This window comes from Mesorhizobium sp. M0145 (assembly GCF_040322355.1).
In the GTDB taxonomy this organism is placed as follows: domain Bacteria; phylum Pseudomonadota; class Alphaproteobacteria; order Rhizobiales; family Rhizobiaceae; genus Mesorhizobium.
In genome coordinates this window covers 52,640-165,933 of sequence record NZ_JAMYTK010000001.1, presented here as the reverse complement: position 1 = coordinate 165,933, position 113,294 = coordinate 52,640, and the positions used below count along the sequence as shown (strand labels likewise).

Below are 113,294 nucleotides of genomic sequence, written 5' to 3'. Positions count from 1 at the left end.
ACGTCGATCCTTCCAATTCGAAGCTGGAGGATCCGGAGGAGCGCAGCCGCATGGCGCGGGTGTTCGAACGCGGGCTGACCAAGCCGTCGGGCTATGTGCTGCCCGTCCAGCGCTGGAACAGCCAGGCTTCCGGACCGCGCTGGCGCTCGGAGAAATGGAAGACGCGGCGCGGCAGGCTGTTCCTGGTGCCCGGCGATTCGCCGGTCGGCTACCGCCTGCCGCTCGGCACGCTGCCCTATGTGCCGCCGGCGCAGTTTCCCTACATAGTCCCGGTCGATCCATCGCTGCCGCGCGGACCACTGCCGGCGCGTGAGGCGATCTTGCCCGGTTCTGCTTCGTCGCCCGCTGCGGCCGAACTGGAGGGCGCCGACGAGATGGCGCGACGCCAGCAGGCGGTATCCTTTACGGCCGTTACCGGCCAGCAGGACCGCGTTGAACAGGAGATTACCGAGATCGGCGGCGCCGTGCGCACGGCCCTTTCGGTCGAGCCGCGCGACGGACGGCTTTGTGTGTTCATGCCGCCGGTCGAGGCGCTGGAGGACTATCTCGAACTGGTGGCGGCGGCGGAGAACGCGGCAAGGGCGATCGGCCTGCCGGTGCACATCGAGGGCTACGGCCCGCCGCACGATCCGCGCCTCAACGTCATCCGTGTCGCACCCGATCCCGGCGTCATCGAGGTCAATATCCACCCCGCCGCGAATTGGCAGGATTGCGTGGCGACGACCACGGCGATCTACGAAGAGGCGCGGCAGACGCGGCTTGGCGCCGACAAGTTCATGATCGACGGCCGCCACACCGGCACCGGCGGCGGCAACCACGTCGTCGTCGGCGGCGCCACGCCCAATGACAGTCCGTTCCTGCGCCGCCCCGACCTGTTGAAGAGCCTGGTGCTGCAATGGCAGCGACATCCGTCGCTGTCCTATTTGTTCTCCGGCCTGTTCATCGGCCCGACCAGCCAGGCGCCGCGCTTCGACGAGGCGCGCCACGATTCGCTCTACGAACTCGAAATCGCGATGGCGCAGGTGCCACATCCGGACAAGGGCGCGGCACCCCTGCCGTGGCTGGTCGACCGGCTGTTCCGCAACCTTCTGACCGACGTGACGGGCAATACGCATCGCTCGGAAATCTGCATCGACAAATTGTTTTCGCCGGACGGGCCGACCGGCCGGCTCGGGCTGGTCGAATTCCGCGGCTTCGAGATGCCGCCCAACGCGCGCATGAGCCTGGCGCAGCAATTGCTGGTGCGCGCCATCATCGCCCGGGCCTGGAAGAACCCGCTCGACGGCCGCTTCGTGCGCTGGGGCACCTCGCTGCACGACCGTTTCATGCTGCCGCATTATGTCTGGGCGGATTTTCTCGACGTGCTGGACGACCTCAAGCTGAACGGCTTTGCGTTCCGTCCGGAATGGTTCGACGCCCAGCTCGAATTCCGCTTCCCGTTCTGCGGCGAGGTCCAGCATGCCGGCGTCAAGCTGGAGCTCAGGCAGGCGCTCGAGCCGTGGCACGTGATGGGCGAGCAAGGCGCGATCGGCGGCACCGTGCGCTTTGTCGATTCCTCCGTCGAAAGGCTGCAGGTGAAGACCGAGGGGCTCAACCCGGAGCGTCACGCCGTCGTCTGCAACGGCCGCGTCGTGCCGATGAAGGTGACCGACAACCGCGAGATCGCAGTGGCCGGCGTGCGCTTCAAGGCCTGGCAGCCGGCGTCGGGCCTGCATCCGGCGCTACCGGTCAACACCCCGCTAGTCTTCGACATCTATGACCGCTGGTCGGGCCGCGCGGTCGGCGGCTGCGTCTACCATGTGGCACATCCCGGCGGGCGCAGCTATGACACCTTCCCGGTCAATGGCAACGAAGCGGAGGCGCGGCGGCTCGCCCGCTTCGAGCCACGTGGCCATACGCCGTCCAGCTATGTGCTGCGCAACGAAGAAGCCTCTGAAGATTTCCCGATGACCCTTGACCTTCGGCGGCCGCAAAGACTCTGATCAGCCATGGCGAAGGGGAATCACAAAAGGCTGCGCAGCAAGCCGCAAACCCACAGTCTGCTGGAGCACTATCAGCCGATCGACGGCGTCGTCGACGAGATGGTCGATGCGTCGGGCAATCCGCGGCCGGCCTGGCGGCACTTCATCGAGGCGCTGGAGGACCTGGGGCCGGAAAAAATTGCCCAGCGCTTCGCCCGCGCCGACCAGTACCTGCGCGATGCCGGCGTCTATTACCGCGTCTACGACAAGGCCGGCGCCAACGAGCGGGAATGGCCGCTGGCGCATGTGCCGCTGCTGATCGAGGAGCAGGAATGGGCTGGTATCAGCGCCGGCCTGGTCCAGCGCGCCGATCTGTTCGAGGAGACCATCGCCGACATTTACGGGCCGAACCGGCTGGTCGAGAAAGGCATTCTGCCGGCCGGATTGATCGCGGCCAGCCCGGAATATTTGCGGCCGGTCGTCGGCACCAGGCCGGCCAGCGGCCATTTCCTGCATTTCTGCGCCTTCGAGCTCGGTCGTGGCCCGGACGGCCGCTGGTGGGTGCTTGGCGACCGCACACAGGCGCCGTCGGGCGCCGGCTTCGCGCTGGAGAACCGCGTCGCCACCACGAGGGCGCTGTCCGACATCTACGGCGAAATGCATGTGCACCGCCTGGCCGGCTTCTTCCGTCGCTTCCGCGACGCGCTGATCGGCATGGCCAAGCAAGCCGGCGGCCGTGTCGCCATCCTGACGCCGGGACCGCTGAACGAAACCTATTACGAACATGCCTATATCGCCCGCTATCTCGGCATCATGCTGCTCGAGGGCGAGGACCTGACCGTCTCCGGCGGCAGGCTGATGGTGCGCACGGTTTCGGGGCTGATGCCGGTGAGCGTCTTGTGGCGGCGGCTCGACGCCGCCTTCGCCGATCCGCTTGAATTGCGGCCGGACTCGCAGATCGGCACGCCGGGGCTGGTCGAAGCGGTCCGGCAAGGGGCGGTTTCGGCCGTCAATGCACTGGGTTCCGGTCTGATGGAGACGCGCGCGCTGCTCGCCTTCCTGCCGAAGATTTCGCGCGCCCTGCGCAATGAGGAACTGCTGCTGCCGACGGTCGCGACATGGTGGTGCGGGCAGGAGACGGAGCGCGAGCATGTGCTCGCCAACATCGATGGCATGGTGATCGGCCCGGCGCTGTCGACGCGGCTTGCCTTCGAGGACGACGGCTCGACCAAGCTCGGGTCAGCGCTGTCGGTCGAGGAACGGGCCGAACTCGTCGCCAGGATCGAACGGGACGGCGGCGACTTCGTCGGCCAGGAAGCGGTGACGCTGTCGACCACCCCTGTCTATGTCGGCGGCTGGCTGGAGCCGCGGCCGGCAAGCCTGCGCGTCTATCTGGCGCGGACGCCGGAAGGCTGGACCGTGATGCCGGGCGGTTTTGCCCGTGTCGGCTTTTCGCTCGACCCGACGGCCATCGCCATGCAGCGCGGCGGCCAGGCGGCGGATGTCTGGGTGGTCAGCGACAGGCCGGTCGAGCGCGAGACGCTGCTGCCGCAGGAGCACGACAGCTTCACCCGAACCTTGCCGGGCAGCCTGCCCAGCCGCGCGGCTGAGAACCTGACATGGCTCGGCCGCTATATCGAGCGGTCGGAAGACACGGTGCGCATCCTGCGCGCCTACCATGTGCGGCTGGCCGAGACATCCGATCCCGAGATGCCGCTGCTCGCCGATATCAGCGACTATCTCGCGCCGTTCGGCATCGACGTCGAGACGGCAATCCCATTGGGGCTCATCGGCACGCTGGACAGCGCCGTTTACAGCGCCGGGCAGATCCGCGACCGCTTCTCGCCCGATGGCTGGCTGGCATTGAAGGATCTGTCGAAGACCATCCATCAATTTGCCGCGACAGTGGCGCCGGGCGACGACGCGACAAGGGCAATGACGGTCATCCTGCGCAAGCTGGCCGGGTTTTCCGGCCTGCTGCACGAGAACATGTACCGCTTTGCCGGCTGGCGTTTCCTGGAAATCGGCCGCAGGCTCGAACGCGGCATCCAGATCGCCCGCACGCTCGCCCGGCTGACCAGAGCCCAGGCGCCGGAAGGCGCGCTCGACATGATGCTGGAGATCGGCGACAGCGTCATGACGCACCGTCGGCAATATCCGGTGCAGGCGGGGCGGCGCACCGTGGTCGACCTTCTGGCGCTCGATCCGCTCAACCCGCGCTCAATCCTTTTCCAGCTCGAACGGCTGAAAGCCGAAATCGCGCTGCTGCCCGCTGTCGGCGCTGAAGGCCATATGTCGCCGGCGGCCAAGGAAATCCTGCAGCTCAACACGTCGATCGCCATCAAGGAGCCCTCGGACATGACGGCCAAGGCCCTCGGCGATCTCGCCAATGAAATCGGCGGGCTCTACAACAGCCTCGCCAAAGCCTATTTCGGGTAGAGACAGCATGCTCTACGACATCAGGCTTCACCTGCGTTACGACTATGATGCGGCGGCCGGCGGCGGCCGCCATCAGGTGCGCGTGCTGCCGCCGACCATCCCTGGCGTGCAGCGCGTCATCGCCGCTTCACTGTCTTTTGTGCCGGCGCCCAGCGAACGTTCCGACTTTTCCGACTTTTTCGGCAACAGTGTCACCTCGATCGCCTTTCGTGACGCGCATGATGCGCTCGACATCAGGATGAGCGCGCGTGTTTCAGTGTCGCGGCCCGAACCCGGGCTCGACGTATCGCCGGACATACGCCGGCTGAGGGAAGAACTCGGCGCAGTGCACTCGCTGGCGCCGGCTTCGCCGCATCACTTTCTGGCCGCCAGCGATCATGCCGGCATCGACGCGGCAATCACTGCCTATGCGAAAGGCAGCGCCGGCAGTTCGACGGTCGGCACGGCCACGGCTCTGTGCAACCGCATTCACCGCGATTTCACCTATGACGGCGAGGCGACCACGGTGCAGACGCGGGCCAGCGACGCCTTCGGCTTGAAGCGCGGCGTCTGCCAGGATTTTTCCCACATCATGATCGCCGGCCTGCGCGGCCTCGGCATTCCTGCAGGCTATGTCAGCGGGTTTTTGCGCACCATCCCGCCACGTGGGAAGCCGCGGCTCGAAGGCGCCGACGCCATGCATGCCTGGGTCAAGGTTTGGTGCGGGCGCGATGCCGGCTGGCAGGAATTCGATCCGACCAACGGCATGCGGGCAAGCAACGACCATATCACGGTCGGCTATGGCCGCGACTACTCGGACGTGGCGCCGATCGTCGGCGTGCTGAAAACCACTGGCGGGCAGGTTGGCGAGCAGGCAGTCGACGTCATACCGGTCGTGCTCGAAAAGGCGTGACGGCACCTCCTCGTTGCACGGCGTCGTCGTCAATCTGTCCTGGCAATCAAAAGGCGGTGGAACCCGCAGCCGGCAAGCGGCTTATCTACGGAAATTCCGTGGAGAGGACATGCTGGACAAATCCGGGTCGTCGTCTGGCCGATCGGCTGTGAGGAAAGCTGCACCAAAAAACGGGGTGCCGCAGAACGGAGCGCTGGAGAACGGCGCGCAAGCCTCGGCCGTTCGGGCCTCGCTCAACTATGTCACCGACACTGAACCCGGTATTCGCCGGCTGCGTTCGGGCAAGGGGTTCTCGTACAAAGGACCCGACGGGCGGATTGTCGACGGGGAGGCGCTGGCACGCATCAAGGCGCTCGCCATTCCACCGGCCTGGACGGATGTGTGGATCTCGCCGGATGCCGACGGTCACATCCAGGCGACCGGTCGGGACCAGCGCGGCCGCAAACAATACCGCTATCACCCGCACTGGGCGGAGGAGCGTGACGGCGTCAAATATTCGAGCCTGATCGCCTTCGCCGAAAGCCTGCCCGAACTGCGGCGGCAGATCGACGTCGATTTGCGCCGTCACGGCCTGCCGCTGGAACGCGTCGTTGCGGCTATCGTCTGGCTGCTCGACAACACGATGATCCGTGTCGGCAATGCCGCCTATGCCCGCTACAACAAGAGTTTTGGGCTGACCACGCTGCGTGACCGCCATGTCGACATCAAGGGCTCGAGCCTGCGTTTTGCCTTCATCGGTAAATCCGGTAAGGAATGGAGATTGAAGCTTGTCGATCGCCGGATTGCCAAGGTCGTGCGTGGAGCGCAGGACCTGCCGGGCCAAAAACTGTTCCAGTATCTCGACGAGGACGGAAACAGGCATCCGGTGCGCTCAGACGACGTCAACCGCTATATCAGGGAGAACGCCGGAGCGGAGTTCAGCTCCAAGCACTTCAGAACCTGGGGTGGCACCATCCATGCGGCGTCGCTGTTTGCGCAAACCGAACGTCCGGAAAGCCAGGCGCAGCAAAAGAGGGTGATGAACAGTGTCATCGACAAGGTTGCCGATCGGCTTGGCAACACACGCGCGGTTTGTCGCCAATGCTACATCCATCCGGAAGTGTTCCGCGCCTGGTCCGAAGGACGGCTGCTGGACGAAATGGCGGATGCCAACAAAGGCAAGCGCTCGATCGCCGGGCTCGACGACGAGGAGGCCTTGGTCTTGAGATGGCTGAAGGCGAGGGAATGACACCGGACGGAGCGTATTTTTTTGTCGACGCGGTGTCGGGATCGGTCCTAGTGTTTCGTCCTTTGACAGAGAAAAGGACGACCCATGCTCTACGCGATCCTCTGCTATGCCTCTGAAGACGTCGTCTGCTCCTGGAGCAAGGAGCAGGATGATGCGGTCATGGAAAAACTCCTCGGCGTGCAGGAAAAATATGCCCAGGCGGGACGGCTTGGCCCGGTGGCGCGGCTCTTGCCGACGACGGCGGCGACGACGCTGAGGAAGATCAAGGGCGAAGCGGTGGTCATCGACGGCCCGTTTGCCGAAACCAAGGAACAGTTCCTCGGCTTCTACACGCTCGAATGCGCCGACCTCGATGAGGCCGTCGACTTCGCGCGCGAGCTTTCCGAGGTCAACCCGAGCGGCGGCTCCTATGAAATCCGGCCGGTCTCGCTCTTCAATCCCGCCAAGGTTTCCGCATGACCGAACTCGCCTGGATCAGCACAGCAATCAGCACCGCTCGCCCGCAGGTGATGGGGGCATTGCTGCGCTACTTCCGCGACCTCGACGCGGCGGAGGAAGCATTCCAGGACGCCTGCCTGAGGGCACTGAACAACTGGCCGAAAAACGGTCCTCCGCGCGATCCGGCAGCCTGGCTGATCTTCGTCGGCCGCAACAGCGGCATCGATGCGGTGCGCAAGCGCGCCAAGCAGGCGCCGCTGCCGGAGGAGGACCAGATCTCCGATCTGGAGGATGCCGAGAGCGACGTCGCCGAGCGGCTGGACGGCGCGCATTATCGCGACGATATTTTGCGGCTGCTGTTCATCTGCTGCCATCCCGACCTGCCGGCCACACAGCAGATCGCGGTGGCGTTACGCATCGTCTCCGGCCTGACGGTCAAGCAGATCGCCCGCGCCTTCCTCGTTGGTGAAAGCGCCATGGAGCAGCGTATCACGCGCGCCAAGGCGCGTATCGCCGACGCCGGGGTGCCGTTCGAGACGCCGGGAGCGGTCGAGCGCTCCGAACGGCTCGCCGCCGTCGCCGCCATGGTCTACTTGATCTTCAACGAAGGCTATTCCAGCAACAGCGGCGAGGCTTCGGCGCGTGCGCCGCTTTGCGAAGAGGCGATCCGGCTGGCCCGGTTGCTGCTCAGGCTGTTCCAGACCGAGCCGGAGATCATGGGGCTGACGGCGCTGGTGCTGCTGCAGCATGCACGCTCGCCGGCTCGCTTCGACGAGAACGGCGAGATCGTGCTGCTCGAAGACCAGGACCGCAGCCTGTGGAGCCGCAAGATGATCGATGAAGGCCTGGCGCTGGTCGATAAGGCGTTGCGCCATCGCAAGCCCGGTCCCTACCAGGTGCAAGCGGCGATCGCCGCACTGCATGCGCGGGCGGAAAAGCCCGAGGACACGGACTGGAACGAGATCGACCTGCTCTACGGCCTGCTCGAGCAGATGCAGCCGTCGCCGGTGGTGACGCTCAACCGCGCCGTCGCGGTCTCCAAGGTGCGTGGACCGGAAGCCGCACTCGCCATGATCGAGCCGCTGGAGGGAAGGCTTTCCGGCTATTTCCATTTCTTCGGCCTCAAGGGCGGACTGCTGATGCAGCTTGGCCGCGGCGAGGAGGCGCGCGTCGCTTTCGACCGCGCTATCGCGCTTGCCAATACGGCCGCCGAGGCAGCGCATATCCGCATGCATATCGACCGGCTGATGAAAGAAAGCGCCGTGCGGGAAACCGCCAAGACGGCACACTGATTCGCTCTATCTGGCTGGTTCAACAGTCGGACGCCGGCTTGGACCATGCCGGGGTGGCGATTTCTCCCTGAAACGCGTAATGCCACGCCATGACAGCGCCTGGTATGCCGACCGGCAGGGAACCGGTATGGCGAAAAGCTTGGACCGACGCCATATGAGCGACGGGATCTGAAAGGGACGAAACGAAATGACGATTGCGAAGGAAACGGCCGGGCTTCTGGCGAAACTGGGCGTTGCCGAGGGCGCGCTTACGGGCGGCGACCTCATCGTGCGCAGCCCGGTGACCGGCGAGCAGATCGCCGCGCTGAAGACCATCTCGCCGGCCGATGCGGCAACGACCATCGACAAGGCCCACAAGGCTTTCCTGGCGTGGCGGCAGGTGCCAGCTCCCAAGCGTGGCGAGCTGGTGCGGCTGCTCGGCGAGGAATTGCGCATTTACAAGACCGAGCTTGGCCGGTTGGTATCGATCGAGGTCGGCAAGATCCCGTCCGAGGGTCTTGGCGAAGTGCAGGAGATGATCGACATCTGCGATTTCGCCGTCGGTCTTTCCCGGCAATTGTACGGCCTGACCATCGCCACCGAGCGTCCCGGCCATCGCATGATGGAAACCTGGCATCCGCTCGGCGTCGTCGGCGTCATTTCGGCCTTCAACTTTCCGGTGGCGGTATGGTCGTGGAACGCGGCACTTGCGCTGGTCTGCGGCGACGCGGTGGTGTGGAAACCGTCCGAGAAGACGCCGCTGACGGCGCTCGCCTGCGAAGCGATTTTTGCACGCGCGGTAAAGCGTTTTGGCACGGACGCGCCGCAGGGCCTGGCGCCGGTGCTGATCGGCGACCGTGCCGTCGGCGAGATCCTGGTTGACCATCCGAAGGTGCCGCTGGTCTCGGCCACCGGCTCGACGCGCATGGGCAGGGATGTCGGCCCACGGCTGGCGAAGCGCTTTGCCCGTGCGGTGCTGGAGCTCGGCGGCAACAATGCCGGCATCGTCTGCCCGACGGCCGATCTGGACATGGCGCTCCGCGCCATCGCCTTCGGCGCCATGGGCACGGCCGGCCAGCGCTGCACGACGCTCAGGCGCCTGTTCGTGCATGAGAGCGTCTATGACCAGCTCGTTCCGCGCCTGAAGAAGGCTTATGAGAGCGTCTCGGTCGGCAATCCGCTGGAGACAAGCGCTCTGGTTGGCCCGCTGATCGACAAGGCTGCCTACGAGAATATGCAGAAGGCGCTGGAGGAGGCGGCTTCGCATGGCGGTAAGATAACCGGCGGAATGCGGGTCGAGAACGGTCACCCCGAGGCCTACTATGTGCGTCCGGCGCTGGTCGAAATGCCGCGGCAGGTTTCGCCGGTGACGGAGGAAACCTTCGCGCCCATCCTCTATATGATGAAATATTCGGACTTCGACACCGTGCTAGAAGAACACAATGCGGTGGGAGCGGGGCTGTCATCCTCGATCTTTACCCGCGACCTGCAGGAATCCGAGCGCTTTCTTAGCGTCGACGGATCGGACTGCGGTATCGCCAACGTCAATATAGGCACGTCAGGGGCCGAGATCGGCGGTGCCTTCGGTGGCGAGAAGGAGACCGGCGGCGGCCGCGAGTCGGGCTCCGATGCCTGGAAGGCCTATATGCGGCGCGCCACCAATACGGTGAATTATTCCAAGGCGCTGCCGCTTGCGCAGGGCGTGTCGTTCGATATCGATTGAAATGCCAGACCTCCGTCGCGGCGGCGCCAAGGCTGCCACGACGGCGGTCGGCTCGCGGTTCAGCTGGTTTCGGAAGTTACAACACAATTGTCGAAGGCTGCATCGATGATGGCGAGCTTGACCGCCTGGGCGGTCATGTATTCCTGATAGAACCCGCTCGACACCCACATGACCGAGTGACCGCGCTGGCCCAGCCAGCCGATGCTGCCGAGTTCCTCGGCATCGCGCAATTTGCGTGACAGGTGAGTGCGGGAAAGCTTGAGCCAGTTCGCGAAATCCCCGATTGAGACGACACCGGTCGGGATTCGGTCCAGGTCGGCATGATCGGGGTCGACGCCGGACATCAGCCAATCCATGACGATGCCGCCATTGTCGAGCCAGGTGAACAAGGAAAAAGTCTGTCTTGGCTCGCGCACGGCATGCGACGAAAGCAGGCCGTCGGCCACCAGTGGCTGCAATTTGGCGAGTACGTCCGGTTGTGCGACGAATGCAGCCAGTCGAGATCCACCATCCAGGCTGTCCAGCGTTTTCAGATGAGCCATGACCCAGCCGGCAACCGTCTCCAGAGTGCCCGCGGCCGGCTCAAAGGGGCGGATGCGCCCATATTTAATCGGCAGATGCCGGATGAAACCGTAATGCAGCATCTCCTTCAGGAAGGCATCGGCGGTGTTGCGGCTGGCCACCGAATGCCGGCAGATGTCGTCCATGAACCGTGCGGACGTAAGTCCCTTGCGATGATCGTCCGGCTCTCGATTGAAATACAAGCCAAGGCCGATATGGGCCATCAGCCAACGCTGTTGCGTGGCGAATACGGAAGCCAGCCGCGGGTTCGCTTCATAGGTCTGGAGAAGCGTCCGCGACTGAGCCTGGACATGGCGACGCAGTGCCGGATGGCTGGCAATGTCTTCAGAAACCAGCGCCATCCCCGCCGAGCCCAACCAAATTTGCAACTGGAAATGCCGATCACAATTTCAGCCTTCGCGGGTCGTGTCCAGAGCCGGCGCATTAGGATACGAGCTGAATCCCGCCGGCTAGTGGGCTGAATTCCGCGACTTGATCGCCGAGGCCCCTGATTTCGCTGCAGAGGGCTAGCCCGCGCGAACCCACCAACGATGACTTCGCCTGTCCAGCCCGTGCTCCCGCCGATGGCGACGCGGAACCAACACAAGCTTTGCTCGTTGAAGAACGCTGATTGGACTGAGACAGTGAGGGACTACAAAATGGAGAATGGCCTTTTCGCCACGCCGCCTGCAGCTTTCCGGCAAACAGAGTCGGTCTGGCCACGGGCGCTCAGGTGGCTGTTGCGCCGGGTGCGCAGCGCCTCCGATAGCTCGGGAACCATGTTGAAGCCAATCCTCTCCGGACCCGAGGATGATAGCGGGCCTACTCCGCCTCGACGCGCTTGAGGCTGACCGCGCTGCGATCTTGACGCCAAAATGACCGCTCACATATCCTTTTAGGGCCGCGCCGCAGCCGACAACCATGACCGCTTCGAAGGCCTGCCACGGCGGCGTATCCGCCTGATGCAGCAGGCGAGGGCGGTAGTGGCACGCAGCGGCGGGAACCATCGGGTGTGCTTGGCTATTAGATACAGGCGGCTGCTGGTCTGCCGGGCCAGGAGCCATTGCTATGATCATTAATCCCCCACCGGAAAGCGCCATCCCGGCATCCGTTCCGTCGGTCGATCCAAAAGCCGCCCCGACGCTTCGCAATGCCGAAGCGGAGGTCTTTTATATCGAAGCGATCCGCGAGCTTGTCGCGACCGGCATCCCCTTTCTCGTCGCCGGCACCTATGCCGTAAGCGCCTATACCGGGATCATCCGCCAGACCAAGGATCTCGACATTTTCTGCAAGGCCGGCGACTGCCCGCGCATCCTCGCCCATTTTAAGCAGATCGGCTACGCCGTCGTGGTCGAGGACGACCGGTGGCTCGGCAAAGTGTTCAAGGGCACGCATTTTTTCGACGTCATTTTCGCCTCGATGAACGGCACAATGCCTGTCGACGACCAGTGGCTGGAGCACGCCCGTCAGGGCGAATTGCTGGGCAGCCAGGTGCGGATCATCGGGCCCACCGAGCTTATCTGGTCCAAAAGTTTCATCCAGGACCGCGGTCGCCACGATGGGGCCGACATCGCGCACACCATCCTCAAGGCCCACGACCAGATCGACTGGCAAAGGCTGCTTTCCTACATGGAAGTTCATTGGGAAGTTCTGCTGATGCATCTCTTGAACTTCCGATGGGTCTATCCGACGGAGCGGGGCCGCGTGCCCGCCTGGCTGCTCGACGAGCTGCTTGACCGGCTGGCCAAGCAGCGCGAATTGCCACCTTCCCGGATGAAAATCTGCCGTGGGCGCATGCTTTCACGAACTGACTATGAGATCGACGTCAACGACTGGGGTTTTGCCGACGTCGGCGGTGAAGGAGAACATAGCAATGGCTAACGAGCTCGAAACTGCTTCGCCGAAGGCGGAAAACGGCAGCGCACTCAAGGTCGCCGCCATTGGCGATCTGCATGTCGGCAAGGAGGACCAGGCCTCGTACCGCGATCTTTTCGGCGAGATGTCGCGTGCAGCCCAGGTTCTCGTGCTGACGGGCGACCTTACCAACCTCGGCAAGCCTCGGGAGGCCGAAATCCTTGCCGAGGAACTGCGTGCCTGCACGATCCCGGTCGTCGCCGTACTTGGCAACCACGACTATGAGTCAGGCGCCGTCGAGCAGGTCACCGACATTCTGCGCCAGGCGGGCGTTCACCTGCTCGACGGCGAGGCGACGGAGATTCACGAGGTCGGGTTCGTCGGGGTCAAGGGTTTCGTTGGCGGTTTTGGATCGCGCATGCTCGGCTCCTTCGGCGAACCGGCGATCAAGTCAATGGTGGCGGAAAGCGTGAACGAAGCGATGCGGCTTGAAAACGCGATGAGGCAGGTCCGCGCCAAACGCACGCTTGTCGTTCTGCACTACGCGCCTGTCGTCGAGACGGTCGAAGGCGAGCCGCTGGAGATCTTCCCGTTTCTTGGTTCGTCACGCCTGGCCGAGACAATAGACCGGTTCCAGGTCAGCGCGGTGGTGCATGGTCATGCGCATCGCGGCGCCTATGAGGGCCGCACGCCGGGCGGAGCGTCGGTCTATAACGTTGCCATGCATGTCGCCAAGCCGACCGGCCGCCCCTACGCTGTGCTCGAAATCTAATAGGCTAGATGTTGAACGCCCGCTTCGGCGGAATATCGTTTTCATCCGGATTGGGAATGGGGTCCTCGTCGGGGAGCCTGTCGGGGTCCGGCTCGCGCACGGGCTTGGGATCGGGGATGGGAGGCGGCGGCACCGGGGTCGGGGTTGGCTCGGGTGTGGGAATAGTGGCCATCGTGATCATCTCCTCTTGGCGCAGAACAACGCAATGGGTCAGCTGGTTCCCGCCTTCTGGTCAGCCCATCTCCGGATTCGCCTGTCTGCTGCCCGACTTGCTTGATCGCAGCAGCAGAGCAAGCGGAACGAGCAGGGCGGTTGCCACCGCGCAGTAGCGGAAGACATCGACATAGGCGAGCAGCGTGGCCTGGCGGGCGATCAACTGGCCAAGCCAGCCGATCGCCTGCTGCTTCGCCTCGAGCATCGGCGAACCCTGGGCGACGAAATGCTCGGTCGCCTGCCGAAGCACCTGCTGATAGGCGGGCGACGACTGCACGGTGTGGCCGACCAGATTCGATTGATGGATCTGGGAGCTTTGCGCAATGACGGTGTTGGACAGCGAGACGCCGATGCTGCCGCCGATATTGCGCGCAACGTTGATCAGCGCCGATGCCTGGTTGGTCTTCTGCGGGGGCAGGCCGACATAGGCCGCGGTCGAGATGGGAATGAACAGGAACGGCAGTCCGACCATCAGGAAAACACGGGCAAAGGCAAAGAAGCGGAAGCTGGCGTCCGGGGTGAGCGAGGTCATATGCCAAAGGGCCACTGCGACCACCGACATGCCCATCATGATCAGGTATTTGGGCTGCACGATGGTGCCTACAAATCCGGATACCGGCATCAAGATCAGCATGGCGATGCCGCCCGGCATCATCGAAAGGCCCGAGAGCGTCGCGGTGTAGGCAAATGTCGTCTGCTGCAGCTGCGGCACGATCTGGGTGGTGCTGAACAGGATAGCACCGACCGCCATCATGACCAGGAAGGCCGGCCGAATTGGCGCGTGAACAATAGACGCATGTCGACGACCGGATCGCCGCGACTGAGTTCCCATGGGATAAGCAGCAGGAACGCGATCGCGGAAATCACTGCGAAAGTGGTGATGAAATCCGAGGCGAACCAATCGTAGCGCTGGCCCCGGTCGAGAAAAATCTCCAGGCACCCCAAGGCAATCGCCACCAGGACGAACCCGACCCCGTCGATCTTCAGGCCGCCCTTCAGCCGTTCCTTGCGTTCGCGTTCGAGTACGTCCGGCTCGACCAACAGCCATTGCACCAGGGCCAGCGACAGGATGCCGAACGGCACGTTGATGAAGAAGATCCAGTGCCAGGAGAAATGGTCGGTCAGCCAGCCGCCGATCGTCGGCCCGACCGTCGGTGCGACGATGACGGCAATGCCGTAAAGCGCGAAGGCCTGCGAGCGCTTTTCAGGCGGAAAGGTGTCGGCAAGGATCGATTGCTCGCTTGGCGCCATGCCGCCGCCGCCGAGGCCCTGAAGGACCCTGAACAGGATGAGCAGTTCCAGGTTGGGCGCCAGTCCGCACAGCAGCGACGCGACGGTGAAGGTCGCAACGCAGAGCATGTAGTAGCGCTTTCGGCCGATGACGCTTGCCAGCCAGCCGCTGACCGGAATGATCACCGAGTTGGCAACGAGATAGGTGGTAATCACCCAGGTGCTTTCATCCATTCCGGCCGCCAGGCTGCCGGCGATGTTGCGCAGGGCGACATTGGCGATCGAGGTGTCGAGCACCAGCATGAAAGTGGCGATGGAGACGACGACGGCGATGAGCCACGGATTGTGTGTCCCGGCGGCGGATCGGCTTTCGCCCTGATTTCTGGCGGTTTCGCCGTTCATCGCACCTTGACCGTCGGCACCACCGACAGGCCTGGCCCGAGAAGCACATCCGGCGGCTTGTCGAAGACGATCTTGACCGGCACGCGCTGCACCACCTTGACGTAATTGCCGGTGGCATTTTCGGCCGGCAGGAGGCTGAAGGCGGTGCCGCTGCCGGCCTGGATGCTGTCGACGCGGCCATGAAAGGACTTGTCCGGGTAGGCGTCAATGTCGATGTCGACCGGCTGTCCCTGCCGCATCAGATCGAGCTGCGTCTCCTTGAAATTGGCCTTCACCCAGACCTCGTCGGGAACGAACATCATCAATACCTGGCCGGGTTGGGCGTAGGTGCCCTTAGCGGCGGAAATGCTCGTTGCGCGCCCGGCTGCGGGTGCTGTGATAGTCGTGCGCGACAGCGTCGTGCGCGCTTGCTCCTGGCTGGCCTTTGCCTGCTCGAGCTGCGCCTCGGCGCTCCTGGCCTGTGCCTGCAAGACCGAAACCTGGCTTTTTGCGGAGGCGACATTGGCCTCGGCGCTGTCCAGCGCGGCCTGGTCCTGACGCAGCGTCGATGCCGCCTGCTGCGCCTGCTGCTGCGTTGCTGTGCCCCTGGCCAGGAGTTCGCGATTGCGTTGATCCTCGGCCTTGGCGAAATCCAGCGCTGCCTTGGCCTGTGCAACCTGCCTCTGGGCAGCGTTTACCTTTGCGTTTTGAGCCTCGATCTGGGCGGCGACATTGACGATTTCGGCCTCGGCCGCGGTGACGCCGGCGTCGGCCTGCTTCAGGTTTGCCTGATAGTCGCTGTCGTCGATACGCAGGAGGACATCGCCCGCCTGTACATGCTGATTGTCGGCAACCGCCAGCTCGGTAAGGCGGCCGGCTATTTGCGCACCGATCGTCACTGTGCGCGCATCTATGAAGGCGTCGTCGGTCGATTCGTACTGGCGAGCGTTCAGCCACCAGATCGCGATGCCTGCCGCGACGAGCAACAGCGCAAGCGCGATGGCTGCGGCCGCATAGGGATGGCGCCTGGGAAAGCCGAGCAGACCGGCCTTTCGTTGCGAGGCATTCCCGTCGGGTTTTTCCTGCCGGGGCTCTGCCGATCGCTCACGAGATTCTCGAACCGGGGCCGGTTGCTCCCGGGTTTCATTTACAGGCTCGACGTCTTGCTCGACGCGTTGAGGCTTCGTGTCCAACGGAATTGCTTTCAAGACTGATATTGCAGCCGCCGAAGCGGACGCAAAGCCAAACGGCAAGCTTCCGCAAAAGTTCCTGTCCGGAAACGGGTTCGGTTAACGGGTCGACATCGAACACAGGCGGGGGCGCGTCGGAATTCGAGCGCCGCTTCACCGGGCAGGTGATCTGTACGCCTCATGTTGCGGCGGTCCGGCCTTGTCAGCGCTCCATGGCGCGATAATTGCTCATGTAGGCGTGGGCGAATTCACCTGTCGACAGGAGCCGACCATGAAACATCAAACACTCGACCAACTGCAGGCCGTCGCGGAAGTTGAGTCCTTCGCGGCGTATCCGGCGATGACTCGAACCCAGCGGATTGAACGTTGGGCGGAACTTCTCGAACAAAACCCGACGCGATGCCTTGGGGCGCTTCCAGGCACCGAATATATGAACAGGGAAGCGCGTGACAGATCGCGTGGCGCTGGGACGCCGCTCACTGTCGCCTTCGAGGATCCGGTTCTGCGTGCCATGGGTCTCAGCGATGATACCTATGGTGAGGCAAAGCGCTTCTTCGAACTGAGCGACCGGCAGTTGCACCAAATCGTCTGCCATTGCCATGTCGGCGCTACGATGCAAGCGAGATGGGCCGCTGCCAGGGTGCGCGGGATAGTTCGCGGCAACAGATTTGTTGCCTGGATGAAGGGCTTGATCGTGCATTGAGGCGGTACGAGGAACGGCGGAACACGCGTTCTTTCCGCGCCGTGGAGAGCGCTTCCGAACTTGGAAGGGCTCGTGCCCCGTCGGGCCGCGCAGATTGTGAAACTCCTCGACGCTTGGCTGCGCCTTGTCGCGGCCATGCGTCCGTCTTTGATGTGAGAATTTGAGCCGGCCCGCCGCAGGTGAGGGCCTTCGTCTGACCGGCGGTCGAGCGCCGTCCAGGCCTGCCTGCGCGGCTACTAACGACGAATGATCCTGCGATCGGGGAAGATCCTGCGACCTGGCTAAACTAGCGATCGATTTCTCCGAACACGATGTCGAGCGAGCCGATGATCGCGGCAACATCGGCGATCATATGGCCTCGGGACAGGAAATCCATCGCTTGCAGGTGGGCGAAGGAAGGTGCGCGGATCTTGCATCGGTAGGGAACGTTGCCCCCGTCCGACACGAGGTAGACGCCGAATTCACCCTTCGGCGCCTCGACGGCGGCATAGACTTCACCGCTCGGCACGCGAATGCCTTCGGTATAAAGTTTGAAGTGGTGGATCGTCGCTTCCATCGAGCGCTTCATCGTGGCACGCGGCGGCGGCGTGATCTTGCGGTTCGGGATCGCGACCGGCCCCTGACCTTCTGGTGAGCGCAACATTTCCAGACATTGCCGCATGATCCGGACCGACTGGCGCATTTCCTCCATGCGGACGAGATAGCGGTCGTAGCAGTCGCCATGCTTGCCGACTGGGATATCGAAATCCATCTCCGAATAGCATTCGTATGGCTGCGCCTTGCGCAGGTCCCAGGACGCGCCCGATCCGCGCACCATCACGCCGGAAAAGCCCCAGGCCCAGGCATCGTCGAGGCCGATCACGCCGACATCGACATTGCGCTGCTTGAAAATGCGGTTCTCGGTCAACAGCTCTTCGAGATTGTCGCAGACCTTGAGGAACGGATCGCAGAACTTCCAGATGTCGTCGAGGAGTTCCGACGGCAGATCCTGATGCACGCCGCCGACCCTGAAATAATTCGCGTGCATGCGGGCGCCGGACGCGCGCTCATAAAAGACCATCAGCTTCTCGCGCTCGGCGAAACCCCAGAGCGGCGGCGTCAGCGCGCCGATGTCCATGGCTTGCGTGGTGACGTTGAGGAGGTGCGATAACAGCCGGCCTATTTCGCAGAAAAGCACGCGGATGAGCTGTCCGCGTTTCGGAACCGATATTTCGAGGAGCTTCTCGGCGGCGAGACAGAATGCATGCTCCTGGTTCATCGGCGCGACGTAGTCGAGCCGGTCGAAATAGGGCAAGGCCTGCAGGTAGTTCTTGTACTCGATGAGCTTTTCGGTGCCGCGATGCAGCAGGCCGATGTGGGGATCGGCGCGTTCCACGATCTCGCCGTCGAGTTCGAGCACCAGCCGCAGGACGCCGTGAGCGGAGGGATGTTGTGGCCCGAAATTGATGGTGAAGTTGCGAACTGCAGCCTCGGCCATGACAGTCCTCCGCGATCGGGCGGCCTTCGTTTCCGTGCCGGAGCCGGCTTGTCCGCTTTCAGCCGCTCACGTCGTCGTCTGGATGATCAGCGTCAGCGTGCCGTCGCCGTCGATATTGGCCGCCACGACCTGCGTGGAATTAAGCCCGTTCGCCGCCAGCGCCGATGCCGCCTGCGGCGATGCGTCGATCGAACTTTGCAGGATGCGCAAATCCTCGGCGCTGGTCTGAGTGACGACGGCCTCCGCCTGTGCCTTGATGTCAGGAGGCAGATCCTCCATCGCCACGATTGTCACTGCGGTGAAATTCTGGGCGGAGAAGGCTTGGTCAGGTGTAGCCTGGTCGGGAGTGGTCCCTTCGGGCGTGGCTTGCTCTGGCAGGGTTTGCGGGGCCGTCGGCGGGACAGGGGCAAGCTCTGGTCCCACGGATTGCGCATAGACCGGCGAGGCAAGGGCCAGTGCCGAAAGTGTGGCAATTGTCGTCGATAGGCGCATGGCCGTTCCTTCCGTTTGCTCAGCGGACGATCAATTCGGTGACGACAAAACCATCGTGTCGAAATATGGTTCCGTGACCGAGGTGATGTCTTGCCGAAAGCCGTGATTGTCGCGGAAAGCAGGGCGCGAAATCCGGCGTTGCCTGTCTCAGGCAGCGGTGTGGCTGCGATCGGGCTGCGGCCAGCGCTGCAACGCCTCACGGCCCTGAGCGGTCAGTTCGTAGATCCCGCGATCGGTGCGCGCGAACCAGCGATACACATTGTGCAGCAGGATCTTAGGCGCGTTCGGCAGGTTGGGCTTCAAGTCACGCGGCCGCTTTGGGCCGTCGGCGAGGGCTGCGGCGCATGCCAGCGCCTGCTGGCGATAGGCGGTCATGATCGGCGCACGCGAGCCGCCGCCGGCGACAGGATCGCCCTGCCGACGCCGGTGTTCGTCAATTAGCTTCGAGCGGCGCCGGGGATCGCGACGCGGAGCCAATGCCGTCGGGCTGAGCAGCACCTGAACCTCGCCGTTCGGTCGCACGCCAAGCAGGCCTAAGCCGAGCCGACGGCAGAGATTGCGGTATCTCACATCGCTCTCACGGCCCTTGCCGCGGGCCGACATGCATGCCGCTAGCCAGACCTCGTCGCTCGCCGCCATACGGTCGACGCCCTGGAGGACGAGTTCGAGGTTGAACTTCAGCTTCAGCTCGCAGATGACGACGATCGGTGGAGAGTCGGCACTCAGCGCCAGCAGATCGCAGCCGCCGATCTCGCCCTTGACCATAAATCCCAGGCCTTCCAGGAAGGCCTTGACCGGGCTGTAGAGTGACGTTTCGAGCATGGGCCTTTGTCGGCTGCGAATCATCCCGCCGATCGGCGGTTCAGCGCGATGATCGCTCATTGCCGTTGAACAGGAGGTAAACGACGGCCGAGCAAGTGGTCAGAGCCGTGCCATGGCCGCTTGCCAATTTGGTATGCTGGTATAATGTGTACCTGAGGTAGCATGCTCCGCGTAGCTGCGCTGTGCTGGACATCCGGGCGCCCGAGACATCGTCCATGGCATCGTCATTTGAGCGGCGGCTCCCCTGCGTTCTCTAATCCGCCAACCGGCGGCAATGTGCTCACAAGTCAATGGGATGACGATCGGCAGGGCCGTCGTTGGAATTCAGGAGTAACGGACACATGACAACGATTGCGCTGTTTGGTGCGGGCGGCAAAATGGGTTACCGTCTGTCGACCAATTTTCGCGGATCTCCCTATACGATACGCCATGTCGAGGTCAGCGACGCCGGCCGCGAGCGGCTTAAGTCGGGCCTCGGCATCGATGCCGTCAGCGCCGATGAGGCGCTTGATGGCGCCGATGTGGTGATCCTGGCGGTTCCGGACACGCACATCGGCAAGGTCGCGGCGAGTATCGAGAGCAAGCTTGCATCAGGCACGATGGTCGTCGTGCTCGACGCCGCGGCACCTTTCGCCGGGCATTTGCCGAAGCGGCCGGACCTGACCTATTTCGTCACCCACCCGTGCCATCCGCCGATCTTCAACGACGAGACCGACATGGCGGCGAAGAAGGACTATTTCGGCGGCGTCAAGGCCAAGCAGCACATGGTCAGCGCCTTGATGCAGGGACCGGAGGAGGATTTCGCCAGGGGTGAGGCGATCGCCAAGATCATCTGGGCCCCGGTCATGCGCTCGCATCGCGTCACGGTCGATCAGATGGCGCTGCTCGAGCCCGGCCTTTCGGAAACGGTATGCGCTTCGCTGCTCGTCGTCATGAAGGAGGCGGTCGACGAGGTGGTGGCGCGCGGGGTCGACAAGCAGGCGGCGCTCGACTTCCTGCTTGGTCATATGAACGTGCTTGGCGCCGTCATCTTCGGCGAAACCAAAGGCGTGTTCTCCGACGCCTGCAACAAGGCGATAGAGTTCGGCAAGCCGGTGCTGATGCGCGACGACTGGAAGCGGGTGTTCGAGCCGGAGGAGATTGCCGCGAGCATTCAGCGCATCACTTGAGGGCAGCGACGCGCTCTCCGGAACATGTCACCTGAAATTGTCATTGACTCATTATACCAGTTGGCTTAGCTGTTCGATGGATCGGACCGTCAAGCTTCGCAGCAGGATCAGGCGCTGGATGAGTGGAGGATAGGGGGAGCGATCCGTCGAGGTGATGCCGGCCAAGGGCTTGTGAATCTGACGCGACCCGCCGCCTACGGCCGGCTAACGAAATCGAATGCATATAGCCTTGGGATAAGGCACGGATTTTCAACGGGAGGAATACATGAAACTGACACGCAGAATGACGCTTGCGGCTTTTGCCGGCATGCTGGCGCTTGGCACCGCCGCACCCGCCTATGCGGCGGATTTGATCGCCATCATCACGCCCTCGCATGACAATCCGTTCTTCAAGGCGGAAGCTGTCGGCGCGGAGGCCAAGGCCAAGGAACTCGGTTACGAGGCGTTGGTGCTCGTCCATGACGACGACGCCAACAAGCAGTCCGAATTGATCGACACGGCGATTGGCCGCGGCGCCAAGGCGATCATCCTCGATAATGCCGGCGCCGACGCCACCGTCGCCGCGGTGCAGAAGGCCAAGGACGCGGGCGTTCCTTCCTTCCTGATCGATCGCGAGATCAATGCTACCGGCGTTGCCGTCGCGCAGATCGTCTCCAACAATTACCAGGGCGCCCAGCTCGGCGCACAGGAATTCGTCAAGCTGATGGGCGAGAAGGGTAATTTCGTCGAGCTCGTCGGCAAGGAATCCGACACCAATGCCGGCATCCGCTCCAAGGGTTACCACGACGTCATCGACGACTATCCGGACCTGAAGATGGTGGCGCAGCAGTCGGCCAATTGGAGCCAGACCGAGGCCTATACAAAGATGGAATCGATCCTCCAGGCCAATCCCGATATCAAGGGCGTGATCTCCGGCAACGACACGATGGCTATGGGCGCTTATGCGGCACTTGCCGCTGCCGGCCGCAAGGACGTCATCGTCGTCGGCTTCGACGGGTCGAACGACGTGCGCGACTCGATCACCTCCGGCGGCATCAAGGCGACAGTCCTGCAGCCGGCCTTCGCGCAGGCGCAGATGGCGGTCGAGCAGGCCAACGACTTCATCAAGAACAAGAAGTCTCCGGCCGAGGAAAAGCAGCTGATGGACTGCGTCCTGGTCAATGGCGACAATGCCGCCAAGCTGGAGACGTTCGCGCTCACCAACTGAGCCGGTGTAACATCAAGCAGCAAGGGACGAGCCTCCGGTTCGTCCCTTGCTTCCATTTCGCCCTTTCTTCCATTTCTCTGGGTGCTCCTGACTGCCATGCCGAACGAGCCGACATGTTCAACACGCTGACCCGGCCGATCTTTGTCGCGTTGTTCCTCGCAGCAATAGGCAGCCTGACCGCCTGCAAGATCCTGCCGACGCCGTCGGCGGAAAACGGCGGCACTGGCTCCGCATTCAATCCCGACAAGATGGTCGAGGACATCTGGGCGGCGAAAGTCATACCCTATCTGCAGCAGAAGGCCGGGCCGTTTGCCGAGGTTCACACCTTGGCCAAGACCGATCCCGCCGCTGCCGGCGCCAAATACGGCAACCCGAAGAAGCAGGCGAATTCGCCATGGACCTTCGCCGTTCGGCTCGAGGGCAAGGTCGTGGCAGCCAATACACAGTCACGCGCGGCGACGATGGACATCGATGCCGACGGCGACGGCAAGGCGGACGCGCGGGTGCAGATCGGACCCGCCATGCGCGGAACCGCGCTGCGCGACAGCCTCGACTTCATCCAGTTCAACGATTTCACCAACCAGATCGACTTCGCCCAGTTCGGCAAGGCCTTCAACGCCTACGCCGACAAGACCGTGCTTTCCAAGCTGCCGCGCGAGGCACTCGAGGGCCGCAGCGTCGAGGTACTTGGCGCCTATACGCCGGGCAGTGGCCAGGACCTGCCGCTGGTGACGCCGGCGGAGGCAAAGATCGGGCCGAAGCCATGACCGGCGATCAAGATGTCATCCTGAAGCTGGAGGACGTCTCGAAAGTCTATTCCGGCACCGTCGCGGTCAAGCGGGCGAATTTCGAGGTGCGCAAAGGCGCGGTCAACGTGCTGGTCGGCGAAAACGGAGCCGGCAAATCGACGCTGATGAAGATCATCGCCGGCGTCGAGCAGCCGACGCTCGGGCGCATTCTGCTGGACGGCGAGGAGGTCTCCTTCTCGTCATCCGGGGACGCGGTAAATCGCGGCATCGGCATGGTTTTCCAGGAGCTGAATCTGTTCGGCAATCTGACTGTCGCCGAAAATATTTTCGCCACCCGCGAGATCACCAACCGCTTCCGCAAGATCGATCGCAAGGAGCAGGAGCGCCGCGCGGCGGAGTTCCTTGAACGCCTGGAAGCCGGCATCCGGCCCGACATGCTGGTCGAGGATCTGCGCATCGGCCAGCAGCAGCTGGTCGAGATCGCCAAGGCGGTTTCGCTCGATGCGCGCATCCTGATCATGGATGAACCGACCTCGGCCCTCAGCGCGGCGGAAGTCGAGATCCTGTTCAAGGTGATTGCCGACCTCAAGGCACGCGGCGTGGCAATCGTCTACATCTCGCACCGGCTCGAGGAGCTGATCCGCATCGGCGACACCATCACGGTGCTGCGCGACGGGCGCATCACCGGCCAGGCGGAGATGAAAGACGTCGACACCCAGTGGATCGTGCGGCAGATGATCGGCTCGGACGCCAAGGACTTCGCCAAGGCCGACGGCCATGTGCTGGGCGAGGAAATATTCCGCGCCGAGGACATCTGCCTGCCGCGCGTCACCGGCGGGCTTGCGGTCGATCACGTCTCGCTGTCGCTGCGCGCCGGCGAAATTCTCGGCATCTATGGCCTGATGGGCGCCGGACGCAGCGAGCTGTTCGACTGCATCATGGGCCGCCACGGCCATTCGACGGGCACGATATTCATTGCCGGCAAAAAAGTGCACGAGCGCGACACGACGCGGCGCATCCGGCGCGGCCTGGCGCTGATCCCCGAAGACCGCCAGCGCGAAGGGCTGGTGTCGATCCTCTCCGTCGCCAGCAATCTGACGCTGGCCAGCCTGTCGCGGTTCGTGCGCCTGTTCCACATTCGTGGTGCCGCCGAACGACAGGCGGTGGCCCGGACGGTGCGCGAACTGGCGATCAAGGTCGCCGATCCGGCGCAGGAAGTCTCGTCGCTGTCGGGCGGCAACCAGCAGAAGGTGGTGATCGGCAAGGCGCTGCTCACCGGCCCGAAGGTGCTGTTGATGGACGAGCCCAGCCGCGGCATCGACGTCGGCGCCAAGGCCGACGTGTTCCGCACCATGCGCAAGCTGTCGCGCGACGGCCTGGGGATACTGTTTGCCACCTCCGATCTCGACGAAGTGATGGCGTTGTCCGACCGCATCGCGGTGATGAGCAATGGAAAATTGACCGGCATGTTCGATCGCGCAGAGGCGACGGAGGCCGCGCTCGTCGCTGCCTCGGCCTTCGGCCACGGACCGGTCCCGCACGGAGAGCAAGGCGCATGACTGACATCCCAGCCAAGGCGGCGGTCAACTCCATGTCGGGCGGCTCGGTCCTGCTGACGCTGATGAAGGCGAGGACGTTCATCGCGCTGATCGCCGTGCTGTTATTCTTCTCGATAGCCGCCCCCAATTTCCTATCGGCCGCCAATCTTATCCTGATGTCGAAGCACGTGGCGCTGAACGCATTCCTCGCAATGGGCATGACCTTCGTCATCATCACCGGCGGCATCGACCTGTCGGTCGGCTCGATCGTCGGCCTGTGCGGCATGGTGGCCGGCTACCTCGTGCTCAACGGCATCGACCTGCAGGTCGGCTACACCATTTATTTCAACGTCTTCGAGATCGCGCTGATCACGCTTGCCGTCGGCATATTGATCGGCGCCGTCAACGGCTTGCTGATCACCAGGCTTAACGTTGCGCCTTTCATTGCCACGCTCGGCGTGCTCTATGTCGCACGCGGCCTGGCGCTGCTGTCGTCGGACGGCCGTACTTTCCCCAATCTCGTCGGCAAGCCCGAGCTCGGCACCACAGGGTTCGGCTACCTCGGCGCCGGCCGGCTGCTCGGCTTGCCGGTTTCGATATGGATCTTGGTCGTTGTTGCGGTAGGGGCGGCCTATCTCGCCAAATACACCCCGCTCGGCCGCCACATCTTCGCCGTCGGCGGCAATGAACGGGCGGCGCGGATTTCAGGCGTCCGCGTCAACATGGTGAAGATGTTCGTCTACATGTTCTCCGGCTTCTGCGCGGCGATCGTCGGGCTGATCATCTCGTCCGAACTGATGGCCTCGCATCCGGCGACCGGCGAGAGCTTCGAGCTCAACGCCATTGCCGCGGCAGTGCTCGGCGGCACCTCGATGTCGGGCGGACGCGGTACCATCGGCGGTACCATTGTCGGCGCCTTCGTCATCGGCATCCTTTCGGACGGGCTGGTGATGATGGGAGTGAGCTCGTTCTGGCAGATGGTGATCAAGGGCCTCGTCATCATCGTCGCCGTCGTCGTCGACCAGGCACAGCGCCGGCTGCAGAGCCGTGTCACGCTGATGCAGATGGCAAAGGCCGGCTGACATGGCGGAACTGCGTGGAGCGCTGATCGGCTGCGGCTTCTTTGCCGTCAACCAGATGCATGCCTGGCGCGACATAGAGGGCGCCTCGATCGCCGCCATCTGCGACCGCGATCCGGACCGGCTGCGGATCATTGGCGACCAGTTCGGGGTCGCACGGCGCTATACCGACGCGGCAGCGCTGTTTGCCGGCGAAAGGCTGGATTTCGTCGACGTCGCCACCACCGCACCAAGCCACAGAATGCTCGTGGAGATGGCGGCGCAGCACGGTGTTCCGGCAATCTGCCAAAAACCGTTTGCGCCGACGCTTGCCGACGCCAAGGCGATGATAAAGGCCTGTGCTGACGCCGGCGTGCCGTTGATGGTGCATGAGAATTTTCGCTGGCAGTCGCCGATCCAGGCGGTGCGTACCGTGCTCGACAGCGGCGAAATCGGCACCCCCTTTTTCGGACGGATCTCGTTCCGCTCTGCCTATGACGTGTTTTCCGGCCAGCCTTATTTGGCGACGGGAAAGCGCTTCATCATCGAGGATCTGGGTATCCACATCCTCGACATCGCCCGCTTCCTGCTGGGCGACGTCTCGACGGTCACTGCGCGAACGGCGCGCATCAATCCCGGCATTGCCGGCGAGGACGTTGCGACGATGCTGATGGACCACACGAGCGGCGCCACTTCCATGGTCGACTGCAGCTACGCGAGCAAGCTCGCGACAGAGCCGTTTCCGGAGACGCTGATCGAGATCGACGGCAGCGACGGCACGATCCGGCTGGCGCAGGGCTACCGGCTCACCGTCACCGGCAGGAGCGGGACAGCCGTGAGCAACGTCTCGCCACCGCTGCTGGCCTGGGCATCGCGGCCGTGGCACAACATCCAGGAAAGCGTCGTCGCCATTCAAAAGCACTGGGTCGATTGCCTGACCAACGGAACCGAGCCCGCGACCTCGGGCGCGGACAACCTCAAGACATTAGCGCTGGTCGAGGCGGCGTACGCTGGCGCCGCAAGCCGGGAGCCGGTGCAACTCGACGCCTTGCTGAAATGACAGCCGACGCCTTCCTCCTCTACGGCACACGTGCCGTTGAAGCCGAACCGGTCAGGCTGCGCGCCGGCGCGCTGACGGCGGACTTCGTCAACGGCAATCTGCGCACCGTCCGGCATGGCGGCACCGAGGTTCTGCGCGCCATCGCCTTCATCGTCAGGGATCGCGACTGGGGCACCTACGAGCCGACACTGGCCGACCTTACCATCGAGCAGGATGCCGAGGCTTTTTCCGTCAGCTATTCGGCAGGTTGTTTCGGGCCAGAGGGAAGCCGGCTCGACTTCCGCGCGACCATCAAGGGCTCGGCCGATGGCCAGCTGATCTTCGACGTGAGCACTCTTCCCGACAGCGATTTCGAAACCAATCGCTGTGGCTTCTGCATCCTGCATCCGATTGCCGGCCTGGCCGGCAGACCGGTCACGGTGGAGCATACCGACGGCAGCGTGGTCGCGACGCGGCTTCCAGAGCTGATCGATGCCTGGCAGCCTTTCAAGGATCTGCGGGCGATCACCCATGAGGTCCGGCCGGGCGTCACCGCCGAATGCCGTATGCAAGGCGACACTTTCGAGATGGAGGACCAGCGCAACTGGTCGGATGCCTCCTACAAGACCTATGTTCGGCCGCTGGCGCTGCCGTGGCCCTATGTGCTGCCCGCCGGCAAGACCTTCCGTCAGACCATCAGCTTGCGGATAGCGGGTCGCGGGAAAGTGCCGGCGGCTGCGGCAACCGTCGAACCAATTCGCGTCACGCTCGGCAAAGCCGGACCGGGACTGCCGGATATCGGCGTGATCGTCTATCCGGATGAGGTCGAGGCGGCGCTGGGCAAGCTGCCGATGCTGTCCGAGCTCGGTCCGCAGCAATTGATGTTCCACTATGACCCGACGCGCGGCCACGAGCTCGATGCCTTGCGATCCTACGCCCGGCTCGCCGCCGCCTATCCGGTCCGGACAACACTCGAATGTGTCATTGTCGGCGACGGCGATCTCGACGCCGAGCTTTCAGGCGTCGCCGACATGGTGCGCCAGGCCGGGCTCAAGCTTTCGGCCATTGCCGTCTCGCCCTCGGTCGACCGGCAGTCGACGCCACCGGGCAGCGCGTGGCCGCATTGCCCGCCGCTCGAGGATGTCTATGCCGCGACGCGGCGCGCCTTTCCCGACACCCGCCTCGGCGGCGGCATGTTCAGCTATTTCACCGAACTCAATCGCAAGCGTGTGCCGGCCGACCCGCTCGATTTCGTCACGCATTGCACCTGCCCGATCGTGCACGCCGCCGACGATCTCAGCGTCATGCAATCGTTGGAGGCGCTGCCTTTCATCACGACCTCTGTACGGGCGATCTTCGGGCCAAAACCCTATCGGATCGGGCCGTCGACCATTGCCATGCGCCAGAACCCCTATGGCGGTGCGACCAAGGCCAATCCCGACAATCAGCGCATTGCCATGGCCGACCGCGACCCTCGCCATACCGGGCTGTTCGGAGCCGCATGGACGATCGGCTATGCCGCACGTGTTGCGCCGGCCGAACTCGAAATGCTGACGCTCTGCAGCTTCACCGGACCATTCGGCGTGCTGGCCTCGTCGGGCGAACCTGTCGAAGAAGGTGCACCCCGGCCGATTTTCCACGCGGTGAAAGGACTTTGCGATCTGGCCGGCCATCCGCATGTGGCGGCGACAACGACCGATGAGACGCGGGTATTGGCACTGGCCGGCCGCTCCCAGACAGGCAAGATCATCGTCTGGCTGGCGAACCTTACCCCGGTCGACGTTCCGGTCGACGTTTCCGGGCTCGGCTCCGATCGGGGTCCTCTGAAGATCTGGGATGGACGAATGTCACGCCAGATTCCGCGAGACACGTCGGGCCGAGACCATCTTGTGATGACACCCTACGCAATCGTCCGGATCGGCTGAAGTCATTTGCCGAGGCTCTTGGATAGCCGCTCTTCGGCAGCGGTTGCCCGTAGCGGCCGCACTTCCGTTGCCGACTTGTCACCGGATCTGCTTTCGAAACTCGCCTGGTGCCATTCCAGTTGTCTTGGAAAAAAGACGGCTGAACGAGGCGACGTCCTGATATCCCACCCGATAGCAAATTTCTGAAACGCTCAGTTTCGTTTCCTCAAGCATGGATTTTGCCAACTCCAGCCGCCTTTCCTGGATCCATTTTCCCGGCGTTATCTGGAGTTCGTCGAAAAATCTGCGAGACAGGGTTCGCGAAGACATGCCCAATTCGGTTGCCAGAAATTTCAGATCGATTTCCGACATCTTGTCGTTCGAGAGCTCGCGCAGCTTGTTCTCGAATGGGCTGGCCTCGTTCGAAATTTCGTCGAGGGAAAATTCGTAGGGACTCTGGAATTTGCGCGGCGGAGGAAGAACCAGAAGTTTTCGAATGATCCGCTCCTCCTTCGAGAAGCCCAGATCGATCAGCAAAGCCCTGGCGAGTTCGAGTCCGGAAAACCCGCCTCCGCATGTGTAAAGGCGGTCCTGGCGAATGAGCAGGCGGGAAGCGTCCCATCGCACTTGCGGAAACCGGCGGCTTGCCTCGGCTTTCAGCCACCAGGATATCGTTGCGCGTTTACCGTCCAATAATCCCGAATTGGCGAGCAGATAACACGCGCCGCAATGTGCTGCGATGATTGCGTCCTGCTGTTGCGCGAGCGCGATCAGCGGTTTTGAATGTTCACTCTCCTCGTCGAGCGAGCGCAGAAGCTCCGGAATCTCGACACCCGGCATGGCAATGAGAATCAGGACATCCATTTTCCGGGATGGTTGAGCCTTCGTCGGGAAGAAAATTCCTGTGCTTGATGCCGACGGCGCGCCTCTTGAAACGAATTCACAGGAGAGAACCTGTGAACGGCAGACGTCATTCACAAGCTGAAACATTTCCACGAGCGTCGAGACGACGGCCGAATAGAAATTCCTCGGCAGCCAGATCACAACGTGGAGGCTCCTGTCAGGCATTGCGGTTCTCCCGGTGTCGTTCTCGCCGAGCGGCAAGTCTAGCATAGTCTTTGCAAGAATTGCCAATTCCAGAACAAGCGGGGCGCCTCCAGGAGAGCCTATGCGGGCTGCGGACGAAGCGGCCCGTGGAAGCCCATGGCTGGGAAGATGCAAATGCTGAAATCGCTGAATGAAAACAACGCGGCACATACACCGGATTCAGACGGCAACATAAAACTGCGTCGGTCCGGGCTCAGGCTGATCTGTGGTCAGCCAGTAGGCCGAGAACAAGGTCCGACCGCGACGCCGGTCGTGACCTGCACTTGATTTTCAGTTGCCGGAATTCATCACGTAGAGCGCGCGCGAGCGTTCGAGGTGCTTGATCATCGCCTTCTCGGCGCCATCCGCATCCTTGGCTTCGATGCGTCCGACGATCTCTTCGTGCTCGGTCAGCGTGAACTTTTCCTTGCCGGTCCAGATCAGCATTTCGGTGTGGTATTCCTTTAGCCAGCCAAGCATTGCCTCGCTGACGGCGACATAGATCGGGTTGCCGGATATTGCCGCGATCTGTGTGTGGAATTTCATGTCGGCGGATATGAAGGCTTCCGAGTTGCCACGATGGCTGCGCTGCTCGGCGACCGTTTCCCGCAGCCGCTGCACGTCCTCGGCTGTGGCCTTTTCTGCAGCTTCCTTGACCATGCCGCGCTCGAAGAAGATGCGGGCGTTCTTGAGGTGCTCGAGCGTGTCCTTCGATGACGACAGGATGATCTTGGCTGCGCCGTCGACCTGCTTGATGATCGACTTGGCGGTGAGCTGCAGCACCTTGGCACGCTCACCATGCGAGATCGCGACCAGCCCCATATTGCTCAACGCCTGCATCGCCTCGCGGATCGCCGGCCTGCCGACCTCGAAGCGCTCCATCAATTCGCGCTCCGACGGCATGTCGTCACCCGGCAGCAATTCGCCGCTGGTGATCAGGCGCTTCAGTCTCAAGAATACTTCGTCGGAAAGCTTGCGCCGGACGATCGGCTCCGAACGGTTCATCGTCGCGAATCACTCCTTTGACCGGCCCCTATCTAGCATTTCCGCCGTGAATTCCGGAACGCCTGCTGCCGGCTCGCCCTTACCGCCAAGCCGGATAGGGCTTGCAATGCTTATGTACTCATTATACCAGATTTCGAGGGCCAAGGAACCTTTTTCGAAACCTCCCCGGCAGGCCGCGCGAATATGATTGTTCTTACCTATCGCATCGAAACGCCCGGCAATATCGAGGCGCTGGCGGCCAAGATCGCAAGCGACCAGTCGACCGGAACCTTCGTCGCGCTGGCCGGCGAGACCGAAGAGCTCAAGGCCAGGGTCGCAGCGCGAGTCCTGGCGATACGGCATCTGCCGGACGCGGACCGGCCGTCCCTTCCCGAAACCGGTTCCGGAGCAAGCCCCGAAGCACGCAACGGCCCGGTCAAGCGCGCCGACATCGATATCGCCTTTCCGTTGGACGCCATCGGCACCGACCTGTCGGCGCTGATGACCATCGCCATCGGCGGCACCTTTTCGATCAAGGGCCTGTCCGGCATCCGTGTCGTCGACATGAAGCTACCCGAGGAGTACCGGGGCGCGCATCCGGGCCCGCAATTCGGCGTCACGGGCAGCCGCAGGCTGACCGGTGTCGCGGATCGTCCGATCATCGGGACCATCGTCAAGCCGGCGCTGGGACTCCGCCCGTACGAGACGGCCGCAATGGTGCAAGAGCTGATTGCCGCCGGTGTCGACTTCATCAAGGACGACGAGAAGCTGATGAGCCCGGCCTATTCACCGCTGTCGGAGCGAGTGAGGGCAATCATGCCGCTGATCCTCGACCACGAGCAGAAGACCGGTAAGAAGGTCATGTATGCCTTCGGCATTTCACATGCCGATCCCGACGAAATGATGCGAAACCACGATCTGGTGGCAAAGGCCGGCGGCAATTGCGCGGTGGTCAACATCAATTCGATCGGCTTTGGTGGCATGGCTTACCTCCGAAAGCGCTCCAGCCTGGTGCTCCATGCCCACCGCAATGGCTGGGACATTCTCACCCGCCATCCCGGCCTCGGCATGGATTTCAAGGTCTGGCAGCAGTTCTGGCGGTTGCTCGGCGTCGACCAGTTCCAGATCAACGGCATCGCCTCGAAATACTGGGAACCCGACTGGTCCTTCGTCGAATCCTTCAAGGCGGTGACCACGCCGATCTTTTCGCCGGCCGATTGCGCATTGCCGGTCGCCGGCTCCGGCCAGTGGGGCGGGCAGGCGCCTGAAACCTTCCAGCGAACCGGCCGGACGGTCGATCTTCTCTATCTCTGCGGCGGTGGCATCGTCAGCCACCCGGACGGGCCGGGCGCCGGCGTGCGCGCCGTGCAGCAGGCCTGGCAGGCGGCGGTCCAAGACATTCCGTTGGCAGATTATGCCTTGAGCCATGTCGAGCTGGCGCGGTCGATCGAGAAGTTCGGCGGCGGCGAGGCGGCCTGACGCCATGCAAAACCTGCTTCTGAGTTACTATGGCGACGACCTGACCGGCTCGACCGACGTTATGGAGGCGCTCGAGCTCGGCGGCGTGCCGACCGTCCTGTTCATGCGCCAGCCGGACGAGGCGCTGCTTTCGCAATTTGCGCATTGCCGCGCCCTCGGGCTGGCCGGCACCAGCCGCAGCGAGACGCCGCAGTGGATGGACACGCATCTGCGAGATGCCTTCGCCTGGCTGAAGACCGTCAACGCCGAGATCTGCCACTACAAGGTCTGCTCGACCTTCGATTCCAGCCCGGCAATCGGCAGCATCGGCCGGGCGATCGAAATCGGCCGCTCGGTTTTCCGGCAAGACGGCGTGCCGCTGGTGGTCGGCGCGCCGCAGCTGAAGCGCTACACCGCCTTCGGTCATCTGTTCGCGGCCTATCGCGAAAAATATTTCCGCATCGACCGCCATCCCGTGATGAGCCGCCATCCGACCACGCCGATGGACGAATCCGACCTGCTGATCCATCTGTCGCGCCAGACCAGCCTCGCCTCGGGCCTGGTCGACCTGGCGACGCTGCAGTCCGCGTCGCGGTCGAAAGCATTCGACCGGCTTGTGGAGAATGGCTCAGGTATCGTGCTTGTCGATGTCGATAGCCTGGAAACCCAGGCACTTGCCGGCAAGGAGATTTGGCGCGCTCGCAAGCCGGGCGGTTATTTCGTCGTCGGCTCTTCAGGCATCGAATATGCCTTGCTGGTCGAATGGGCATCGAACCGGATCGTGGATACCAAATCCGCCTTTTCGCCGCCGGGCGCTGCCGACAGGATCGCCGTGGTCTCGGGGAGCTGCTCGCCGACGACGGAACGACAGATCCGTCATGCTCTGGCCGACGGCTTCGACGGGATCGAGCTCGACCCGGTCGAACTGGTTTCTGAGGCTTCGAACGACGCGATTGCGCGCGCGGTGGCAACCGGCCGCTCCAGCCTACGGGCCGGGCGCAGCGTCATCCTCTACACCGCGCTCGGACCTGCGGCCGACCGCGGTGCAGAAATCGATCTCCGGGAAGGCGCCCGCCATAAGCTCGGCCGCGGCCTTGGCGAGGTTCTCCGCGAACTGACGCTTCAAGAGAAGCTACTGCGCGTGGTCATCGCCGGCGGCGACACGTCGAGCCATGCACTTGGCCAGATGGGCGTCGACGCGCTGACGGTGCGAATGCCGCTGCCGGCATCGCCGGGCTCGCCACTTTGTGTGGCGCATTCAAGCATTAAGGCGATCGATGGGCTGGAAATTGCCCTCAAGGGCGGGCAGGTCGGAACCGACCGCTATTTCTCCACTATTCGCGATGGGGTCGGGTCCGCGGTTGAGAGCGGGGAATGTCAGGTCAAATCGGTGATGCTCGATCGGGATCGAGGATAGTCACTAGCCGACAAACCAGAAATCTCAGGCGTTCAGATCAGCGGCAATGCCACTCATCCCGCTATCTGCCCATTGTCCTGCCTGGATGATACTGACGGGCGTAGGCGACACAGGCGTCTACCGTGCTGACACAGAGCGCATCGCGGTTGTTCGGCAGGTTGTTGTCGCCGGCGTAGGCAACCTCGGCAACATGACCGTCAACCATTCGAATTTGTGTGTTGCAATAGCCGCCGGGGGCGACGTTGACGGAACCTCCGAGCGCAGGGACCGGGCCAATGGCCACGGTCGGAACGACAATGTTGAGATTGCCACGTTGAACGACGCGCTGATAGGTCCAGATCTGGCCGGATTTGCCGACATCGGCAGTGGCGGTCGGAAAGCCGGCGCACATTCGAACGTCCGCCTCGCTAAGGCCGACCATCTCCCTACGGGCTGCCGCCGCCGTGGCGTCTTCCTTCGCAGTGCTCGACGTGTCGTCGGGCATGACGCAGGAAGACAGGATGGCGGCGCTTGCCGATAGAAGGAGAAGGGCAAGCTTTCGGGTGTGGAAAGATGTCATACCAACTTCGGATTGCACGGGAGCCCCGAATGCCAACCTAGGAAGTGGGCCAATCGAGTCAACCGGCAGAAAATTCACGAAGTCGTTTGGTCCGCCATTCCGCCGCACGCATCTGCTGGAAGAGGTTAAGGCTGCCGCCGTGACCCTCGCGCCCTATCTTCCGCCTGGGCATCGGATTTCCAAATCCGACCCCTCTTCTTGTCAGATGTACTGGCGCACGGTGCTGTGACTTTGGTTCGGCCGACGGTGTGCTAGTTTCCAGCCAATTGCTCCGGAGACGTCATGCCTATCAAGCTGCAAGAAATCGCCCTCGCTCTTCTGCTGTTGGTTGCCGGAGTTGGGGTGGGTCACGCGGAGACGCGGCCGCCGCCCACAGGCGGGGTTCTCTCGCTCCTGCCACCGCCGCAGACTTCCGATCATTCGATCCTCATTGCCGGACGCACGCTCGATTACGAGGCCAAGGCCGGCACGCTGTCATTGCCGTCCGGCAAAGGCGATATCACCGCCGAGATTTTCTACGTCGCCTATGCACTGCACCCCGGGAAAGAAACGGGACCGGATCCGCGGCGCCCGATCACCTTCGTGTTCAATGGCGGTCCGGGAGCAGCTTCCGCCTATCTTCATCTCGGCGCGCTCGGTCCGCGGGTCCTGGCGACGGCGGCCGATGGAAGTTTCTTGCCGCCGCCGCAGAGGCTGTTCGACAACCCCGACACTTGGCTCGACATGACCGACTTGGTCTTTGTGGACCCTGTTGGAACCGGTTACAGCCGTGAAGCGCCCGGCACGGAAGCACACAGCTTCTGGGGCGTCAGCCAGGACGCCGCGTCGATAGGCGCGTTTATCCGGCTCTATCTGGCGCAGACGAACCGTACGGCATCGCCTGTCTTCCTGGCTGGCGAAAGCTATGGCGGCTTTCGAGCAGCATTGCTCGCCAGGAAGCTTCAGGAAGACATCGGCATCAGCCCGAGTGGCGTCGTGCTGATTTCGCCGGCGCTCGAATTCACGCTGGTGCGCCCGGACGAGTTCCAGCCGCTCCACTGGGCGCTGGAACTGCCGTCGCTGGCGGCAGTGCGCCTACACAGCGAAGGCGTTTCCGGCCCGGCCCTGCAGGAGCGGCTGGCGGAAGTCGAACGCTATGCGCTCGGCGATTATCTGGCCGCGCTGGCAGGTGGGCTGGAGCAGGGTGGACGCCTGGCGAGCCAGCGTGTCGCCGCCATCACCGGTCTGCCACTCGATCTCGTCCAGCGGCACTTTGCACGCATTCCCATAGGGCTGTTCGCCAAGGAGTTTGCACGGGCAAAGGGCAATGTTCTCAGCGCCTATGACGGCAACATCGCGACAGCGGACGTGGCGCCAGAGAGCCTGGGAGTCGAGGGTCCCGATCCGGTGCTCGACCGAAGCGTGCCGGCGCTCACCTCCGCTTTCGTCGGCTATGTGCGTGATGAATTGAACTTCCGCACGGATATCAGCTATCGGCTTCTCAACCGTGAAGTCAGCGGCAATTGGGACTATGGGACGAGCGCGACGCGTCAGGGCTATGCGGGTGTCATGGACGACCTTCAACAGGCGCGCGTGCTAAACCCCAGCCTCGGCGTGCTGATCGTCAACGGCTACAGCGACCTGGTGACGCCGTACATGGGCTCGCGCTACCTGCTTGGTCAAATTCCTTCGCTTGCCGGCGCAAAGCCCATTCGCACCGAGGTGCTGGAGGGCGGGCACATGATGTATCTGAGGCCGGATGGACGGGCGGCACTGAAGCAGGCCGCGTCCGAGCTTTACCGAACGACGCAATGAGACGGTTTGCCCAAAAAAGCGCCGGATACGCTGTTCGCCCTCTCATCAGGCCCTAGTTCCATCGCGATTGATCGGTTACACACCTAGGATGGCGTCTTTCAGCGACGTTCGACAACGGATTAGCCGGCTCTCCAGAATCGCGCCACTGGTGCGGCGTGCTGCCGAGCGGGCCATTCGGAACACCAAGCCACACAGGCTGACAAGCCTTGTTGACCGTTGGAATGCGCTATCGCTGGCAACGCAGTTCCTGCTCGCGGGCGGTCTATTTTCCCTGTCAGCCATGGTGGTGGTGGGGATTTCCGTCACGAACCATATAGAAACCGTGGTCACGCAGAATTCGGCTTCCGCGACGGCTCTTTACGTGGACAGCGTTATCGCGCCGCTGCTTCCGGATATGCGCAAGAGCGAAGTGCTCGACGAGAGCGTCGCCCATGCGCTCGATGAAACGCTGGGACAAGGGGCACTCGGCACAAGGCTCGAATCCTTCAAGCTCTGGCGTCGCGACGGAACCATCCTGTATTCGACCGACAAGAGATTGATCGGCAAGCGCTTCGAACCCAGCGACAATCTCCGGGCGGCATTCGCAGGCCAAATGGTCTCGGAGTTCGACAAGCTCGACGATCCGGACAGCGAGGCCGAAAGAGCCAGCGGCTTGCATCTCCTCGAGATCTACAATCCGGTGCTGCAGCCATGGTCGGGGGAAGTGGTGGCCGTTTCGGAATTCTACGAGGTCGCCACTGATTTTGAAAGAAACCTGCATCAGGCGCTCATTCGAACCTGGCTGGACGTTGCCGCCGTCACAGCGGCCTTCTTTCTGGGGCTGTCGGCAATCGTGTTCCGTGGCAGCCGCATGATCAGTTCGCAGAGCCGCTCGTTGAAGCAGCGCATTGCCGAGCTTTCCGATCTGCTTGCGCAAAACAGACTGTTGAGGCTGCGGGTGCAGCGTGCCTCGCAGCGTGCCACCGCACTTAACGAACGCTATCTCAGGCGCATCGGTGCGGACTTGCACGATGGCCCCGCGCAATTGGTTGCTCTCGCGGCGCTGGGGATCGACAGCCCCGTCATTGCCGATCCCGCTACGCCGCAATCGAAGCGTGCACAGGAATTGCTGGCCATCAAAGCACATCTGGACGATGCCATGCGCGAGATCAGGAGCATCAGCAAGGGCCTTGTCCTGCCGCATATCGAGCATGCCGAACTGGGTGAAATTCTCCAGCTAGCCGTACAGGCGCACGAAGAACGAACCGGCGTCAAAGTGAGATTATCGATGACCGGCGGCCATGCGCCGTTATCGCCGGCGGCCAAGATCTGCATCTTCCGCTTCGTCCAGGAGGCGCTGAACAATGGATTCCGTCATGCCGGAGGTGAAGGTCAGTCGGTCGAGAAACATTTCGACGGCGAGCGCGTTTGTATCGAAGTGGCCGACGCCGGCGCTGGCTTTGACCCGCAAATCGTGCGTCCCGAGAGGCTGGGACTCGTTGGGCTGCGCGAGCGGGTGGAAAGCCTCGGGGGCCAGTTTACCGTGACTTCCTCACAGAGTGGCACAGTCGTAAGAATGGCCCTCAACATCGTTGAAATGGGGCAGACATGACAGTAGCCATCAAGCTCGCCATCGTCGACGACCACCCGCTGTTCAGGGAAGGCGTTGTGCGCACGCTCGATCAGATCGGCGGGTTCGAGATCGTCGGTGAAGGAAGCAGCAGAGACGATGCCCTGCGGATAATCGAAGACCAGCGGCCCGACATTCTGCTGATGGACATCTCGGTTCCTGGAGGTGGCCTTGGCGTGATCGGACCGGCCCTTGAGCGGCATCCGGCACTGAAAATTGTGATGCTGACCGTTTCGGAAGAAAACCAGCACGTGATGACCGCGTTGCAGAGCGGGGCAAGGGGCTATGTTCTGAAGGGGGTCGGGTCGAGGACGTTGGCTGCGATCCTGCGCACGGTAGCGTCGGGCGAACGATATGTCTGTCCACAATTGTCGGCGCGCCTGTTGGCCGATCTCTCGGCTCAATCAAAAGAGCCGGCGAAAGCTGACGGACTTGCCGACCTCACCAGCCGCGAAAGGGAGATCCTGACGCTGGTTGCCGCGGGACTGAGCAACAAGCGGATCGGGCTTCGGCTGAACCTGCATGAAAAGACGATAAAGCACCACATGACGCGAATCCTGGCCAAGCTCAACGTCAGCAACAGGACCGAAGCCGCCATGACCTTGCGCGACGCGACTGAGCGCCGGCATCCGCCTGTTCGCGATCATGCTTGAGCCGAAATTGCCGCACGGCGCGGCCATGTGAACTGGCCCTCAGTTGATCATTCCAAGCAACCTGTCCCGATCGGAACGCGTCGCCAGGCGCCGAATGATGATGCGGCCCTCGGCATCCCGCATTTCATATTGGTCGCTGTCGATGCGCTCACTGAGTCCGTTCGAATGCACCACGCCAATGCTCGGGCCGCTCACCTCGACCCGGTCTCCTGTGGATGCGTTGACAAAGAGTTTTGGCTTGCTATCGGGGTTTACCGCAGGGGCGGGATCAGGGAGATTGTCGTCCTGCGACTTTGCTTTGCCCTTGCCGGCACCAGCGTTCGAGTTCGAATTGCCGGAGTTTCCACCCGAATTGCCCGAATTGCCGTTCCCATTCCCGTTCCCGCCATTGCCGTTCCCGCCATCTTTGGCCCAGGCAGCCTGCGGGCCGAGCGGCTGCGATGATCCATCGACCACGACGCGATAGGGGCTCACGACGAGAATGAAGGTCAAGACGACTACAGAAATGCCGACATGACGTCCTCGTGAAGATCCGGTCCTTCGTTTCCGGGTCGTCATCAATGAACTTGTCAGTCGCATGTCGGAACTCCCCTTAATCATATGGCTTTGTCGTACTGCCTCCTGTTCGAATTCGTGTGATGCTTAAAACAATGGTTTGCGTCCGGAACGTCAAGGCCCACCAGTCCCACGATGGTAACTGGTGGGTCTCGCTAGCGCAGGAAGGGACTATTTACTGCGCAAGTCTTTTGCCTTCCCGTGGTTGCGTCTCTCCGCGATAGCGCCGAGTTCCACCGTCAGCCAACAATAAATCCAATGGCCGCGATCCCGAAACACAGGCCAAATAACGGAAAAAGCAGCCAACGTGCCTGGTGAATGCTCGGGTCCATGGCGGCCTCCTGTAACAGTCGGCATCGCAACGGGGCTCCTCGGAACTCAGTTCCTGAAACTCTCGCATTTCGGGCTTTTGCGATAGCAGCCTCGGACCAAAGTTTGGCTGTGCGGGTCCTTGGTCGATAGGCCTACAGACTGAAGTCCCTATGCCAGGAGCCACCCTGCATTCGGCGACCTTTGTGTCCAACTGGCAGCTGCGATCCACCGCCCCTTCGAATGCTTTGCGTTTCTGGCTCTATGGCAGCAACGCCGTTGGTCTACTGCCGCATCGTTGAAACGCCACCAATACAGACCCATATGCGAATTGCGTCGGATGTCTCCTCCCATTGCGTCCGGCGCGTTCCCCTCTGGAGGTTATAGACCTTCACACTTGGCCGGGCTTAACAGTCCGGCCTTTTCTTTTGGCATTTTGCGCAATCCGCCTGATGGCCCTAATTTGCGAGACATCGGTAAAATCGATTTGCAAATGCATTCATGTGCTCGTAACCTGTCACCATGAGCACGATTTCCAAAGTTGCCACGCGAGCGGGCGTGTCGCGCACGACCGTGTCGCATGTCATCAACCATGCGGACCGGGTATCGAAATCGCTGCGTGAACGCGTACAAGCGGCGATCGACGAACTCGGCTACACGCCGAACCCGCAGGCGCAAAGTCTGCGCACCGGCCGCACCAACATCATCGCGATGCTGATCCCGGACATCCGCAACCCGTTCTATCCGGAGCTGGTGAAAACGGCGCAGTCGACGCTCGAAGTGGTCGGCCTCGACATGCTGATCTTCAACACCGACGTGCCGGGCGGACATTCACAGGATCACGGCCGCGAGTATTTGCGCCAGATAGGGCGCAAGCGGGTCGACGGCGTCATCGTTGCCGACTTCGCGCTGCACGGCATGCACAGCGAACTGCTCAGCCTCGATCTGCCCGCCGTCTTCATCGGCCATCTGCCGAACCATGCTGTCGACAGCGTCCAGCTGGACGATTTCGGCGGCGGCTATCTGATGGGCGAGTATCTGGCGAAGAGGGGCCATCGCCGCGTCGCCCATGTCACCGGGCCATCCTTTTTCAAGGAGGCGATGGCGCGTGCCGCCGGCTTCGAAAAAGGGCTCGCCGACAATGGCGTGCCAATCTCCGCCGATCTGCGGTTCGAGGGAAGCTATCTTGCCCCGTCAGGGCGGGAAGCGGTCACCTGGCTCAGGGAGAAGCACGGCGGAAACCTGCCGTCGGCGATGTTCTTCGCCAATTATCTGATGGCCTCCGGTGCGCTGACCGAATTCTACGACCATGGGATCAATATCCCTCAGGATATCGCCATCGCAGTCTTCGATGACCTGCCTCAACTGGAATATGTCAGGCCGAAGCTGACCCGTGTCGGCAACAGTCCGACAATGCTTGCCAAGCGCGCCACGGAAATGCTGCTCGAACGGCTGGGTGGCAAAGTCGAGGGCGCGCCGCGCACCGAAGTGATCCCATGCGCGTTGAGCCCATTCGACAGCGCGTGACGCCAGATGCCGGCAAAGGGAACGGAGGTCCCTTCGCCAACGTTCGACCGAACAACATCCAAGGGAGGAATTGATGACTGACGAAACGACCCGCGACCGGCCATTGGCCAGCCTGAACCGCCGTCGGCTGATCCAGGGCGGCGCCACTTTCGCTGCCGCCGGCCTCACAGGCTTCCCGTTCATCAACAGGATGGCCGTGCGCGCTCAGGAAGCGCCGCTGAAATTCTGGCAGTTCTATGCGCCTGGGGGAGACGTGAAGCCGCAGGTCCAGTGGTTCGAGAAGCTGGTGGCCGACTGGAACGACGGCCACGACCAGAAGGTCGAGCTCGAATATGTCGTCAACAGCGAATACATCTCCGGTTCCAAGCTGGCAACGGCCTTCGCGTCGGGCGAGGGCCCTGACATCTTCCTCATCAGCCCCGGCGATTTCCTGCGTTATTACAATGGCGGCGTACTTGCCGACCTGACGCCGCATATCGAGGATGCCGCCAAAGCCGATTTCCCGGAAAGCGTCATCGCCAACCGCATGGTGGACGGCAAGATCTACGGTGTGCCGATGGAAGTCGAGCCGATGGCCTTCTACTATTCGGTCAAAGCGTTCGAGGATGCAAAGCTCAACGAGAACGACGTGCCGAAGACCTGGGACGAGCTGTTGGCGGTCGCCAAAAAGCTGACGACGCCCAGTCGCTACGGCGTGCTGTTCGAAACGACTCCCGGCTATTACCAGAACTTCACCTGGTATCCGTTCCTGTGGCAGGGCGGCGGCGAATTCCAGGGCAAGGACGGCAAGAGCGCCTTCGATTCGCCGGCCACCGTCCAGGCGCTGAAACTCTGGCAGGATGCCATCAATACCGGCGTGGCGCCGCGTCAGGTGGTCGGCGGCGGCTTCGACATAGTCGCCAATCTCGGGGCAGGGCTGTGCGCCATGCAGAACTGCGGCATCTGGGGCATTTCGGCGATGGACAACAACGCCAAGGACGTGCCCTACGGCATCTTCAAATTGCCGACACCGGCCAATGGCAAATACGTCACCGTCGGCGGTGGCTGGGCCTTTGTCGCCAATGCCGGAGGCAAGAACCCGGATGCTTCCGCCCAGTTCTGCGCCTGGGCGCTGGCCTCAATGGATCCGGCATCGATCGACCGGGTCGTCAACTGGTGCACTGTCGCCAAGAGCGACATGCCGCCGCGCAACAGCGCGCTGAAGGCCGGCGCCGATGTCTTCAGCACCGGCAAGTTCGGCACCTTCGCCAAGGAGATCCATCCGGGGACGCGCGCCGAGCCGCGGGTTCCGCCGGAGGCCTACAAGATCATCTCCGACGCCATCCAGTCGGCACAGCTTGGCGGGGTTGATGCCCAGCAGGCGGCGACGACGGCCAGTCAGCAACTCGATGCGTTCCTCGCTTCCTATTCCGGCGCGCCGATCCTTTAGGCCCTTTCCAGCATGGATCAGATGAAACCGCCAGCCGCGGGCGCGAATTCCGCCCGCGGCCTCACCGCCAAGCAAAGGGAGCGCTACGCCGCATGGCTGTTCGTCCTGCCCGATGCGCTCGGCTTGCTGGTGTTCGTCGGCGTGCCGATGCTGCTGTCGCTCGCCGTCGGGTTTTTCGAGGTCAACGGCTTCGGCGGCTACAGGTTCGTCGGGTTCGTCAATTACAGGCGCATGTGGGGCGACCCGCTGTTCTGGTCGTCGGTGAAGGTGACGGTAGCCTATGCCGTCATGCTGGTGCCGGCGCTCTACGTCGCCGGACTGGGACTGGCGCTTCTGGTGCAGAAGACCAACCGCTTCAACGCGGTCATGCGCTCGATGTTCTTTGCGCCGCAGATGGTCAGCCTGGTCGTGGTGGCGCTCGTGTGGCAGCTCATGCTGGTCGAAAAGGTCGGCATCGTCAGCCGGCTGGCGCCGCTCGTCGGCCTCGGCGGAATTTCGCTGCTCGGCGATCCAAATCTGGCGCTGTTCACGCTGGTGCTGGTCAGCGTCTGGTTCCTGATGGGTTTCTACATGCTGATCTTCCTCGGCGGGCTCCAGGACATCCCGGCAGAGTACTACGAAGCTGCAAAGATCGACGGTGCCGGGCCGGTGACGAGCTTCTGGTACATTACTTTGCCCTTGCTCAAGCCGACCAGCTTCTTCGTCCTCCTGGTCTCGCTCGTCGCGGCTGTCGCCGGCGGCCAGGTCTTCGACCTGATCTATGTGATGACCAAAGGCGGTCCGGTCAATTCGACCTCGGTGCTGATCATCTATATCTACAAGCAGGCATTCCAGTTCGGCGCGTTCGGCTATGCATCGGCAATGGCATCGCTGCTGGTGCTGGCGCTGATGCTGGTCACGGTCTTCTTCTTCGTGCTGACGCGCGGCGGACGCTTCGAGCATGACTGACGGCCGAACTCCTTCCGGCCGTTCGCAGATACGAGCGGCGAGACTTGCCTGGATGCTGGCAACCGCCGCACTTGGCCTGATGACGGTATTCCCGCTTGTCTGGATGCTGATCATCTCGCTCAAGCCGGCGAGCGACGTCTTCACGCCGAGCCTCATTCCGGAACGCCCGACGCTCGGCAATTTCCTCTATGTGCTGACCGAGGTGCCGTTCCTGCGCTATCTCTTCAATTCGTTCTTCGTGTCGGCGACGGTGACGGTCGCCGCGCTGTTCTTCCATTCGATGGCCGGCTATTCGCTCGCACGGCTCCGTTTTCCGGGCCGCGACACGCTGTTCCTTGCCATGTTCTCGACCTTCCTGGTGTCGCTGCCGGTCATCATCGTGCCGCTGTTCATCCTGACGCGGATGCTGCACATGCTGGACAGCTATGCCGGGCTGATCATTCCGGCGATCTTCAACGCGTTCGGCATCTTTCTGCTCAGGCAATACTACCTGTCGCTGCCCAGGGAACTGGAAGAAGCGGCGATCATGGATGGTGCCGGCTACTGGCGCATCTATTGGAGCATCATCCTGCCGCTCAGCCGGCCGATCCTGTCGGCACTGGCGATCCTGTTCTTCCTCGCCAACTGGAATGCTTTCCTGTGGCCGTTGACGATCACATCGGACCTCGATCTCTGGGTGGTGCAGGTAGCCATTGCGAACTTCAAGAGCCAGTACGCCGCCGCCTGGAACTACGTCATGGCCGCTTCGACCATCGTAGCCGTGCCGATGCTGGTTCTTTTCGTGATCTTCCAACGCCAGATCATGGAATCGATCAAGACAAGCGGCCTGAAATAACCGCTGAAGCAAGAGGAGAAACACATGGATAATGCCGGCTTGTCGCCGCTTCGCGGGCTCGCCAAATTGCGCGACGCCAAAACCCGCCGGTTCTCAAGCTACGACCGCACCGGCGGCAATGACGACCGGCTGCACATTGAACCCGGCCAGACGGTGGTGATTGCCGAGCATGACGGTGCCGGCATCGTCACGCATATCTGGGCGACGCTCGCCTGCGAGAGCGAGGCGTTCCTGCGCAAGATCGTATTGCGCGCCTATTGGGATGGTGAGGCACATCCGAGCATCGAAACGCCGATCGGCGATTTCTTCGGCATGGGCCACGCCCGCACGCGCAATTTTGCCAGCCTGCCGGTGCAGGCAAGTCCCGAGGATGGCAAGGCCTTCAACTGCTACTTTCCGATGCCGTTTGCCAGCCACATGCGCTTCACCGTCACCAATGAGGCTGAGGACGACCTGCTTTTCTATTACTATGTCGATCTCGAACTGCATGAGGAACTCGAGGAAGGCCTGGGCCGCTTCCACGCCCAATACAGGCAGCAGCGACCTGATGGCATAGACGAGACGGGGCTGGCCAACGAGCAGGTCCTGTTTGGCGGGGAAAACACCGACGGGAACGGCAACTACACCATCCTGGAGGCGGAAGGTCATGGCCACTATGTCGGCGTGCTCTATTCCGTCTATTCGCGGCGGCGTTCCGCACTATGGGACTGGTATGGCGAGGGCGACGACATGATCTTCGTCGATGGCCAGCCGGGCATTTCCGTGCCGGATACAGTGCGCAAGCCCGATCCGCGCATCGGACCGAAGGCCGAACTGATCGACGATCGCGGCGAGACCGGCCCCGGCGCCAACGATGCCTGGCCGCCGACGCTGCACGGCACCGGCACGGAAGATTATTTCAATACGGCATGGTGCCCGACACAGGACTACAGCGCGCCCTATCACGGCATCATCGCCGCCGGCGGGCCGAACTGGACCGAGCCGGTTACGCTCTATCGCTGGCACATAGAGGACCCGGTCATCTTCCACAAACGGATCCGGGTGACCATCGAGCACGGTCACGCCAATCGCCGCTCGGACGACATTTCGTCGGTCGCCTTCTGGTATCAGGCCGAACCGCACAAGCCGTTCGAAGCGCTTGCCGATGTCGAGGACCGCATCCCCACCTATCGCGCGCCTTATCACAATTGGGATGCCGCCTTCGACGAGAAGAGGCGTTAGGCCGGGATGCGTTCGAATTGAACCGTGCATCCCGCGCTATCTGCGTCGGGGCACGACACTGCCGCAGCGCGCCACCTCAGCTGCGAGGTGGAAGTTGCTGGACAGACCAGGTGTTGCCGTCGGGATCCTCAAAGAAGACAAATCTGCCCCAGGGAAAATCCTTGATATCGCTGACCTCGATACCTTGAGCGGCCAGGTACCGGTGTGCCTCATCGACATCGGGCACGACCAGTTGCAGGCCCCTTATGGATCCCGCGGGGCTGTCGACGAGGCCCTTGCCCATGGCAATCGAACAGGCCGAACCGGGCGGCGTCAATTGCACGAAACGTATCTCGTCGCTTACGGTGTGGTCGTGATCGAGATGAAAGCCGACCTTCCCAACATAAAAGGCAATTGCTCTATCGACGTCCGATACGGGGACCGGGACTAGTTCCAGCTTCCAATCCATGACAGCCCTTTCGCAGCTTGATCGCCAAGTGGTGCCGAACACCGTGGCGCCATCCCGCCATCTTCCCAATGCCATTGTCGGCGCGGGCCGCTCAGTCAGTCAAGAGATACCCGGGCTCGGGCAACGTGAGGACTGGTCTCATTGCTGAGACGGCGTTCGGAACCGATGAGCACAAGCTCAGTTAGGCGGAGGACAACCACCTTTCGGATCAGCAAGGACGACTTTAATGATCGGAACGCAGGGCGCCGAATACAACTGTGGGAAGGTTGAACGGGCGTCGTTGACGCGCGAAGGGATTGCTTGGAAGCGACGCTCGCCGAAGCTGGCGAGATCGTCGGACGGCGAAGCCGAAGCGCAATTATGCCGTGAATGCCTACGATTCGGCCTGCCTTCTCCTTGCCGCGATCAAAGACGCCAGCACTGTATCCAAGGGTATCCGAGCCGGCGCGACGTTCTGGCGGCGGTGCGCGATATCCGTTTCAGGGGAATCGCCTATCGCGAGCCGGTGCGGTGGGATGAAAAGGGCGACAATCTGGCCGCTGTGACCGCACTCAACGGGGTGGAAAACGGCCGCTTCCGACAGATCGCCGAAATCCAGCAGATGCAGAGTGTCGAGCAGACCTGACGCCGACAGGCTCTCCGACCGAACCGGTTTCCGCCGCTTTGCCAGGACGATTTTCACAGGACCACGAAACAATAATCTCCGGTCGCCGTTTCGCCCGCAGAACCTTTCGAGGAGGCGACGATGAGCGCAACCGGCTTGGACGTTTTTGACAAAACGCTGCAAATAACAAACATCTGGCTTGACGAGATCATGGCGGATCTTGGTCCGGATCGACACGTCGCCTGGCATACATTGGGCGCCGTTCTGCGAACCCTTCGGGACAGGCTGCAGATCGGACTGGCGGCCAACTTGGGAGCGGAACTGCCGCTGCTCGTGCGCGGCGCCTACTATGATCGCTATCGGCCCGCCGACATGCCCGACAAGACACGCTCGCTCGAGAAGTTCCTGCAACACATCGCCGATGAATTGAAATCGACCCGTCCTGTCGATGCCGAGGATGCGGCACGCTCAGTGCTGCGTGTGCTTGCACGGCATATCGACCTTGGCCAGTCGGCAAAGGTGCGGGATGCGCTGCCAAAGGAAATCCAGGTCCTCTGGCCTGAAAGCGTGGGCGTCAAATAGCGGCGATCCTGCTCATGCGGACGCGCGACGGACCAGCTGCCACGAAACGCTGAAAAGGGTAGGTATTGCGCCCGGTGTTGCCGAGATCAATGAGATCAGATGATCGGCAAGATGGTCGTAGTGGGCAGTTTCGGGGCCGATTGTCGTCAATGCCGGATGACTGAATTCGCCCTCGTCGATATTGCCGCAGCCGATGACTGCAATGTCGCCGGGCACGGAGAGGCCGGCCTCCTCGAATGCGTGCAGGGCGGTCACGGCGGCAAGATCGGATTCGACGAAAAGCGCGGTCGGCCGATCCTTGCGGGCGGCCAGCGCCGTAGCATTGGCAAACGCAGCCTTGCGCGCCTCTGCACCGCCGATCACCAGGTCGTCTCGCAGCGGAAGGCCGCGTGCTTGCAGGAAGCTGCGATAGGCGGCGAGACGGCTCGCGTCCACCGCTTGCTCATGCACCATATAGGCGATGCAGCGATGGCCGGCTCGGTAGAGGTAGTCGAGTGCCTCGAAGACGGCCCTGCCGGTATGCTGGCGCACAACCGAGAAGCCTGCCGGCTCGATGGTCGGATGGAAGATCACCGCTGGCCGGCCCGCGGCCGCCAGGCGCGCGGCCAAGAGCATCACCTCGGGCTCGGAGAGATGCTGCCAGTCGGCGATAATGCCGTCTGCCAGCCCGCTCTCGATTTCCCTCACGATCCGGTCGGTTCGCTCGAAGGTGTCTCCCGCGGTGATAATCGTCGAAAATCCCCTCAGCGCCGCTCCAGATTGGATATCCTGCGCGATCCGGTCGCTGAACGGCACGCCGAGACGAGGCAGTACAAGGCAGATTCGCTCGGCCTGCTGGCGGCGCAGCTGCCGCGCGGTGCGGTTTTGCACGTAGTTGAGCTCAGCGACGGCCTCAAGGATGCGCTGCCGCGCCTCCTTGCCGACGAACTTCAGGCGCGTGCTGTCGCCGCTGAGCAGGTACGACACGGCAGCGGTCGATACATTGGCGCGCCGGGCGACATCGGCCATGGTCGGCGCCTTTCTGCGATCGGAATTTCTCTCGTGCATTGTTGGATCCGCTGCGCGACGTGACATGATCAGCTGTCGCTCAGCCGGATTTCATTCCAGCTTCCATGCCCGGCGGCAAGGATCTCGGGCCTTGCCTCGCCGGCCTCCACCATCAGGGCAACGATGCGGCCTCGCAGCCATGCACGCGTCTCTGCGTGATCGGGCGAAGCTATGAGATTGGTTAGTTCGTTTGGATCGGCATCGAGGTCGTAGAGCCTCGCCTCGACATAGAAATCGCTGCCGGAATCCCGCCAGCCGTCTTTTCCCGGTGCCTCGACCTCATATTTCCACCGTCTGGTGCGCAAGGCGCGGCCGACATGGTGCTCGCTGATTTGAATGAATATCTCGTCGCGCGGCGGCCGTTCGCCCTGCAGTGCGTCGAGCAGCGAGACGCCCTGCATCGAATTGGGCACTTTCAGGCCGGCCGCGGCGAGCAGGGTCGGCGCGAGATCGACGAGGCTGACCAGGCCTTCATATGTGCCGATGCGCTGGAAGCCGGGGCCGTGGAATAGCGTCGGCACGCGGATCGACGCCTCATGACAGGAACGCTTGTATTCGTTGTTGCGGGTCTTGAAGTGACATCCGTGGTCGGAGGTGAAGAGGATGATCGTGTCGTCAAGCCGGCCAAGGCTGTAGAGCGCCTCGATCAGCCGTCCAAACGCCTCGTCGAGGCGTGCGACCATGCCCAGATAGCCGGGGAAATGTTCGGCTGTCGTGCCGCCAAGTGCGGCGAGATCGCCGGGAATGGCGAGCTTCTTGCGGATCCTGTCCTCGTATCCGAGCGGGGCAGGGTAGTTGTCCGTCTGGTTCTGGTGATGCGGCTCGAGGAAGGACAGGAATAGAAAGAACGGCTCGTCTTCCCTCGATGCGACATAGCGGATTGCAGCGTCAGTTAGGGCATCGACGCGGTATCCCGGCAGCTTCACCGCCTTGCCCTCATTGTCGTGGACGACGGTGTCGAAGGGGCCGGAAGTGAACTCCAGGATGTTGGAGGCCAGCCAGTAGCGATAGCCGCCGCGTTCTTCCTGGGTGACCGGCTCGGCGGACCCCAGGTGCCACTTGCCGATGTAGGCGGTGTCATAACCTGCCGCGACGAAATGATGCGCGAGCGTGCGCTCGCTCTTAGGCAGTGGGATATCGTTACGGTAGCAGCCGGTCGTAGTCGGGTACCGCCCCGTCTGAAAGACGGAGCGGGCGGGGCCGCAAACGGGCTGGCATGTAAACGAATTCGCCAAGAACGTGCCGGTCCCGGCGAGGCGGTCGAAATTTGGCGTAAGCTGGAGCGGATTGCCATGGACGCCAACGGTGTCCCAACGCTGCTGGTCGGTGAAGAAGACGATCACGTTCGGTCGGCGGGACGTCATAGGGTGCAATAACTCCGAATGGTCATTTCATGCCTGCCAGCATCACGCTGCGGACGAAGTAGCGCTGCGTGAAGAGGAACAGCAGCAGGCTCGGGATGAAGAGAATGATCCCGCCCGTCGCCGTCAGGTTCCACTGGGTGAAGAATTCCTGGTTGAAAAGCGTCAGTCCCGTCGTGATCGGCCGCATTTCGGTGGTGTTGACGGCGACCAGCGGCCAGAGGAATTCGTTCCACTGGAACACGAAGGTGAGGAGGGCCAGCGTCGCCAGTGCCGGCCGGACCTGCGGCAGCACGATGCGCCAGTAAAGGCCGAGTTCCGAGCAGCCGTCCATCCGTGCAGCGTCAAGCAACTCGTCGGGAATCGGACGGATGAACTGCCGCATCAGGAAGATTCCGTAGGCGCTCATGGCGAATGGAAGGATAAGGCCCTGATAGGTGTTGAGCCATCCCATCCGCGCGGTGAGCACATAGAGCGGGATCATGCGGATGAAGAATGGGATCATCAGCGTCGACAGCACCGCGACAAACATGACGCGCTTACCGGCGAATTCCATTTTCGCGAAGACGTAGCCGATCAACGGATCGAAGATCAGATGGAGGAAGGTAATCCCGCCGGCGATGATGAAGCTGTTGAGCGTGAAACGCGCGAACGGCGCCTTTTGCCAGATGTCGATGTAATTCGTGAATTGCCACGTCTCGGGGATCAGAATCGGAATGCCGCTGAAGACGTCGGCATCGCTCTGCAGCGACAGCGAAAGCATGTAAAGGAACGGAAAGATCGACAGCGCCACGCAGAAGAGCAGCAGTAGGTAGGACGGGAGCGTTTTTGCGAATGTCATGCCAATCTCAATAGGTGGTTTCGCGGTTGAGCAGGCGGAACTGAACGAAGGTGATGGCCAGGATCAGCAGGAACATCAGGAAAGACAGCGCCGAGGCGTAGCCGATGTTGAGCTCGAAGAAGGCTGCCTCGAACACGTGCAGGCTGAAGAACCGCGTCGCGTCGGCCGGTCCGCCCTTGGTTATCAGGTAGGCCGGCGCCAGCTCCTGTAGCTGGCTGATCGTGCTGACGACCGCGATGAACAGCGTGGTCGGCGTCAACAACGGCCAGGTCAGATAGCGGAATTGCTGCGTCGGCGTGGCGCCGTCGATGGATGCGGCATCGTAGAAGTCGGACGGGATCGACTGCAACGCGGAGAGGTAGATCAGCATGGCATAGCCGACATCCTTCCACACCGTGATGGCGATGAGGGTCGGCAGCGCGGTCGAGGTGTCGCCGAGCCAATTCTGGGTCGGCAGCCCAAGCTCGGCAAGGAAGCTGTTCAAGATGCCAGTGTAGGGATCGAGAATTGCCTGCCACATCAACGCGACGATCACGAAGGAGGTGATGTAGGGAAAGAAGATGATTGCGCGGATCAGAGTGCGCCCCGGGATCGGCCGGTTGAGCACGACCGCCAGTCCGAGGCCAATGGCGATGCTGGCCGCGGTGACGCCTATCGCGAAGGCCAGCGTCACGAAGAGCGACTGCCGAACGCGCGCGTCGCCGAGGGCAGCAACGTAGTTGTCCAGTCCGGCGAATCGGCTCTCGCCGATCAGCGGCTGGCCGCTGTACAGGCTCGCCCAAAACTCCAGTCCTATCGGATAGAAGAAATAGACCGAGAAATAGAGGATTGCTGGCGACAGCAGCAGGTAAGCGAGAAGCGTTTGTCTGGTGCGCCGGCTGAAGCGGGCAGCTCGCCGGGTCGGCATCGCGCCGACGCGAATGTCCGTATCGGCCGTATCGGTGCTGCCGCTGATAAACATCGGCCTAGTTGTTGGCCAGGATGACGTTGGCCTCGGCCGCGAATTTCGGCATAATCTCGGCTGCTGGCTTCTGATTGTAGATGATATCCTCGAGCGCACTTTGCAGAAGCTTCTCGATTCGCGCGTGCTTGCCGGTGAGGCGCAGCTCGGCGGTGACGTCTTGCGCGTAAGGCAGGCATTTGCTGAAGCTGCCGATGACCGGATCGGCCTGAACCTCGGCGTTTTCGGCCCAGGATTTGCGCGGCATCGTCATGCCCGCTTCCTTGGTAGCCGCCAGTTCCGTGTCGAGCGCGACGAGCCGCTTCAACAACTCCCAGGCCTCCTTCGGGTGCTTGGCGTCCTTAGGGATCATCACGCTGACGCCGCCCGCGAACGTCGCCTGCACCTTGTGCTTGAGTGATGGCGCAACCGCCCAGTTGAGCTTCGGGTTGCCCGAGCGGATCGGCTTCACGTCCCACGGACCGGTTATGATCATTGCGACCCGGTTGGCCGTGAACAGCTTTTGCGGACCCTCATAGTCAGCACCCGCCGCCGGCTTGGTCGCTGCTTTTTCCTTGTGGATCAGGTCGGCGAGGAACTGGATCGCTTCGATCGCCTCAGGACTGTCGAGATTGACCTTGTTTGTCTTGGGATCGTAATAGCTTACGCCGTTCTGCAGCAGCCACGACGAATAATATCCGATGCTGGGGTTGGGAGCGAAGCCGAAGCGGGCGCCGGTCGTCGTCGCCTTGGCAACCTTCAGGAACTCCTCCCAGGTCGCAGGCGGCGCGTCGAAGCCCGCCTGCTTAAGCATATCGACGTTGTACACGAGGGTGGCGCAGGTGAGGTGGATCTGGACGCCATAGTACTGGTCGCCGAGTTTGTTGCGCTCGACGGAATAGGCTTGCCAGTCGTCGGGATAGCCGATCGCCTTGCCGTCTTGTTCGATGAAGTCGTTCAGCGGCCGCAGCAGATTCCGCTGGCCGAATTCCTGCACCCAGCCGCCGGGTTCGGCGACGAGATCGGGCGGACTCTTCGCCGCAAAATCCGCCACCAGCTTGGTGCGCATATCCGGCCACTGGAATTTCTCCCACTGCACCGACCATCCGGGATGATCGGCCTCGAACTTTGCTATTGCATCGGCATAAGCTTGATAGGCGTGGCCGGCGTTCCAATAGAGCGTCAAGGTCTCGGCATGGGCCGCAGTCGCGGTCGTCAGGGCCACGCCCAAAACCATGCCGTGCAGGAATCCGACTGACTTGTAGCGGCTCATCTTGGTCTCCTCCCAGGTTTGCCACCCGCCTTCCTCACAATGGATGGTGTCATATTATTCGATTAATATACCCGCTATACCGCAGTTTTTGTCAAGCTCCGACTGTAATGCAGTGCATAGTTCTGGCCGAACTCGGGCGGAGCTATTTACAGCGCGCGATGGCGAAGTTGCTTCCGGTACCCGGTATGGACGATCGCGGCCTAACCTGGAAAGATCGTGAAACCGCCATCGACTCGGATTACCTGCCCGTTGATGAAGCGCGCGCGCGGACCGGCGAGGAAGGCCACCGCTTCGGCGATCTCTTCAGGCTCCGCATACCGGTTCAGCGATTTCTTGCTCGAATCCATGCGCTGCGGATCGACCACGCGGCTCGCCTGGAACCGTGCCGTCTTGGTGGCGCCGGGGCTCACCGCATTGACGCGTACGCCATCGTCGATCAGTTCCTTGGCGAGGCAGCGCGTATAATGGACGACAGCCGCCTTGAGCGTCGAGTAGACCACCTCGGGCGAGCATCCGATATGCGCTGCCGCCGAGGCGATGTTGATCACCGAGCCTGAGCCACGCTTGACCATCGGCGGAACGAACGCCTGGCAGACCAGCATCGTGCCGATGAGGTTGTTCTCGGTTAGAACCTTGATGTCTTCGTAGTCGATGTCCAGTGCGTTGTTGGGATTGGGCTTTACGCCCTTGGCGCCGATGTCGCCGCCGGCGCAGTTTACCAAGACGTGCACGTCGCCGAGCTCCGCCTCGATCTTCCTCTTCATTTCCGCGACAGCTTGCTTGTCGCCGATGTTGCCGGTGACCGCGGCGATGCGCGTCCCATGCTTCTCCAAGCCCCTGGCAGAGTCGCCGAGGTCCGCGAATTCGCCATATTGAGATGGCCGGGCCCAATCGAGGTCGTGGACCGCGACGTTTGCGCCAAGTTCGGCCAAGCGGTCGGCCATCACGCGGCCGAGGCCGCGTCCCGAGCCGGTGACGAAGGCGGTCAGGCCGCTGAGTTCTCGGGCAGTCATGCTGATTTCTCCATTGCAATGAAATCGAATTTCATCATGTTGGCGGCGCTGCGCCGGATCATGTCGAGCTCGTACGAAACGAGCGCACCGTCATCATCGCGCTCCCATGGCGTGCGGTAGTCGGCGTCGTCCGCAAGGCGGTTCAGGCGCGCAGCACTCAGGCAGGCCGCGAATTCGCGGGCGGTCTTCGGCGCATATCCGTTCCACCAGTCGTCGGTGAGACAGCGAACGTGACGGGCCTCCAGCGCGCCGGGCTCAAGCACCGCCGTCAGCGTGTCGTGGTGCTCGCCAAGGATGGCTGCCAGTTCGGCGAAAGGCACGGCGCCGTCGCCGATCGCGCAGCGGACCAGGCGGTAGCCCTCATCCGTGAACTGGACGCGATAGTCCTTGAGGTGAACGTGGCGGACATGGGGCGCGATCCGGCGCGTGAAGGCAAGCGGCGCCTCGCCGACAGGAAAGGTGTTGCCGGTGTCGTAGGTGATGCCGACACCCGGCCCGCCGAGTTCGCAGAACGCAACCAGTTCGTCGCTGCCGAAGTCCTGATGGTTCTCGATGCCGAGCACGCGTCCCTCGGCCGCCGCACGCGGCCCCCATTCCGTCAAGGCAGCGCGAATCGTTGCGTTGAACTCGCTCCATTTCGGACCCCACGCATTGCGGTCGCCGCACAGGACAGGCGTCAGTGCGATACGGATCGTCGTCGCCTCGAGCAGGCGCGCAGCCCGAAAGGCGTTGTCCAGCGGACCTGCCACTAGAAGTCCGCCGCTCACCACCGGGACGATGTCCAGCGCGGCAAGACGCCTGCGCAGGGCGACGATTTCGGCGTCAGTCAAGTCGGTCAACCAGGGTTCGTAGATCTCGAGCGTGCGTGCGCCCAGTTCCTGCGCCAGCGTGATGAAGCCTTCCAGCCCCACGCCGTCCGGATTGTGCCGCGGCGTGCCGCGGCCCTGCAGGCCGAGATAGTAGGTCAGTCCGTAAGGGTTGAGGCCGAGACGAAACATCAGCTTGGCGGTTCCAATGGAGAGCGGAGAGGCGTCACTAGCGCAGACCGGCATCGACGGTTATGGACTGTTTGGTGATCATGCGGCTGTCGTCGGCCGCCAGGAAGAGCACGGTGCGTGCAATCTCCTCGCCCAGCAGGACGCGGCGAATCAATTGCCGCTGCACCGTCTGGTCGACTGCCTCCTGCGTCTTGAACCACAGCTCGCGCTGCCGCTCGGTCATGACGGCGCCGGGTTCGATCGCATTGACGCGGATGTTATCCGGTCCGAACGACCGCGCCAACGCACGCGTCAGCGCCACCACGGCCCCCTTGGCGGTGGCATAGGCCACCATCTGGTCCGCTCCGAACCGCCAGGCAATGGAGGAGAAGTTTATGATCGAGCCGAAGCCGAGTTCCTTCATATGCGGATGCACTGCCTGCGCGGCGAAGAAGTGATGCCTCAGATTGACGTCGAAGCTGCGGTCCCAATAGTCGGCCGTTACCGCGTCGATGGGATGGCGCTGATCATTGGCTGCGTTATTCACCAGGACGGCGACCGGACCAAGCCGCGCGCGCACGCCTGCTACCGACGCCTTTAGCGCATCGACGTCGGTCACATCGCAATGGAGATATAACGGAGCCTGCCCGGCGGCACCAGCGAGCTCGCGCACCAACGCCTCCGCTGGTTCGTCCTGCACATCGAGAAAGGCTATCCGGGCGCCGTTCGCCACGAAGGCGCGGACCATATCGGCGCCAATGCCGGAGGCGCCGCCGGAGATCAGCACGACCCGATCGGTCAAGCTCGGATAAGTCGCGAATTGTACGGACATCAAACTACAGAAGCGCCTTGGTTGTTGGATCGAACAGACAGGCACGCGACATGTCGATGCCTAGCGTTATCGTCTCGCCCATGACGGGAGCGTCATCCGGCTCGAAACGGCCGGTGATCTCCAGGTCACCCAGCCTGAGCACGGCAAGCGTCTCGGCCCCGGTAGGCTCGACCAATTCGACCGGCGCCTGCATGGACGCCACAGCAGGTTTGCGCGACTTCAGATCGGTCGTGAAACGGTAGATGTGTTCCGGCCGGATACCGAGCACGACGTCCTGTGGCGCACCGGCGGGCATCGGCGCGGCAAGGGCGAGGCTGGCGTCGCTGCCGTCAGCGGCGCGTACCGAGATGCTGGTCGAGCCCGTAAGCCGGGCGGGAATGAAATTCATCGCCGGCGATCCCATGAAACCGGCAACGAACATGTTGGTCGGCCGGTCGTAGATCCGCTTCGGCGTGTCGAACTGCTGTACCGAGCCCTGGTTCATCACCGCAATGCGGGATGCAAGCGTCATCGCCTCGACCTGATCGTGGGTGACATACACCGTGGTCTTGCCGACGCGATGGTGAAGCTTCTTGATTTCGGTACGCATGTCGACGCGCAGCTTGGCGTCGAGGTTGGACAAGGGCTCGTCGAACAAAAACAGCTTCGGGTCGCGCACGAGGGCACGCCCCATCGCAACGCGCTGCCGCTGGCCCCCCGAGAGCTGGCCGGGCTTGCGTTTAAGCAGCTGTTCGATCTGCAGGAGTGCGGCAACCCGCTGGACAGCTTCCGCCTGCGCCGCTTTTGGCACGCCGCGGCTCTCCATGCCGAAGGTGATGTTCTGGCGCACCGTCATGGTGGGATAGAGGGCGTATGACTGGAACACCATCGCAATATCGCGGTCCTTGGGTTGCACCGAGTTCACCAGCCGGTCGCCGATCCATATCTCGCCCGACGTGACGGTTTCCAGTCCGGCGATCATGGCGAGCAAGGTTGACTTGCCGCAACCCGACGGGCCGACAAGGGCGACGAATTCTCCGGTCTTAGCCTCGAGATCGATGCCGGCAAGAATCTCGAGCGAGCCGTAGCTCTTGTGAAGGTTGCGGATCATCAACGCGGACATCGGCGACGCCTCATTTTATGGCGCCCTGGGTGAGGCCGCGCACGAAGTATTTTCCACCAAACAGATAGATCAGCAGCGGAGGCAACGCGCCGATCAGCACGGCTGCGCTCATCACATCGTAAGCACGCGCGGTCGTGCCGCCGGCCGTGAGCGCGACCAACGCCGCCGTAATCGGCTGCTGCTGGCCCGATGTGAAGACGACGCCGAACAAATACTCGTTCCAGATGCCGGTGAACTGCCAGATGACGGTGACAATCAGAATCGGCGGCGACAGGGGCAGGATGATCTTGCGGAAGATCCGCCAGAAGCCGGCGCCGTCGATGCGTGCCGCCTTGATCAGGTCGTCCGGTATGCTGACGTAGAAATTGCGGCAGAACAGGGTGGTGAACGAGATGCCCTGGACGACGTGGATCAACACCAGCCCGTATGTGGAATTGGTCAGGCCGAGCTTGCCGAGCAGGAACGCCCACGGCATCAACGAAATCTGGCCGGGCATGAATACGCCGAGCAGCATCAGATTGAAGATCAGTTCGGAACCCCTGAAGCGCCATTTGGAGAGGATGTAGCCGTTCATGGCGCCGAGAATGGTCGAGATGATGGTGGCGGGGATCGTCATCGCCAGCGAGTTGAAGAAATTGCGCTTCATGCCCTCGCAGGTACCGCTGACGCAGTAGGATCCCCAGGCCTGCGCCCACGCATCGAACCGGAAGCTGCGCGGTACGGAGATGAGGCCGTTGCGGGCAATCTCCGACTGCTCGCGCAATGAGTTGAAGATCACCACCAGCAATGGCACGAGATAGACGACCGCGAAAAGCGTCAGCACGGCATAGACAAGGAAGCGACTCCAGAAATGCCGGCGCGTGGCAGCGGCTTCTTCCGGATCAAAACGGGCATTAGGGGCAATTTCAGCCATTGCGGCCCTCCGCCCGCCGGCGCCAGACGATCCACAAGGAGTACGGCACCAGCACCACCGCGACCGCCGCGAGCATCATCATCGCCGCGGCGGCACCCTCGCCGATTTGGCCGCGCTGGAACATCAGGTCGTAGACATAGATGGCGGGGAAGGTGGTGGACACACCTGGGCCGCCTCGCGTCAACGCCGCCACCAGGTCGAAGGTCTTGATGGCGAATTGTATCTGAATGACCGCCACCGCCAGGAATATCGGAGCGATGGTTGGCAGGATGACCCTCCGATAGGTCCGGAAAACCGACGCGCCGTCGATTTGCGCGGCTTTGACGAGATCCGGATCGACCGACCGCAGACCGGCCAGGAAAAGTGCCATTGCGAAGCCGGACGACTGCCAGATACCGGTTATGATCACCGCATAGATCGCAGTGTTGCGGTTGGCCGTCAGGGCGAAGCTGAAGTCGGTCCAGCCAAGCCCGCGAACGAAGGCCTGGATACCGTCGACAGGATTATAGAGCCAACTCCACACCGTACCGGTGACGATGAAGGACACCGCCAACGGGTAGAGAAAGATGGTGCGCCAAACCGCCTCGCCGCGGACGCGCTGGTCGATCGCGATCGCGAGCAGCAGGCCAACGGCCATCGAGCCAACGATATAGAAGCCGCTGAACAGGAAGAGATTGGTATAGGCGATGTTCCAGCGCCGGTTTGCCCAGAGCGAAGCGTAATTGTCCAGGCCGACGAACCCATAGGTCGGCAACAGCGACGAATTGGACAGCGAGATGTAGAGCGTCCAGAGCGTGAAGACGAAAACATAGATGAAACTCGCCGCTATCGACGGCGCCAGCACCAGAATGGGCACCATCGTGCCCAGGCGCTCGCGCCACGGAGGGGCCGCGGCAGCTGCGGCTGGTACAATCAGATCATGGGTGGACATCGGGCTGCTCCGGCGAGGTCTGGCCGGGAGCTTCGCCCCCGGCCATCATCGGCAGCGTCACTTCTGCGCTTCGGCCGCATCCGCCATCGCATTGGCCGCGTCCTGCGCACTCATATCCGGCGTTGCTACAAACTCCGTGATGCTATCCATTATTGCGCCGCGGACCTTTTGCGGAACCGTCATGTTGTGCGCCATCGAACGCACGAGCGTGCCGGCGGCGATCGAGGCTTGCAGATCCTTTTGCGAGAGCTGCTGGCAGGGATTGAAGCCGTTCGAAAGATCGACGTCGAGGCGGGCCGGAATGGACCCTTTGGTCTGATTGAAAATGGTCTGGAATTCGGGCGACAGGATGATGCTGGCAAGCAGCTTCTGTCCCTCGATATAGTCCGGATCCTTCTGCTTGAAGAACACGACCGAGTCTGAATTCAAGATGAAACCGGGCTTGCCCCAATCGGTCGGCGCCTGGGCGCAGACATAGTCGGTGCCCTCCTTGAAGCCGCCGGCCGTCAGCAGGCCGATCGTCCAGTCGCCCATGATGTGGAAGGCGGCCTCGCCGCGGCCGACGAGATGCGACATGGTATCCCAGTCACGCCCGTTCATGCCGGGGTCCATGTACTTCGAGGTCATGGTGCGAAACTGCTCGAAGGCCTTGACCATGCCGTCGCTGCGCATGGCATCGACGTCGCCCTCGACGAAAGCTTTCTTGTAGAGATCGAGGTCCTGACCGTACACGACCACTTCGAAGACGGTCGAGTCGGTCCAGTCGGCGGTCGAGTGCGAAATGCAGATCTTGCCGCTGGCCACGATCTTGTCGCAGGCGGCGTTGAATTCCGCCCATGTCTTCGGCATCTCGGTGACGCCCGCGTCCTTCATGACCTTCGGCGATGCCCACAGCCAGTTGATGCGGTGGATGTTCATCGGCGCGGCCACCCAATTCCCGGTCGGCTTCATCACCGGCAGCAATTCGGGAGCGACGACCTTCTCCCAATTTTCCGCCTTCGCCAGGTCGTCGAGATTGGCTGTCATGCCCGTCTCGTTCCATTCGGCGATCTCGGGGCCTTTGAGCTGCACAGCGGGAGGTGCGTTGCCGGCGATCACATCAGCACGCAGTTTGGCCAGGGTATTGGCCGTATGGCCTGCGATGGAGGTCTGCTGCCAGGTGCCACCCTTGGCGGTAAACATCTCGCCGAGCTTGGCGATAGCCTGGGCGTCCGATCCGGTGGCCCATTGATGCAAGAGGTTGGTCTTCGGCTCCGCGAGGGCTGTTCCGGTAATCAAGGTGAAGGCGGTAGCGGCCGCAAAGGCCGTCCTCAGGTATTTCATCGTTTCACTCCCATATGTGATGCACGGTTCGTATCGACCGCTTGTGGCCCGCGATTTGAGGTCGTGGCCGGCGAGATTCAGTAATCTCCGTTCTTTCCAAGATGACATATTTGGGCTATCAGTCAACGTGCTTTGTGCCCATCATGAACAAACCTTCGCTTAGAAATTGGCTGATCGACAGGCCGTCCGCGTCGCCGGAGAGCCTGATCGTCCGATGCTTGCGCGAGCGCGGCGTGCTTTCTGCGTCGCAAATTACCCGCATTACCGGTTTGGCGCGGTCGACGGTTTCAACCGCGCTCAACGGCTTGAGAAAATCTGGGATGGTGATCGAATCCTCGGCCCATCATGACGCGGCGAGGGGTATCGGCAGGCCTGCCACGACATTGACGCTCAATCCCGCTGCGGGCACCTGCGTCGGCATCCATCTGGGCCTCGACGAGATGCGGTGTGTCGTCGCTGACGTCTCGCATTCTTTCGTTGCCGAACAAACTATCCCCATGGGTCTGGACTACCAGCCGCAACAGGCGGCCCAGCTCGCCAAGTCAGTAATTGCCCGATGCTACGAAGAGAACGGTCTGCCGATGGCGGGGCTCCTGGGGGTTGGGGTCTCCGTCTCGGGCCCAGTCAGCCGCGAAGGAGTGGTGCTGCGCGCGAGTATCGTTCCGACCTGGGCCGGGGTCAACATCCGCGATGTGTTCGGGCCGGTCCTTGAACAGCCGATCTTCGCCGACAATGAGAGCAACTGCTCGGCCATTGCCGAGCTGATGTGGGGTGCTGCCGTCGGCCAGGACGATTTCGTGCTGTTCAAGGTCGATCTGGGCGTCGGCGGGGCCATTGTCCAGCACGGTCGGCTGGTGAGCGGCATCGCCGGCGGCGCCGGCGAATTCGGGCACATTAGCATCGATCCCGGCGGCGACCTTTGCCGGTGCGGCAATCGAGGATGCCTGGAGCTCTATGCCAGCTTTGCCCGACCGCTCGAGCAGATTTCGCGCATCGTGCGGCGGCCGGTCACGATGGACGACGTGATCATGATGGCCGAGCAGGGCGACGTGAGGGCGCTGCGGATGATCGAGGACACCGCCGAGTTTGCCGGCCGTGGCCTTGGCCTGATCGGTTCGGTTCTCAATCCGCCGCTCATCATCATCGGCGGCCGCATGGCCTTGGCGGGCGACATTCTCCTGGCGCCACTGATCGCATCATATGAACGCCACACGCTCATCAAGTCCCGCGATGTGGCGCCTGCGCTGCGCACGCGGATAATCGTTGGCAAGCACACGGAGAACGATGCATTGCTCGGCGCGGTCGGCCTCGTGCTGCGCCACAACAGCCGGCTTCAGTGACCCGGCTTGCGCTCTGATTTTGCGAGCTGCTCGCCGAAGCAGCGGAACTGATGTTTGCCTACGCGACACGCACCGTGCGCTGCCTCGGCTTGATCGCGGTGGCGAGCAGCAGGCCGGCGATGATGAAGGCGGCGCCGGCGAGATCGTAGTCGTGCAAGCTTTCGCCAAGGACCAGATAAGCGAGAACGGCGACGAAGGCGGTCTGGAGATAGAGCAGCATGCTGGCGCGCCCCGCACCAAGCGTCTCGACGCTACGGTTGTAGAGATAGTACATCAGAGCGCCGCCGGGGCCGGCAACATAGGCGAGAGCCAGAAGGCCGTTCGCATGCAGCGCTGAACGATCCCCGGAAAACAGTTCCCAGAGATAGAAGGGCAGTGCGGCCAGCGCGCCGGCTCCCAGCAGCAGGACCACCATCGGCAGAAGCTCGATAGCGAATTTGGCGCGACGCAGCAGCACGGTGTAGAGGCCCCAACAAAACGCGCTGCCGACGATCCACAACTCGCCGGGATTGAACTGCAGCTGCATCAGCGCGGCAAGGTCGCCGCGCGCCACGATCACCACCATCCCAGCCAGAGCGACCAGCGCTCCAAGCGCTTTCCAGACACCGAGGGGCTCGCCGAGCACGAAGCGGGCAAGCACCATGGTCATGATCGGCGACAGCGCCATGATGATGCCGGCGGTTGTCGCGTTGGTGTAGTTGAGGCCCGTGTAGATCATGCCCTGACACAAGGTTAGCCCGATAGTGCCGATGACCAGCACCTCGATCACCCGGGATTGGATCAGCACGAGCATCGCCCCGTGATGACGATGGACGATAGGCAGCAGGATCGCGCACGCGAGCGTCAGCCGCCAGAAGCAGAGCGCCCAAGGCGGCATCTCGGGGGCAACCCACTTGGCGGCGATATAGACGCCGGCCGACAGGAGCCAGCAGAGCGTCGCGAGGGAATAGGCGAGCGGAAGTGATGCGCCGGGTGTCGCCTTCGCTACACTTGGATGTGCTATCGGCAGCGATTGGATATCCGTCTCCTCCCACCGCAGACTTTAGCAGATTTGCAGCGTCTTGCTAAGCAGCAACAACAGCTGTTTCACCAGCTGGTGCAATCGGTGGGTCATTGTGGGTCCCGCCGTTCACGGTCTCCTTCCATTCGAACGCATGTTGGCCCATGATTCATATTGCGCGACAGATATTCGCGCGGTTGCCACAATCTTCTCGCGCCATATTTCTACCGAGAGCAGATCTGTCGCGAATTCCTGGTCCTAGGATCACGAGCGCCGCTGTTTCGAAGCAATTGGAAGAATAAGCCACTGACTTCCGTTTGCACAAAGAGCGCGACACAGATCCATGCGGAGGACGTCCGATGCATGCCGGCTTCCGAGGAAGCGTACTCGTAGCGGTGTTGGGCACCGTCATGGCAAGCTGCGCTGGCATTCCGGCGCAAAAAACCGGGGCAATAACCGGCTATGGCCCCAACCCCACTTTACCGAAACCAAGACCGACGCTGATCCCGACTGTTAACATCGCCGAGGCGAAAGGCTGGCAGAAAGAAGGTATGCCGACCCCGGCGAAGGGGCTGACAGTGAACGCCTTCGCCACCGGCCTCGACCATCCGCGCTGGCTACATGTGCTTCCGAACGGCGACGTGCTGGTTGCTGAAACCAATGCCCCTGCCAAGCATGACGAAGGCTTCAGTCTTAGAAAGGTCTTCATGGACCTGGCTATGAAGCGGGCTGGCGCCGCGACCAAAAGCGCCAACCGCATCACGCTCCTGCGCGACACGGATGGCGACGGCATTGCGGATGTACGCACGACGTTCGCGGAAGGCCTCAATTCGCCCTTCGGCATGACGCTGTCCAAAGGCAAACTCTTTGTCGCGAATACCGACGCGCTCGTCGCTTTCCCCTACTCCAATGGCCAGACCCGAGTCAGCACGTCGCCGGAAAAGATCATCGACTTGCCGGCCGGGGACCTCAACCATCATTGGACCAAGGACGTGATCGCAACTCCGGATGGACGCAAGCTCTATGTCACCGTTGGTTCCAACAGCAACGTTGGAGAAAACGGCATAGCCGCGGAGAAGAACCGCGCCGCTGTCCTTGAAGTGGATCGGTCTACCCGCCGCACTCGGGTCTTCGCCTCGGGCCTGCGCAACCCGAACGGGCTCTCCTGGAATCCTGAGACTGGCCAGCTTTGGGTCGCCGTGAACGAGCGTGACGAGATCGGCGACGACCTTGTGCCGGATTACATGACCTCGGTTCGTGACGGCGCTTTCTACGGCTGGCCCTACAGCTACTACGGACAGAACGTCGACGAACGTGCCAAGCCGCAGCGCCCCGATCTCGTGGCGGCAGCGATCAAGCCCGATTACGCCCTGGGCTCTCATACCGCCTCGCTGGGACTGACCTTCTCCAAAGGCGCGCGGCTCGGTCCGGCCTACGGCAACGGCGCCTTCGTCGGCCAGCACGGCTCGTGGAATAGAAGCGTGCACAGCGGCTACAAGGTCATCTTCGTGCCGTTCCATGGTGGCAAACCGAGCGGTCCACCGGAAGATGTGCTCACTGGCTTCATCGGGCGTAATGGCGAGGCGATGGGCCGGCCGGTCGGCGTCGCTATCGATCAGACTGGCGCACTGCTCGTCGCCGACGACGTCGGTAATGTCATCTGGCGGGTCCGCCGGGCGAATGGCCGTTGAGCGCATGTGGCCTTTCTGATTCCGACCTCACCAGCCTTCGGCTACAGCGCCACGCCCGATATGGCTGCATTCGGCTGCGATTTCGATGCAAATGCCAGGTGACGACATCGCGCCTGCCGCATGTCGGTCGCTATGGCGACGTCTATTTTGCGCATGGCTATTCGGGCAAGGGGGTGATCCTGTCGACGCTGTCGGGCAAGCTGCTCGCTGAGGCGATCACCGGTGATGCTTCGCGGCTCGATCTGTTTTCGACCCTAAGCCCGCTGCCGTTCCCCGGCGGCACGGCGCTGCGCGGCCCGCTCTATGTGCTCGGCATGCTTTGGTACGCAATGCGTGACCGCATCAAACATTGAGCGCAGGCATGCGCAATGAGGCCGAGCGCCGCCACCAAGCGATTAACGGCTGATTTCGCGGCGGCGTCCGACTTGATCGATCTTGAATATGGTCCGTAGGCAATGGCCGCGAGTCGGTCCATGCCCTGCTCCCGAAGCCTGAGCGCCGATAGACCTGCCTGCTATTTCCTCAGCTAATAGATCGATATGATTGCAGGATTGACCGTTTCATATCCCAGGCGCGGCTCCGATTTGTCTTTCGAAATCGCGCTGGAGACAGTTCCGGTTGAACTGCTATCCAATTTTGTTTCCCTGTTTTTCTTGATCGTGCTGCCCGACAGGTCGGCGCAGGCCGACGTTACTTCTGTACTGACCACTCTCTTTTTCTCGTGCGCAACGGCGGCGGTGGATACGGCCATCACAATTGCCGCGCAAACAATCGTCAATCTCATTGATTCCCCCTTAGAGCACCGCAAAAATGTGGTCGGCTGCTTTGAGACGCCGGCGAAGGCGGTATTCGCGCCTGGCCGGCCCATGCAGCTTCCGACTGCACAAGATTGTAACTACATTAGCTGCAGCGCAAGTAACCATTTCGGACTAGGGAACGGGTTCCCCTTCGATCGAAAGCGCTGGGCTGCCGGCGAAAAAGCAGGCGTTTTAGCCGTTCTCGCCGCCGAGCGCCTTCCAATTTTGGGACAGAGGTTGGCTGATGCCCTTAAACTCACGGCTACGCATTGGTTGGATCTATGCAGCGACAAGGCCAACCTTGGCAAAGCCTCTTACATAGTCACCTTCGGGCAGCACCAGTCTTGGAATTCACGCCCTCAAGCAAGGCGAGCAGGCCTTTCAGAATTTCGATTGGCGGCGGCGGACAACCTGGAATGTGCAGATCGACAGGCAAGGCCTCGGACACTCCGCGCACCACCGCATAGCTGCCGGCGAAACAGCCGCCATTGCCTGCGCAATCTCCCAGTGCGACCACCCATTTTGGGTTGGGTGTTGCGTCGTAGGTCAGCTTCAATGCCTCGCGCATGTTTTTTGTGACCGGCCCGGTGACGAGCAGTACATCGGCATGGCGCGGTGATGCGACGAACCGGATCCCAAAACGCTCGATGTCATAGAAGGCGTTGTTCAGCGCGTGCATCTCAAGTTCGCAGCCGTTGCAGGAACCGGCATCGACCGCCCGGATCGACAGGCTTCGCCCCAATCGTTTGTGAGCAGCCCCATCGAGCGCGCGTGCGAGTTCGTCGACTGCCGTGCTGCTTGCCAACGGCGGACGCTCGGTGAGAGGGGGGCGTATCAGGCTTTCAAAAAGAAGCTTGCGCATGACAGCGTGCCTTCAGAGATCATGGCCCGAATAAGAGCAGTTGAACGATTTGTTGCACAGCGGAAAGTCGGCAACGATGTTTCCTTCGATCGCCGCTTCAAGGAGCGGCCATTGAAACCATGACGGATCACGGAGGTGACAGCGCTCGACCAAGCCGCCCTTGCCAATGCGCAGCCAGGCCAGAATGTCGCCGCGGAAACCTTCGACGAGCGCCATGCCTTCATGCGATCGGTTTGTCTGCGCGAAATCGACGCGGATCGGCCCGTCTGGCAGCTGTCGCAGGACTTGTTCGATCAGGGACAGGCTCTGTTCGACCTCGTGGATACGAATCCATACACGGGCGTTCACATCGCCTTCCTGGAGGAGAGGTACATCGAAGGCGAGTTCGCCATAGGGTGGATAAGCGAGATTGCGTCGGGCATCGAAGTCCCGACCGGAGGCCCGGCCAACGTAGCCTCCGGCGCGATATTGACGAGCGAGTTCCACCTTCAGCCGGCCAGTCGCGACAGTCCGATCCTGCAGCGACGCAGTGTTGTCGTAGAGCTCGACCAGCGCGGGAAACCGCTGCCTGATCTCTGCGATCAGGGACCTGAGCGCTGTCGTGCCCTCATCGCTCAGGAAGCTTGCCACGCCTCCGGGCACGATGCAGTCGCGCATCAAACGATGACCGAAGGCAGCATCGCTTGCCCGCAATACGCGCTCACGCAGCACCCCACAGTGGGCATGCATGAGCGCGAAGGCGGCATCATTGCAGATAGCGCCGATGTCGCCCAGATGATTGGCCAGGCGCTCCAACTCGGCCATGAGCGCTCGCAGCCAGACCGCGCGTGGGGGAACCTGGACACCCAGCGCCGCCTCGACGGCGCGGGCAAAAGCGAGGGAGTATGCCACGGTACTGTCGCCAGAGGTTCTGCCCGCCAATTTGGCCGCACGGTCGATGTCGGACCCCGCCATCAGGCCTTCTATACCCTTGTGCGCGTATCCGAGGCGCTGCTCCAGCCGGACGACCGTTTCACCGCTCGCCGTGAACCGGAAATGGCCCGGCTCGATGATGCCGGCATGCACGGGCCCGACCGGGATCTGATGCAGGCTCTCCCCCTCTGCAGGCAGGAAACTGTACGGGAAGGCAGTCGCAGCAGACGTCCGGACGCGGGTACTCAACGGATAGCTGACACCCCAGTGGCCATGATCAAGCCACTGTCGTGTATCAGGCGCACCTTGTGGTAGGAGCCCGAACAGGTCAGCGGCCGCACGTTCCAGGCGCAATGCGGGCGGATGCAGCCGGCCGACCGATGGGTAGCGGCCACTGGGGCATTCCAGGCTGGCGACGCCAATGTCCCCGGCGCTTTCATCGAGAAGTGCCATGTGGACGGCGCCTGGCTCACCCCATAGGCCGAGCAAGCTCCAGTGGCCCTCGGCCAGTTGCTCGACGGCAAAGCCCCATTTTTTCGGAGTCACCACGGCGCGCGACCACGGGAAATGATTTTCGACACGTTGGCCAGCAAGGATGAGGTCGATCAGCCCGGGCATGCTCTTTCTCTCCTCTGCTCACCCCAGGATACTTGCGACGTGCTGGAACCATGTGACCAGCGGTGGCGGCAGATAGATGCCGGCGGCAAACACCAACGCCAAGTGGGAATACATCGGAATGTAGGACGCCTCGGCGGGTGCAGTGCTGCCGCGCGGTTCGCCGAAAGCGACGCCGGTCAGTCGAAGCAGCAGGGCGCCGAAAGCGAGCAGAATCCCGAAAACCAACGGCATCGCCAAAAGAGGGTGTCTTGCAAATGTCGAACTCACGACCAGGAATTCGCTCATGAAGATACCGAGCGGAGGGAGGCCGGCAATGGCAACGACGCCGATGACGAGCGCCCAGCCAAGGGCAGGATGTGTTTCCGTCAGTCCCCGGATTTCGGCGATGTTCTGTGTCCCCTTGACCTGGGCAATGTGGCCGACCGTGAAAAAGATCGCCGACTTGGTCAGGCTGTGCATGACCATGTGCAGCAGCCCGGCAAAATTGGCGAGCGGGCCTCCTATGCCGAAGGCGAACACGATGATGCCCATGTGCTCGATCGAGGAGTACGCGAACAGGCGTTTGATGTCGCGGCGGCGGTAGAGCATGAAGGCCGCGAAGACAAGCGACGTCAGTCCCATCGTGATCATCAATGGCCCAGGTGCGATCGCTTCCGGGCTTGCCGCGAGCAATAGCTTGAAGCGCAGCACGGCATAGAGTGCGACGTTTAACAGCAAGCCCGACAGCACTGCGGAAATCGGCGTTGGACCCTCAGCATGCGCGTCTGGCAGCCAGGCATGTAAGGGCGCAAGGCCGACCTTTGTCCCGTAGCCGAGCAGCAGAAAGATGAAGGCGACATTGAGCAGAGCCGGATCGAAGCGCGCGGCGTGAGCGATGAGCACCGTCCAGACCATCGCATTCGTCCCCTCGCCAACAACCGGCTGTGCAGCCATGTAGACGAGGATGGTGCCGAACAGTGCGAGCGCGATGCCGACGCTGCCCAGAATGAAATATTTCCAGGCTGCCTCCAGCGCTTCGTGCGTGCGGTAGATGCCGACCATGAGCACGGTGGTCAGCGTGGCAAGCTCCACCGCCACCCACATCAAGCCAATATTGTTCGACACGAACGCCAGGTTCATGCCGAACATCATGACCTGGTACATTGCGTGATAAAACCGCAAGTTCGGGACTGTTAGCCGCCCGCTCTCCAGTTCGTGGGCAATGTAGGAAGCGCTGAAGACGCTGGTGGTGAAGCCGACGAATGTGTTGAGCACGATGAAGACGATATTGAGATCGTCGACGAGCAGATACTGCCCAGGCTGCGGGCGGTCGGTGACAAGAAGCGACAGGGCGGCGAGCAAGGTCAGCAAGCTCGCAGCGACATTGACGCCCGCCGATATCCGGTATTTCGGCAGCGCCGCCAGAAGTGCGGCCGCGAAGACCGGTATCAGCAAAATGGCGGCCACCGCATCGAGGGAAAACGCGGTCAACGGTGTTCTCCCCTGTAGTCGTCGAGCGCGCCGACATCCACCGAGTCGAACCTCTCGCGGATGCGGAACAGGAAGACTCCGATGACGATGAAGGCGATAAGGATCGAGAAGGCGACACTGATCTCGACGACCAGAGGCATGCCCTTGGCCCCCGTGGCGGCGAGGACCAGACCGTTCTCGAGCGACATGAATCCGACAACTTGGCTGACGGCGTTGCGGCGGGTGACCATCACCAGCAGCCCCAGCAAAATGATGGACAGCGCGAAAGCCAGGTCCTCGCGGGCGAGGGGATCAGCCTCGGGAGTGACGCGCAGCATCAGGACCATGGACAGGGTCACCAGGCCTATCCCCGCAAGCATCGTCGTACCGATGCCGACGGCGGTCTCGACGTCACGATGGATGCCGAGCCGCTGAATGATGCGATGAAGCCCGACAGGAATGACGATCGCCTTGAAGACGAGGGCGATCGCCGCCGTGACGTAGAGATGATGCGCGTCCTGAATGTATGCCTGCCAAGCTACGGACAGGGCCAGCACGATTGCATGAAGCGCAAAAACGTTGATCAGAGCAAAGAGGCGATCCTGATACAGCATCATGAAACTGACCAGCACTAGGCCGCCGGCGAGCAGGTGAGCGATGTCGAAGGTGAGGCCGTTCATCAGAGGCTCCGCGAGACGAACAGCAGGAGCGTGCCAAGCAGGGCCAGCATCAGCGCTGCCCCGAGGAAATCCGGGACGCGGAAGACGCGCATCTTGGCGATGGCAGTCTCAAACACGGCGAGGAGAACGCCACATACGGCAAGCTTGCCGACATAGGCGACGACACCCGGAGCAAGGGATTCCAGTCCTGCCCCGGCGCTCGCCAGGCCCCAAGGTAGGAAGACGCAGGAAATCAGCGACACATAGAGCAGAAGCTTGAGGAAGGCGGCAAACTCGATCATCGCCAGATGGCGACCGGAATATTCCAGCACCATCGCCTCATGAACCATGGTGAGTTCCAGATGGGTCGATGGGTTGTCCACGGGTATGCGGGCGTTTTCGGCGATCGCCACCATCACGAGGGCGATGAGCGACATCCCGAGCGACACCCGCAAGCCAACCTCCGGTGACCCCATGAAGGCGGCGACCGTTGAGAGTTGCGTAGCACCCGCGACGAGCGCCAGGCTGAACACGATGAGCAGCATGGCGGGTTCGGCCAGCGAAGCGATCATCACCTCGCGGCTCGAGCCGATGCCGCCGAAGCTCGTGCCGACGTCCATGCCTGCCAGCGCCAGGAAGAACCGGGCGCTTCCCAGCAGTGCGACAATGGCTATGAGATCGGCGGTCCAACTGAATGTAAGGCCGGCGGCGAATGTCGGGATGAGCGCCGCGCCGACCCAGGTGGTGGCAAAGATCAGATAGGGCGTCACGCGAAACAGCCAGGATGCGTTGTCCGCCAGAACGACTTCCTTGCGCATCAGCCGCAAGAGATCGCGGTAAGGTTGGATCAGGGAAGGACCCTGGCGGCGCAAGAGCCGTGCCTTCACCTTGCGCACGAATCCGGTCAGGAGCGGCGCCAGCAAAAGCACCAGCGCCATCTGCGCGCCTTGAACGGCCAACTCGAGAATCACGGCCATAGTGCGAGCACCAGGAGCAGGACAATGAGAAAGAGAAAGACGAGGGTCAGGTAGCGCCTGATCGTCAGGAACTGCAGATGGTTGAGGTGGTCGGTCGCAAAGTCGAGGGCCCGGCCGATAGGCAGGTACAGCGTCTCCCAGATCACATCATGCATTTCGACATTCAGACGAGCCGGACCGGTCTCGCCAGGTGCCGGCATTTCGACGGTTTCCCTTGCACGGAATACGAACGTGCCGAAGACGCGGCGGATAGGCTGCGCGAAGCTGACGGCCGTGTACTGCGAGCTCGGGACCACATCCGGGAAGCCACAACCCCAGGCGGGACCCCGACGGAGTGCATGTGATGCAAAGCGATGGATCACATATGCCGCAGCGGATGCGGAAAAGGCGATGAACAGGAACACCAACAGGCCGTTGTAGGAACTGCGGCTCGCTGCAATCGGCACGATAGACAGCCAGGGCTGGGCCATCTGCACAGGCATCCGACTGCCGATCAGTGGCAGTGTCACCGATGAGAGGCCGTCTATCACAAGACCGGGCAGAATGCCGGCCAGGAGACAAAGGGCAGCGAGAATGAACAATGCCGCCAGCGAGTAGCGGTCGACCTCATGCGCCAGTTCCACCGCGGCCGAGCGTGGCCGGCCGAGGAATGTAATCCCGAACGCCTTTACAAAGCAGGCCGCGGCCAGTGCCGCTGACAGCGCCAGCAGACCGCCAACGGCGGGCACCATGACCTTCAGTCCCCATTGTGGCAGATCGGGGCTCTGCAATATGGCCTGAAAGGCCAGCCATTCGGAGACGAAGCCGTTGAAGGGTGGAAGTGCCGAGATCGCGACGCAACCGACGAGAAAGGCAAAACTTGTAAAGGGCATGCGGTGGATGAGACCGCCCAGCTTCTCCATATCCCGCTCTCCGGTTGCCGTCAGAACGGCGCCCGCGCCGAAAAACAGCAGGCTCTTGAAAAAGGAATGGTTGAGGACGTGGAACAGCGCGGCGGTGAGGGCCAGCGCTGCAGCCGATGGCATGGCGTTCGCCTTGAAAGCGAGCGCGAGACCAAGGCTTACGAAGATGACGCCGATGTTTTCAATGGTGCTATAGGCAAGCAGTCGCTTCAGGTCCTTTTCCATCAGCGCGTAGAGGATGCCGAGAACCGCCGTCAGGCCGCCAAGGAAAAGCACGGCAACGCCCGACCACCATGCCGGCTCACCGAGCAGATCGAAAATAACGCGTATGAAGCCATAGACTGCGACCTTGGTCATCACGCCGCTCATGAGAGCCGAGACGTGGCTTGGCGCGGCCGGATGAGCGAGTGGCAGCCAAACGTGAAGCGGGACGAGTCCAGCCTTGGAGCCGGCGCCCAGCAGCATGAGAACCAGGACGAAAGCAGCGGCGAACGGGGTCGGGTCGGCGGCTCGCATCGCGTCGAATGTGTAGGTTCCATCGGATCCGGCGAGCAGGCCGAACGCAAGCAGCAGCGCGAGTGTGCCGAAGCTCGCCATCACGAGATAGATGTAGCCCGCCCGCGCATTGTCCTGCTCGCGATGGTGCGCCATGACGAGCGCCCAGGAGGCGAGCGACATGAATTCCCAAGAAAGCAGGAAAGTGAAGGCGTCGTCGGCCACCACGACAAGGTTCATTCCGGCTAGGAAAGCCGGGAAGAACGGCAGCACCCGATGCGGCGCAGACTCATGCCTGCCGTAGCCGAGGCCATAAAGGCTGGCCATGGAGCCGCCGAAGTTGACGACGATGAGGAAGAAAGTCGAGAGCGCATCCAAACGGAAATGAGCGCCAATCCATGGCAATCCAAGAGGCAACACCACAGTCGACGGGGTGACGGGATTGTCGGCGATGCGGCTCGCGAGAACCATGAGCACGGCCGCCGATATACCTAGCGTCAAGCCGTAGATCAGGCGTGTTCCCGAGTCGGATCTGCGGCTTTCCGCAATCGCAAGCACCGCAGTCCCCAGGAGCGCAGCGACGCCCCACAGGAGGACCGCGGCCCCCGAAATCACGCCACGCTCCTCACGGGGAGTTTGGCATCCGTATCGACCCCGCCAAGGATTTTGGCGGGGTCAAAATCCGCTTTCAGTCGCACGCCGCGCCCGCCGATTTGGCTGGAGGCGCCTTCAGCGATCAATTCCACGCCGGCGAGGTCAAGTGCCCCGATCAGCTTCATGAGAGAATCGACGTTACCCCGAATAATCGACTCGCTGGCTTCCATGCGTTGAATTGTCGGCACGGAAAGACCGGACAATTCGGCAAGCCTGCGCTGGTCGATGCCAAGGAGCGCCCTCGCGGCACGCAACTGTGGAGCAGTTATCACGGTCGCATCCCCCTTTTTGATCAGCTTTGAGATATTATCTCTACGTCTTGCAGCATATATTAAAATGCGGCGCATTCAATTAGTGATGCGTGGCGCATCTGTCTTGAGGCTGTAGAAAACCGGGCGATACGCCCTGCGCCTCGAACCAAAGCCATGCGGCCGTTCCCGTCACTGCCAGTCTTGTCGCCAGCCGTCTCGGATTGCGCGTGATGGCGCCGGCGATGGGCCTTATCTCGGCCGGCCACTCGATTGGAGCCGCCGCGGGCTACAGGCCTTTTCAGGATCCGACCGGCACCTGGACCGTCAATGATGCTCGTACCGGGCGGCCCGCCGAGATGGGCAGCCGAACCATCGTTGGAATGAACCAGCACGATCCCGAGGAACTCGCCGATCTCCTCAACGGGCTGAATGCACAAAGGCAATCTGGTTCTGCGGACGGAATTTCTGAAGAAAGCGTAGGAGAGCCACCGCTGCGATGGGATGTTGTCTCGAGGCTTGTACGGGAGTGCAATCTAGAGCACCGAAACGTCATGGCCCTCGCAGCTATCGGATCGCCCTGTCTTGAGAGAAGCGCCCTGCTGCAAAACCGGGTGTCAAAATTGCAAAATCGCGCGACCCGCTACATGAGACGACTGGCACCGTACATCTCTATGTATCTGATTTTTCTTGGAATTTGGTAGCGGGAGAGGGACTTGAATTACCAGCAATATCAAACGTTTACATGATGCCAGTCAGCATTCTGCGAAAAAAGAGTCCACAGGGTAAATGCGATACAGTCGATTTTGCCGGCTCTCGACAAAGAAAAACCCCGCCACGGTGGGCGGGGTTGGGTAGTCTCACATCGAAAGCGGACGTGATCAGTCGGCTCTGGTGAAATCCAGATAGAACTTGTCGTCGACCTTGAATTTGCCGACCAGCGCCGTATTGGTGACCGTCAGCGAGAGCGAGCCACAAGGGCTGAACTTAGCGAACTGCTGATCCTCGTCGCTACCGTCTGCGGGATATGCGCCGTCCTTCGATGGGAAATTGAAGGTGAGCGTTTCTTGGGTCGGGGTTCCGACCGTGGGATAACTGGCGATGTTGGTGATCTTCACCTTGGCGCGCATTTCTGGCATTTTGGGTTTCTCCAGTTGAGGGGTTGTCCCCGGCTCGGCCACTGGCGGAATTACCCGCCTAAGTCATGACAGCCTCCCCATGTTGCGACTGAAATTCGAGGCAGCGCACCACCCCAACTAAACCGTCAGTCGATCCGTGAGCCCGGATCAATAATTCACGTCTAGTCCCTTTGAGCTTGAAAGTCACGTTAAAAGTGATATTAAGGAGGCAAGACCTTGGAGACGTGAAATGGAATTGGACCGCAACCTTCGGATCGAGCAGGTGATCGAGATCACCACGCTATCTCGAACGGAAATTTACCGCCGCATCAAAGCCGGCCTTTTCCCATCACAGAAACGCGTTTCGCACAAAGTCGCCGTATGGCGGGCGAGCGAAATCAAGGCGTGGCACGAGGCCATTTTCAGTGCATGACACCGTGCCAAACCTCATCAGGCAGGCCGTGGCCGAGGGGCGCGTCACGCGGCTCCCAACCGCTCAGCCGAAGACGCTTATCCCCGAGCAGGTGAGGTTCCATCCTGACACCTGCGGCTGCGGCGGCGAGATATGCCGCGCCCCATTCCTCGACGAACTGGACAGGGACTCAGCGTGAAGAAACTTAATAGACGGATCGCGGCGGCCATGGACGCACGTGTCAAGGCGAGTCGCAAACTCTCGGCCGTTGCCTTCTTGGTTCAACAAACCTGCAAGCATGAGATCGTTGGCGAGACGGAATATCGATCGCCCGGCTTAGCCGCTCAGAGAATATGCCTGCATTGTCGGCTGCAGGAAGAAGGCTCGCATTGGAGCGGTGGCTCCACATGGTCTCGGCACGATCACGGCAAGTCGATCTTAGGCAATTCGGTCGACCGAATAATCACCCAGATCGGCCGCGACGAATTCTATTCGTTTCGTTTGCCGGTCCAAGCGGAACCCTCGGAATGATCGACGACGATCTGTCAGACCTGCTAGGCGACGATGAGGCACCGCGTCCGAAGCGCGGACGGCCGACCAAGGAAGAAGCCGCAGCCAGGCTCCAAAGGGACGCGACGAAGAACCTTCCCCACTACACCGAGTTCCGGCGCCCCGTGGGCGTGACGTTCTTCTCGAACATCCTCGGCGTGCAGCCCAAGCAAATCCAGAAGCGTCTTGAGCGGTGCCCGGTCGACTCGTGGACCACGCACGCCGGCAAGCCGCAGCCGATGTATGATTTCCTCACCGGCATGTCGTATCTGATCCCGCCGCAGGGCAGCATTGAAGACTGGCTGTCGCAGCAGAACCAAGCCTCACTGCCGCCGATCGTGTCGAAGGCGTATTGGGAGATGACCAACGCCCGCATCCGCGCCCTGATGGCGGCTGGGCAGCTTTGGCACGATGAAGACGTGCTGATGACCTTCGCTCGGGTCTCGATGTTGATCCGGCAGGAAAGCAAGATGTGGATCGAGGACATGCCTGGGCGGCAGAACCTCACGGATGAGCAGTACAACTTCTTGGTTGACCGCGTGAACGACATGAACACGCAGATCAGGGATAAACTCGAACTGCTGCCGCGCGAGTTCCAGACGAACGCGCATTCGCGCGAGATCGAGAAGGAGCTTGCGGACACTGACACGCGGCCGACTCCGGGTGACGAATGAACCCCTGCCGCGAAATGTTCGGACCCGTCGCGACGCCGCCGCGCTTCGTGATCTTCTCGTCATACGGCAACGACAGCATTGCGCTCATCCAGTGGGCGCGCGAGCAGGAACTGCGCGACGTTGCCGTGGTCTTCAGCGACACCAAATGGGCAGCACCATGGTGGATGAACCGCGTCGAGCACATGGAATGGTGGGTCGAGAGCCTTGGCTTCTGGACCGATCGCACCACCTCATTGGGCTTCGTCGAACTCGCTCGAATGAAGAAAGCGTTCCCGACGCAACAGTATCAGTGGTGTTCTTACATTCTCAAAATCGAACCTGGCGAACGTTGGCTAGCAGAAAATGATCCTGAGCGTAGGGCAGTCTGCCTGACTGGCGTGCGGAGGGAGGAAAGCAGTGCCCGAGCCGACTTCCCTCGCTATCTCGCGCGTTCGATGAACCACGGCGGCCGGGTGATGTTGACTCCGTTCGCGGACTCCACGGAAGCCGAACGAGACGGCTACCTCGAACGGGCTGGTGTCAAGCCGTTGCCGCATCGCTCCATGGAATGTGGGCCGTGCATTAACAGCAATCGCGCCGACATCCAGGCGTTGACCGAGCCCGAAATCTCGAAGCTTGAAGACCTCGAAACTGAGATGAATAGCGAGTTTGGGCTGACTAGGAACGGCAAGCCGCGCACGTTCTTTAGGCCGCATCGTCACATGGGCGCAGTCGGCATCCGCGAAGTCGTGTCTTGGGCGAATAGTCCGCGCGGCAAATTCAAACCTGAACATCCAGTCGAAGACGACGTGGCAGAAGACTTGCCTCCAGAGAAGGACGGCATGGCTTGCGCCAACGGATACTGCGCGAATTAGCCGGAGAATGAGCATGAGCATCGCCGATACAATGCCTGTTTGCCCGAAATGCGGTTGGGTTCCCGATTATTCATGCGGTTGCCCGGATGGAACGACCACGTTTCCGCTTGTGGATCGCGCAACGTTCAATGCCGAAATCAAATGCACCCAAAAGAAGGACGCTAGTTATGACCACCTGCCCGACAATTCGCTATGACATCTTCATAGCCGGTGATTTAGATCAAGCAAAACAGACCTGCAGAAGTTACTGCTTTGGCATTGGCTTATGTGTCACTGTGGAGCCTGTCACTTATATTTATACGGGAGGTGAGGAAGTCGGTGTCCGTGTCGGTCTGATAAACTATCCGCGCTTCCCCTCCGATACGGAGAAACTTGGGCTGCGGGCGCGCGAACTAGCGCACCAACTTATGCACGACCTTTTCCAACACTCCTACAGCATCGTCGGACCCGATCAAACAGAATGGTTTTCCCGGCGAGCATCATGACCGCGAGAATGCGCCCGCCATCCGTGGCGGAACTGATCAGCGAAGCCCGGCACCAGACCCTTGAGAGCATCGTCGTCCGAGGCTTCGAGAGCCTGCAACCGCAGCAGCGCCTGACTGTCACCGAGGCCGGTGAGAAGTACACGCGCATCGGCAGCGGTGGCGGCCACAGCACACCCTGGTCGCTCAAGCGCACGCCTTACATCCAAGAGCCGCAAGACACGCTCACCAGTCTGGATTTTCAGGGGTGCATCTTTGTCGGGCCTGCCCGCACAGGCAAAACGATGATCCATCTGAATTGGACGTCACATACGGTGATGACCGATCCGGCTGACATGATGCTTGTCCACATGGATCGCGAGAATGCGCGCAAATGGTCGAAAGGTGACCTTGAGCGGTATCTGCAAGCCTCGACTTTGGTTCGACAACACCAGCTTACGCACCGCAAGGACGACAACACCTTCGACAAGGAATTCGATACAGGAATGCGATTGCTGCTGACCTACCCAACGGCGAGCAATCTTTCCGGCATCACCATGCCACGCGTCGGTCTGATCGACTATGAACGCATGGACGACAATATCGAGGGTGAAGGTAACCCCTTCGACTTGGCGCAGATGCGCACGACCACGTTCAAACGATTTGGCATGACCTTCGCCGAAGCGTCGCCGAACCCGAACAAGGAAATCCAGGACCCGAAGTGGATGCCCTCGACACCGCACGAGGCGCCGCCGATCCGTGGTATTTTCGAGCTTTACAACCGTGGTGATCGCCGCCGCTGGTATTGGTGTTGTCCGCATTGTCAGGAGGCGTTCGAACCCGACTTCAAACTGCTGCGCTACCCTGACAGTGTCGACATCATGGAAGCTCGCGAGCAAACCTTCATGGCATGTCCGATCTGCGGCGGCATCCTCGAACCCGGCATGAAGGAGGAATTAAACGAAGTCGGCAAATGGGTGAAGGACGGCATGATATGGGTGCCGGTTGAAAAGAAGATCGTCGAGCGCAACGGTATGAAAGCCGCACGGTCGAGCATCGCGTCATTCTGGATGAAAGGGCCGGCCGCCGCCTATCAGGATTGGGGGCAATTGGTCGAGAAATACCTCCGAGCCATGAAGGCGCTTGAGGATACGGGGGACGACGCGCCGCTGCGCAAAACCGTCACCACCGACCAGGGCTCCTTCTACATTCCGCTGTCGCGCCTGTCGGAGCGGTCGCCGGAAGACCTGAAGACCAACGCGGAAGATTGGGGCTCGACCGAGGAAGAACCTACGGTGCCGCATGGCGTCCGCTTCCTGATCGCAACCGTCGATGTGCAGAAGTCCGCCTTCGTGGTTCAGATACAAGGCTTCACCGCGACCGGCGACATGGTGGTGATCGATGGTTTCAAGTTGCGGCTATCGGATCGACTCAACGGCGCGGGCGAAAAATTGCCAATCGATCCGGCCGCGTTCGGGGAGGATTGGGATGTTCTGATCGACGGCGTGTTGCTGAAGACCTATCCGCTTGCGGATGTGAGCGGGCGGCGTATGCGCATTCGGGCAACTGGCGGCGACTCAGGTGGTGCCGAGGGTGTCACAGGTCACGCTTACAATTTCTGGCGCAAGCTGCGGAAACGCGGTGATGGCCTGCATCGTCGTTTCTGCCTGGTCAAGGGCGAGCCCTCGAAGACCAAGCCGCACGCGAGCACGACGTGGCCGGATTCCAGTCAGAAGGGAAAGCTCGCCATTGCCAAAGGCGACGTACCGGTCATCCTGTTGAATTCGAACCTGATGAAGGACCGCGTGTCGGGTATGCTGGCACGCCGCGTCGAGAATGGCGGCGAGGACGCGGGAAAGGGCGGAATGCTGCGCTATCCCGACTGGATGCCGCCGTGGTTCTACAATCAAATGACGACTGAAATTCGAACGGAAAAGGGCTGGGAAAACCCACGCAAACGCCGCAACGAATCCTTCGATCTTGCCTACTATGCTCTCGGTCTTGCGATCCGCCCGGTCGAGCAGAATGTCCCCTACGTGATCTTCAACATCGATCGTCTCAACTATGACGAGCCACCAGTGTGGGCTGCCGATTGGGATGAGAACGAATTGGTGTTCGGAGGGGATGTGCAGCAAGAGGCAGTTGTATCGAAGACTCCCTCGTTCGCAGAGCTTGGCAAAAACCTCGCCTGAATTCACTTTTAAATTGAAAAGCAATATTATGTTGCGCTAGTTTCACGTTTAAGGTATTGATACGTGAAATTAACGTTGGATGACCAATGGTGGATGTCGCCGTACTCCTAGGTGAAGCGAAAGCGGCCTATCACCGTCTAATGATCGGTGAGGCGGCCGTCGAGGTTCGCGACAGCGACGGTCAAACGATTCGCTACACCAGCGCCAACGCCTCCCGCCTCAAAGCCTACATCGCGGAACTCGAACAGCAACTGGCTGGAACGACGGCTTGTGCCCGTCGCCCCTTGAGGCCGGTGTGGGGATGAGTGACCTCGATCTTTCCGACCTGCTTGGGTCACATGCCGTCGTCTCCCCGGCGACCCATGCGGTGCCGCCCGTTGCCTCGGCGGTGGCAGCGGGCGGCGTTGCCTATGATGGCGCGGACAAGATGGACCGTCTCGCGATGTGGCAGCCGGCGCTTCGTTCCGCCGACGCCGATCTGCTCCCGCTGAAGGACGGTCTAGACGCCCGTGGCTACGACACGGTGCGCAACGACGCCTACATCGCAGGCGGCTCAGCCATCCGCAAGGACTCCATCGTCGGCACGCGCTTTCTGCTTAACGCCAAGCCGGAAACCAAGATTCTTTTCGGCAAAGAAGACGAAAAGTGGGAATCCGAAGCCCAGGAAGAAATCGAAACCAAGTTCACCCTTTGGGCCGAAAGCGACCAGTGCTGGCCGGATGCCGCCAGGCGCAAGACGCTGACGGACATCGTTCGGCTGGGCATCGGCGTTCACCTGGCCGGTGGCGAAGCCTTGCTGTCAGCCGAATGGTTCGACGACGGCCGCCCGTTCGCATCTGCCGTGCAGATGATTGACACGGCGCGTCTATCCGATCCGCGCGACAGACTGATCGGCTCGCCGAATCGAGTGCGCAAGGGCGTTGAAATCGACGCGTACGGCGCGCCAGTCGCCTACTACATCCGCAACGCGCACCCGAGCGACTACCGCTCTAGTACCGCAGCGCTCCCCGCCTCAATGGTCTGGAAGCGCATCCCGGCTCGGAAGCCGTGGGGGCGAATGATGATCAACCACATCTACGAGCAGATGCGGCCGGATCAGAGTCGCGGCGTGTCAGAGATGGTCGCGGCGCTCTCGGAAATGCGCATGACGAAGCATTTCCGTCAAACGCTCCTTCAACAGGCGGTGGTCGCCGCGACTTACGCAGCGTCGATCGAGTCCGAGATTCCCAACGACGTGGCTGCAGCGCTCGGCAGCGCGGCCGGTGACGGCAACGCTACGACGACGTGGATGAGCGCCTATCTCGGTGCCATCAACGAGTATTCCAGCGGGGCGAAGAACCTGCACATGGATGGCGCGAAGATTCCGATCTTTGCACCTGGAACCAAACTGAGGCTCCAAAACCCGGGTACGCAGGGACCGGCATCCGACAAGTATGAGCAGAGCCTGCTGCGTTATATCGCGGCGGCCCTCGGCGTCTCTTATGAGCAGTTGTCGCGCGATTACACGCAGACGAACTATTCAAGCGCGCGTGCATCGTCAGGTGAAACCTTCAAGACCATGATGTCCTTGAAGCGCACCGTCGCCGACAAAATCGCCAACTTCATCTATCGGCTGTGGCTCGAAGAAGCCATCAACTACAAGGACTTGGAGTGCTTCAAGCGTCGCGGGCTGCCACGTTTCTACGATGGCATGAACGCGGAAGCATTCAGCGCGTGCGACTGGATCGGCGCCGGCCAGGGTCAAATTGATCCGCTCAAGGAGACACAGGCTTCGGTGTTGAAGGTCAAGAATGGCCTGTCCACCAAGGAAATCGAAATCGCGAAAAGCTCGGGCGGCGACTGGCGCAAGATCGCGCGTCAGGTCAAGCGCGAACGCGATCTCGACGAGAGTTACGGCAATCCGTCGATCTACGACACCGACACCAAGGACATGGAAAATTCGCTGACGGCTTCGCCGCGCGATGGAGGTAAAGAATGAACCCCATCCTCGCACGTTTTCAGGACCAGCCGGCGCTCATCGACGAAGGGCACAGTGCCTGGCTGGAAGGCTGCTTGTCGGCCGTGGCCGAACGCCTCGGTGAGATCGAGAAGGCCGGTAGCGACCCGGCTGGCTTCTGGTTTTCCGATGACGACTATCGTTCGCGCTATCGTCCGTATGTCGTGAAGAACGGCATCCTGCATGTTCCGGTCAAGGGCGTGCTGCTGAACGACTTCCCCTTTGCCCTCGGCGGCTACGCCACAGGCTACGAATACATCTGGCAGGCGATCAAGCGCGGCGTCGATGACTCCACGGTCAAGGGTATCGCTCTGATCGTGAATTCGGGCGGCGGCATGGTGGCCGGCAACTTCGACCTGGTGGACCGCATGTTCTCGGTTCGAGGCATCAAGCCGATCCGCGCGTTCGCCGCCGAGCACGCGTACTCGGCGGCCTACAACGTCTTTGCGGCAACCGATCACGGCACCGTGGCTCGCACTGGCGGCGTCGGTTCGATCGGCGTGGTTGTCACCCATTTCGAATATTCGAAGATGTTCGATGAGGCGGGCGTCGCAATCAATATCATCCGCTCCAAGCCCGGCAAGATGGAGGGCAACCCCTACGAGAAACTGTCCGAGGGGGCACGCGAGCGGATTCAAGAGCGCGTGGATGAGTTCCACAAGCAGTTCGTCGCAATGGTGGCGAGAAACCGGTCAATGGACGTGAAGGCAGTCGATGCGACTGGTGCCCACACGTTCATGGCTCAACAGGCGATCGAAAACGGGTTGGCCGACGAGGTTGGCGCCCTGGACGACGCGATAACGGCCTTTGAGGCCACATTCTCAGAAGGAGATGAACAGATGGCCGAAATCACCCAGGCCGAATTCGACATTGCTGTTGCCGCCGCTTTGGTGACCGGCAAGGAGCAGGGCAAAGCGGAGGGCGTCAAGGAAGGCGCCTCGGGCGAGCGTGCCCGCGTCGTCGCCATCCTCGGTCACGATAACGCCAAGGACCGCCCGAAGGCGGCTCTTGCGGCTGCCCTCGAAACCGATTTGTCAGCGGAACAGGCCGGCAAGTTCCTCGGCAATCTCAATGCCGAAGTTGCTCCGGTTGCCGACGTTGGTGCTCCCAAAGGGATGCTCCAGGCCGCCATGCAGAACGGCGGCGCGGGAATCAGCGGCGACGCCGACGCCGATGCCAACGGCAACGGGTCCGAAATGAGCCGCGCCGAAAAGGCGCTTCTGATGACCAAAGGCCCGGCCCACTAAAAAGCCCCGCGTCTAAACCTCAAACCCAGAAGGAGCCATCAACGTGGCTATTGTTACCCCCAATCTCGCTCACACTGCCGGTGTTCCGTCGCAGTGGAACGACACCATCGACGCGGCGCTCGAAGGGCTCATCGTCGGCGAATCCCCGCTGGTCGTGACCGTGGACATGATCGCGCTTAACGGCGCGGCCCTGGCCGCATACTCCCCGGTCATGCTCGACGGTGCCGGCAAGCTCGTCGTGGCTGCTCCGGGCACTCCCGCTATCGGCATCACCCTGTATCCGATCGACGGCTTGACCGCCAACATCGGCATCCCGGTGCTGCGCGCGGGTTGCCTCGCCAAGCACCGGATCACCTGGCCTGCCGCCTACAACACGGATGCGCTGAAGCTCAACGCGTTCGCCGGCGCAGCCACCCCCACCAACATTGTCGTTCGCGAAGTCTACTTCGGCGCGACCGTGGCAACCCCGTAACCCCGACAACAAGTTCGCATCCGACCGCGACATTAACAAGGAAAGACTGCCATGGGCATCGAACTCTGGACTCCGAAAGACCTTTTCGCTCTGCGCGAAGACACGCGTATGGCGGCGATCCCGTCATACTTCCTCGACACGTATTTCACGCTGTCGCACTACTCCGAAGACGGCGAAATCCGCTTCGGCGACTTGCCCGAAGCTGATCGCTTCCTCGCGCCGTTTGTGCTGCCTTACGAGCAGGGCAAGCCGACGCAGGGCACCAGGGGTGAGAAGATCAACGCCATCACCGTTCCTTACATCAAGCTCAAGGACGCGGTGCGTCCGACCGATGTGAAGAACATCCGTCCGTCCGAGGTTTTCCGCAACGCCGGCCGCAAGCCGACCATCGGGGAACGCTTCGACATGCGCACGACCGAGATCACCCAGCGGCACCTGCGCATGATCGACACCCGCGAAGCCTGGATGGCCGCTCGCGCGCTCATCGACGGCAAGGTGCAGATCAACTACGACCGCGATCAGGGCGCCGACCATCCGTCCGTCCTGCTCGATTTCGGCCGTGACGCCGGCCACACCGTCGTCAAGTCGGCGAACTTCTGGGACGATCCGACAACCGACATTCTCGGCGATGTCGAAGGCTGGATGAGCACCATGTATCTCGCCAACGGTGGCGGCTCTGCGGCGCAGCTTATCGTGGGCGCGAAGGTCGCCCCGGTCTTCCGAAAGAACACCGGCATCAAGGCCGCGTTGGACACGAACTACCGTGGCAACACTTCGGTGCAGATGGACCTTGGCATCATGCGCACCGAGCGTCCGCTGACCCGCATCGGTCAATTGACGAACGGCCTGGAAGTCCTGACCTACAAGGACACGGTGGACATCCCGAACGGTTCCGGTGGCAAGACCAAGATCGATCTGTTCAACGAGAAGGACGTGCTTCTCGTTGCTCCGGGCGCCAACGGCGTCCGCTGCTACGGCGCGATCTACGACGTGGAAGCGATCAAGAACGGTCTCGAAAACGAGCGCGTGTTCGCCAAGATGTTCACGACCCAGGACCCCGGCGAACAGTTCCTGATGCACCAGTCCTCGCCGCTTCCGGTTCCGCTCTACCCGAACCGGACGTTCAAGGCCCGCGTCCTGGCCTAGGCCACGACCCTGAAATAAGGCCCACGGCCCGGCAAATCACTGCCGGGCCGATTTCTCAAAACACGATGGAGACATAGATGTTCATCAAGGCAATTCACACGATCATGCGCGCCAACGACGCCAAGCCGCCTGTTGTCTATCCGAACGGCATCGCCGAACTGGAAGGCGAGGAATTGGAATCCATGCTCGCGCTCCGCGCGGTGGTCGAGGCCACCGACGACGAAATCACACTCGCCGGCTTCAAGAAGGAAGCCGCTCCGATTCTTGTCCAGGGCAAACCCGAAAAGACTAAGGCCGAGGCGAAAGCCGCTGCGAAGGCCGAGGCGGAAGCCGCCAAGCTCGCCGAGGCGGAAGCTGTGAAACTGGCCGCCGAAGAAGCCGCCAAGCTCGCCGAGGCGGAAGCCGCCAAGCTCGCCGAGGCGGAAGCTGCGAAACTGGCCGAGGCGGAAGCTGCGAAACTGGCCGCCGAGGAAGCTGCGAAGGCGGACGCACTCGTCTAATGGCCGGTTGGCGCGATCAGAAGCGGAAGGCTTTCGGTGCCATTCACCGGACCTTCGAGATTCCGGCAGTGTATCTCACACACACTGCCGGAACTCCCATGCGCGTCGATGTGCGCCTGCATGGGCGCCCGATCGTTTCCGACGTTCAAGGTGCTGATTGGTCAGCGTCGCAGATCGACACTGCCACTCGAATCGTTTTCCAGATTACAGATGAACTGAGCGAAGTTCTGACCAACGCCTACGTCATTTTTGGCAACTCCGAAGCATACATCACCGGCCCGAGCAGAGAGCGTGAGGGTTACCTGTGGGTGGAAGTCTCCGAGGTTGCCAAAGCTGATCTTGTTGCGCTGCTCGCCCAAAGCGACACTGCCTCTGCCGCCTTCGAAGGCATCTTGCTGTGAGCGCGGCGCTGATCGTGGTCGAGTTCGACCAGTTCTCTTTCGTCCCTGAAATGAGCAACACGGTTGAAATGGCGCTGACACGCGCGCTCAACCGCGCCGCAGACCGTGGCCGCACACGCGCCGCCCGCGCTGCCCGCGAGCAGATAGCTTTCCCTGCCTCATACGTGTCGCCATCGAGCAAGCGCCTGTGGGTGAAGACTCGCGCACGCAAGGGGGCATTCACAACGATCATTGAAGGCCGGGGGTCACCAACGTCGCTCGCGCGGTTCAGCCGGCAGACGGTGCTGCCAGGTGGCGCGCGTCACACTGGCGGCAAGGTCAATGTGATGGTGAAGCCCGGCCAGCGCAAATCGATCAGCCGCGCCTTCTTGCTGCGCCTTCGAAACAACAACGTCGGCCTGGCCGTTCGCACCAACGGCGCGGCGCCGGCCGGTGCCTACAAGCCCAAGTCGATCGGCAAGAACCTGTGGCTGCTCTACGGCCCGTCCGTCGACCAGGCGCTGAGCGCCGCATCAGCGGACGGCGGCATTTTCGAAGACATGACACCCGAAATGCTGGACTTCCTCGAAGACGAATTCAACCGCCAACTGGAGTTGCTGGACAATGGCTGACCCTTTCCGCCTGCGCGTCATGAAGGCGGTTTGCACTCGCCTCAAGTCGATCACACCGGCAGGCGGCTACATCGGCGATCTGTCCGACTACACGGACAGCGCGGGCCGCGTTGCCGAGCGGGTATTCCGAGGCCGCACGATCTACGGCGACAACGACCCGATCCCAATGCTGTCAGTGCTGGAAGACCTTCGGCCGGCAGACCCACTAAACGGCACCTCCAATTCAGTCGAGGCCGTCAATCAGTTCCGAATCCTCATTCAGGGCTTCGTGAAGGATGACAAAACGCATCCGCTCGACCCGGCCTACCATCTTTCCGCCGAGGTCGTCCAAGCCCTGGTGGCAGGAAAGAAGGAGCGCTTCAACCTGCTTGGCCTCGGTGGCACTGGCCCCTGCGTTATGGGGCTCTCGATCGGGCAACCCGTGCATCGTCCCCCGGATGATGACGTTTCCGCCGTCGCATATTTTCTGGTTCCGGTGACGCTCACACTCGCAGAAAATTTGGAGACACCTTTCGCTTAACGCAAAATCACGTTATACGTGACAATCACTAGAGAAGGAGCTTTAGCATGGACTTCAATTCCAACAACCTGACGGTCCCGCGCGGAAAGATTTTTTTCGCGAAGTACCTGGCCGGCACGCAGACCCCCGGCCCGTTTCGCGAATTCGGCAACTGTCCGGAATTCACGCTGACACGCGATTCCGAAACCCTGCAGCATTATTGTTCACAGCAGGGCCTCAAGGTGCTGGACAAGCAGCTTATCATTTCCTCGACCATGAACGGTTCGGTGGTCACCGACGACATCAAGACAGAGAACCTGGCGTACTGGTACCTGGGCAATACGACGACCCTCTCGACGACCATTCAGACGGGTCTCATCGAGACGTTCCTCCTGGTCAAGGCCGGCGACACCTTCCAACTCGGCCGCAGCGACACCAATCCGTCCGGTTATCGCAAGGTGACGACGACCGCCGTGACCGATGGTGCAGGCACGCCTGTTCCTCGCGTCCTCGGCACCGACTACCTGATCGACACCGATCTCGGGATCGTCGAGATTCCGGTGGGCAGCGCTGCGATCGGTGGCACCCTCAAGGTCACATACAACGTCGCGGCATCGTCGCGCGAGCAGGTGGTTGCTGGCGAACAGCAGATCGAAGGTGAGTTGAAGTTTATCTCCTTCAATCCGATCGGCGCCCAGGCTGACATCACCATCCCGCGCGCGATCCTTGCGCCGAACGGGGACATGTCGATGTTGAACGACCCCGAGTCGACGGCTTTCCAGACACTGCCGCTGTCGATCACCGTCCTCAAGAAAGGCATCCTGGCGCTCGCCTATCGCGACGGCCGGGTGCTGGCGTAAGGCACGAACATGAATCAGTTGGAGACGCTGATTTTCCCGACAGAGACCGTGGACTTCAATGGGCAATCCATTGCGGTTCGCGGCCTCTGCCTCCCCGACATTACCCTCATCGTCCGTGGGCATCAGCAAGTGCTGGCCGAACTCTACACTCAGGCAATCGCAGGAACGCTTCAAGGTAGCGTTGAAGAGATCGCCATTCGGATGGTCGGTGACTTTGTGCCGCTGGCCTCCCTGGTCATCGCCTGCGGAATGGACGCACCGCAAAGCGCGGCGACGGCCGCGAAGCTTCCGCTGCGTGTTCAGGCCGAATCACTCGAAAAAATCATCAAGCTCACGCTCGTGGGTGAGGGTGGGCTGGAAAAACTGATGGAGATCGTCGCCGGGGCAATGCAGGGGGTGGTAAGCCTGACATTCCCGAAAACCTGAGCCTCTGGATAGAGGGTGTCCGCCGCCAAGTGAGCCTATTGCTCGATCACGGACACCCTACCGCACTCACCTATCCAGTGTGGATGGTTTTTGCAGAAGCGAGCTACGTGGTCAGACGCATCAACGCTCAAATGGCCTCGGAAATCTCACTCTTGCAGATGGCGCTCTCCAGCATCCCGAACATGAGCGTGAAGCCTGCCGCTACCAAGAAAGCCGCCAAGGAACTGACCAAGCACCTGAAGGGCATGATTGATGGCACGTGAAAGAGTCGTAGAATTCGCCGTCAAGGCGCGCGACGAATATTCCAAAGTCCTGAAGAACCTTGAGCAGCAGCAGACCAGACTGTCCGCCGCTGCCAAGGCTTCGGGTCGCCGGGCGGTCCTCGGCGTGGCAGAAGGCGAACTCAACGCCGCAGTTGCCAATTACAAGCGACTGAACTCCGAAGTCGAACGCTACCGCGCCGTCCAGGCCAATGCATCCAAGGCCGGCTCGCTGAGCGCGGCCGAGATGCGCGAGCTTGGCGAGACCATCAAGCTTGTCCGCGACCGCTCGCGCGAGGCGGCTGCCGCCATTCAGACGAAGCGCGCAGCGCTCGGCCAGATCAACAGTGCGGCAACAACCGGCTATGCCGCGTTCGATCGTCTCGCTACCGCCATGCAGCGAGAGGCAGGTGCTGCGGACGCCGCTAAGACCGCACTGGTTGCGAGTGCTGCTGCCGAGGAACGAGCTGCTGCGGTCGCCGCACGGAAGGTGGAAATACAGCAGCGACTCAACGCCGTTGTCCAGTCTGGCTTCGCCCACTGGTCACGCTATGTCGATGCCATAAACAGGGTTCGGGCTGCCGACGAAAAAGCAGCGGCAGTCGCTGCGCTGAAGGCGCAGATTCAGGAGCGGCTGAATAATCCGACGCAATCGGGTTTCGCAGCGTTCATCCGAAACGCAGAAGCGGCAGACAGGGAAGCCGTGGCGGTTGCGGACGCTGCAACACAGTTGAACAAGTTGACGGCAGCCTCGAAAACGGCGGCCACCGCGCAGGGCGCGCTCAAGGCCAAGACTGACGCGGCAACTGAATCGCTCACCCGCCAACGCGGCAGAGGCGGTGCCAAGGGCGGTGCCAAGGGCGATGCGCAAGACGTTGAAGTCTTCGGCCTCAAGCCGTGGCAGTTGACCAACCTCGGCTACCAGGTCAACGACGTTGTGTCCGGTCTCGCCATGGGCCAGGCGCCGTTGCAGATTCTCGCCCAGCAGGCGGGACAGTTCGCGCAAATCTGGCCGGGCGTCATGGTGGCGCTCGCCCGTTCGATCCCTATCCTAACCGGCGTGACCGCTGTGCTGTCGCCGTTCATCGCCGCTGCGATGCGGATGCACGCGTTGTCCGAGTCGATCCAGATTTTCTCAAGGGAACTCGCGCTCTCGGCGGACGGCAGCCGTTACAGCGCCGAGGAACTGGCGAACGCGACTCAGAGAATGGGTGAATTCGGCATTGCGACCGATGCTGCCCGAACCATCATCAAGCAGTTTGTCAAAGACGGCATTTCGCAGAAGGATTTCGAGCCTCTTGCTAAGCTGGCGAAGCAACTGGATGACGTAACCGGCGAGGGCGTTGGTGAGGCCGGCAAACGCCTCTCCACCGCATTCTCTGGCACGGTCGAGGATGTCAGGGACCTCGACAAGGAACTCAACTTCCTCACCGCATCGCAGCTTGAAACGATCCGGGCCATGGAAAAGGCCGGCGACACCACGGGTGCGATGAGCTTCGCGCAGGCAGCACTGGCTGGCAAGCTGGCCGCATCTGCCGGGGAAGCGTCCGAATGGACTCAGGCGACCGATGCGATGGCCGAAGCCTGGGATAATCTCGTCACCGCGATCGAGCGTTCCGGCGTCCTTGGCTTCGCGGCACGGCAACTGAAACTGTTTGCCCAAGACGTGAAGGCCGTGGCGGATGTCGCCAACAATGTCGCCAATGCGGTGGGTGGTACGCCCGACCTAGAGGCTGCACGCGCAAAGCTCGTCGAGATCAACGCGACGCTTGCCGAGCAAAAAGCACTCCTGGAGGAGGGTCATACCGTCTACGCCGATATCGGCGCATTGGAAGCGCAGCGCGCCGCGCTCGCGGAGATCGTCGATGCGCGCCGCGCCGAGCTTGAGGCCATCAAGGATGGCAGCCTTGCGCAGCAAGAAGCAGGCGCGCTCACCGAGGCCGACAAGAAGGCTCGCCTGGACATCCAGGAAGTCATCGACAAACAGGGTGAAGCGCTGCTGCTCGAAACCAAGCAGGTCGAGCTTACGAATCGCGAGCGTTACATCGAAGCCGAATTGCTGAAGGCGAAGAATGCCGCGCTGGAAAAGGCCAAGGCGCTCAACCAGGACGTACTCGATCTCACGGCCGAGCAGACGAAGCAAATCCGTAATCAGGCGGGGATGGCGTTCGACGCAACCCACGTCAACTATGAGGCGCAATACACCGCGCAACGCGGGACGCCGCAGGGCGCGCAGATGGCTGCACTGGTGGCTGCCGTTTCGGCGCTCGCCGAGAAGATGCAACTCAGCGCCAAAGACCTGCTGACCGCGATTTCCTTCGAGACAAAAGGCACGTTCAATCCCGCGATCATGGGTGGCGCGGGCGGCAAATACGCGGGACTTATCCAGTTCAGTCCCGAGAATCAGGCGAGGTATGGTGTCAACCAGAATTCGTCAGTCGAGGCTCAGGTCGAAGCCGCTGGCAAGTATCTAAGCGATGCCGGTGTCAAAGCCGGCGACAGCTTGTTGCAGATTTACGCAGCAATCAACGCCGGCAGCGCATCCAAGATCAATGCTTCGGATGAAAGGAACGGTGGCACGCCGGGCACTGTGCTCGATAAAGTCAGCGAGCAGATGGATGCCCACAAGGCGAAAGCCGAGGGTGTCCTTGCCGCCTACGCAGGTATCGCTGAACAGGCCAAGAAGACGCAGGAATACGAGAGGGATTTCAACGCTCGTGCCGAAGCTGCCGCAGCGGAACTGGATTTCAAGACGAAGGAAAATCGGGAAGCGTTCATTGCGAAGGCTCTCACCGACGAAGAAGTCCGCGCCAAGAAGGCCGGTGTCGAACTTACGCAGCAGCAGATCAACCTGGTAAAGCAACAGGCCGCCGCGCAGTTCGATCTTCAACATGCGAACGATGCGGTGAATCGCCTGGTCGCACAGCGCACAGCGCTGTTCGAAAGCTTGCAGATTGCGCAAACGGCCGGTGATCAAGGCAAGGTGCAGGACGTTATCGGCCAGATCGGCAGCGTCGAAGAAAAGCTGAAAGAAGCCATTCCGCTCGCTATTGCCTTTTGGCAGGCGATCGGCGGCAGCGGTGCCGAGCAGGAAATCGCAAAGCTACGGGCTATCAACGACGGCATCGGCCAGACGCTGCAGAAGCTCGACAAGCAGTTTCTGCCGCAGGCGCAGCAGATCAACGAGGAACTGGCGGACATCGGCGCCAATGCATTCGGCGCGTTCGCGCAGGCGATTGCCGATGGCGAGAACGCCGTACAGGCGTTCTTCAATGCGCTCCTTCAGGGGATAGCGGAATTCCTGATCGAGATCGGCAAGGCGATCATCAAACAGGCGCTGTTCAATGCCATCTCAGGCGCTGGCGGCAGCGGCGGGATTGGCGGCTTCATTACTTCGTTGTTCCACGGGGGCGGTGTCGTCGGCAGTTCGTCAGGCTCGGGCAGCAAGGCCGTCAATCCGATGATCTTTGCTGGCGCCCAGCGCTTCCACGGTGGTGGCATCGCCGGCCTCGGGCCAAACGAGGTTCCGATCATCGCTCTCAAGGATGAAGAAGTGATCACGAGGGACGATCCGCGCCACGTCAGCAATGGAGGCGCTGTTGCTGGTGGCGGCGGCAGAGGCCAAGGACAAGGGCAGGCTGTGAACTTGAAAAACATCAATCTCTTCGATCCTGCCGACTTGCTCGAACACGCTCTTTCGAACGTGGCCGGTGAACGCATCTTCCTGAATTTCCTCACCAGGAATTCGCGGAAAGTGGCGGCCGCGATCAACAACACTTAGCGCTTGCAAAAATCACGCTAGAAGGTATTTTCACGCATATACGTGAAAGACACGCATGGCCGTATTTCTTCCCATCGTCCCCAACTGGCAGAACGGTGTGCGGGACACCTACGAGTTCAAGACCGACGTTTTCACGACCCGCGATGGTAGTGAGCAGCGTCGGTCTTTGCGCGTCCAGCCTCGGCGCTCGATCGAAGCCGCAGTGCTGCTCGATGGTGACCGGCTTCGGGGCTTCTCCGACGCGCTTCACCTGGCAAGAGACGGCAAAGTTGAGATCAGTGACTTCTCGGCTGACAGCGCGATCCTGATAGAAACGGTCGCAAACGGCGGGACAGTTCTGACCGTGGATCGCGTTCCTGCCTGGCTTACGGGCAGCATGACTTGCGCCCTTCTGTCTGGCCGACAGGCTCGCAAGATCATCGTTGATTTCGTCTCCGGCAACCAGGTTGTCTTGACCACTGGTGTCGTCGGCTCAGTCGGCCATGGCGCGCAACTTCTTCCGCTGCTGCCGGCGTCGCTTGGCAAGAGCACCACGCTATCGATCTACACTACGCTCGCTGCCACGTCGGCGCTCAAGCTCGATGTCGAGCCCGGCACAGTTGTCCGCACACCGGACCCGCTGCCAATCGACGATGGTCCCGACGCAGAGACCACGCAATTTTTCGGTCCAGCCGCGATCTTCTATGGCCGCTACGTGCTTCTGCGGAAACCGAACTATCTGCAGCAGCCACAAATGGTCTTTAATCTCGCCTTCGAGACCGTCGACTACGGCCGTGGCGTCACGAAGACCTTCACGCCGGTTCCTGCCATCTCACGGACGCTGACGGCAAATTACCTGGCGGTTTCCCATGCCGACGCCATAGCTATGCTCGATGTCTTTCTGCGCGCCAAAGGCCGGGCCGGCGAAATCTTCGTCTCGACTTGGGGCAACGACTTCCCGCCAGTGGAAATCGTGACCGGCCACAACATCAGGGTCACCGGGACAGAGTTCTTCGACGCGTACGGTGCGGACAACGCTCACCGATCCCTGTTGATCCGAACCAAGAGCGGCGACCTGATCCCTCACGAAATTACCGGCATGACCACCGACAGCGGTGACACGCTGATCGCCACCACCGACCTGATCGGCACCACCGCAGATCAGATTGCGTCGATCTCGTGGATGTTCGTGGCGCGCTTCGCGCAGGACGCGTTCACCATTCAGTGGATCAGCAACGGCGTGGCCAACATTTCGCTGTCCTTTGTCACGCTGGCCAACCTCGCCTCCGAGGATAGTTTCGGCAACAACTGGATTCTGGCAACCGGCCAGTGGCGCGACAACGGTCAGTGGCAAGACGGCTCGGTTTGGCAGGATTGAGATGCCGGTCGTAATCAACCTCATCGAGAACGGCGAATCTGGTCTCAGCATCAGGGAGAAGTTGAACCTGCTGATCGCAGGCGCCGCCACTGGTGCCCTCGGATCGGTTACGCCAGAGGATATCGCCGCGCTGATCGATACCACGCCACCGGCCGTTCCTGAAGGTCTGACGCTCACGTCCGAGATCGTCGATGGCGTTACAATCCTGACGATCGCCTGGGATTTCAACAGCGAAGGTGACTTCCTGTATTACGATTTCCAAGTCAAAGAGGGTGACGGCAGTTGGATCGGACTTCAGACGTCCGCCGAAATCTACACGATGGCGGCCAAGCCAAACGTCGCGTATAGCGCGTGGCTCCGAGCCGTCGATAAATCGGGCAATCCGTCCTTGTACTGCGCTCCGGTGACGCACACCACGGCGGCCGATGACATCCCGCCTGCCATGCCGATCGGCATCCAGATCAACGCCGGCCTCGAATCGATCTGGATCACCTGGATTGCCAATACCGAAAGCGACCTGGCGCGCTACGAGCTTTACGAGAGCGCCAGCAATGCTACGCCACTCGAAAGCGCCACGCCTTCGCACACGACGCTGGCGAACAATTTCGTTCGGGCCGGATTGGACATGGGGACAGCGCTGAACTTTTGGGTTCGCGCCGTCGACACGTCTGGGAACGTTTCGCCGTGGTCAACGGTCGCCAACGCCACGACCGGAGAACTGCGCGGTGAAATCAAGGTTGCGCTCATCGGAGTGACGTTCGCGCCAGGGCAGGACACCGGCAACCGCCTGGAATGGACCGCTGGCAACATCAGTTTCGGCCTGTCGGGTGAAGAGCCGACAATCCAGGCGCTGCCGAGCGGACAAGTGGATTGGATCAGCGGTACGGTCTACGTCTGCTATGTGCCGGGCGCCACCGAAATCACCACGACGACCTCGCTCACCCAACTCTACGCCGACGACTCCGTCATTCTCGCCATCTACCGAGGCGGGACAGACTTGCAGCTTGTCCTCGGCAAGGCGTTCACGGACGGCGGCCTCATCCTGGCGCAGACGATCGGCGCCAACCAGTTGGTCGCGGATGATGCTGTCATCACCGGTTCTGCGCAGATCGCCAACGCGGTCATTGAAGACGCTCACATCACAGACCTCGACGCGGCCAAGCTGATCGCCGGCACCACCATGACCGGGGAGATACTGGTCAATGGCACTTACAGGATCGACGATCCGGCAGCGGGCGTGAATCTCGGCTCGACGAAAATTCTGCCTGGTAGCATCTCGATCTCAACGGGCGTCGATCTGTCGAACTGGATTGCCGGTGGCGGCACATACATTGACGGCGCAATGCTGTCCGTGGGCAGTGTGACGGCCGATAAGGCATCATTTGGTCAGCGCGGGCTCACCATCGAAGGCTTGGAATTCGAATCGAACAAGCCGGCCACCAACCGCGTCGCGTGGTCTGCAGGCACGATCAAGTACATCGGCGACGATGGAAATGTCGCTACGTTCAACATCGCCTCGGGCTCATCTGCAATTTGGACCACCGGCACCCTGTACGTCTATTACGTCAAGGGCGGCACGACGCTCGCCGCGACGACGACGGTGGCCACCGCGTTCCAGGCCGATCGTGTTGTGCTGGCCACCTACAAGGGCGGCCTGGACCTCGTGACAGACTATGGTCGCACGATCATCGACGGCTCGCACATCAAAACTGGCTCGGTCGATACCGCTCAGATGAAGGCGAATTCGATCACGACCCTTCTGCTCGCGGCTGGCGCTGTCACTGCGGATAGATTGGATGTCACTGCTCTGTCAGCGATCTCCGCTGATCTCGGAACTGTAACGACGGGCCTTTTGCAGAACCTTGCCGGCACAATGATCATCGACCTGGACGCCGGCTTCATCTCCATTGCGGTGCCCTGATGCCTAAACTCGGATTCGGAATTCATGCAAATGGGAACCCAGCGCTGCGCATTGCGCTGGATAATGGGACCGATTTGCGTACCGAGCCGTCCTCCAACGTCGGCAAGTTTCAGTTCGACAGCGAGAACACGAAGCTCAGTCATATCGAGTATATGATCACCGAATTGCACATAACCTACGGCGGCAGCGGCTGGAACGGTATGAGTGTTTGGTTCTTTAATCCAGGTGATTTTCACTGGACCACGCCAATCACCACAAACTCCGGCGGCGTCATGGGAAATACTTGCGGAGGCCAAATTTACAACGAGGGCGAGTATGGTAACTGGTCTAAGCATCTATTCAAAGAATTCTGGGGCTTTGGGTATATGCCGCTGGTCGAGTATAAGCAACTTGAAGCAGGAACGACCGATACTTTTAAGGGACCGCTGCTTGATAAAACACTGGGCAATTATAGCGGCAAAATAGTAAGCATGAATGGCAAAATCGCCAATTGGACGGTAGGGTTTAGGAACCTAAACTGGAATGACTATCGCAGGGAATGCTACAGGATTTTCACCTCCAGCGGCAAAAGTTATGTCGAAACCGTGTGGCGTCTGCCAATACGCGACGTTCCTCTGCCAGATTACTCAACGACACCCGTTTCTGGTCAGCAGGTGCTGCTTCTGAGCCCCACGACGACCCGCCTCGCATTGCCGGGGCGCGACGTTAATGACACGGACCCCAACCACTACATCTTCCACGAGGACAAAATCCCGGCCAAAATCATGGCGGCTGGGGACGTAAACATCGCGCTCGGCGGGACGGTGACAATCAATACGCCGCTGCCACTCAGCATCCTGACTTCCATGGATTTTCATGTCAAACGGCAGGCCGATGCCGAATTCTGGAACCCGCCTTACTTCATTGGCACGGGCGAAGACCAAGAGTTGGGGTTCACCTACAAGGTACAGGCACAGAGCATTCTGATCACAAACCTCGCGGAATCTGCGATCACAGTTCGTTATGTCATTCACGCCTCCGACGACCAGGCTCACACGACAGGCGGCAAGAAGGTGCTCCTGAAGGGCAACGATGGGGTGCAAGACTTCATCCAGATCAAGCGCCCAGGCTCGTCCGATCTCGCGCCGGGCCTGAACGACATCATCATCGACACGCGTCTGGCCTATATGCCGATCATCGCGGAAGGGTGGCTTGTTTGGCCGACTGACTTTCCGACCGTGGTCGCCAGCGGTGCTCGCTACAAGGGTGAACGGATGGCCACCGTCTCTTTTGCCAATCCGGACCCTAAATTCAAACCATTCGTCAAGCAAATTGTGGTGTTCCCGGAAGACAACAGGGTCCCGTCCAATAGCGATAACGGAATACATCAGGTCTTCGTCGACGCCGGCTCATGGACCGGCCGATGCACCGCCAGAAGCTCGTGGGCAAATCTGCATGAGACCAGTGTGGATTTCTACATGGCGGGCAGCAATCCTTACGATATGGATGGTGGCGGCACCAATCCGGTCTACCCCGATAATAACCCGGCGCTGGGGATGCGCTACTACATCTTTGGCATCCCGGACAGCCTTTAAGGATCAATTCGACAATGACGTTCGACACCCGAGAATCCAGTCGCTACAGCGGCGCGCCAATCACCCTCTATCTTATCCGGGGTGCTGAAAACGAAACCGCTGATGTGCCGCTCGGCCCGTTCGCTTTTTGCGACGGTGAGACCGATATCGTTCGACCGATTCTCGACAGCGAAGGAAACTCGATCAACACGACCTTTCACCCTTGGCCAATCAAAAAGAGCGACCTGTCGCATGACGGCACGCTGGACAAGTCCGACCTCACGGTGTCGATGGCGCTCGGCTCGGAGATGGACACACTGTTCCTCGCCTATCCGCCGTCTCAGGTGGTCAACCTGACGATCTTCGAAGGCCACGTGGGCGATGCCGTGACCGTGGGGAATTTCCCCGCTGTCTGGCTCGGTCGCATCACCAGCGGTGCCTACAAGGACAACGAACTCGATTTGTCGTGCGTGCCGGTCTCCACATCGATCAAGCGGCCGGGATTGCGGCGCAACTACCAACTCGGCTGTCCGCACGCGCTCTACGACGCGACCAGTTGCGGTGCGAGCAAGGCCGCCGCAACTGTGACGCGGCAAACGGTTTCAGTCGTTCGCAACGTGATCACGATGGATGCCAGCCTCGGCGCGACCTACGCACAATACGTTGGTGGGTTGCTCGAATGGGCGAATTCCGACACGGGCCAGAAGGAACTGCGGACAATCTCGGCCGTGCATCCCGCAGGGCTGGTGATCACAGTCCGTGGCGCCGGCAGAGGGCTTGCGCCTGGCACAACCTTGTCGGTGATCCGTGGCTGCAATCGTCAGATGAGCGGCTGCAACCAGCACATCGACAGCGTGGCCGGTGGTTCAAATATCCGCAACTACGGCGGTCAACCGTTCATACCCCTGGAAAACCCGCTGTCGCAGAAAAACCAGTTCTATTAAAATCACGTTTAACGTGACAAACACGTGATATTATGCGATAGGTCTACCTCATGCCGTTCTTCCTAATCCCTCTGTTGATCAACCTCATCATCGGCATTGCCTTGCAGGCACTCGGCTATCTGCTGATGCCGAAGTCCAAGAGCGAGAAGACCGATGAAGTCACCGACATGGACAGTCCGACCGCAGAAGGCGGCCGGCCCATTCCGGTGGTGTTCGGCGAGATCGAAGTGACCGGCGTCAACATCGTCTGGTACGGCGAGAAGGCAACCACGACGCGGGAGATTAACGCGTGACCGATCCCCATCTCACCATCGCCGACATCCGCGTCCTATACTGCGTCAAGGGCGCGAAGAAGGGTTTCGAGACCGCAGGGCTGGACTTCACCAAGTTCATCCGCGAGGGCGCCAAAGCATCGGAATTGCGCGGCTACGGGTATGACGCGGTGATCGATCGCGTGGTTGAATCCATCCGTGCCAAGGGCGCATCCGATGGGCGGTAAATCCAGCAAGGTTGAAATCCACGAATACACGATGTCACTGCACGTGGGCATCTGCGCCGCTGGCGAAGGGCTCAGCCTGATAGCTCTAAAATACGGTGAAAAGGAATTCTGGCGCGGCGATGCGGCCGATCAGGCTGTGTTCCCCATCAACAAGCCGAGCTTGTTCGGCGGCCTCAAGAAAGAGGGCGGCGTCAAAGGTCTCGTCTGGTGGTTGCCGGGCAAGTCAGACCAGACCATGCCCGAGACCTTGGCCACGAAACTTGGGCTGACCAGTGCAACGTGCCCTGGTTTCCGGGGCCTGACCAGCATCTTTCTGACCGGCACGAAAGCAGCATCTGAGCCGAGCAGTCCGCCCTGGTGGGTGCCGGGCATTATACCGGGCCTTTCCGGTAACCCTGGCAACAACAAAAGCGGTTTCTATTTAGGCGCCAACAATCCCTATTTGCGGGCATTGTCAGCGCGTGTGCGGCGACCCTCCATCGGTCTGAATCCCGCCATTGCCATGCTTCGCATACCGGACGATTCGAAGGGCAATCAGCAGTACGCCTCGAATCCGGCGCACATGATCTACGAATGCCTCACCAACACCGGTTGGGGTATGGGCGAACTGCCGAGTGCGATCGACAAGCCGACGTTCGAGGCCGCCGCGCAGACGCTCTACAACGAAGGCTTCGGCCTCAACATGATCTGGACCCGGCAAAGCGAAGTCGGCAAGTTTATCGGCGAAATTCTCACGCATATTCAGGCCGCGTTGTTCGTCAACCCTTCGACCGGCAAGCACACGCTCAAGCTTCTGCGCGGCGACTACGACGTTGACGCGCTGCCGATCATCGATCCGAGCAATGCGAAACTGTCGTCGTTCAAGCGCAAGGCTTGGGGTGAGATTTCCAACGAAATCGTCGTCACCTACACGAACCCTGAGACCGGCAAGGAAGCAACAGTCTCGTCGCAAGACCTCGCCGGCATCGCGGCCGAGGGTGGCGTCGTCTCGTCATCGCAAAACTACTATGGCGTGGCCTCCGAGGCATTGGCCATCAAGCTAGCCGATCGCGATTTGGCCACTATGGTCAATCCCATTGCCACCTGCGAGGCAACCGTCACCCGCGCTTTTTGGGACACGGTTGCCAACGACGTGGTGAAGGTATCCTGGCCGCAGTTCAACATCGATGAGATCGTGTTTCGCGTCTCCGAGGTCAACAAGGGCGAGAATACGGTCGACCTAACCCTCTACGAGGACATATTCGGTCTCGATCATGCGAGCTACCTGGTCCCTGGCGATACCGCGTGGGTCAATCCATCGCTGCCACCAACGGCGGCAACCTATTACCAGTTGGGCACCGCACCAGCGTTCATGACGGCGGCAGCGCTGTCGCTCAGCGATCCGTCTGAACTGGTCTACCCGGAAGTCCTGAGCGCGGTGACCGTAGGCGCCGACAGCGATGATGATGTTGGCTACGACCTCGTGTCGAATGTGACCGATGTCAACGGCACCACGACGCGGGAATCTCTCGGAAGCGGCCCCTATCGCGGCACCTGGGCAATCCTTACCGGCTTGATCGCTGAATCGGAAACCGTGATACCAGAACTCACCGGATTGCGCGGCCCCGAGCCGATCGCCGGCAGTTTCATCCTGATCGGCCTAGGTCCAGACGAATACACGGAGATCGCCACCGTGCAGGCGATCGACGAAGACGGATATCATCTCAACCGTGGAATGCTCGATACGATCCCGCGCAACTGGCCGGTAGGCACGCGAGCCTTCGTCATCCCGCCAGCGGTCCCTGTGGTCGACGATACGATACGTTCCGCCTTCGAGGACACCGCCTACTGGATTCAGACCAAAACCACATCCGGGCAACTCGACTTGGAAGACACGCCGCAGGTGAATGTCTCGTTGACCGAGCGCCCCTACCTGCCGAACCGGCCTGCGAACGTCCAGGTCAATGGCGTGGGCTTCGGGATTGTCGATGCGAACGACGCAACCGAACTGACGGTGACGTGGGCAAACCGCAACCGGGTACTCGAGTCCACGCAGGCGATGAAGTGGAACGATTCGGGCGTTGCCGGCGAAGTGGGCCAGACGTCGAAAGTCATGGTGACCACCGAAGCCGGTGCGCCGATCGTCACTTACTCGATGCTGGCCGGATCATCCAAGGTCATTCCGCTCACTGACGTGGCAGGCATCAGGCGCGCCCGCATCTCAGTAACGGCAGAGCGGGACGGGCTTCAATCGCTTCAGGCAATGAGTCTGCTCGTCTACCTGATCACGCGCTTCTTCAGCGACGCCACGATAAACGGCGCCGGCTCAATGACCATCTCGCCTAGGAAGAAAATCCTCCGCTCGGTGTCCTTCCAGGGCGGCGGTTCACTTTCCGCGTCACGCGCGCGAGCCTTCACGTCGGGCTTCTCGGCAGGCTTCCGCTAAACCCCATCAGGATCAACGCACATGGCTGATTTTTCCGACTATCTCGAAAACAAAATCCTCGATCACGTGTTTCGGAACACGCCCTATACGTCGACCGCGACCATCTATCTGGCGCTCTACACAGCAGCGCCCACCGACGCGGGCGGCGGGACGCAGGTCGCTGGCGGCGGCTATGCGCGCAAGGCTGTGACGTTCGGAGCCGCTGCCGGTGGGGCAATGGCGAACACGAACCTCATCGACTTCCTGGCGACCGGTGCGAACTTCGGCACCATCACCCATGTCGGTGTTTTCGATGCCTTGACGGCGGGCAACCTGCTCGCCTGGAAGGCCATCAGTTCGATTATCATCAACGACGGTGACACGATCAGCTTCCCGATCGGCAGCATCATCATGGGACAGGATTAAACGCTATGGCCGTGCGCACCAGGGCTCAGCTTAACAGCGATGCCGACACCAATCTCAACGACAACACGACCGGCGACATCACGCCAGCCGATATTCGCACCATCGCCAAGAACCTCGCTGACAGTGCCAAGCTCGCGGAAGACATCGGTACGGCTGCGACCAAGAACACCGGCACTGGCGCCGGAAACGTGCCAGTGCTCGATGCGGGCGGCTTGCTTGATGAAGCGATCCTGCCGGCGCTGGCGATCACGGATACTTTCGAGATCGCGTCTCAGGCCGCTATGCTGGCCCTGACGGCGCAGCGCGGCGACATCGCTGTTCGCTCGGACCTGAACAAGTCCTACATCCTCAAGACCGCGCCTGCGACGACACTGGCAAATTGGGTCGAGCTTCGCACGCCCACAGATGCGGTGCTCTCGGTCGCCGCGCTCACCGGTGCGATCAGCGCGGCCGCACTAAAGGTGGCCCTGGCAATCGCCGTGGCCGACATCACCGACGCCTCTGCCAACGGCCGTTCGCTAGTCTCTGCCGCCGACTATGCGGCCATGCGGACGCTTCTCGGTCTGGTGATCGGCACCAACGTTCAAGCGTACGATGCGCAGCTTTCGTCGCTGATTCGGATCAACAGCCAAAGCGCAGCTTATGGACTTGTACTCAGCGACGGGGGTAAGGCGATCTATCACCCGCCTGCCGACGCGACGGCGCGCATTTTCACAATCCCCTCGAATGCCGCTGTTCCTTACCCGAACGGAACAGCACTGACCTTCGACAACGATATCGGCGCAGGCGTCATTACGATCGCCATCGACACCGACACTTTGGTGCTGGTCGGGGCGGCCGGCAGCACAGGCTCGCGTACACTGGCCTCGGGAGGCCAGGCTACCGCGCTCAAGGTCTCCGCTACCCGCTGGCGAATCTCTGGCGTAGGACTCACGTAATGGCATCCGTCAGCCAAATGGCACTATTGGCCACCATGGGTGCCTCGGTGGCACCGAACGTGGTGCAGCGAGTCGCTTCAGGATCGGCTGCGCGCGCTACCTCCACTGTGCTGACATGGGCCGCTGCGACAGCCGGAAACCTTATCGTCATTGAGTTCGTTTGCGAGACCAACGCAGCGGCCCCCACGACGCCAGCAGGCTACACGCTATGGCCTTCGGGCAACATCTCAAACGGCGGGACGCAGACGCTTGGTATTTTCTACAAGATTGCGGCTGGCGGCGAGACTGGCGTCACGATTACACATGGCAACAACGCCACCTGCTCGATCATGCGTGAGATTTCCGCCACGTCTGGAGTGATTGAATTCGGCACCCCGACGGTGGCGACCACTCTTAACCCCGATCCTCCATCGCTGACACCAGGGGGGGGCTCGAAGAAGTATCTGTGGATCGCTGGCGCCGACTATCCCACGACAACGGCATCGGCCTATTCGAGCGGCTATTCCAACGGCCTTACCGGTGCCAGCACGACCAATCTTTACAGAGTTTCATCGGCCGAGAAAACGGCCACGGGCTCGGTAGAAGACCCCGGCGTTCTCACACTCGGGTCGTCCGTCAAATGCGTCGCCTTTACCTACGCTATTTCACCGATCAGTTGAAATCACGTTTAACTTGATAGTCACGTAAAAACGTGCGATTGATTGCCGGAACCTCACAAGGCGCCGGCAGCATGAACTTCTATCGTCTCTCGGGTCTGTTGAACCGGCTGTTCGGCGGGCGTGCCGATCAGACTTTGTGCGCCCGAATGGCCGAAGGCTACGGCACCCAGTGTCTGTTCTGCCAGGTCATGCACCGACTGGTCGAGCCGAACCACTGCATGATCGAGCTTGTCAACTGGCGGCGCCGCCAAGCGAAAAGGATTGCAGGATGAACATTCCCGGCGACTGGCTGCCGAACGCGACCATCCAGCGGGCGATTCTCCACTGGACGGCCGGCTCCCACAAGGCGACTGAGTTTGACCGAAAGCACTACCACGTCCTGATCGAGGACGACGGTCGCCTAATCCGGGGCATCCCGACGATCGACCTCAACACCTTGCCCAAGGCGAAAAGCGGTTACGCCGCGCACACGCTCAACTGCAACACCGGCTCGATCGGTGTTTCCCTGTGCGCCATGGCCGGCGCGATCGAGCGGCCGTTCAAGGCTGGCACACAGCCGCTGACGAAGACGCAGTGGGACATGGCATCCAGTGTCGTCGCCCAACTCTGTCGCCGCTACACGATCCCCGTTGGCCCGAGGACAGTGCTGTCCCACGCCGAGGTCCAGGCAAATCTCGGTATCCAGCAGCGCGGCAAATGGGACATCGCTAAGCTGCCGTTCGATCCGGCGTTCGACACGGCACGTGAGTGCGGTGATCGCTTCCGTGCCGAGGTCAAGGCGAAGCTTTGATGAGCCCGCCGAAGTCTTCGTCGCGCCGGTTTACCAAGCGCATGGTCATCGCCAACACGGCGTTAGCCTGGGCAGCGGTGTTCCTCTCCATCCTTTATGCGCAGGCCGCCTACGTGGCAGCAACCGCGATCGGTCTCATCCTCGCTATCAGCGGCGCCTACATGGGCATCGGACATATGGATTTGAGGCAGATGCTCAAAGCCATGCTGCCGGGCACCGCTTCCACCTTCATCTCAGATGTTCCCGCCGATCCGGCGCAAGGAGACGACGTGCAATGAGCGCCTTGGACACCTGCCTTGTCACCGGTACGATCCTCAATCCTGACGGCACGCCGAGCTATCCGGCGACCGTCACGTTCAAGCTGACGCACCGAGACTACGACGACTCAAACATCGTGCTGCCGGTGTCAGTGAGCGTCGATACAGACCCGGCCGGCCACATCAGCATCCCTCTCTGGCCGAACGTGGATGGCAGGGCGGGGACTGTCTATTGGTGCAGCATCGCGGTCGGGCCCGAGTTGTGGAACCGGGAGCGCTACGCCACGTTTGTCGTCGCCGTACCCGACGCCGCTACGGCCGATTTGACTGCCATCTCCGAACTGGTTGCCCCGTCGAAGGTCGATGATGCTCGGACGGCCGTCATCCTGGCGCAGGCTGCCGCCCTGAAGGCGCACGATGATGCGGCATTAGTTGCCGCAGATCGTCTCGCGATCGGAGAGGATCGTGTGCAGACCGGTCTCGACCGCGTGGCGGTGGCGGCAGATAGGTCTGCGATCGAGGCCATCATCGAACCAGTCACAACCGTTGCCGAGCACATCGACATGGTGATCACGGTTGGGGCGAACATCGCCACCATAGCGGACGCCGTTGGACCCCTCACTTCTATTCAGACCGCCATGCTTCAGATGGCGACTTCCTTCACCGACTCGCAAACCCGTTACATCAACGCCATGGCGTTCTCATAGGATTTGAAATCATGACCGTAGAAGCTGAAATCGCCGCTCTCACGACTGCAGTGAACACCCTTACGGGTGCCGTCGATGTCCGGAAAGCGACGCTCGATGGTGCCGTCTCGGACGCAGAGGGTTTTGCCGGCGAAGCCGATGACGCCAAGAACGCGGCTGGTGTCAGCGAGACCAACGCAGGAACCTCAGCCGCTGCTGCGCTCGCCTCCAAGAACGCGGCTGGTGTCAGCGAGACCAACGCAGGAACCTCAGCCGCTGCTGCGCTCACCTCCAAGAACGCGGCTGGCGCCAGCGAGACTGCTGCGCTCACCTCAAAAAACGCCGCTGGCGTCAGCGAGACCAACGCAGGAAGCTCAGCCGCTGCTGCGCTCGCCTCCAAGAACGCGGCTGGCGTCAGCGAGACCAACGCAGGAAGCTCAGCCGCTGCTGCGCTCGCCTCCAAGAACGCCGCTGGCGTTAGCGAGACCAACTCAGGCACCAAGGCAGTCCTTGCTCAGGCATGGGCTGAAGGAACACTCCCTGCCGGAGCCGGCACGAAGTCCTCGAAGGAATGGTCGGATCAAGCCGCCGCACTGTTTGCGGGCGGCTATACTGCCTCGACAATACCGGCGACTACGGCTACCGGCATCAAGGCGCTGAACACGGCAACCTTTCCGGTTGCCTATCGAACAGATGCCGGAAAAGCCGGTTTTTATAATTGGGATGCGACCGTCGATAACGACATGGCTCGCGCGGACGCCAACGAGATCAAATTCATATCGCCGAATCTTGCGGTGGATGGCGCTTATGTGCGGGTTGCTTTGGGCGATGCGGAGAAAGCCGTTATCAATCGTGCGTTGAATGAGCGCCCATTCGAGGGCTGGCCCCTCATCTTGTCGCCTCAAAATAGGTTTCGGTGTCAGCGCTCCAAACTGGAGATCGGCAAGCCGATCAATATCAACTCCAGTTCTGAAAATCTAGCAGATGCCCATTATGGAAAGACCGGTGTAACGATCGGTTCTGACACTATGCAGTGGGAGGGTATAACTCTCCAGCGTGTCACCGGTGCTGATGTGTTTACCGACACGATATCGGACCTTCGTGCTGCCGACTACGCGCTGGTGGCAGGCAAGCGGTACATCGCTAGTATTGTTGCGTGCGCGCCATTTGACGGTGTCGATGTTAGTGGCTTTACGTCCGGCCCGCGTCGTTTCATGTGGATGCGTTCTATCGCAAATGGGACTAGTGTTTACGGTCACGGTGCAAAGATGATCGGGCGGGAACCTCGACGTGTTCATGCAGTCGTGCAAGCTCTGACAACTACCACTTATGATACACTTTCCGATCCTGCCATCGCTCTTGGTACAGGCACTGGAACATTCCGATGGTTCTACCATGGCTATGGGCTTGGTGGCACGCTTGCAGGCGGTGACTTGTATCTTGGTGGAGTGCAACTTGAAGAAGCACCGAACCAGACCGAAAAGTGTGGCATCGCCGTTATCGGAACCTCCATCGAGACCGGCACGAGTTCACTGCTCCATCCAACATCGGATCGGTCATGGCCGCGCTACCTCGAAGGTCTTTTGTGCGTCCCGATCTTTAATGGCGCAATCGGCGGCCAGTCGTCTACCACGTTGGAGGCTCGTTTCGATACGGACGTGGCACCATGGGGTGTCAATGCCAAATACTGCATCCTTGCAGCAAACGTGAACGACTTTGCCACTGGCTTTGACTCGGCGCTTTATCGGGCCAACTGGCTGTCGATGTACAACAAGGCAATTGCGGCGGGCATGATCCCTATCTTCGTGACGCCGGCACGTAGGTCTCTCTATAATTATAGTAATGGTCCGGCCGATATGCAGGCTGAGATTGATTACATTAAACAGACCTATCCTATGGTCATTGACCGTGATGAAGTCTTGGCAGATTGTTTCAGCACTGGTCTCTTGAATGACCAGTACAATACAAGTGATGGTATACACCCGACACAAAAAGGTCTTCGCGCCTTTGCATTCATGGTCGCCAAGAAATACGGGCATTTTTTCCACTTCGACAATGTGCCATCGGCTTATCAAAAGACGGATTATGACGACAGCAAAGTCGCCAATCTTCCCGGGACAGCCTATGTCGAGGCGTGGGATGCCAGTGTTTTCGACGCTGCTGCGGCAAGTATTAATCTTCGGGACAATCTGGCGGCACGGGCGCCGTTCTTGATCTTCAATGGCACGCCAGGCAGCACGAAGACTTTCCAGCTTACTGCGCCCAATTATTGGGGCGGCGGCACACCGGCCGGACAGGTCAAGTCGTGGAAGGTCTGGAATGCCACCACGGACGGCTCCAACGTGGCGATCCAGCTTTACAAGATCGTCGCCGGCGTGGCGACCGCTTATGGTTCTGCCGTCATCATCCCGAACGGCGCCTGCTTCGAAATCATCACGGACGGCAGCACCAGCGTAACTGCGGCACGATTGCAGGGTGCGGCCCTTTCGGTACTTGGTGTCACTGGCAATGCGGTGGCGAATTACGCCGATATGGTAGCGGGTACCGACGGTCATGTGTTGCGTCGTGTGGGCACCACGCTCGGATTTGGCCAGATCGTTGCGGCCGGCATCACCGATGCAACGATCACGCTGACCAAGATGGCAGCGGCGGCAATTGCGACCGCTGCAAATTATTGGGCGATGACAGCCGGCAAGATCGTTACGACCGACGCCCTGGTCGCCGCAAATGCCGAACAAGCATTGGCTGACGCCACAACGATCGCCTGGGATATGGCTCTAGGGATCAACTGGACAGTCACGTTGGCTGGCAATCGAACCCTTGGCAACCCGACGAACTGCATCGTCGGTCGGCGAGGTCGCATTCGTGTCGTTCAAGACGGTACGGGAACGCGCACCCTGACTAAATCCAGCAACCTCAAAACCGTTGGTGGCGCCGCTTTGGTGCTTTCCACGGCGCCGGGTGCGGTCGACTATCTGGATTACGATTGTCGGTCAGCAACGGATATTCGTCTCACGCCTTCAGCCGCCTGGTCATGATGGCAAGATTGCCGCGCGGAAGGTCAAGGGCCGGTCGCGCGGTTTTCGTATCCGCGTTAAATTCACGTTTAACTTGTGACACACGTTGAAACGTGCAATTAGTGGGGCGAAACAGAGGTCCGTCAATGAGCATCGCTCTCGCCGCTTGGCAGTTCGTCCGTCCGTTCCTCACCTTGAAGCTCGCGCTGCCGATGTGGGTCTTCCTCGTGGCCGGCGCCTGGCTATGGATCGACAAGACATCAGCCATTCGCACGGCCGTCAACAAGTATGCCGCCGAACTGATAGCGGGCGCACAGATGGATGCGCTCAACGCGCAACTGATCGAGGAACGCCGCATCCGCGCCTGGTCCGATGCAAAGGCCGAGGAAGCCGGCAAGCTCGCGGACGCCGAGCGCGCAGCCCGCGTCGATCTGGAAATCAAGCTCACTCTCACCGACAGCAAAAGAAAGGGTCTTGCCGATGAACTGGCAGAGATCACGGCGCACCCTGTTTCTGGCGACTGCACTGTTGACCAGTTCCTTCTTGACCGGCTGCGCAACAAATAAGGCCCTGCTCGGGCAAGCGTATACCGACAAGGCCAAGGCCGAGGCTGCACAGACTGCCTTGCAAGCGGCCGAGAAGCGCGTCCAGGAAGCTCGTCGGATGCCCGACTGGCCCGACAAGTGCCGCCGCCACCACCACAGCGGAATCGTGCTCGGCGATCGGCAGAGTGTCGCCAACAAGAAGGCCGACAACGCCATCGGCGCCGCCAACGATCAGACCGACGCCTGCGCCGCTCTCTACGACGCCTGGCAGAAGGCGCGGGAGCCGAAATGACCGAGGATGAAGTCAAGGCGATTGCCGACCAGGCCGCGCGTGCCGCTGTCAAAGAGACGCTTCTGACCCTCGGCTTCGCCGTGGACAAGCCGATCGAAGCTCAAGCCGACATGCAGTTCATTCGTAAGCTGCGCGAGTCGACCGAGACCGTCAAACGACAAACCCTGATCACCGCTGTCGGCGTCATCACAGTCGGCATCCTCGGCCTGATCTGGCTGGCCATCAAAGGTCCAGCCTGATCGCCTGAAAATTCCTCGTGCATATGGATGTCAGTTTTGGCGATCCCCCTTTCCGACGAACTTGCGCAGCAAGCGGCCGACGCATATCGGGCTCACGGCAATAACAAAGCCGCCGCCGCCGCCGCGCTAGGTCTTTCACGTACAACGTTCATTGCACGCCTGTCAGTGGCCTCGCTACGCGGACTGCTCGGCACGAAGCCAGTCCTGCCAGGCTTCCAGATTCACAGCACATCGACGCAGCTTGGTCCCGATGGCGAGTTGCAGCGCGAGTGGATACAGCAGAAGCCGGAATCGGGTGAAGAATTCATGCTGCCGGCCGGCCACACCATCAAGGGCGTGTCGGCACTGGTCGGCCCTGACGATCGCGTCATGGCGAAGTGGATCAAGACGCGCGAGGATGGACCGGACCTCGACGCGAAGATTGACATCATCCAGCGGGCGTTCGAAAACTTCGAGCCGCGCGCGCCATACATCCTTCGGCCCACGGACTGCGACAGTGAGCGCCTGACCGCTTACATCTTCTGCGATTGGCATCTCGGTCTGTTCGCCCACGGCAAGGAGACGGGTGGGCCCGACTGGGACTTGTCGATCGCCAAACAGGTGCTGCGCGAGACCGTTTCCGATTTGATCGGCCAGTCGCCGAAAAGCTAGCACGCCATCATGCTCGGCCTTGGCGACATCCTTCATGCGGACAACAGCCGCAACATGACTGAGAGGTCGGGCAACGTTCTCGACGTGGATACGCGCTATCCGAAGGTGCTGGAGACCGCCTGCGATCTGCTGGCTGAAGCCGGTGAGAACATCGCCGCCAAACACGATCGCGTCGAGATCGTCACGAAGCCCGGCAATCACGATCCAGAATCAACGGTCGGCATTCGCCAGGCGCTGCGCATGTACTTCCGCAACACCGAAAGCGTCGATGTCGATACCAGTCCCAACCCTTTCTACTGGCGTCGGTTTGGCGTGAACCTGCTCGGCGGCGCGCACGGCGACAAAGCCAAGCCCAAGGACATGCCCCTGATCATGGCGAACGTGCGCCGGCAGGACTGGTCGGATACGACAACCCGGCATTTCCACACCGGCCACATCCATCACGACACGCTGCAAGAAATTGGCGGGGTTCACGTCTACTCCCATCGAGCACCGGTGGCGCAAGACGCCTACCACGCGGCTAACGGGTATCTCGCCGGCCGCTCGATGCGCAGCTTCAACTACCACGTCGACAAAGGTGCGCGTGGTAGCACAGAGATCGAAATTCGCTGATGAGATTTCCCGGTTAGTATGACCGCCTCCGGGCTCCTGTCCAACAGGAGACATTATGGCCTTCCTCCGTGCGGCTAAGCCGCAGCAAGCATCAACCGCTCGCTCATAGCCTGGCTAAAGCCAATCTCCACTGCGTCCCAAATTCCCCCCTGAACCTGCGCGCTCAAGACTCGCGACAAGAAGGTTGAATTAGACTTTGCTAACATAAAGTCGTGCAACTCCAAGTAGTAGGCGCGACCGGTGGCGCAGTCTACAGAATAGTCCCCCGATCGAATAGGATTCCAAGGTAGCGGTTTTGGGTATTCGCCATTGGCGTCGACTCCCACGAAAGATAGGCTACAGAAGCTCATTACATTTTTCCCTGAGTGGTAGGCGTTTAATACAACAAGGCTGTCAAATCAGTGCCTGCGAATGCTTCTGATTTGGGCGGGGGGACAAGCTGTGGCGTGTCTTCCTTCGACAACACGAAATCACCTAAGATGTCAATCAGACATGAATTGACATTGACTATTTTTTCATCACTGCGACTCCTTTTTGGGTCAGAGGCATTTATTCCTATATAAGTTTCACTTTCAAAATGAAAGCGGGAATGTAAAAATTCCACATATTCATGTTCGGCTTCCGGTCGCGTCAGTAGCCGGTACGTTGTTTCACAGGCATCCCGCATCCATACGACCCACATCACGTCCATCAGCGGACTTTTGCCTCGCTCCTTTTCGAGGAACGCCGGTCGCCAGGTGAGCGGCAGGATGAAGGCGGGTGGGTGCGTCTCGAACAACTTGATCCGGCTCTTGGCGTGCCAATATTGCGACTTCAGCAGGAAGGCCGCGTTCGGCGCGATCAATAGCGCGCGCTTAATGAAAGCCTCGGCAAGGTTGAACGGCGGATTGGTGATGATCCAATCACACTTGAAATTAACGTCGCAGGTGAGAAAGTTGACGCCAGCGTCACCGTAGCCGCAATCCTCACGCAGATCGCTGGACCACACGGCGTCGGTGCCGAGGTAGTGCCCGAGAACGTCAGCCATGGCTCCGTTGCCGCAGGCGGGCTCCCACGCGATCGTGCCTAGATCGAGCTTAAGGAACTCCATCAACGCAGCCGTCACGTTGTGCGGCGTCGGGTAGAAGTCAGCGGGCTTCCGCTTGTGGACCTTCTGAGATGCCACCAGTGCGTCGGCGTAGCTGTGGTCGCTCATTCCGCGACCTTCCCCGATAGGCCGACCCAACACGGACGGTCACAGGTCTCCTTGCGAATGTGGAAGGTCATGAGAGATTCCCGTTAAAAGTGATTGATCAGGCGAGCAAATCGCTCAAATCGTTGGGATCGGCCTTGAGTTTTATGAGCGCTTGCCGGCGTTGACCGTCTACCAGGTTAAGCGCATCAACGATGCGTTCTGCGTCGTCTCGAGTCCAGGTCCAGGCGATAGGGTCAGTCATGCCAAGCTTGGAGTCGTAGATCGCATAGAGATGGTCGGACCAGTGATCCTCACCGTCGTCCGCTACCCACGCATACGAAAAGCGCAGCATCACACCAGCAAAAAATCGTCCAGGTCGGTGTCGTCTTTAGCCGGAACCGACACCTGCTCAGGTGCTTTTCCCGCGACCAGTATCTCGCTCACAGGTAAGCGAGGCATGGCAGCGGTCATTCGCTTCCTCGGCTCGTAGGGTTCCGACAAATTCGGTGGCGTGGTCAGAACCTCGACGATGCAGGCAACCGGGTCTTTTCCGACGCTGACAATCCAATCGTTGGTCAGCCAGAACTGCGAGATGGCCTGCCAGCCTTCCGGCCCGATGTTCAGGGCCAGGCTTGTGAGCTTGCCCCTGACCGGGGCACCACGATCGTCGCGCGAATTGGAGATAGCCCGTAGCGCAGTGACGAGCTTTAAACCGAGGGCGGCGTCATCCATGGTCAGACCAGCAAATCGTCGTCATCGTCTTTGGTGACCGGGCTTACGCCCCTCACCGGCACGGGTCCGAGGTCGAGCAGATCGTCATCGTCTGCGGCCGGCGATTGCGCGGCAACCCTGGTGCCCTCGAAGGCGGCGGCCTTCTGCTCGGACGTCAGACCCATCTGCTCGTCGTAGGCCGTGGATTTCAGCATCCCGGTCTCAACGTTGAATTCTAGGCCGGTTTCGACCGCCTTGCCACCCGGATAGACGCGCTCAAGTTCTTCGAGCAGTGGCGTCTTCTGCAAGACGAGACGGAACCCTTTGTCGGTGCCGGGGAAGGGATAGACGTTGACGTAGGGACTGCCCTTAGTCTTGCGGATCAAGCCGCGCAGTTCGCCGAGTCGCATAGATGTCTCCGTGTTTGGATAATGTTGAATTGGATCGCGCTCACACGCACATTCCGTCAGGCGGATGCCGATAGCCGCAATGCGGGCAGCCAGAAATACCAGGCCTAACGAGCGGAACCGTGCCCTTGCCGTTGCATTTGCCGCAGGTGTCTCCACCCATACCGTGGCCGCGCCAACCGGAGCCGTCGCAGTCCTCACATTTGATCATGTGGAATTGCTTTGCCTCGGCCATCAGATCATCCCGAGGGCGGCTTTGTAGAGATCGAGAATGGTTTCGGCCTCCTGGCGCTCGGCCTGATCCTTCTTGCGCAAGCGGATGATCTCGCGCATCGCCTTGGTGTCGAATCCTGTTCCCTTAGCCTCCGAGTAGACTTCCTTGATGTCGAGGGCGATCGTGCCCTTCTCTTCCTCAAGCCGCTCGATGCGCTCGATGTAGGCGCGAAGCTGGCCGGCCGCGACAGTCTGGCTGGTCTCGGTGATATCGAGGTCGTCGGGCTCGTTGTTGGGGTACGCCATGCGGTGTCTCCGTTTGTGAAAGTCACTATAAACGTGAAATTAGTCGCGTCAATAGCGATTTCGAAGTTGGGGGCTGTTGAGCGAAATAAAATTGTCCACAGGTATGACGCTGAACTGCCTGGCCACCCGGTCGGGCTCGATCTCGTAGCCGTGCTTTCGGCAGATCAGCGACACCGTTTTGGCGTCGATGCCGGTGGCGCGTGCGATTTCGAGATAGGTGCAGTTCCAGTCTGCCGCGCTGCCATAGCGCCAGACTAGGAAGCGCTGCGCCGCTGCTCTGAACGGGCGCCTCATGGCTTGCTGATCTCGGTGAGGGCGTCAGAGAACATCGAGTCGCTTGGGATATCGGCGAATCCGCTCTCTTTGAGTGCCTTGATCGCAGCTTCGGACAGGCCGTTGGTGATTCTGACCTCCGTCATGGCCTTGAGCCTCTGCTCGCCGATCTCGGTGAATGGCGCGTGCCCTTCCGGGTACTTCTCGAACATGGAGTCGACCACGGCTTTCAGATCGGCACGGACCTGATCGAGGTTGCCCTTCGGCGGCCGATCGTCGTTGAGCATGGCCTGGATCATCGCATCGCGCAGGACGACAAGGGAGCACATGGCCTTGGTAATGTGCGAGAGACCCGTGTCGGGATCGAGGTCTTCGCCTTCCCACCACTGCATGATGTGGCCGATTGCAGCGTCAACGTAGACCGAGGCGCGGACGCCTGCGACGCGAAAATTATGCCTCCTATAGCCTTTTAGGTGGCCTTCCAGCATTCCGACTCCGATCTCGGCGATGACGGTCAGCGGGACGGCCGCGAACTGCCTCCACTTTCGGATGCCGATATTGTCTTTTGGATTGCTGACTTTAAGCCCTTGATCTTCCATCACATTTCTCCGTGAATTGCTCGTTTGCCGTACAACTTCGCCAGTGGCGCGACCTTCGGCATCGCGCACCGCGACGTGGCCGAACGGAACGGTGAACGTCTTGCGGTCGATCATGACGTGACTCCTTCCTGGTTGAGGGCAATGCCGCGCCGGTGCGCCGCGAGTGACGCCTGGACGACATGCTCGGGAACCCAGCCGTTGATGCGGGTCGACCGAGGGTGGCCGTCGCTGTCCACGTAGGTGGCATTGGTGTTGCGGTTGCCCTGCCAGTCCTCGCCGAGGCGGATGGTCATCTTCATCAGTACGCCTTTCCGCCCACGGCGTTGCGGTTCGCCAGCTGGTGGTCCGCGCGGGTCTTGTTGAACTTGTTTTTATCCAGGATTGCCGCAGCCAGGTTCAACTTCCGAGCGCCGGCAATGTCGAAAATCCTGATAACCGCATCTGCGAGTTCTACCGTCATCGCATCGTGCCAGGGCAGTTTATCGTCGCGCCCGTTGCCCTTGCGGTGAGCCTCCAGCGCTTCGCTCAACTCGGAATGACAGAGCGCGATGACTTCCCCGAAATTGCGCTCGAATGGGATCCCGGTCTTGCGGTCGAGATGCCAACCCGCGTTGACGGCCGTCTCGTGGACGATCCTCTGCATGGCCTCCACACCTTCGTAGGCGGCCATCTCCTCGGGGCTCAGGCAGGCGAACGCTCCTGTTTCGGCGTCCATCAGCGTGCCTCCCACGGCAACAGGACGACGCGCTGGCACGATGCGGCGTGATAGCGCCGCGTGCAGTCGTATGAATCAACCTGGATGGCGCCGACCAGTACCACGGCGAGGGTGGCAACGCCGAGCACATACATGCCGACGAGTTGCGCGAGATGTCTCACAGACCTGTCTCCTTTTTGCTTTCGATGATTTGCAGTTCGAGCCCGAGGACCGACAAGGCAGCTTCGAGATCGGTGATGCGCGGTTCGGTGCGGCCGCTTTTCCAGTAGGCGAAGCCGGGCGTGCTGTAGTCGATCGCGGCGGCTAAATCGGCCTGGGCAATGCGCCGCTCGCGAAGGATGGCAAACAGCCGTCTGACTGTCTTCGAGGCGGTACGCGGGGCGACACGCGGTACTCTTGAACGTCGTCCCACGCGGTCAGAACGAATGCGGGCTTGCGTACTGGCCGCTAAAGATCATGGCGTTGTTATTGCCGGCACCTTGGAAGGACGTGTCGGTGTAGTCACGGTTGCCGCTGCCGTTGGTCGTGGCGGAACAGCCGGCTACGGCAAGGGCCAATGCGAGCAGCGAAGTGGTGCGAATGTGAGTCTTCTTCACGAAATTTCTCCGGGGTTTCAACGTTTCAAGTATCACGTTTAAGAACGAGAAAATCAACTAAAAAGTGATATTACCGGACGCCAATCGTCAATCCATACGATTTTGGAATCCGTCGTCAGTTCGTCGGCGCGGTTGTGCCGACGCCGCATCATGAAAGTCTTGTGGCCGGCCTTCATGCCCACCATGGCGTTCTTATAGTTGTCCTCGATCCAGATGCCCGACTTGAGCACTTCGAGCCACCCAGCTTTGCTCTCGCCGAGGGCGAGGCAGATAACGCGCTCGATCATGACGCCGAACACCCGCCGCAGGTTCTCCTTGCGCCGCTTCAGGACGACAGAATCGGCCGAGCAACTGGTCAGCACCGTCAAACGGTGGCCGGCCTGGTGCAGCTTGGCCACGGCGTCGATCGCACCGTCCATGGCGTAGAGTTCGCCGAAGGCTTGCGAGGCGTTGAAGCCGGCAATCAGTTCGAAAGAGCGTGCTTCCGTCACGCCCAGCCAGGCAGCCAGAGACCATGAACTCGGCCCACCTTGATTGGGAATAATGTCGTGGTTGGCACGGAGCC

117 protein-coding genes and 2 pseudogenes (2 of these 119 running past the window's edge) are annotated in these 113,294 nt (G+C 61.2%); 72 read left to right on the top strand and 47 right to left on the bottom strand.

What is annotated here, in order from left to right; all coding sequences use genetic code 11:
- The 7 genes from NKJ28_RS00925 to amaB all read left to right on the top strand — a co-directional run.
- Positions 1–1,982, top strand: partial view of a transglutaminase family protein gene (locus NKJ28_RS00925; RefSeq protein WP_352633611.1) — the 3' portion only. Its footprint begins 1,390 nt before the window's first position; the window shows 1,982 of its 3,372 coding nt (coding positions 1,391–3,372); its start codon lies off the left edge, out of view; it ends in the stop codon at positions 1,980–1,982.
- A gap of 6 nt (positions 1,983–1,988) precedes the next feature.
- The gene (locus NKJ28_RS00920; protein ID WP_352633609.1) at positions 1,989–4,400 is read left to right on the top strand and encodes a circularly permuted type 2 ATP-grasp protein; all 2,412 of its coding nucleotides are present in this window, start codon (positions 1,989–1,991) and stop codon (positions 4,398–4,400) included.
- A gap of 7 nt (positions 4,401–4,407) precedes the next feature.
- Entirely contained in the window at positions 4,408–5,292 is an 885-nt protein-coding gene (locus NKJ28_RS00915) for a transglutaminase family protein (RefSeq protein WP_023675460.1), read from the top strand.
- A 109-nt stretch (positions 5,293–5,401) separates the two neighbouring features.
- Positions 5,402–6,520 carry a DNA topoisomerase IB gene (locus NKJ28_RS00910; RefSeq protein ID WP_352620443.1) on the top strand — a complete coding sequence of 373 codons (1,119 nt, stop codon included), beginning with the start codon at positions 5,402–5,404 and terminating at the stop codon, positions 6,518–6,520.
- Positions 6,521–6,604: 84 nt separating this feature from the next.
- Complete coding sequence (locus tag NKJ28_RS00905; RefSeq protein ID WP_023675462.1) at positions 6,605–6,979, top strand: YciI family protein; 375 nt, start codon at positions 6,605–6,607, stop codon at positions 6,977–6,979.
- The gene (locus NKJ28_RS00900; protein WP_023675463.1) at positions 6,976–8,250 is read left to right on the top strand and encodes an RNA polymerase sigma factor; all 1,275 of its coding nucleotides are present in this window, start codon (positions 6,976–6,978) and stop codon (positions 8,248–8,250) included. Before NKJ28_RS00905 ends, NKJ28_RS00900 begins: the two co-directional genes overlap by 4 nt.
- 187 nt (positions 8,251–8,437) lie before the next feature.
- On the top strand, positions 8,438–9,952 hold the full coding sequence (gene amaB / locus NKJ28_RS00895) for an L-piperidine-6-carboxylate dehydrogenase (protein WP_352633606.1): 1,515 nt from the start codon (positions 8,438–8,440) through the stop codon (positions 9,950–9,952).
- 59 nt (positions 9,953–10,011) lie between these two features.
- On the opposite strand, the gene NKJ28_RS00890 is transcribed toward amaB, so the two are convergent.
- Complete coding sequence (locus tag NKJ28_RS00890) at positions 10,012–10,875, bottom strand: hypothetical protein (protein ID WP_352633604.1); 864 nt, start codon at positions 10,873–10,875, stop codon at positions 10,012–10,014.
- Between the two features lie 706 nt (positions 10,876–11,581).
- Between NKJ28_RS00890 and NKJ28_RS00885 the strand changes: the two genes are divergently transcribed.
- Both NKJ28_RS00885 and NKJ28_RS00880 read left to right on the top strand, forming a co-directional pair.
- Positions 11,582–12,394, top strand: coding sequence for a nucleotidyltransferase family protein (locus tag NKJ28_RS00885; RefSeq protein ID WP_352633603.1), 813 nt, complete (start codon positions 11,582–11,584; stop codon positions 12,392–12,394).
- On the top strand, positions 12,387–13,139 hold the full coding sequence (locus NKJ28_RS00880) for a metallophosphoesterase family protein (protein ID WP_352633601.1): 753 nt from the start codon (positions 12,387–12,389) through the stop codon (positions 13,137–13,139). Before NKJ28_RS00885 ends, NKJ28_RS00880 begins: the two co-directional genes overlap by 8 nt.
- A gap of 4 nt (positions 13,140–13,143) precedes the next feature.
- Here NKJ28_RS00880 and NKJ28_RS00875 read toward each other — a convergent pair whose 3' ends face one another.
- The 3 genes and pseudogenes from NKJ28_RS00875 to NKJ28_RS00865 form a co-directional block, all read right to left on the bottom strand.
- Positions 13,144–13,311, bottom strand: a complete 168-nt coding sequence (locus NKJ28_RS00875) for a hypothetical protein (protein ID WP_084640998.1) — start codon at positions 13,309–13,311, stop codon at positions 13,144–13,146.
- Positions 13,312–13,371: 60 nt separating this feature from the next.
- Positions 13,372–14,984 (bottom strand): annotated as a pseudogene (locus NKJ28_RS00870) (DHA2 family efflux MFS transporter permease subunit).
- Complete coding sequence (locus tag NKJ28_RS00865; RefSeq protein WP_352633599.1) at positions 14,981–16,156, bottom strand: HlyD family secretion protein; 1,176 nt, start codon at positions 16,154–16,156, stop codon at positions 14,981–14,983. Before NKJ28_RS00865 ends, NKJ28_RS00870 begins: the two are co-directional and overlap by 4 nt.
- A 268-nt stretch (positions 16,157–16,424) precedes the next feature.
- Here NKJ28_RS00865 and NKJ28_RS00860 point away from each other — a divergent pair, with 268 nt between their 5' ends.
- Positions 16,425–16,856: a hypothetical protein gene (locus NKJ28_RS00860; protein ID WP_023675469.1), complete on the top strand. Its 432-nt coding sequence runs from the start codon at positions 16,425–16,427 to the stop codon at positions 16,854–16,856.
- A 286-nt stretch (positions 16,857–17,142) separates the two neighbouring features.
- Here the strand turns inward: NKJ28_RS00860 and NKJ28_RS00855 are convergent, their stop codons facing one another.
- From NKJ28_RS00855 to NKJ28_RS00845, 3 genes are all read right to left on the bottom strand, one after another.
- Positions 17,143–18,333 (bottom strand): NADH-quinone oxidoreductase subunit D, encoded by a 1,191-nt coding sequence (locus NKJ28_RS00855; protein ID WP_352633597.1) that lies wholly within the window; start codon positions 18,331–18,333, stop codon positions 17,143–17,145.
- A gap of 66 nt (positions 18,334–18,399) precedes the next feature.
- Entirely contained in the window at positions 18,400–18,825 is a 426-nt protein-coding gene (locus NKJ28_RS00850) for a hypothetical protein (protein ID WP_352448156.1), read from the bottom strand.
- 147 nt (positions 18,826–18,972) lie between these two features.
- Positions 18,973–19,647, bottom strand: a complete 675-nt coding sequence (locus NKJ28_RS00845; RefSeq protein WP_023675473.1) for a DUF2161 family putative PD-(D/E)XK-type phosphodiesterase — start codon at positions 19,645–19,647, stop codon at positions 18,973–18,975.
- Between the two features lie 341 nt (positions 19,648–19,988).
- Here NKJ28_RS00845 and NKJ28_RS00840 point away from each other — a divergent pair, with 341 nt between their 5' ends.
- From NKJ28_RS00840 to apnL, 7 genes are all read left to right on the top strand, one after another.
- Positions 19,989–20,816 carry a phosphogluconate dehydrogenase C-terminal domain-containing protein gene (locus NKJ28_RS00840; protein ID WP_023675474.1) on the top strand — a complete coding sequence of 276 codons (828 nt, stop codon included), beginning with the start codon at positions 19,989–19,991 and terminating at the stop codon, positions 20,814–20,816.
- Between the two features lie 265 nt (positions 20,817–21,081).
- Positions 21,082–22,023 carry a D-ribose ABC transporter substrate-binding protein gene (locus tag NKJ28_RS00835; RefSeq protein WP_352633594.1) on the top strand — a complete coding sequence of 314 codons (942 nt, stop codon included), beginning with the start codon at positions 21,082–21,084 and terminating at the stop codon, positions 22,021–22,023.
- Between the two features lie 113 nt (positions 22,024–22,136).
- Positions 22,137–22,790, top strand: coding sequence for a DUF2291 family protein (locus tag NKJ28_RS00830; protein ID WP_352633592.1), 654 nt, complete (start codon positions 22,137–22,139; stop codon positions 22,788–22,790).
- A complete protein-coding gene (locus tag NKJ28_RS00825; protein ID WP_352633590.1) occupies positions 22,787–24,331 on the top strand; it encodes a sugar ABC transporter ATP-binding protein in 1,545 nt (514 codons plus the stop codon). Before NKJ28_RS00830 ends, NKJ28_RS00825 begins: the two co-directional genes overlap by 4 nt.
- Positions 24,328–25,392 carry an ABC transporter permease gene (locus tag NKJ28_RS00820; protein ID WP_352568081.1) on the top strand — a complete coding sequence of 355 codons (1,065 nt, stop codon included), beginning with the start codon at positions 24,328–24,330 and terminating at the stop codon, positions 25,390–25,392. The genes NKJ28_RS00825 and NKJ28_RS00820 overlap by 4 nt, the downstream gene beginning before the upstream one ends.
- 1 nt (position 25,393) lies before the next feature.
- Positions 25,394–26,428, top strand: a complete 1,035-nt coding sequence (locus NKJ28_RS00815) for a Gfo/Idh/MocA family protein (RefSeq protein WP_352633588.1) — start codon at positions 25,394–25,396, stop codon at positions 26,426–26,428.
- Positions 26,425–28,332: a D-apionate lactonase gene (gene apnL / locus NKJ28_RS00810; RefSeq protein ID WP_352633586.1), complete on the top strand. Its 1,908-nt coding sequence runs from the start codon at positions 26,425–26,427 to the stop codon at positions 28,330–28,332. The genes NKJ28_RS00815 and apnL overlap by 4 nt, the downstream gene beginning before the upstream one ends.
- Positions 28,333–28,410: 78 nt before the next feature.
- Here the strand turns inward: apnL and NKJ28_RS00805 are convergent, their stop codons facing one another.
- A complete protein-coding gene (locus tag NKJ28_RS00805; RefSeq protein ID WP_352633584.1) occupies positions 28,411–29,379 on the bottom strand; it encodes a GlxA family transcriptional regulator in 969 nt (322 codons plus the stop codon).
- Positions 29,380–29,688: 309 nt separating this feature from the next.
- Positions 29,689–30,402, bottom strand: a complete 714-nt coding sequence (locus NKJ28_RS00800) for a transcriptional regulator NanR (RefSeq protein WP_352633582.1) — start codon at positions 30,400–30,402, stop codon at positions 29,689–29,691.
- Positions 30,403–30,585: 183 nt separating this feature from the next.
- Here NKJ28_RS00800 and oiaX point away from each other — a divergent pair, with 183 nt between their 5' ends.
- Positions 30,586–31,860: a 3-oxo-isoapionate-4-phosphate decarboxylase OiaX gene (gene oiaX / locus NKJ28_RS00795; protein WP_352448146.1), complete on the top strand. Its 1,275-nt coding sequence runs from the start codon at positions 30,586–30,588 to the stop codon at positions 31,858–31,860.
- Positions 31,861–31,864: 4 nt separating this feature from the next.
- Positions 31,865–33,256 (top strand): four-carbon acid sugar kinase family protein, encoded by a 1,392-nt coding sequence (locus NKJ28_RS00790; protein WP_352633580.1) that lies wholly within the window; start codon positions 31,865–31,867, stop codon positions 33,254–33,256.
- A gap of 61 nt (positions 33,257–33,317) precedes the next feature.
- Here NKJ28_RS00790 and NKJ28_RS00785 read toward each other — a convergent pair whose 3' ends face one another.
- On the bottom strand, positions 33,318–33,815 hold the full coding sequence (locus NKJ28_RS00785; RefSeq protein ID WP_352469597.1) for a hypothetical protein: 498 nt from the start codon (positions 33,813–33,815) through the stop codon (positions 33,318–33,320).
- Between the two features lie 282 nt (positions 33,816–34,097).
- On the opposite strand from NKJ28_RS00785, the gene NKJ28_RS00780 reads away from it, so the two are divergent.
- The 3 genes from NKJ28_RS00780 to NKJ28_RS00770 all read left to right on the top strand — a co-directional run bounded on the left by NKJ28_RS00780 (position 34,098) and on the right by NKJ28_RS00770 (position 37,871).
- Positions 34,098–35,609, top strand: a complete 1,512-nt coding sequence (locus NKJ28_RS00780) for a S10 family peptidase (protein ID WP_352633578.1) — start codon at positions 34,098–34,100, stop codon at positions 35,607–35,609.
- A gap of 280 nt (positions 35,610–35,889) precedes the next feature.
- A complete protein-coding gene (locus NKJ28_RS00775) occupies positions 35,890–37,200 on the top strand; it encodes a sensor histidine kinase (RefSeq protein WP_352634300.1) in 1,311 nt (436 codons plus the stop codon).
- Positions 37,197–37,871 (top strand): LuxR C-terminal-related transcriptional regulator, encoded by a 675-nt coding sequence (locus NKJ28_RS00770; RefSeq protein WP_352448141.1) that lies wholly within the window; start codon positions 37,197–37,199, stop codon positions 37,869–37,871. Before NKJ28_RS00775 ends, NKJ28_RS00770 begins: the two co-directional genes overlap by 4 nt.
- 39 nt (positions 37,872–37,910) lie before the next feature.
- Here the strand turns inward: NKJ28_RS00770 and NKJ28_RS00765 are convergent, their stop codons facing one another.
- On the bottom strand, positions 37,911–38,363 hold the full coding sequence (locus NKJ28_RS00765) for a hypothetical protein (protein ID WP_023675489.1): 453 nt from the start codon (positions 38,361–38,363) through the stop codon (positions 37,911–37,913).
- Positions 38,364–39,257: 894 nt separating this feature from the next.
- Between NKJ28_RS00765 and NKJ28_RS00760 the strand changes: the two genes are divergently transcribed.
- From NKJ28_RS00760 to NKJ28_RS00740, 5 genes are all read left to right on the top strand, one after another.
- Positions 39,258–40,262, top strand: coding sequence for a LacI family DNA-binding transcriptional regulator (locus tag NKJ28_RS00760; protein WP_352454133.1), 1,005 nt, complete (start codon positions 39,258–39,260; stop codon positions 40,260–40,262).
- A 73-nt stretch (positions 40,263–40,335) separates the two neighbouring features.
- Complete coding sequence (locus NKJ28_RS00755) at positions 40,336–41,691, top strand: ABC transporter substrate-binding protein (RefSeq protein ID WP_352454134.1); 1,356 nt, start codon at positions 40,336–40,338, stop codon at positions 41,689–41,691.
- Positions 41,692–41,712: 21 nt separating this feature from the next.
- Entirely contained in the window at positions 41,713–42,639 is a 927-nt protein-coding gene (locus NKJ28_RS00750; protein WP_352568071.1) for a carbohydrate ABC transporter permease, read from the top strand.
- Positions 42,632–43,474 carry a carbohydrate ABC transporter permease gene (locus NKJ28_RS00745; protein WP_352568070.1) on the top strand — a complete coding sequence of 281 codons (843 nt, stop codon included), beginning with the start codon at positions 42,632–42,634 and terminating at the stop codon, positions 43,472–43,474. Before NKJ28_RS00750 ends, NKJ28_RS00745 begins: the two co-directional genes overlap by 8 nt.
- Before the next feature lie 24 nt (positions 43,475–43,498).
- Positions 43,499–44,695 (top strand): glycoside hydrolase family 172 protein, encoded by a 1,197-nt coding sequence (locus NKJ28_RS00740; protein WP_352633574.1) that lies wholly within the window; start codon positions 43,499–43,501, stop codon positions 44,693–44,695.
- A gap of 76 nt (positions 44,696–44,771) precedes the next feature.
- Here NKJ28_RS00740 and NKJ28_RS00735 read toward each other — a convergent pair whose 3' ends face one another.
- Complete coding sequence (locus NKJ28_RS00735) at positions 44,772–45,143, bottom strand: VOC family protein (protein WP_352568068.1); 372 nt, start codon at positions 45,141–45,143, stop codon at positions 44,772–44,774.
- 226 nt (positions 45,144–45,369) lie between these two features.
- On the opposite strand from NKJ28_RS00735, the gene NKJ28_RS00730 reads away from it, so the two are divergent.
- Together NKJ28_RS00730 and NKJ28_RS00725 are read left to right on the top strand one after the other, a co-directional pair.
- The gene (locus NKJ28_RS00730) at positions 45,370–45,768 is read left to right on the top strand and encodes a hypothetical protein (RefSeq protein WP_352577745.1); all 399 of its coding nucleotides are present in this window, start codon (positions 45,370–45,372) and stop codon (positions 45,766–45,768) included.
- A gap of 120 nt (positions 45,769–45,888) precedes the next feature.
- Entirely contained in the window at positions 45,889–46,329 is a 441-nt protein-coding gene (locus tag NKJ28_RS00725; RefSeq protein WP_352577744.1) for a DUF2267 domain-containing protein, read from the top strand.
- A gap of 12 nt (positions 46,330–46,341) precedes the next feature.
- Here the strand turns inward: NKJ28_RS00725 and NKJ28_RS00720 are convergent, their stop codons facing one another.
- The 12 genes from NKJ28_RS00720 to NKJ28_RS00665 all read right to left on the bottom strand — a co-directional run bounded on the left by NKJ28_RS00720 (position 46,342) and on the right by NKJ28_RS00665 (position 58,882).
- Positions 46,342–47,337, bottom strand: coding sequence for a LacI family DNA-binding transcriptional regulator (locus tag NKJ28_RS00720; RefSeq protein WP_352577743.1), 996 nt, complete (start codon positions 47,335–47,337; stop codon positions 46,342–46,344).
- A gap of 68 nt (positions 47,338–47,405) precedes the next feature.
- Positions 47,406–48,740 carry a sulfatase family protein gene (locus NKJ28_RS00715; RefSeq protein ID WP_352633572.1) on the bottom strand — a complete coding sequence of 445 codons (1,335 nt, stop codon included), beginning with the start codon at positions 48,738–48,740 and terminating at the stop codon, positions 47,406–47,408.
- Positions 48,741–48,762: 22 nt separating this feature from the next.
- Positions 48,763–49,578: a carbohydrate ABC transporter permease gene (locus NKJ28_RS00710; RefSeq protein WP_023675500.1), complete on the bottom strand. Its 816-nt coding sequence runs from the start codon at positions 49,576–49,578 to the stop codon at positions 48,763–48,765.
- A gap of 7 nt (positions 49,579–49,585) precedes the next feature.
- Positions 49,586–50,539, bottom strand: a complete 954-nt coding sequence (locus tag NKJ28_RS00705; RefSeq protein WP_023675501.1) for a carbohydrate ABC transporter permease — start codon at positions 50,537–50,539, stop codon at positions 49,586–49,588.
- 4 nt (positions 50,540–50,543) lie between these two features.
- Entirely contained in the window at positions 50,544–51,791 is a 1,248-nt protein-coding gene (locus NKJ28_RS00700) for an ABC transporter substrate-binding protein (RefSeq protein ID WP_352454143.1), read from the bottom strand.
- A gap of 200 nt (positions 51,792–51,991) precedes the next feature.
- Positions 51,992–52,804 (bottom strand): SDR family NAD(P)-dependent oxidoreductase, encoded by an 813-nt coding sequence (locus NKJ28_RS00695; RefSeq protein WP_352633569.1) that lies wholly within the window; start codon positions 52,802–52,804, stop codon positions 51,992–51,994.
- Complete coding sequence (locus NKJ28_RS00690; protein WP_352448127.1) at positions 52,801–53,802, bottom strand: sugar phosphate isomerase/epimerase family protein; 1,002 nt, start codon at positions 53,800–53,802, stop codon at positions 52,801–52,803. The genes NKJ28_RS00695 and NKJ28_RS00690 overlap by 4 nt, the downstream gene beginning before the upstream one ends.
- A gap of 37 nt (positions 53,803–53,839) precedes the next feature.
- On the bottom strand, positions 53,840–54,613 hold the full coding sequence (locus tag NKJ28_RS00685; protein ID WP_352454144.1) for an SDR family NAD(P)-dependent oxidoreductase: 774 nt from the start codon (positions 54,611–54,613) through the stop codon (positions 53,840–53,842).
- A 4-nt stretch (positions 54,614–54,617) separates the two neighbouring features.
- On the bottom strand, positions 54,618–55,715 hold the full coding sequence (locus NKJ28_RS00680; protein ID WP_352454145.1) for an ABC transporter ATP-binding protein: 1,098 nt from the start codon (positions 55,713–55,715) through the stop codon (positions 54,618–54,620).
- A gap of 10 nt (positions 55,716–55,725) precedes the next feature.
- Complete coding sequence (locus tag NKJ28_RS00675) at positions 55,726–56,628, bottom strand: carbohydrate ABC transporter permease (RefSeq protein ID WP_292660005.1); 903 nt, start codon at positions 56,626–56,628, stop codon at positions 55,726–55,728.
- Positions 56,621–57,559, bottom strand: coding sequence for a carbohydrate ABC transporter permease (locus tag NKJ28_RS00670; protein ID WP_352586669.1), 939 nt, complete (start codon positions 57,557–57,559; stop codon positions 56,621–56,623). Before NKJ28_RS00670 ends, NKJ28_RS00675 begins: the two co-directional genes overlap by 8 nt.
- A gap of 57 nt (positions 57,560–57,616) precedes the next feature.
- Positions 57,617–58,882, bottom strand: a complete 1,266-nt coding sequence (locus NKJ28_RS00665) for an ABC transporter substrate-binding protein (protein ID WP_023675509.1) — start codon at positions 58,880–58,882, stop codon at positions 57,617–57,619.
- Positions 58,883–58,983: 101 nt separating this feature from the next.
- Between NKJ28_RS00665 and NKJ28_RS00660 the strand changes: the two genes are divergently transcribed.
- A complete protein-coding gene (locus NKJ28_RS00660; RefSeq protein WP_352633566.1) occupies positions 58,984–60,222 on the top strand; it encodes an ROK family transcriptional regulator in 1,239 nt (412 codons plus the stop codon).
- A 58-nt stretch (positions 60,223–60,280) separates the two neighbouring features.
- On the opposite strand, the gene NKJ28_RS00655 is transcribed toward NKJ28_RS00660, so the two are convergent.
- Positions 60,281–61,240, bottom strand: a complete 960-nt coding sequence (locus tag NKJ28_RS00655; protein WP_352469816.1) for a DMT family transporter — start codon at positions 61,238–61,240, stop codon at positions 60,281–60,283.
- A gap of 341 nt (positions 61,241–61,581) precedes the next feature.
- Between NKJ28_RS00655 and NKJ28_RS00650 the strand changes: the two genes are divergently transcribed.
- Together NKJ28_RS00650 and NKJ28_RS00645 are read left to right on the top strand one after the other, a co-directional pair.
- On the top strand, positions 61,582–62,913 hold the full coding sequence (locus tag NKJ28_RS00650; RefSeq protein ID WP_352633564.1) for a PQQ-dependent sugar dehydrogenase: 1,332 nt from the start codon (positions 61,582–61,584) through the stop codon (positions 62,911–62,913).
- Positions 62,914–63,011: 98 nt separating this feature from the next.
- Positions 63,012–63,266 (top strand): annotated as a pseudogene (locus tag NKJ28_RS00645) (FAD-dependent oxidoreductase); the annotation flags it as partial.
- Between the two features lie 173 nt (positions 63,267–63,439).
- Here the strand turns inward: NKJ28_RS00645 and NKJ28_RS00640 are convergent.
- The 8 genes from NKJ28_RS00640 to NKJ28_RS00605 form a co-directional block, all read right to left on the bottom strand.
- Complete coding sequence (locus NKJ28_RS00640; protein WP_352633562.1) at positions 63,440–63,697, bottom strand: hypothetical protein; 258 nt, start codon at positions 63,695–63,697, stop codon at positions 63,440–63,442.
- 335 nt (positions 63,698–64,032) lie between these two features.
- Complete coding sequence (locus NKJ28_RS00635; protein ID WP_023675516.1) at positions 64,033–64,572, bottom strand: NADH-quinone oxidoreductase subunit B family protein; 540 nt, start codon at positions 64,570–64,572, stop codon at positions 64,033–64,035.
- Positions 64,573–64,584: 12 nt separating this feature from the next.
- A complete protein-coding gene (locus NKJ28_RS00630; protein WP_023675517.1) occupies positions 64,585–66,102 on the bottom strand; it encodes a hydrogenase large subunit in 1,518 nt (505 codons plus the stop codon).
- Between the two features lie 18 nt (positions 66,103–66,120).
- On the bottom strand, positions 66,121–67,572 hold the full coding sequence (locus NKJ28_RS00625; RefSeq protein WP_023675518.1) for a hydrogenase 4 subunit F: 1,452 nt from the start codon (positions 67,570–67,572) through the stop codon (positions 66,121–66,123).
- Positions 67,569–68,231 carry a hydrogenase-4 component E gene (locus tag NKJ28_RS00620; RefSeq protein ID WP_023675519.1) on the bottom strand — a complete coding sequence of 221 codons (663 nt, stop codon included), beginning with the start codon at positions 68,229–68,231 and terminating at the stop codon, positions 67,569–67,571. Before NKJ28_RS00620 ends, NKJ28_RS00625 begins: the two co-directional genes overlap by 4 nt.
- Entirely contained in the window at positions 68,231–69,187 is a 957-nt protein-coding gene (locus tag NKJ28_RS00615; protein WP_023675520.1) for a respiratory chain complex I subunit 1 family protein, read from the bottom strand. The genes NKJ28_RS00620 and NKJ28_RS00615 overlap by 1 nt, the downstream gene beginning before the upstream one ends.
- A complete protein-coding gene (gene hyfB / locus NKJ28_RS00610) occupies positions 69,178–71,199 on the bottom strand; it encodes a hydrogenase 4 subunit B (protein ID WP_502896717.1) in 2,022 nt (673 codons plus the stop codon). The genes NKJ28_RS00615 and hyfB overlap by 10 nt, the downstream gene beginning before the upstream one ends.
- Positions 71,196–71,510 carry a helix-turn-helix domain-containing protein gene (locus NKJ28_RS00605; protein ID WP_023675522.1) on the bottom strand — a complete coding sequence of 105 codons (315 nt, stop codon included), beginning with the start codon at positions 71,508–71,510 and terminating at the stop codon, positions 71,196–71,198. The genes hyfB and NKJ28_RS00605 overlap by 4 nt, the downstream gene beginning before the upstream one ends.
- Positions 71,511–71,719: 209 nt before the next feature.
- On the opposite strand from NKJ28_RS00605, the gene NKJ28_RS00600 reads away from it, so the two are divergent.
- Positions 71,720–72,190, top strand: coding sequence for a hypothetical protein (locus NKJ28_RS00600; RefSeq protein WP_352568056.1), 471 nt, complete (start codon positions 71,720–71,722; stop codon positions 72,188–72,190).
- A gap of 177 nt (positions 72,191–72,367) precedes the next feature.
- Here the strand turns inward: NKJ28_RS00600 and NKJ28_RS00595 are convergent, their stop codons facing one another.
- A complete protein-coding gene (locus tag NKJ28_RS00595; RefSeq protein ID WP_352633559.1) occupies positions 72,368–72,625 on the bottom strand; it encodes a hypothetical protein in 258 nt (85 codons plus the stop codon).
- Positions 72,626–72,854: 229 nt separating this feature from the next.
- Between NKJ28_RS00595 and NKJ28_RS00590 the strand changes: the two genes are divergently transcribed.
- The 39 genes from NKJ28_RS00590 (at position 72,855) to NKJ28_RS00400 (ending at position 107,735) form a co-directional block, all read left to right on the top strand.
- Positions 72,855–73,037, top strand: coding sequence for a helix-turn-helix transcriptional regulator (locus NKJ28_RS00590; protein ID WP_352633557.1), 183 nt, complete (start codon positions 72,855–72,857; stop codon positions 73,035–73,037).
- A 174-nt stretch (positions 73,038–73,211) separates the two neighbouring features.
- A complete protein-coding gene (locus NKJ28_RS00585) occupies positions 73,212–73,547 on the top strand; it encodes a hypothetical protein (RefSeq protein WP_352633555.1) in 336 nt (111 codons plus the stop codon).
- Positions 73,544–74,239 carry a DUF1441 family protein gene (locus NKJ28_RS00580; protein WP_352633553.1) on the top strand — a complete coding sequence of 232 codons (696 nt, stop codon included), beginning with the start codon at positions 73,544–73,546 and terminating at the stop codon, positions 74,237–74,239. The genes NKJ28_RS00585 and NKJ28_RS00580 overlap by 4 nt, the downstream gene beginning before the upstream one ends.
- Positions 74,236–75,093: a phosphoadenosine phosphosulfate reductase domain-containing protein gene (locus tag NKJ28_RS00575; protein WP_352633551.1), complete on the top strand. Its 858-nt coding sequence runs from the start codon at positions 74,236–74,238 to the stop codon at positions 75,091–75,093. Before NKJ28_RS00580 ends, NKJ28_RS00575 begins: the two co-directional genes overlap by 4 nt.
- Positions 75,094–75,106: 13 nt before the next feature.
- On the top strand, positions 75,107–75,289 hold the full coding sequence (locus tag NKJ28_RS00570; protein ID WP_352633550.1) for a hypothetical protein: 183 nt from the start codon (positions 75,107–75,109) through the stop codon (positions 75,287–75,289).
- Between the two features lie 285 nt (positions 75,290–75,574).
- Positions 75,575–77,746, top strand: coding sequence for a terminase gpA endonuclease subunit (locus NKJ28_RS00565; RefSeq protein WP_352633549.1), 2,172 nt, complete (start codon positions 75,575–75,577; stop codon positions 77,744–77,746).
- Between the two features lie 86 nt (positions 77,747–77,832).
- Positions 77,833–78,051 (top strand): gpW family head-tail joining protein, encoded by a 219-nt coding sequence (gpW, locus tag NKJ28_RS00560; protein WP_352633547.1) that lies wholly within the window; start codon positions 77,833–77,835, stop codon positions 78,049–78,051.
- Positions 78,048–79,724 carry a phage portal protein gene (locus NKJ28_RS00555; RefSeq protein ID WP_352633545.1) on the top strand — a complete coding sequence of 559 codons (1,677 nt, stop codon included), beginning with the start codon at positions 78,048–78,050 and terminating at the stop codon, positions 79,722–79,724. Before gpW ends, NKJ28_RS00555 begins: the two co-directional genes overlap by 4 nt.
- On the top strand, positions 79,721–80,989 hold the full coding sequence (locus tag NKJ28_RS00550; protein WP_352633543.1) for a S49 family peptidase: 1,269 nt from the start codon (positions 79,721–79,723) through the stop codon (positions 80,987–80,989). Before NKJ28_RS00555 ends, NKJ28_RS00550 begins: the two co-directional genes overlap by 4 nt.
- Positions 80,990–81,032: 43 nt before the next feature.
- Positions 81,033–81,461, top strand: coding sequence for a head decoration protein (locus NKJ28_RS00545; RefSeq protein WP_352633541.1), 429 nt, complete (start codon positions 81,033–81,035; stop codon positions 81,459–81,461).
- Between the two features lie 51 nt (positions 81,462–81,512).
- Positions 81,513–82,607 (top strand): major capsid protein, encoded by a 1,095-nt coding sequence (locus NKJ28_RS00540; RefSeq protein WP_352633539.1) that lies wholly within the window; start codon positions 81,513–81,515, stop codon positions 82,605–82,607.
- A gap of 77 nt (positions 82,608–82,684) precedes the next feature.
- Positions 82,685–83,107, top strand: coding sequence for a hypothetical protein (locus NKJ28_RS00535; protein WP_352633537.1), 423 nt, complete (start codon positions 82,685–82,687; stop codon positions 83,105–83,107).
- A gap of 98 nt (positions 83,108–83,205) precedes the next feature.
- On the top strand, positions 83,206–83,508 hold the full coding sequence (locus NKJ28_RS00530; RefSeq protein ID WP_352633535.1) for a hypothetical protein: 303 nt from the start codon (positions 83,206–83,208) through the stop codon (positions 83,506–83,508).
- Positions 83,505–84,119, top strand: a complete 615-nt coding sequence (locus NKJ28_RS00525) for a hypothetical protein (RefSeq protein WP_352633533.1) — start codon at positions 83,505–83,507, stop codon at positions 84,117–84,119. The genes NKJ28_RS00530 and NKJ28_RS00525 overlap by 4 nt, the downstream gene beginning before the upstream one ends.
- Positions 84,112–84,639: a hypothetical protein gene (locus NKJ28_RS00520; protein ID WP_352633531.1), complete on the top strand. Its 528-nt coding sequence runs from the start codon at positions 84,112–84,114 to the stop codon at positions 84,637–84,639. Before NKJ28_RS00525 ends, NKJ28_RS00520 begins: the two co-directional genes overlap by 8 nt.
- A 47-nt stretch (positions 84,640–84,686) precedes the next feature.
- Positions 84,687–85,478 carry a phage tail tube protein gene (locus tag NKJ28_RS00515; protein WP_352633529.1) on the top strand — a complete coding sequence of 264 codons (792 nt, stop codon included), beginning with the start codon at positions 84,687–84,689 and terminating at the stop codon, positions 85,476–85,478.
- 9 nt (positions 85,479–85,487) lie between these two features.
- Positions 85,488–85,904, top strand: coding sequence for a phage pre-tape measure protein (locus NKJ28_RS00510; RefSeq protein ID WP_352633527.1), 417 nt, complete (start codon positions 85,488–85,490; stop codon positions 85,902–85,904).
- 29 nt (positions 85,905–85,933) lie between these two features.
- Entirely contained in the window at positions 85,934–86,167 is a 234-nt protein-coding gene (locus NKJ28_RS00505; RefSeq protein WP_352633525.1) for a hypothetical protein, read from the top strand.
- Complete coding sequence (locus tag NKJ28_RS00500; protein WP_352633523.1) at positions 86,157–89,945, top strand: phage tail length tape measure family protein; 3,789 nt, start codon at positions 86,157–86,159, stop codon at positions 89,943–89,945. The genes NKJ28_RS00505 and NKJ28_RS00500 overlap by 11 nt, the downstream gene beginning before the upstream one ends.
- A gap of 55 nt (positions 89,946–90,000) precedes the next feature.
- Positions 90,001–91,302, top strand: coding sequence for a hypothetical protein (locus NKJ28_RS00495; protein WP_352633522.1), 1,302 nt, complete (start codon positions 90,001–90,003; stop codon positions 91,300–91,302).
- 1 nt (position 91,303) lies between these two features.
- Positions 91,304–93,223 carry a phage tail protein gene (locus tag NKJ28_RS00490; protein ID WP_352633520.1) on the top strand — a complete coding sequence of 640 codons (1,920 nt, stop codon included), beginning with the start codon at positions 91,304–91,306 and terminating at the stop codon, positions 93,221–93,223.
- Positions 93,223–94,797, top strand: a complete 1,575-nt coding sequence (locus NKJ28_RS00485) for a hypothetical protein (protein ID WP_352633518.1) — start codon at positions 93,223–93,225, stop codon at positions 94,795–94,797. The genes NKJ28_RS00490 and NKJ28_RS00485 overlap by 1 nt, the downstream gene beginning before the upstream one ends.
- Positions 94,798–94,811: 14 nt before the next feature.
- Complete coding sequence (locus NKJ28_RS00480; protein ID WP_352633516.1) at positions 94,812–95,720, top strand: phage BR0599 family protein; 909 nt, start codon at positions 94,812–94,814, stop codon at positions 95,718–95,720.
- 50 nt (positions 95,721–95,770) lie between these two features.
- Positions 95,771–96,013: a hypothetical protein gene (locus NKJ28_RS00475; RefSeq protein WP_352633514.1), complete on the top strand. Its 243-nt coding sequence runs from the start codon at positions 95,771–95,773 to the stop codon at positions 96,011–96,013.
- Entirely contained in the window at positions 96,010–96,219 is a 210-nt protein-coding gene (locus NKJ28_RS00470; protein WP_352633512.1) for a hypothetical protein, read from the top strand. Before NKJ28_RS00475 ends, NKJ28_RS00470 begins: the two co-directional genes overlap by 4 nt.
- Before the next feature lie 31 nt (positions 96,220–96,250).
- Positions 96,251–98,644, top strand: coding sequence for a phage tail protein (locus NKJ28_RS00465; RefSeq protein ID WP_352633510.1), 2,394 nt, complete (start codon positions 96,251–96,253; stop codon positions 98,642–98,644).
- 21 nt (positions 98,645–98,665) lie between these two features.
- Positions 98,666–99,049 carry a phage tail fiber protein gene (locus NKJ28_RS00460; protein ID WP_352633508.1) on the top strand — a complete coding sequence of 128 codons (384 nt, stop codon included), beginning with the start codon at positions 98,666–98,668 and terminating at the stop codon, positions 99,047–99,049.
- 5 nt (positions 99,050–99,054) lie between these two features.
- Positions 99,055–99,987, top strand: a complete 933-nt coding sequence (locus NKJ28_RS00455; protein WP_352633506.1) for a hypothetical protein — start codon at positions 99,055–99,057, stop codon at positions 99,985–99,987.
- Positions 99,987–100,646, top strand: coding sequence for a hypothetical protein (locus NKJ28_RS00450; RefSeq protein ID WP_352633504.1), 660 nt, complete (start codon positions 99,987–99,989; stop codon positions 100,644–100,646). Before NKJ28_RS00455 ends, NKJ28_RS00450 begins: the two co-directional genes overlap by 1 nt.
- Before the next feature lie 71 nt (positions 100,647–100,717).
- Complete coding sequence (locus NKJ28_RS00445; RefSeq protein WP_352633502.1) at positions 100,718–100,918, top strand: hypothetical protein; 201 nt, start codon at positions 100,718–100,720, stop codon at positions 100,916–100,918.
- Positions 100,915–101,436 (top strand): peptidoglycan recognition protein family protein, encoded by a 522-nt coding sequence (locus NKJ28_RS00440; protein ID WP_352633500.1) that lies wholly within the window; start codon positions 100,915–100,917, stop codon positions 101,434–101,436. The genes NKJ28_RS00445 and NKJ28_RS00440 overlap by 4 nt, the downstream gene beginning before the upstream one ends.
- On the top strand, positions 101,436–101,714 hold the full coding sequence (locus NKJ28_RS00435) for a hypothetical protein (protein ID WP_352633498.1): 279 nt from the start codon (positions 101,436–101,438) through the stop codon (positions 101,712–101,714). The genes NKJ28_RS00440 and NKJ28_RS00435 overlap by 1 nt, the downstream gene beginning before the upstream one ends.
- Positions 101,711–102,400 carry a hypothetical protein gene (locus NKJ28_RS00430; protein WP_352633496.1) on the top strand — a complete coding sequence of 230 codons (690 nt, stop codon included), beginning with the start codon at positions 101,711–101,713 and terminating at the stop codon, positions 102,398–102,400. The genes NKJ28_RS00435 and NKJ28_RS00430 overlap by 4 nt, the downstream gene beginning before the upstream one ends.
- Before the next feature lie 11 nt (positions 102,401–102,411).
- Positions 102,412–105,417: an SGNH/GDSL hydrolase family protein gene (locus tag NKJ28_RS00425; protein WP_352633494.1), complete on the top strand. Its 3,006-nt coding sequence runs from the start codon at positions 102,412–102,414 to the stop codon at positions 105,415–105,417.
- Between the two features lie 125 nt (positions 105,418–105,542).
- Positions 105,543–105,962: a hypothetical protein gene (locus NKJ28_RS00420; protein WP_352633492.1), complete on the top strand. Its 420-nt coding sequence runs from the start codon at positions 105,543–105,545 to the stop codon at positions 105,960–105,962.
- Positions 105,940–106,233, top strand: a complete 294-nt coding sequence (locus NKJ28_RS00415) for a hypothetical protein (protein ID WP_352633490.1) — start codon at positions 105,940–105,942, stop codon at positions 106,231–106,233. Before NKJ28_RS00420 ends, NKJ28_RS00415 begins: the two co-directional genes overlap by 23 nt.
- Complete coding sequence (locus NKJ28_RS00410; protein ID WP_352633488.1) at positions 106,230–106,472, top strand: DUF6127 family protein; 243 nt, start codon at positions 106,230–106,232, stop codon at positions 106,470–106,472. The genes NKJ28_RS00415 and NKJ28_RS00410 overlap by 4 nt, the downstream gene beginning before the upstream one ends.
- A gap of 36 nt (positions 106,473–106,508) precedes the next feature.
- Complete coding sequence (locus NKJ28_RS00405) at positions 106,509–107,123, top strand: helix-turn-helix domain-containing protein (protein WP_352633486.1); 615 nt, start codon at positions 106,509–106,511, stop codon at positions 107,121–107,123.
- 9 nt (positions 107,124–107,132) lie between these two features.
- A complete protein-coding gene (locus NKJ28_RS00400) occupies positions 107,133–107,735 on the top strand; it encodes a hypothetical protein (RefSeq protein ID WP_352633484.1) in 603 nt (200 codons plus the stop codon).
- Positions 107,736–108,111: 376 nt separating this feature from the next.
- On the opposite strand, the gene NKJ28_RS00395 is transcribed toward NKJ28_RS00400, so the two are convergent.
- The 13 genes from NKJ28_RS00395 to NKJ28_RS00335 form a co-directional block, all read right to left on the bottom strand.
- Positions 108,112–108,930, bottom strand: a complete 819-nt coding sequence (locus tag NKJ28_RS00395; protein ID WP_352633482.1) for a class I SAM-dependent methyltransferase — start codon at positions 108,928–108,930, stop codon at positions 108,112–108,114.
- 97 nt (positions 108,931–109,027) lie between these two features.
- Complete coding sequence (locus NKJ28_RS00390) at positions 109,028–109,261, bottom strand: hypothetical protein (RefSeq protein WP_352633480.1); 234 nt, start codon at positions 109,259–109,261, stop codon at positions 109,028–109,030.
- The gene (locus tag NKJ28_RS00385; RefSeq protein WP_352633478.1) at positions 109,261–109,641 is read right to left on the bottom strand and encodes a hypothetical protein; all 381 of its coding nucleotides are present in this window, start codon (positions 109,639–109,641) and stop codon (positions 109,261–109,263) included. Before NKJ28_RS00385 ends, NKJ28_RS00390 begins: the two co-directional genes overlap by 1 nt.
- A gap of 2 nt (positions 109,642–109,643) precedes the next feature.
- Positions 109,644–110,030: a hypothetical protein gene (locus NKJ28_RS00380; protein WP_352633476.1), complete on the bottom strand. Its 387-nt coding sequence runs from the start codon at positions 110,028–110,030 to the stop codon at positions 109,644–109,646.
- Positions 110,031–110,261: 231 nt separating this feature from the next.
- On the bottom strand, positions 110,262–110,546 hold the full coding sequence (locus tag NKJ28_RS00375; protein ID WP_352633474.1) for a DUF2312 domain-containing protein: 285 nt from the start codon (positions 110,544–110,546) through the stop codon (positions 110,262–110,264).
- 48 nt (positions 110,547–110,594) lie between these two features.
- Positions 110,595–110,840: a hypothetical protein gene (locus NKJ28_RS00370; RefSeq protein WP_352633472.1), complete on the bottom strand. Its 246-nt coding sequence runs from the start codon at positions 110,838–110,840 to the stop codon at positions 110,595–110,597.
- Positions 110,837–111,532, bottom strand: coding sequence for a dATP/dGTP diphosphohydrolase domain-containing protein (locus tag NKJ28_RS00365; protein ID WP_352633470.1), 696 nt, complete (start codon positions 111,530–111,532; stop codon positions 110,837–110,839). Before NKJ28_RS00365 ends, NKJ28_RS00370 begins: the two co-directional genes overlap by 4 nt.
- Positions 111,529–111,717: a hypothetical protein gene (locus NKJ28_RS00360; RefSeq protein ID WP_352633468.1), complete on the bottom strand. Its 189-nt coding sequence runs from the start codon at positions 111,715–111,717 to the stop codon at positions 111,529–111,531. The genes NKJ28_RS00365 and NKJ28_RS00360 overlap by 4 nt, the downstream gene beginning before the upstream one ends.
- Positions 111,717–112,133 (bottom strand): nucleoside triphosphate pyrophosphohydrolase family protein, encoded by a 417-nt coding sequence (locus tag NKJ28_RS00355; RefSeq protein WP_352633466.1) that lies wholly within the window; start codon positions 112,131–112,133, stop codon positions 111,717–111,719. Before NKJ28_RS00355 ends, NKJ28_RS00360 begins: the two co-directional genes overlap by 1 nt.
- Positions 112,133–112,294 carry a hypothetical protein gene (locus NKJ28_RS00350; protein ID WP_352633464.1) on the bottom strand — a complete coding sequence of 54 codons (162 nt, stop codon included), beginning with the start codon at positions 112,292–112,294 and terminating at the stop codon, positions 112,133–112,135. Before NKJ28_RS00350 ends, NKJ28_RS00355 begins: the two co-directional genes overlap by 1 nt.
- A complete protein-coding gene (locus NKJ28_RS00345) occupies positions 112,291–112,545 on the bottom strand; it encodes a helix-turn-helix domain-containing protein (RefSeq protein ID WP_352633462.1) in 255 nt (84 codons plus the stop codon). The genes NKJ28_RS00350 and NKJ28_RS00345 overlap by 4 nt, the downstream gene beginning before the upstream one ends.
- A 4-nt stretch (positions 112,546–112,549) precedes the next feature.
- Positions 112,550–112,729 (bottom strand): hypothetical protein, encoded by a 180-nt coding sequence (locus NKJ28_RS00340; protein ID WP_352633460.1) that lies wholly within the window; start codon positions 112,727–112,729, stop codon positions 112,550–112,552.
- 53 nt (positions 112,730–112,782) lie between these two features.
- Positions 112,783–113,294, bottom strand: the 3' portion of a protein-coding gene (locus tag NKJ28_RS00335; RefSeq protein WP_352633458.1) for an HAD family hydrolase. It continues 34 nt past the right edge of the window; the window shows 512 of its 546 coding nt (coding positions 35–546); its start codon lies beyond the right edge, outside the window — the gene reads right to left on this strand; its stop codon occupies positions 112,783–112,785.

Bases quoted from the DNA above. Each gene is read 5' to 3' on its own strand.
- NKJ28_RS00540 (WP_352633539.1), top strand. From the start codon at position 81,513: ATGGGCATCGAACTCTGGACTCCGAAAGACCTTTTCGCTCTGCGCGAA.
- NKJ28_RS00375 (WP_352633474.1), bottom strand. From the start codon at position 110,546: ATGGCGTACCCCAACAACGAGCCCGACGACCTCGATATCACCGAGACC.
- NKJ28_RS00885 (WP_352633603.1), top strand. From the start codon at position 11,582: ATGATCATTAATCCCCCACCGGAAAGCGCCATCCCGGCATCCGTTCCG.
- NKJ28_RS00700 (WP_352454143.1), bottom strand. From the start codon at position 51,791: ATGAGCCGCTACAAGTCAGTCGGATTCCTGCACGGCATGGTTTTGGGC.
- NKJ28_RS00395 (WP_352633482.1), bottom strand. From the start codon at position 108,930: ATGAGCGACCACAGCTACGCCGACGCACTGGTGGCATCTCAGAAGGTC.
- NKJ28_RS00370 (WP_352633472.1), bottom strand. From the start codon at position 110,840: ATGAGGCGCCCGTTCAGAGCAGCGGCGCAGCGCTTCCTAGTCTGGCGC.
- amaB (WP_352633606.1), top strand. From the start codon at position 8,438: ATGACGATTGCGAAGGAAACGGCCGGGCTTCTGGCGAAACTGGGCGTT.
- NKJ28_RS00650 (WP_352633564.1), top strand. From the start codon at position 61,582: ATGCATGCCGGCTTCCGAGGAAGCGTACTCGTAGCGGTGTTGGGCACC.
- NKJ28_RS00880 (WP_352633601.1), top strand. From the start codon at position 12,387: ATGGCTAACGAGCTCGAAACTGCTTCGCCGAAGGCGGAAAACGGCAGC.
- NKJ28_RS00905 (WP_023675462.1), top strand. From the start codon at position 6,605: ATGCTCTACGCGATCCTCTGCTATGCCTCTGAAGACGTCGTCTGCTCC.
- NKJ28_RS00485 (WP_352633518.1), top strand. From the start codon at position 93,223: ATGCCTAAACTCGGATTCGGAATTCATGCAAATGGGAACCCAGCGCTG.
- NKJ28_RS00715 (WP_352633572.1), bottom strand. From the start codon at position 48,740: ATGACGTCCCGCCGACCGAACGTGATCGTCTTCTTCACCGACCAGCAG.
- NKJ28_RS00400 (WP_352633484.1), top strand. From the start codon at position 107,133: ATGCTCGGCCTTGGCGACATCCTTCATGCGGACAACAGCCGCAACATG.
- NKJ28_RS00410 (WP_352633488.1), top strand. From the start codon at position 106,230: ATGACCGAGGATGAAGTCAAGGCGATTGCCGACCAGGCCGCGCGTGCC.
- NKJ28_RS00850 (WP_352448156.1), bottom strand. From the start codon at position 18,825: ATGCGCCTATCGACGACAATTGCCACACTTTCGGCACTGGCCCTTGCC.
- NKJ28_RS00580 (WP_352633553.1), top strand. From the start codon at position 73,544: ATGATCGACGACGATCTGTCAGACCTGCTAGGCGACGATGAGGCACCG.
- NKJ28_RS00355 (WP_352633466.1), bottom strand. From the start codon at position 112,133: ATGGACGCCGAAACAGGAGCGTTCGCCTGCCTGAGCCCCGAGGAGATG.
- NKJ28_RS00590 (WP_352633557.1), top strand. From the start codon at position 72,855: ATGGAATTGGACCGCAACCTTCGGATCGAGCAGGTGATCGAGATCACC.
- NKJ28_RS00420 (WP_352633492.1), top strand. From the start codon at position 105,543: ATGAGCATCGCTCTCGCCGCTTGGCAGTTCGTCCGTCCGTTCCTCACC.
- NKJ28_RS00620 (WP_023675519.1), bottom strand. From the start codon at position 68,231: ATGAACGGCCTCACCTTCGACATCGCTCACCTGCTCGCCGGCGGCCTA.
- NKJ28_RS00660 (WP_352633566.1), top strand. From the start codon at position 58,984: ATGACATATTTGGGCTATCAGTCAACGTGCTTTGTGCCCATCATGAAC.
- NKJ28_RS00855 (WP_352633597.1), bottom strand. From the start codon at position 18,333: ATGGCCGAGGCTGCAGTTCGCAACTTCACCATCAATTTCGGGCCACAA.
- NKJ28_RS00450 (WP_352633504.1), top strand. From the start codon at position 99,987: ATGGCATCCGTCAGCCAAATGGCACTATTGGCCACCATGGGTGCCTCG.
- NKJ28_RS00775 (WP_352634300.1), top strand. From the start codon at position 35,890: ATGGTGGTGGTGGGGATTTCCGTCACGAACCATATAGAAACCGTGGTC.
- NKJ28_RS00630 (WP_023675517.1), bottom strand. From the start codon at position 66,102: ATGCCCGGGCTGATCGACCTCATCCTTGCTGGCCAACGTGTCGAAAAT.
- NKJ28_RS00365 (WP_352633470.1), bottom strand. From the start codon at position 111,532: ATGATCGACCGCAAGACGTTCACCGTTCCGTTCGGCCACGTCGCGGTG.
- NKJ28_RS00760 (WP_352454133.1), top strand. From the start codon at position 39,258: ATGAGCACGATTTCCAAAGTTGCCACGCGAGCGGGCGTGTCGCGCACG.
- NKJ28_RS00705 (WP_023675501.1), bottom strand. From the start codon at position 50,539: ATGTTTATCAGCGGCAGCACCGATACGGCCGATACGGACATTCGCGTC.
- NKJ28_RS00570 (WP_352633550.1), top strand. From the start codon at position 75,107: ATGAGCATCGCCGATACAATGCCTGTTTGCCCGAAATGCGGTTGGGTT.
- NKJ28_RS00815 (WP_352633588.1), top strand. From the start codon at position 25,394: ATGGCGGAACTGCGTGGAGCGCTGATCGGCTGCGGCTTCTTTGCCGTC.
- NKJ28_RS00875 (WP_084640998.1), bottom strand. From the start codon at position 13,311: ATGGCCACTATTCCCACACCCGAGCCAACCCCGACCCCGGTGCCGCCG.
- NKJ28_RS00805 (WP_352633584.1), bottom strand. From the start codon at position 29,379: ATGCCTGACAGGAGCCTCCACGTTGTGATCTGGCTGCCGAGGAATTTC.
- NKJ28_RS00490 (WP_352633520.1), top strand. From the start codon at position 91,304: ATGCCGGTCGTAATCAACCTCATCGAGAACGGCGAATCTGGTCTCAGC.
- NKJ28_RS00600 (WP_352568056.1), top strand. From the start codon at position 71,720: ATGGCGCCGGCGATGGGCCTTATCTCGGCCGGCCACTCGATTGGAGCC.
- NKJ28_RS00665 (WP_023675509.1), bottom strand. From the start codon at position 58,882: ATGAAATACCTGAGGACGGCCTTTGCGGCCGCTACCGCCTTCACCTTG.
- NKJ28_RS00780 (WP_352633578.1), top strand. From the start codon at position 34,098: ATGCCTATCAAGCTGCAAGAAATCGCCCTCGCTCTTCTGCTGTTGGTT.
- NKJ28_RS00755 (WP_352454134.1), top strand. From the start codon at position 40,336: ATGACTGACGAAACGACCCGCGACCGGCCATTGGCCAGCCTGAACCGC.
- NKJ28_RS00640 (WP_352633562.1), bottom strand. From the start codon at position 63,697: ATGAGATTGACGATTGTTTGCGCGGCAATTGTGATGGCCGTATCCACC.
- NKJ28_RS00535 (WP_352633537.1), top strand. From the start codon at position 82,685: ATGTTCATCAAGGCAATTCACACGATCATGCGCGCCAACGACGCCAAG.
- NKJ28_RS00385 (WP_352633478.1), bottom strand. From the start codon at position 109,641: ATGGATGACGCCGCCCTCGGTTTAAAGCTCGTCACTGCGCTACGGGCT.
- NKJ28_RS00690 (WP_352448127.1), bottom strand. From the start codon at position 53,802: ATGTTTCGTCTCGGCCTCAACCCTTACGGACTGACCTACTATCTCGGC.
- NKJ28_RS00460 (WP_352633508.1), top strand. From the start codon at position 98,666: ATGGCTGATTTTTCCGACTATCTCGAAAACAAAATCCTCGATCACGTG.
- NKJ28_RS00530 (WP_352633535.1), top strand. From the start codon at position 83,206: ATGCGCGTCGATGTGCGCCTGCATGGGCGCCCGATCGTTTCCGACGTT.
- NKJ28_RS00785 (WP_352469597.1), bottom strand. From the start codon at position 33,815: ATGACATCTTTCCACACCCGAAAGCTTGCCCTTCTCCTTCTATCGGCA.
- NKJ28_RS00615 (WP_023675520.1), bottom strand. From the start codon at position 69,187: ATGGCCGTGATTCTCGAGTTGGCCGTTCAAGGCGCGCAGATGGCGCTG.
- NKJ28_RS00520 (WP_352633531.1), top strand. From the start codon at position 84,112: ATGGCTGACCCTTTCCGCCTGCGCGTCATGAAGGCGGTTTGCACTCGC.
- gpW (WP_352633547.1), top strand. From the start codon at position 77,833: ATGGTGGATGTCGCCGTACTCCTAGGTGAAGCGAAAGCGGCCTATCAC.
- NKJ28_RS00445 (WP_352633502.1), top strand. From the start codon at position 100,718: ATGAACTTCTATCGTCTCTCGGGTCTGTTGAACCGGCTGTTCGGCGGG.
- NKJ28_RS00480 (WP_352633516.1), top strand. From the start codon at position 94,812: ATGACGTTCGACACCCGAGAATCCAGTCGCTACAGCGGCGCGCCAATC.
- NKJ28_RS00830 (WP_352633592.1), top strand. From the start codon at position 22,137: ATGTTCAACACGCTGACCCGGCCGATCTTTGTCGCGTTGTTCCTCGCA.
- NKJ28_RS00595 (WP_352633559.1), bottom strand. From the start codon at position 72,625: ATGCCAGAAATGCGCGCCAAGGTGAAGATCACCAACATCGCCAGTTAT.
- NKJ28_RS00790 (WP_352633580.1), top strand. From the start codon at position 31,865: ATGCAAAACCTGCTTCTGAGTTACTATGGCGACGACCTGACCGGCTCG.
- NKJ28_RS00840 (WP_023675474.1), top strand. From the start codon at position 19,989: ATGACAACGATTGCGCTGTTTGGTGCGGGCGGCAAAATGGGTTACCGT.
- NKJ28_RS00800 (WP_352633582.1), bottom strand. From the start codon at position 30,402: ATGAACCGTTCGGAGCCGATCGTCCGGCGCAAGCTTTCCGACGAAGTA.
- NKJ28_RS00725 (WP_352577744.1), top strand. From the start codon at position 45,889: ATGAGCGCAACCGGCTTGGACGTTTTTGACAAAACGCTGCAAATAACA.
- NKJ28_RS00440 (WP_352633500.1), top strand. From the start codon at position 100,915: ATGAACATTCCCGGCGACTGGCTGCCGAACGCGACCATCCAGCGGGCG.
- NKJ28_RS00910 (WP_352620443.1), top strand. From the start codon at position 5,402: ATGCTGGACAAATCCGGGTCGTCGTCTGGCCGATCGGCTGTGAGGAAA.
- NKJ28_RS00770 (WP_352448141.1), top strand. From the start codon at position 37,197: ATGACAGTAGCCATCAAGCTCGCCATCGTCGACGACCACCCGCTGTTC.
- NKJ28_RS00695 (WP_352633569.1), bottom strand. From the start codon at position 52,804: ATGACTGCCCGAGAACTCAGCGGCCTGACCGCCTTCGTCACCGGCTCG.
- oiaX (WP_352448146.1), top strand. From the start codon at position 30,586: ATGATTGTTCTTACCTATCGCATCGAAACGCCCGGCAATATCGAGGCG.
- NKJ28_RS00750 (WP_352568071.1), top strand. From the start codon at position 41,713: ATGAAACCGCCAGCCGCGGGCGCGAATTCCGCCCGCGGCCTCACCGCC.
- NKJ28_RS00575 (WP_352633551.1), top strand. From the start codon at position 74,236: ATGAACCCCTGCCGCGAAATGTTCGGACCCGTCGCGACGCCGCCGCGC.
- NKJ28_RS00425 (WP_352633494.1), top strand. From the start codon at position 102,412: ATGACCGTAGAAGCTGAAATCGCCGCTCTCACGACTGCAGTGAACACC.
- NKJ28_RS00845 (WP_023675473.1), bottom strand. From the start codon at position 19,647: ATGCTCGAAACGTCACTCTACAGCCCGGTCAAGGCCTTCCTGGAAGGC.
- NKJ28_RS00515 (WP_352633529.1), top strand. From the start codon at position 84,687: ATGGACTTCAATTCCAACAACCTGACGGTCCCGCGCGGAAAGATTTTT.
- NKJ28_RS00890 (WP_352633604.1), bottom strand. From the start codon at position 10,875: ATGGCGCTGGTTTCTGAAGACATTGCCAGCCATCCGGCACTGCGTCGC.
- NKJ28_RS00900 (WP_023675463.1), top strand. From the start codon at position 6,976: ATGACCGAACTCGCCTGGATCAGCACAGCAATCAGCACCGCTCGCCCG.
- NKJ28_RS00465 (WP_352633510.1), top strand. From the start codon at position 96,251: ATGTCACTGCACGTGGGCATCTGCGCCGCTGGCGAAGGGCTCAGCCTG.
- NKJ28_RS00390 (WP_352633480.1), bottom strand. From the start codon at position 109,261: ATGCTGCGCTTTTCGTATGCGTGGGTAGCGGACGACGGTGAGGATCAC.
- NKJ28_RS00455 (WP_352633506.1), top strand. From the start codon at position 99,055: ATGGCCGTGCGCACCAGGGCTCAGCTTAACAGCGATGCCGACACCAAT.
- NKJ28_RS00510 (WP_352633527.1), top strand. From the start codon at position 85,488: ATGAATCAGTTGGAGACGCTGATTTTCCCGACAGAGACCGTGGACTTC.
- NKJ28_RS00820 (WP_352568081.1), top strand. From the start codon at position 24,328: ATGACTGACATCCCAGCCAAGGCGGCGGTCAACTCCATGTCGGGCGGC.
- NKJ28_RS00835 (WP_352633594.1), top strand. From the start codon at position 21,082: ATGAAACTGACACGCAGAATGACGCTTGCGGCTTTTGCCGGCATGCTG.
- NKJ28_RS00730 (WP_352577745.1), top strand. From the start codon at position 45,370: ATGATCGGAACGCAGGGCGCCGAATACAACTGTGGGAAGGTTGAACGG.
- NKJ28_RS00670 (WP_352586669.1), bottom strand. From the start codon at position 57,559: ATGTCCACCCATGATCTGATTGTACCAGCCGCAGCTGCCGCGGCCCCT.
- NKJ28_RS00710 (WP_023675500.1), bottom strand. From the start codon at position 49,578: ATGACATTCGCAAAAACGCTCCCGTCCTACCTACTGCTGCTCTTCTGC.
- NKJ28_RS00360 (WP_352633468.1), bottom strand. From the start codon at position 111,717: ATGAAGATGACCATCCGCCTCGGCGAGGACTGGCAGGGCAACCGCAAC.
- NKJ28_RS00920 (WP_352633609.1), top strand. From the start codon at position 1,989: ATGGCGAAGGGGAATCACAAAAGGCTGCGCAGCAAGCCGCAAACCCAC.
- NKJ28_RS00825 (WP_352633590.1), top strand. From the start codon at position 22,787: ATGACCGGCGATCAAGATGTCATCCTGAAGCTGGAGGACGTCTCGAAA.
- NKJ28_RS00380 (WP_352633476.1), bottom strand. From the start codon at position 110,030: ATGCGACTCGGCGAACTGCGCGGCTTGATCCGCAAGACTAAGGGCAGT.
- NKJ28_RS00675 (WP_292660005.1), bottom strand. From the start codon at position 56,628: ATGGCTGAAATTGCCCCTAATGCCCGTTTTGATCCGGAAGAAGCCGCT.
- NKJ28_RS00680 (WP_352454145.1), bottom strand. From the start codon at position 55,715: ATGTCCGCGTTGATGATCCGCAACCTTCACAAGAGCTACGGCTCGCTC.
- NKJ28_RS00500 (WP_352633523.1), top strand. From the start codon at position 86,157: ATGGCACGTGAAAGAGTCGTAGAATTCGCCGTCAAGGCGCGCGACGAA.
- NKJ28_RS00550 (WP_352633543.1), top strand. From the start codon at position 79,721: ATGAACCCCATCCTCGCACGTTTTCAGGACCAGCCGGCGCTCATCGAC.
- NKJ28_RS00735 (WP_352568068.1), bottom strand. From the start codon at position 45,143: ATGGATTGGAAGCTGGAACTAGTCCCGGTCCCCGTATCGGACGTCGAT.
- apnL (WP_352633586.1), top strand. From the start codon at position 26,425: ATGACAGCCGACGCCTTCCTCCTCTACGGCACACGTGCCGTTGAAGCC.
- NKJ28_RS00915 (WP_023675460.1), top strand. From the start codon at position 4,408: ATGCTCTACGACATCAGGCTTCACCTGCGTTACGACTATGATGCGGCG.
- NKJ28_RS00475 (WP_352633514.1), top strand. From the start codon at position 95,771: ATGCCGTTCTTCCTAATCCCTCTGTTGATCAACCTCATCATCGGCATT.
- NKJ28_RS00860 (WP_023675469.1), top strand. From the start codon at position 16,425: ATGAAACATCAAACACTCGACCAACTGCAGGCCGTCGCGGAAGTTGAG.
- NKJ28_RS00495 (WP_352633522.1), top strand. From the start codon at position 90,001: ATGGCCGTATTTCTTCCCATCGTCCCCAACTGGCAGAACGGTGTGCGG.
- NKJ28_RS00430 (WP_352633496.1), top strand. From the start codon at position 101,711: ATGAGCGCCTTGGACACCTGCCTTGTCACCGGTACGATCCTCAATCCT.
- NKJ28_RS00635 (WP_023675516.1), bottom strand. From the start codon at position 64,572: ATGCGCAAGCTTCTTTTTGAAAGCCTGATACGCCCCCCTCTCACCGAG.
- NKJ28_RS00740 (WP_352633574.1), top strand. From the start codon at position 43,499: ATGGATAATGCCGGCTTGTCGCCGCTTCGCGGGCTCGCCAAATTGCGC.
- NKJ28_RS00555 (WP_352633545.1), top strand. From the start codon at position 78,048: ATGAGTGACCTCGATCTTTCCGACCTGCTTGGGTCACATGCCGTCGTC.
- NKJ28_RS00720 (WP_352577743.1), bottom strand. From the start codon at position 47,337: ATGGCCGATGTCGCCCGGCGCGCCAATGTATCGACCGCTGCCGTGTCG.
- NKJ28_RS00435 (WP_352633498.1), top strand. From the start codon at position 101,436: ATGAGCCCGCCGAAGTCTTCGTCGCGCCGGTTTACCAAGCGCATGGTC.
- NKJ28_RS00745 (WP_352568070.1), top strand. From the start codon at position 42,632: ATGACTGACGGCCGAACTCCTTCCGGCCGTTCGCAGATACGAGCGGCG.
- NKJ28_RS00565 (WP_352633549.1), top strand. From the start codon at position 75,575: ATGACCGCGAGAATGCGCCCGCCATCCGTGGCGGAACTGATCAGCGAA.
- NKJ28_RS00685 (WP_352454144.1), bottom strand. From the start codon at position 54,613: ATGTCCGTACAATTCGCGACTTATCCGAGCTTGACCGATCGGGTCGTG.